The 113,810-nt window shown below is 35.8% G+C and carries 108 protein-coding genes and 1 tRNA gene (1 of these 109 running past the window's edge); 39 read left to right on the top strand and 70 right to left on the bottom strand.

Annotated elements, in window-relative coordinates; all coding sequences use genetic code 11:
- Positions 1-415: 415 nt before the first annotated feature.
- The 8 genes from PXC01_RS02000 to PXC01_RS01965 all read right to left on the bottom strand — a co-directional run bounded on the left by PXC01_RS02000 (position 416) and on the right by PXC01_RS01965 (position 6,552).
- Positions 416-988 (bottom strand): uracil-DNA glycosylase family protein, encoded by a 573-nt coding sequence (locus tag PXC01_RS02000; RefSeq protein ID WP_276470702.1) that lies wholly within the window; start codon positions 986-988, stop codon positions 416-418.
- 143 nt (positions 989-1,131) lie between these two features.
- Positions 1,132-1,476 carry a HopJ type III effector protein gene (locus tag PXC01_RS01995; protein ID WP_276470701.1) on the bottom strand — a complete coding sequence of 115 codons (345 nt, stop codon included), beginning with the start codon at positions 1,474-1,476 and terminating at the stop codon, positions 1,132-1,134.
- A gap of 31 nt (positions 1,477-1,507) precedes the next feature.
- Positions 1,508-2,479 carry a transporter family protein gene (locus tag PXC01_RS01990; RefSeq protein ID WP_276470700.1) on the bottom strand — a complete coding sequence of 324 codons (972 nt, stop codon included), beginning with the start codon at positions 2,477-2,479 and terminating at the stop codon, positions 1,508-1,510.
- Positions 2,480-2,482: 3 nt separating this feature from the next.
- A complete protein-coding gene (locus tag PXC01_RS01985) occupies positions 2,483-3,517 on the bottom strand; it encodes a cytochrome-c peroxidase (RefSeq protein ID WP_276470699.1) in 1,035 nt (344 codons plus the stop codon).
- Between the two features lie 49 nt (positions 3,518-3,566).
- A complete protein-coding gene (locus PXC01_RS01980; protein WP_276470698.1) occupies positions 3,567-4,370 on the bottom strand; it encodes an MbnP family protein in 804 nt (267 codons plus the stop codon).
- Positions 4,371-4,602: 232 nt separating this feature from the next.
- Entirely contained in the window at positions 4,603-4,974 is a 372-nt protein-coding gene (locus PXC01_RS01975) for a hypothetical protein (protein ID WP_276470697.1), read from the bottom strand.
- A gap of 93 nt (positions 4,975-5,067) precedes the next feature.
- On the bottom strand, positions 5,068-5,739 hold the full coding sequence (gene rsmI / locus PXC01_RS01970; RefSeq protein ID WP_276470696.1) for a 16S rRNA (cytidine(1402)-2'-O)-methyltransferase: 672 nt from the start codon (positions 5,737-5,739) through the stop codon (positions 5,068-5,070).
- Between the two features lie 120 nt (positions 5,740-5,859).
- Positions 5,860-6,552: a hypothetical protein gene (locus PXC01_RS01965; protein WP_276470695.1), complete on the bottom strand. Its 693-nt coding sequence runs from the start codon at positions 6,550-6,552 to the stop codon at positions 5,860-5,862.
- 104 nt (positions 6,553-6,656) lie between these two features.
- On the opposite strand from PXC01_RS01965, the gene PXC01_RS01960 reads away from it, so the two are divergent.
- From PXC01_RS01960 to arfB, 7 genes are all read left to right on the top strand, one after another.
- The gene (locus PXC01_RS01960; RefSeq protein WP_276470694.1) at positions 6,657-7,301 is read left to right on the top strand and encodes a thymidine kinase; all 645 of its coding nucleotides are present in this window, start codon (positions 6,657-6,659) and stop codon (positions 7,299-7,301) included.
- Complete coding sequence (gene alr, locus PXC01_RS01955) at positions 7,294-8,400, top strand: alanine racemase (protein WP_276470693.1); 1,107 nt, start codon at positions 7,294-7,296, stop codon at positions 8,398-8,400. The genes PXC01_RS01960 and alr overlap by 8 nt, the downstream gene beginning before the upstream one ends.
- Before the next feature lie 85 nt (positions 8,401-8,485).
- On the top strand, positions 8,486-8,887 hold the full coding sequence (gene mscL, locus PXC01_RS01950) for a large conductance mechanosensitive channel protein MscL (RefSeq protein ID WP_276470692.1): 402 nt from the start codon (positions 8,486-8,488) through the stop codon (positions 8,885-8,887).
- A 241-nt stretch (positions 8,888-9,128) separates the two neighbouring features.
- On the top strand, positions 9,129-10,118 hold the full coding sequence (locus PXC01_RS01945) for an aspartate-semialdehyde dehydrogenase (RefSeq protein WP_276470691.1): 990 nt from the start codon (positions 9,129-9,131) through the stop codon (positions 10,116-10,118).
- An 86-nt stretch (positions 10,119-10,204) separates the two neighbouring features.
- A complete protein-coding gene (locus tag PXC01_RS01940; protein WP_276470690.1) occupies positions 10,205-12,361 on the top strand; it encodes a prolyl oligopeptidase family serine peptidase in 2,157 nt (718 codons plus the stop codon).
- Positions 12,362-12,446: 85 nt separating this feature from the next.
- On the top strand, positions 12,447-13,436 hold the full coding sequence (locus tag PXC01_RS01935; protein WP_276470689.1) for an ABC transporter ATP-binding protein: 990 nt from the start codon (positions 12,447-12,449) through the stop codon (positions 13,434-13,436).
- A gap of 87 nt (positions 13,437-13,523) precedes the next feature.
- Positions 13,524-13,925, top strand: a complete 402-nt coding sequence (arfB, locus tag PXC01_RS01930; protein ID WP_276470688.1) for an alternative ribosome rescue aminoacyl-tRNA hydrolase ArfB — start codon at positions 13,524-13,526, stop codon at positions 13,923-13,925.
- A 12-nt stretch (positions 13,926-13,937) separates the two neighbouring features.
- Here the strand turns inward: arfB and PXC01_RS01925 are convergent, their stop codons facing one another.
- From PXC01_RS01925 to pdxA, 10 genes are all read right to left on the bottom strand, one after another.
- Positions 13,938-15,266 (bottom strand): GntP family permease, encoded by a 1,329-nt coding sequence (locus tag PXC01_RS01925; RefSeq protein ID WP_276470687.1) that lies wholly within the window; start codon positions 15,264-15,266, stop codon positions 13,938-13,940.
- Positions 15,267-15,346: 80 nt separating this feature from the next.
- Entirely contained in the window at positions 15,347-15,763 is a 417-nt protein-coding gene (locus PXC01_RS01920) for a GreA/GreB family elongation factor (protein ID WP_276470686.1), read from the bottom strand.
- A 40-nt stretch (positions 15,764-15,803) separates the two neighbouring features.
- The gene (locus PXC01_RS01915; RefSeq protein ID WP_276470685.1) at positions 15,804-16,415 is read right to left on the bottom strand and encodes a hypothetical protein; all 612 of its coding nucleotides are present in this window, start codon (positions 16,413-16,415) and stop codon (positions 15,804-15,806) included.
- Between the two features lie 171 nt (positions 16,416-16,586).
- Positions 16,587-17,702 (bottom strand): NAD(P)/FAD-dependent oxidoreductase, encoded by a 1,116-nt coding sequence (locus PXC01_RS01910; RefSeq protein WP_276470684.1) that lies wholly within the window; start codon positions 17,700-17,702, stop codon positions 16,587-16,589.
- A gap of 87 nt (positions 17,703-17,789) precedes the next feature.
- Positions 17,790-19,142: an acetyl-CoA carboxylase biotin carboxylase subunit gene (gene accC, locus PXC01_RS01905; protein ID WP_276470683.1), complete on the bottom strand. Its 1,353-nt coding sequence runs from the start codon at positions 19,140-19,142 to the stop codon at positions 17,790-17,792.
- 82 nt (positions 19,143-19,224) lie between these two features.
- On the bottom strand, positions 19,225-19,716 hold the full coding sequence (gene accB, locus PXC01_RS01900) for an acetyl-CoA carboxylase biotin carboxyl carrier protein (protein ID WP_276470682.1): 492 nt from the start codon (positions 19,714-19,716) through the stop codon (positions 19,225-19,227).
- A 33-nt stretch (positions 19,717-19,749) separates the two neighbouring features.
- Entirely contained in the window at positions 19,750-20,742 is a 993-nt protein-coding gene (locus tag PXC01_RS01895; protein ID WP_276470681.1) for a beta-ketoacyl-ACP synthase III, read from the bottom strand.
- Positions 20,743-20,975: 233 nt separating this feature from the next.
- Positions 20,976-21,173: a 50S ribosomal protein L32 gene (gene rpmF, locus PXC01_RS01890; protein ID WP_027065618.1), complete on the bottom strand. Its 198-nt coding sequence runs from the start codon at positions 21,171-21,173 to the stop codon at positions 20,976-20,978.
- Between the two features lie 7 nt (positions 21,174-21,180).
- Positions 21,181-21,711: a YceD family protein gene (locus PXC01_RS01885; protein ID WP_276470680.1), complete on the bottom strand. Its 531-nt coding sequence runs from the start codon at positions 21,709-21,711 to the stop codon at positions 21,181-21,183.
- 122 nt (positions 21,712-21,833) lie between these two features.
- Entirely contained in the window at positions 21,834-22,886 is a 1,053-nt protein-coding gene (pdxA, locus tag PXC01_RS01880) for a 4-hydroxythreonine-4-phosphate dehydrogenase PdxA (RefSeq protein ID WP_276470679.1), read from the bottom strand.
- Positions 22,887-23,024: 138 nt separating this feature from the next.
- Between pdxA and PXC01_RS01875 the strand changes: the two genes are divergently transcribed.
- On the top strand, positions 23,025-23,609 hold the full coding sequence (locus tag PXC01_RS01875; protein WP_276470678.1) for a riboflavin synthase: 585 nt from the start codon (positions 23,025-23,027) through the stop codon (positions 23,607-23,609).
- A gap of 4 nt (positions 23,610-23,613) precedes the next feature.
- Here the strand turns inward: PXC01_RS01875 and PXC01_RS01870 are convergent, their stop codons facing one another.
- Both PXC01_RS01870 and PXC01_RS01865 read right to left on the bottom strand, forming a co-directional pair.
- On the bottom strand, positions 23,614-24,702 hold the full coding sequence (locus tag PXC01_RS01870) for an acyltransferase family protein (protein ID WP_276470677.1): 1,089 nt from the start codon (positions 24,700-24,702) through the stop codon (positions 23,614-23,616).
- A 7-nt stretch (positions 24,703-24,709) separates the two neighbouring features.
- Positions 24,710-26,521, bottom strand: a complete 1,812-nt coding sequence (locus PXC01_RS01865; protein ID WP_276470676.1) for a sodium:solute symporter family protein — start codon at positions 26,519-26,521, stop codon at positions 24,710-24,712.
- A gap of 75 nt (positions 26,522-26,596) precedes the next feature.
- Between PXC01_RS01865 and PXC01_RS01860 the strand changes: the two genes are divergently transcribed.
- The 4 genes from PXC01_RS01860 to PXC01_RS01845 all read left to right on the top strand — a co-directional run bounded on the left by PXC01_RS01860 (position 26,597) and on the right by PXC01_RS01845 (position 30,556).
- On the top strand, positions 26,597-27,352 hold the full coding sequence (locus PXC01_RS01860; protein WP_276470675.1) for a sulfite exporter TauE/SafE family protein: 756 nt from the start codon (positions 26,597-26,599) through the stop codon (positions 27,350-27,352).
- A 62-nt stretch (positions 27,353-27,414) separates the two neighbouring features.
- Complete coding sequence (locus PXC01_RS01855) at positions 27,415-28,161, top strand: hypothetical protein (protein ID WP_276470674.1); 747 nt, start codon at positions 27,415-27,417, stop codon at positions 28,159-28,161.
- 131 nt (positions 28,162-28,292) lie between these two features.
- Positions 28,293-28,880, top strand: coding sequence for an SUKH-4 family immunity protein (locus tag PXC01_RS01850; RefSeq protein ID WP_276470673.1), 588 nt, complete (start codon positions 28,293-28,295; stop codon positions 28,878-28,880).
- Between the two features lie 152 nt (positions 28,881-29,032).
- A complete protein-coding gene (locus PXC01_RS01845; RefSeq protein WP_276470672.1) occupies positions 29,033-30,556 on the top strand; it encodes a GH3 family acyl-acid amido synthetase in 1,524 nt (507 codons plus the stop codon).
- A gap of 3 nt (positions 30,557-30,559) precedes the next feature.
- Here PXC01_RS01845 and PXC01_RS01840 read toward each other — a convergent pair whose 3' ends face one another.
- Both PXC01_RS01840 and cls read right to left on the bottom strand, forming a co-directional pair.
- Entirely contained in the window at positions 30,560-31,129 is a 570-nt protein-coding gene (locus PXC01_RS01840) for a hypothetical protein (protein WP_276470671.1), read from the bottom strand.
- Positions 31,130-31,188: 59 nt separating this feature from the next.
- Positions 31,189-32,616 (bottom strand): cardiolipin synthase, encoded by a 1,428-nt coding sequence (gene cls, locus PXC01_RS01835; RefSeq protein WP_276470670.1) that lies wholly within the window; start codon positions 32,614-32,616, stop codon positions 31,189-31,191.
- Between the two features lie 130 nt (positions 32,617-32,746).
- On the opposite strand from cls, the gene PXC01_RS01830 reads away from it, so the two are divergent.
- Together PXC01_RS01830 and PXC01_RS01825 are read left to right on the top strand one after the other, a co-directional pair.
- The gene (locus tag PXC01_RS01830; RefSeq protein ID WP_276470669.1) at positions 32,747-33,157 is read left to right on the top strand and encodes an arsenate reductase family protein; all 411 of its coding nucleotides are present in this window, start codon (positions 32,747-32,749) and stop codon (positions 33,155-33,157) included.
- Positions 33,158-33,230: 73 nt separating this feature from the next.
- Positions 33,231-34,784, top strand: a complete 1,554-nt coding sequence (locus tag PXC01_RS01825) for a hypothetical protein (RefSeq protein ID WP_276470668.1) — start codon at positions 33,231-33,233, stop codon at positions 34,782-34,784.
- A gap of 71 nt (positions 34,785-34,855) precedes the next feature.
- Here PXC01_RS01825 and PXC01_RS01820 read toward each other — a convergent pair whose 3' ends face one another.
- On the bottom strand, positions 34,856-35,038 hold the full coding sequence (locus tag PXC01_RS01820) for a hypothetical protein (RefSeq protein WP_276470667.1): 183 nt from the start codon (positions 35,036-35,038) through the stop codon (positions 34,856-34,858).
- Between the two features lie 258 nt (positions 35,039-35,296).
- On the opposite strand from PXC01_RS01820, the gene PXC01_RS01815 reads away from it, so the two are divergent.
- Positions 35,297-36,334, top strand: coding sequence for a helix-turn-helix domain-containing protein (locus PXC01_RS01815; RefSeq protein WP_276470666.1), 1,038 nt, complete (start codon positions 35,297-35,299; stop codon positions 36,332-36,334).
- On the opposite strand, the gene PXC01_RS01810 is transcribed toward PXC01_RS01815, so the two are convergent.
- The 3 genes from PXC01_RS01810 to PXC01_RS01800 form a co-directional block, all read right to left on the bottom strand.
- Complete coding sequence (locus tag PXC01_RS01810) at positions 36,331-37,023, bottom strand: SOS response-associated peptidase family protein (protein WP_276470665.1); 693 nt, start codon at positions 37,021-37,023, stop codon at positions 36,331-36,333. The two genes, PXC01_RS01815 and PXC01_RS01810, sit on opposite strands and share 4 nt — an antisense overlap.
- 184 nt (positions 37,024-37,207) lie before the next feature.
- A complete protein-coding gene (locus tag PXC01_RS01805; RefSeq protein ID WP_276470664.1) occupies positions 37,208-37,657 on the bottom strand; it encodes a ferritin-like domain-containing protein in 450 nt (149 codons plus the stop codon).
- Between the two features lie 49 nt (positions 37,658-37,706).
- Positions 37,707-37,949, bottom strand: a complete 243-nt coding sequence (locus PXC01_RS01800) for a hypothetical protein (protein WP_276470663.1) — start codon at positions 37,947-37,949, stop codon at positions 37,707-37,709.
- Positions 37,950-38,214: 265 nt separating this feature from the next.
- On the opposite strand from PXC01_RS01800, the gene PXC01_RS01795 reads away from it, so the two are divergent.
- The gene (locus PXC01_RS01795; RefSeq protein ID WP_276470662.1) at positions 38,215-38,427 is read left to right on the top strand and encodes a hypervirulence associated TUDOR domain-containing protein; all 213 of its coding nucleotides are present in this window, start codon (positions 38,215-38,217) and stop codon (positions 38,425-38,427) included.
- A gap of 11 nt (positions 38,428-38,438) precedes the next feature.
- Here PXC01_RS01795 and PXC01_RS01790 read toward each other — a convergent pair whose 3' ends face one another.
- Positions 38,439-39,515 carry a DNA topoisomerase IB gene (locus PXC01_RS01790; RefSeq protein WP_276470661.1) on the bottom strand — a complete coding sequence of 359 codons (1,077 nt, stop codon included), beginning with the start codon at positions 39,513-39,515 and terminating at the stop codon, positions 38,439-38,441.
- Between the two features lie 251 nt (positions 39,516-39,766).
- On the opposite strand from PXC01_RS01790, the gene PXC01_RS01785 reads away from it, so the two are divergent.
- Together PXC01_RS01785 and PXC01_RS01780 are read left to right on the top strand one after the other, a co-directional pair.
- Positions 39,767-40,372: a DUF2652 domain-containing protein gene (locus PXC01_RS01785; protein ID WP_276470660.1), complete on the top strand. Its 606-nt coding sequence runs from the start codon at positions 39,767-39,769 to the stop codon at positions 40,370-40,372.
- A 106-nt stretch (positions 40,373-40,478) separates the two neighbouring features.
- Positions 40,479-40,943 carry a Dps family protein gene (locus tag PXC01_RS01780; protein WP_276470659.1) on the top strand — a complete coding sequence of 155 codons (465 nt, stop codon included), beginning with the start codon at positions 40,479-40,481 and terminating at the stop codon, positions 40,941-40,943.
- Between the two features lie 87 nt (positions 40,944-41,030).
- Here PXC01_RS01780 and PXC01_RS01775 read toward each other — a convergent pair whose 3' ends face one another.
- The 3 genes from PXC01_RS01775 to PXC01_RS01765 are packed head-to-tail and all read right to left on the bottom strand — an operon-like array spanning position 41,031 to position 41,911.
- On the bottom strand, positions 41,031-41,225 hold the full coding sequence (locus PXC01_RS01775; protein ID WP_276470658.1) for a hypothetical protein: 195 nt from the start codon (positions 41,223-41,225) through the stop codon (positions 41,031-41,033).
- A 5-nt stretch (positions 41,226-41,230) separates the two neighbouring features.
- Positions 41,231-41,578, bottom strand: a complete 348-nt coding sequence (locus tag PXC01_RS01770; RefSeq protein ID WP_276470657.1) for a hypothetical protein — start codon at positions 41,576-41,578, stop codon at positions 41,231-41,233.
- The gene (locus PXC01_RS01765; protein ID WP_276470656.1) at positions 41,579-41,911 is read right to left on the bottom strand and encodes a YtxH domain-containing protein; all 333 of its coding nucleotides are present in this window, start codon (positions 41,909-41,911) and stop codon (positions 41,579-41,581) included. It abuts the gene before it with no gap.
- A 196-nt stretch (positions 41,912-42,107) separates the two neighbouring features.
- On the opposite strand from PXC01_RS01765, the gene PXC01_RS01760 reads away from it, so the two are divergent.
- From PXC01_RS01760 to PXC01_RS01745, 4 genes are read left to right on the top strand one after another with little or no spacing between them, the layout of a single operon-like run.
- Positions 42,108-43,469, top strand: a complete 1,362-nt coding sequence (locus PXC01_RS01760) for an NAD-dependent succinate-semialdehyde dehydrogenase (protein ID WP_276470655.1) — start codon at positions 42,108-42,110, stop codon at positions 43,467-43,469.
- Positions 43,470-43,473: 4 nt separating this feature from the next.
- Positions 43,474-43,635 carry a hypothetical protein gene (locus PXC01_RS01755; protein WP_276470654.1) on the top strand — a complete coding sequence of 54 codons (162 nt, stop codon included), beginning with the start codon at positions 43,474-43,476 and terminating at the stop codon, positions 43,633-43,635.
- Positions 43,636-43,674: 39 nt separating this feature from the next.
- Positions 43,675-47,415: a ShlB/FhaC/HecB family hemolysin secretion/activation protein gene (locus tag PXC01_RS01750; RefSeq protein ID WP_276470653.1), complete on the top strand. Its 3,741-nt coding sequence runs from the start codon at positions 43,675-43,677 to the stop codon at positions 47,413-47,415.
- Between the two features lie 54 nt (positions 47,416-47,469).
- Positions 47,470-48,681 carry a Pycsar system effector family protein gene (locus PXC01_RS01745; protein WP_276470652.1) on the top strand — a complete coding sequence of 404 codons (1,212 nt, stop codon included), beginning with the start codon at positions 47,470-47,472 and terminating at the stop codon, positions 48,679-48,681.
- 25 nt (positions 48,682-48,706) lie between these two features.
- On the opposite strand, the gene PXC01_RS01740 is transcribed toward PXC01_RS01745, so the two are convergent.
- From PXC01_RS01740 to cobA, 18 genes are all read right to left on the bottom strand, one after another.
- Positions 48,707-48,832, bottom strand: a complete 126-nt coding sequence (locus PXC01_RS01740; RefSeq protein ID WP_276470651.1) for a hypothetical protein — start codon at positions 48,830-48,832, stop codon at positions 48,707-48,709.
- Between the two features lie 144 nt (positions 48,833-48,976).
- The gene (locus PXC01_RS01735; protein ID WP_276470650.1) at positions 48,977-50,413 is read right to left on the bottom strand and encodes a rubredoxin; all 1,437 of its coding nucleotides are present in this window, start codon (positions 50,411-50,413) and stop codon (positions 48,977-48,979) included.
- An 11-nt stretch (positions 50,414-50,424) separates the two neighbouring features.
- Positions 50,425-53,955, bottom strand: coding sequence for a nitrate reductase (locus PXC01_RS01730; RefSeq protein WP_276470649.1), 3,531 nt, complete (start codon positions 53,953-53,955; stop codon positions 50,425-50,427).
- Positions 53,956-54,252: 297 nt separating this feature from the next.
- On the bottom strand, positions 54,253-54,966 hold the full coding sequence (locus PXC01_RS01725) for a hypothetical protein (RefSeq protein WP_276470648.1): 714 nt from the start codon (positions 54,964-54,966) through the stop codon (positions 54,253-54,255).
- Positions 54,967-54,996: 30 nt separating this feature from the next.
- A complete protein-coding gene (locus PXC01_RS01720) occupies positions 54,997-55,671 on the bottom strand; it encodes a response regulator transcription factor (RefSeq protein ID WP_276470647.1) in 675 nt (224 codons plus the stop codon).
- A gap of 112 nt (positions 55,672-55,783) precedes the next feature.
- Positions 55,784-57,064, bottom strand: a complete 1,281-nt coding sequence (locus tag PXC01_RS01715) for an alginate export family protein (RefSeq protein ID WP_276470646.1) — start codon at positions 57,062-57,064, stop codon at positions 55,784-55,786.
- 34 nt (positions 57,065-57,098) lie between these two features.
- Positions 57,099-57,923, bottom strand: a complete 825-nt coding sequence (locus PXC01_RS01710; RefSeq protein WP_276470645.1) for an ABC transporter ATP-binding protein — start codon at positions 57,921-57,923, stop codon at positions 57,099-57,101.
- A gap of 11 nt (positions 57,924-57,934) precedes the next feature.
- Positions 57,935-58,774: an ABC transporter ATP-binding protein gene (locus PXC01_RS01705; RefSeq protein ID WP_058104637.1), complete on the bottom strand. Its 840-nt coding sequence runs from the start codon at positions 58,772-58,774 to the stop codon at positions 57,935-57,937.
- Between the two features lie 17 nt (positions 58,775-58,791).
- Complete coding sequence (locus PXC01_RS01700) at positions 58,792-59,892, bottom strand: ABC transporter permease (RefSeq protein WP_276470644.1); 1,101 nt, start codon at positions 59,890-59,892, stop codon at positions 58,792-58,794.
- A gap of 33 nt (positions 59,893-59,925) precedes the next feature.
- On the bottom strand, positions 59,926-61,314 hold the full coding sequence (locus PXC01_RS01695) for a CmpA/NrtA family ABC transporter substrate-binding protein (RefSeq protein ID WP_276470643.1): 1,389 nt from the start codon (positions 61,312-61,314) through the stop codon (positions 59,926-59,928).
- 243 nt (positions 61,315-61,557) lie between these two features.
- Complete coding sequence (locus tag PXC01_RS01690; protein ID WP_276470642.1) at positions 61,558-62,274, bottom strand: cytochrome c3 family protein; 717 nt, start codon at positions 62,272-62,274, stop codon at positions 61,558-61,560.
- Between the two features lie 2 nt (positions 62,275-62,276).
- The gene (locus PXC01_RS01685; protein WP_276470641.1) at positions 62,277-63,305 is read right to left on the bottom strand and encodes a ferredoxin--NADP reductase; all 1,029 of its coding nucleotides are present in this window, start codon (positions 63,303-63,305) and stop codon (positions 62,277-62,279) included.
- Between the two features lie 8 nt (positions 63,306-63,313).
- Positions 63,314-63,793, bottom strand: coding sequence for a hypothetical protein (locus tag PXC01_RS01680; protein ID WP_276470640.1), 480 nt, complete (start codon positions 63,791-63,793; stop codon positions 63,314-63,316).
- 16 nt (positions 63,794-63,809) lie between these two features.
- A complete protein-coding gene (locus PXC01_RS01675) occupies positions 63,810-64,640 on the bottom strand; it encodes a c-type heme family protein (RefSeq protein WP_276470639.1) in 831 nt (276 codons plus the stop codon).
- A 25-nt stretch (positions 64,641-64,665) separates the two neighbouring features.
- On the bottom strand, positions 64,666-65,079 hold the full coding sequence (locus tag PXC01_RS01670) for a globin family protein (protein WP_276470638.1): 414 nt from the start codon (positions 65,077-65,079) through the stop codon (positions 64,666-64,668).
- Positions 65,080-65,320: 241 nt separating this feature from the next.
- The gene (locus tag PXC01_RS01665) at positions 65,321-66,079 is read right to left on the bottom strand and encodes a Crp/Fnr family transcriptional regulator (RefSeq protein ID WP_276470637.1); all 759 of its coding nucleotides are present in this window, start codon (positions 66,077-66,079) and stop codon (positions 65,321-65,323) included.
- A gap of 12 nt (positions 66,080-66,091) precedes the next feature.
- Positions 66,092-67,519 carry an MFS transporter gene (locus PXC01_RS01660; protein WP_276470636.1) on the bottom strand — a complete coding sequence of 476 codons (1,428 nt, stop codon included), beginning with the start codon at positions 67,517-67,519 and terminating at the stop codon, positions 66,092-66,094.
- 246 nt (positions 67,520-67,765) lie between these two features.
- The gene (gene cobA / locus PXC01_RS01655; protein ID WP_338089439.1) at positions 67,766-68,539 is read right to left on the bottom strand and encodes a uroporphyrinogen-III C-methyltransferase; all 774 of its coding nucleotides are present in this window, start codon (positions 68,537-68,539) and stop codon (positions 67,766-67,768) included.
- 123 nt (positions 68,540-68,662) lie between these two features.
- On the opposite strand from cobA, the gene nirB reads away from it, so the two are divergent.
- From nirB to PXC01_RS01630, 5 genes are all read left to right on the top strand, one after another.
- Positions 68,663-71,179, top strand: a complete 2,517-nt coding sequence (gene nirB, locus PXC01_RS01650) for a nitrite reductase large subunit NirB (protein WP_276470634.1) — start codon at positions 68,663-68,665, stop codon at positions 71,177-71,179.
- A gap of 91 nt (positions 71,180-71,270) precedes the next feature.
- Positions 71,271-71,651, top strand: coding sequence for a nitrite reductase small subunit NirD (gene nirD / locus PXC01_RS01645; protein ID WP_058104632.1), 381 nt, complete (start codon positions 71,271-71,273; stop codon positions 71,649-71,651).
- A gap of 21 nt (positions 71,652-71,672) precedes the next feature.
- Complete coding sequence (locus PXC01_RS01640) at positions 71,673-72,263, top strand: DUF4202 domain-containing protein (RefSeq protein ID WP_276470633.1); 591 nt, start codon at positions 71,673-71,675, stop codon at positions 72,261-72,263.
- A 22-nt stretch (positions 72,264-72,285) separates the two neighbouring features.
- Positions 72,286-74,136, top strand: a complete 1,851-nt coding sequence (locus tag PXC01_RS01635; protein WP_276470632.1) for an ATP-binding protein — start codon at positions 72,286-72,288, stop codon at positions 74,134-74,136.
- Positions 74,123-74,707, top strand: a complete 585-nt coding sequence (locus tag PXC01_RS01630) for a precorrin-2 dehydrogenase/sirohydrochlorin ferrochelatase family protein (RefSeq protein ID WP_276470631.1) — start codon at positions 74,123-74,125, stop codon at positions 74,705-74,707. The genes PXC01_RS01635 and PXC01_RS01630 overlap by 14 nt, the downstream gene beginning before the upstream one ends.
- Position 74,708: 1 nt before the next feature.
- Here the strand turns inward: PXC01_RS01630 and PXC01_RS01625 are convergent, their stop codons facing one another.
- Positions 74,709-75,263, bottom strand: a complete 555-nt coding sequence (locus tag PXC01_RS01625) for a hypothetical protein (protein WP_276470630.1) — start codon at positions 75,261-75,263, stop codon at positions 74,709-74,711.
- Between the two features lie 133 nt (positions 75,264-75,396).
- Between PXC01_RS01625 and PXC01_RS01620 the strand changes: the two genes are divergently transcribed.
- The gene (locus PXC01_RS01620) at positions 75,397-76,497 is read left to right on the top strand and encodes a phosphotransferase enzyme family protein (RefSeq protein WP_276470629.1); all 1,101 of its coding nucleotides are present in this window, start codon (positions 75,397-75,399) and stop codon (positions 76,495-76,497) included.
- Between the two features lies 1 nt (position 76,498).
- Here the strand turns inward: PXC01_RS01620 and PXC01_RS01615 are convergent, their stop codons facing one another.
- From PXC01_RS01615 to PXC01_RS01570, 10 genes are all read right to left on the bottom strand, one after another.
- Entirely contained in the window at positions 76,499-77,065 is a 567-nt protein-coding gene (locus PXC01_RS01615) for a TlpA family protein disulfide reductase (protein ID WP_276470628.1), read from the bottom strand.
- Between the two features lie 132 nt (positions 77,066-77,197).
- Complete coding sequence (locus PXC01_RS01610; protein WP_276470627.1) at positions 77,198-77,386, bottom strand: hypothetical protein; 189 nt, start codon at positions 77,384-77,386, stop codon at positions 77,198-77,200.
- Between the two features lie 45 nt (positions 77,387-77,431).
- On the bottom strand, positions 77,432-77,674 hold the full coding sequence (locus PXC01_RS01605) for a hypothetical protein (protein WP_276470626.1): 243 nt from the start codon (positions 77,672-77,674) through the stop codon (positions 77,432-77,434).
- A gap of 36 nt (positions 77,675-77,710) precedes the next feature.
- The gene (locus tag PXC01_RS01600; RefSeq protein WP_276470625.1) at positions 77,711-78,265 is read right to left on the bottom strand and encodes a hypothetical protein; all 555 of its coding nucleotides are present in this window, start codon (positions 78,263-78,265) and stop codon (positions 77,711-77,713) included.
- Between the two features lie 39 nt (positions 78,266-78,304).
- On the bottom strand, positions 78,305-78,574 hold the full coding sequence (locus PXC01_RS01595) for a hypothetical protein (RefSeq protein WP_276470624.1): 270 nt from the start codon (positions 78,572-78,574) through the stop codon (positions 78,305-78,307).
- Positions 78,575-78,583: 9 nt separating this feature from the next.
- Positions 78,584-78,760: a hypothetical protein gene (locus tag PXC01_RS01590; protein WP_276470623.1), complete on the bottom strand. Its 177-nt coding sequence runs from the start codon at positions 78,758-78,760 to the stop codon at positions 78,584-78,586.
- A 723-nt stretch (positions 78,761-79,483) separates the two neighbouring features.
- Positions 79,484-80,098 (bottom strand): response regulator transcription factor, encoded by a 615-nt coding sequence (locus tag PXC01_RS01585; RefSeq protein WP_276470622.1) that lies wholly within the window; start codon positions 80,096-80,098, stop codon positions 79,484-79,486.
- The gene (locus PXC01_RS01580; RefSeq protein WP_276470621.1) at positions 80,095-81,930 is read right to left on the bottom strand and encodes a sensor histidine kinase; all 1,836 of its coding nucleotides are present in this window, start codon (positions 81,928-81,930) and stop codon (positions 80,095-80,097) included. Before PXC01_RS01580 ends, PXC01_RS01585 begins: the two co-directional genes overlap by 4 nt.
- Before the next feature lie 31 nt (positions 81,931-81,961).
- Positions 81,962-82,579 carry a hypothetical protein gene (locus PXC01_RS01575; RefSeq protein ID WP_276470620.1) on the bottom strand — a complete coding sequence of 206 codons (618 nt, stop codon included), beginning with the start codon at positions 82,577-82,579 and terminating at the stop codon, positions 81,962-81,964.
- A 431-nt stretch (positions 82,580-83,010) separates the two neighbouring features.
- On the bottom strand, positions 83,011-85,590 hold the full coding sequence (locus tag PXC01_RS01570; RefSeq protein ID WP_276470619.1) for a M14 family metallopeptidase: 2,580 nt from the start codon (positions 85,588-85,590) through the stop codon (positions 83,011-83,013).
- 343 nt (positions 85,591-85,933) lie between these two features.
- Here PXC01_RS01570 and PXC01_RS01565 point away from each other — a divergent pair, with 343 nt between their 5' ends.
- Positions 85,934-86,245: a hypothetical protein gene (locus PXC01_RS01565; protein WP_276470618.1), complete on the top strand. Its 312-nt coding sequence runs from the start codon at positions 85,934-85,936 to the stop codon at positions 86,243-86,245.
- Between the two features lie 14 nt (positions 86,246-86,259).
- Positions 86,260-86,661: a hypothetical protein gene (locus tag PXC01_RS01560; protein WP_276470617.1), complete on the top strand. Its 402-nt coding sequence runs from the start codon at positions 86,260-86,262 to the stop codon at positions 86,659-86,661.
- A gap of 184 nt (positions 86,662-86,845) precedes the next feature.
- On the opposite strand, the gene PXC01_RS01555 is transcribed toward PXC01_RS01560, so the two are convergent.
- The 3 genes from PXC01_RS01555 to mce form a co-directional block, all read right to left on the bottom strand.
- Positions 86,846-87,145 (bottom strand): GIY-YIG nuclease family protein, encoded by a 300-nt coding sequence (locus PXC01_RS01555; protein ID WP_276470616.1) that lies wholly within the window; start codon positions 87,143-87,145, stop codon positions 86,846-86,848.
- 55 nt (positions 87,146-87,200) lie between these two features.
- Positions 87,201-87,274, bottom strand: a tRNA-Ile gene (locus PXC01_RS01550).
- Positions 87,275-87,408: 134 nt separating this feature from the next.
- Positions 87,409-87,813 carry a methylmalonyl-CoA epimerase gene (mce, locus tag PXC01_RS01545; RefSeq protein ID WP_276470615.1) on the bottom strand — a complete coding sequence of 135 codons (405 nt, stop codon included), beginning with the start codon at positions 87,811-87,813 and terminating at the stop codon, positions 87,409-87,411.
- A 65-nt stretch (positions 87,814-87,878) separates the two neighbouring features.
- On the opposite strand from mce, the gene rbfA reads away from it, so the two are divergent.
- Complete coding sequence (rbfA, locus tag PXC01_RS01540; RefSeq protein ID WP_058104613.1) at positions 87,879-88,271, top strand: 30S ribosome-binding factor RbfA; 393 nt, start codon at positions 87,879-87,881, stop codon at positions 88,269-88,271.
- A 4-nt stretch (positions 88,272-88,275) separates the two neighbouring features.
- A complete protein-coding gene (locus tag PXC01_RS01535; protein ID WP_276470614.1) occupies positions 88,276-89,481 on the top strand; it encodes an ABC transporter permease in 1,206 nt (401 codons plus the stop codon).
- On the opposite strand, the gene dusB is transcribed toward PXC01_RS01535, so the two are convergent.
- A complete protein-coding gene (dusB, locus tag PXC01_RS01530) occupies positions 89,478-90,476 on the bottom strand; it encodes a tRNA dihydrouridine synthase DusB (RefSeq protein WP_276470613.1) in 999 nt (332 codons plus the stop codon). The two genes, PXC01_RS01535 and dusB, sit on opposite strands and share 4 nt — an antisense overlap.
- Before the next feature lie 206 nt (positions 90,477-90,682).
- Between dusB and PXC01_RS01525 the strand changes: the two genes are divergently transcribed.
- Both PXC01_RS01525 and PXC01_RS01520 read left to right on the top strand, forming a co-directional pair.
- A complete protein-coding gene (locus PXC01_RS01525; RefSeq protein WP_276470612.1) occupies positions 90,683-91,465 on the top strand; it encodes a prolipoprotein diacylglyceryl transferase family protein in 783 nt (260 codons plus the stop codon).
- Positions 91,437-92,831 carry a radical SAM protein gene (locus tag PXC01_RS01520; RefSeq protein ID WP_276470611.1) on the top strand — a complete coding sequence of 465 codons (1,395 nt, stop codon included), beginning with the start codon at positions 91,437-91,439 and terminating at the stop codon, positions 92,829-92,831. Before PXC01_RS01525 ends, PXC01_RS01520 begins: the two co-directional genes overlap by 29 nt.
- Before the next feature lie 200 nt (positions 92,832-93,031).
- On the opposite strand, the gene PXC01_RS01515 is transcribed toward PXC01_RS01520, so the two are convergent.
- Positions 93,032-95,431, bottom strand: coding sequence for an outer membrane beta-barrel protein (locus tag PXC01_RS01515; RefSeq protein ID WP_276470610.1), 2,400 nt, complete (start codon positions 95,429-95,431; stop codon positions 93,032-93,034).
- A 110-nt stretch (positions 95,432-95,541) separates the two neighbouring features.
- Positions 95,542-97,944, bottom strand: a complete 2,403-nt coding sequence (locus PXC01_RS01510; protein WP_276470609.1) for an outer membrane beta-barrel family protein — start codon at positions 97,942-97,944, stop codon at positions 95,542-95,544.
- Between the two features lie 201 nt (positions 97,945-98,145).
- Here PXC01_RS01510 and lepA point away from each other — a divergent pair, with 201 nt between their 5' ends.
- Positions 98,146-99,942: a translation elongation factor 4 gene (lepA, locus tag PXC01_RS01505; RefSeq protein ID WP_276470608.1), complete on the top strand. Its 1,797-nt coding sequence runs from the start codon at positions 98,146-98,148 to the stop codon at positions 99,940-99,942.
- A 1-nt stretch (position 99,943) separates the two neighbouring features.
- On the opposite strand, the gene PXC01_RS01500 is transcribed toward lepA, so the two are convergent.
- From PXC01_RS01500 to PXC01_RS01480, 5 genes are all read right to left on the bottom strand, one after another.
- Positions 99,944-100,708, bottom strand: coding sequence for a LytR/AlgR family response regulator transcription factor (locus PXC01_RS01500; RefSeq protein WP_276470607.1), 765 nt, complete (start codon positions 100,706-100,708; stop codon positions 99,944-99,946).
- Between the two features lie 10 nt (positions 100,709-100,718).
- A complete protein-coding gene (locus PXC01_RS01495; RefSeq protein WP_276470606.1) occupies positions 100,719-101,726 on the bottom strand; it encodes a sensor histidine kinase in 1,008 nt (335 codons plus the stop codon).
- 40 nt (positions 101,727-101,766) lie between these two features.
- Positions 101,767-104,106, bottom strand: a complete 2,340-nt coding sequence (locus tag PXC01_RS01490) for an outer membrane beta-barrel protein (RefSeq protein WP_276470605.1) — start codon at positions 104,104-104,106, stop codon at positions 101,767-101,769.
- 190 nt (positions 104,107-104,296) lie between these two features.
- Positions 104,297-104,560: a hypothetical protein gene (locus tag PXC01_RS01485; protein WP_276470604.1), complete on the bottom strand. Its 264-nt coding sequence runs from the start codon at positions 104,558-104,560 to the stop codon at positions 104,297-104,299.
- A 248-nt stretch (positions 104,561-104,808) separates the two neighbouring features.
- Positions 104,809-106,665: a cation:proton antiporter gene (locus PXC01_RS01480; protein ID WP_276470603.1), complete on the bottom strand. Its 1,857-nt coding sequence runs from the start codon at positions 106,663-106,665 to the stop codon at positions 104,809-104,811.
- 610 nt (positions 106,666-107,275) lie between these two features.
- On the opposite strand from PXC01_RS01480, the gene PXC01_RS01475 reads away from it, so the two are divergent.
- The 4 genes from PXC01_RS01475 to PXC01_RS01460 form a co-directional block, all read left to right on the top strand.
- Entirely contained in the window at positions 107,276-111,487 is a 4,212-nt protein-coding gene (locus PXC01_RS01475; RefSeq protein ID WP_276470602.1) for a PAS domain S-box protein, read from the top strand.
- Entirely contained in the window at positions 111,471-111,890 is a 420-nt protein-coding gene (locus PXC01_RS01470; protein WP_276470601.1) for a response regulator, read from the top strand. Before PXC01_RS01475 ends, PXC01_RS01470 begins: the two co-directional genes overlap by 17 nt.
- Before the next feature lie 156 nt (positions 111,891-112,046).
- The gene (locus PXC01_RS01465) at positions 112,047-112,907 is read left to right on the top strand and encodes an MBL fold metallo-hydrolase (RefSeq protein ID WP_276470600.1); all 861 of its coding nucleotides are present in this window, start codon (positions 112,047-112,049) and stop codon (positions 112,905-112,907) included.
- A gap of 44 nt (positions 112,908-112,951) precedes the next feature.
- Positions 112,952-113,810, top strand: partial view of a S8 family peptidase gene (locus tag PXC01_RS01460; protein WP_276470599.1) — the 5' portion only. It continues 791 nt past the right edge of the window; the window shows 859 of its 1,650 coding nt (coding positions 1-859); its start codon is at positions 112,952-112,954; its stop codon lies beyond the right edge, outside the window.

Genomic DNA, 113,810 nt, shown 5'->3' with positions numbered 1-113,810 from the left:
TTAGCAATTAGCAATTAGCAATTAGCAATTAGCAATTAGCAATTAGCAATTAGCAATTAGCAATTAGCAATTAGCAAAAAATAAATTATTCGATTATCAATACCAAACTACTTTCTAAAATAATTCACAATGCAACTCTGCTGTGAGTTCGAGTGGTTTTTAATTCAATTTTTTCATTGAATTAAAAAATGTCTGCCCGCCAAGTAGGAGGGTATCAAGAACCTTTTGGAACGTGAAAGCTTCTCGATACTAATTTTCTCGTGCCTCTAAAATTCACTCGAAGTGACAATAAAAACACCTATTAAAAAATCCCTTTCTTATCATTTCTAGTCAAGATGTATCCTAATAATTAACATCAAACAATACCCATCTCTAAAAAAGAAAAGATTGCTTAGTGCCTCGCAATGGCGAATAATTATTTCAAAATATCAGCAACCAACCCTTGCAACTCCCCAACAACATCTTCCTCGAACCACGGATTCTTACTACGCCAAAAGCGGTTTACAGGTGATGGATGTGGTAGAAGAAAATACTTAGGCAAGTATTCTTTGTAATGCAATACATTTTCGGTCAGGTTCTTTTTGGCTTGCTTGCCTAGATATTGGTCTTGAGAATATTTACCAATTAGTAGAATGAGTTTTACATTTTCAAATTGGTCCCATACCTGAGAATGCCATAAGGGGGCACATTCCTTTCTTGGAGGCAGATCGCCCGTTTTTCCTTTCCCCGGATAACAAAACCCCATAGGCAGTACGGCAAAATTACTTGGGTCGTAGAAGACCTCTTCATTTACTCCCAACCATTCGCGTAATTTTTTGCCACTGGGATCGTCCCAAGCTTTATTTTCTACATGCGCTTTTCTACCTGGTGCCTGACTTACCAAAATAATCTTTGAATCAATTGAACCGGCAATAATAGGTCTAGGCTCTAATGGCAATTGCGCCTTACAGACTGTACAACCTCTTATTTCAGTTAGTAATTCTTGCATGGTTATGTTCAACTATACTATTAGAAATTAAATTGCCAAGTAAAACACCTCAGGGCAAGCCCATGAGGCATTTAAAGGAAACAAACTTTTAAATTAAAGGTAAGCCTTTGAGTAGTATACTTTTTGGCGGTGCCAATAAACTACTAAAGCAATGCCAATGCTTCGCCATCAAATGACAATCCTTCAAAACCCGTTTTTATAAAGTTTCTTATATTCTGATGAGAAGTGCCTTTTAGGTCAAGTAACACTTCATCAAAATAATACGACCCAAAACATGTCAACGTTTCCTCTTTTGTAAGTCCTTCCTTGATAGCAAAAGAGAATAGTTTACAAGATCCCGAGTTTTGACCAACTTCGTTTCTTACTTCTCCGTTAGTATAGGCCGTTGGCGTAAAACTGTACTTAGAATCTATAACTACCATAGTATCTGAAAAGGAAACCTCTTTAGGTGTGGTGGCCAACTTACTCTTAAATTCCGCTAATGTCATGATTTACTTTTGGTCTTAAATTGGTTATTTCTTACATATTGATATTCAAATATAACGAAACCCTATTTTTAACCTCAACTTTACCCGCATTCAAATTTTGTGAAATAGGCAACATACTAGAAATGCCCAATGCATACCTATTGTAATTAGCTGCTACACCAAAACGGGCAAAATATACTTCTCCACCTGTATCTGGTACAGTAAGACTAAACTCTTGATTTTCTTCAAAAATTTCGCCACCCAAACCTATTTGCGGAGTAAGTGATACTGACGAGGAAAGGTAATAAGTTTTGTAGGTGTTCAACGCCACATTCCATTGATTACCGAACAAGTAACTTTTACTGTTTTCCGTTTTAATGGTATAGTTCAATAAGGCAGATAAACCCCAATTTCTATGGGTAATTCCATAATTAGCAGCTAAAATATAATCCCAACTGCCGGTTCCCAGTTGAAAACTTGGGTTGACACTGCCTTCAATGTTAGCGGCATCAAAGCTACCTGTGGGTAATTTTATTCCGCCACCAATTTGTAAGGCGTGTTCTGGCTTAATAGAGATGATGCTATCTGGTGTTTGGCGTAGTACGTTATAATATGCCAATACTGTGGCATCTCCAATACCATTTATTGTCTGCTCTGTATTATCGGCAAACGTTCTGTTGTGTGAATGGTAGGACAGCAATGCATTTACCAAAACTCGTTTCCCCACAGGAAATTTTCCCCATACCTGTACTGTGTTAAAGTTTTCGTTTATCCATGGAGAATTATCAAAAATACCATCTCTTGAGCGGTACTTCTGACCTATGTACCTCAGTCCAACAAAGTTATTATTCAATCCGGTTCCAAAACCCATACTTCCTCCATTTCCCCCGCATCCGCAGGTATCACAGAAATATTCATAGGCTGTATTTTTCCAAATACACTCATACTCTGTATCTGGCAAATCATTTGCTTGGACCATAAATAATCCGCCAAGCCAAAAAATATATATTATAATCTTTTTCATATTTTAATATTCTGAAAATCGTTCGTCATTTATAAAAGTGTAATCCGTCAATATTTCAAAAAAAGCCAACAAGCCTTCTTTTTCTTCATCGTTCAATGCTATGCCCAATCCGTCTTGGGTTTGTAAAGAATCATCCAATGTTTCTGAATCTACCATACCATTGGTATAAAAATTCAATACCGATTCTAAGCTACCAAACCTGCCATCATGCATGTATGGTGCGGTCAATGATACGTTCCTTAAACTTGGCACTTTAAATTTGTACTTATCACTATCGCTACCACTAACCTCAACCCTACCCAAATCATTTAATTGTGGATTAGGCGGTAAGCCATTGTTTCTAAAACTGCCATCTGTAAATAAATCCGTAGCGTGGCATGAAGCACATTTTTGCTGAAAAACAGTTAGTCCCATTGCTTCGGTTTCGGTTAGTTGCCCACCTTCTTCATTACGCTTATACTTATCGTATTTACTATTAGAAGAAATCATCATGACCATAAACTGAGATATGGCCTTTAAAAAATTCTCGGCATTTACGCCGCCTTCCTCAAAAGCCATTTCAAATTCTCTTTGATATACTGCATCGGCTATGAGTTTATTGATGACACCCGTCATGGTTTCACCCATTTCCACCTCATTGGTGATAGGGATTATTGGAAAAAGATCTAAGTGAGATGTAGCACCATCCCAAGCAAACTCATTAAAGAATGCCATATTTGATATTGACGGCGTATTTCTTGTTCCCTCTAAATCATTTACACCGTGACTAAATTGATGCCCGTGGTGGGTAAACGCGGAACTTTGCTCATGGCAGAAACCGCAAGAGATAAAACCGTTAGAGGAAAGTTTGCCATCATAAAATAATTTCTTACCCAGTTCAAAACCTAATTGTGTTGGCGGATTTGCATCTATGTCATAAGCCAATTCAGGAAAATTCTTTGGAACTTCTACTGTTAAAAGGGTATTCTCTATAGCTACATAATCATTACTGCAAGACACCAAAAACAGGGACAGTAATACCCATAAAAGATATTTCATCTGTTAACATTTTAAAATTAGGGCCGCCCGTTGAGCGACCCGAATGTGTTTAGTGTGAATCTCCTGTACCGTTATGTACGTGGTCAACAGTGAACATGCTTGCCGTATTTAGGGCTACAAGTGGCGATTTTTCTTCACTCACCATAATTACGGATTGCTCTGACAAAGAAAGCTTGTTTTCTCCATCTAAAATGACACTGGCATCTGCTACTAGATGAATGATGGGCGACATTTCATCACTTACCAAAGCATCTGTTCCTAAACTTAATGTAACCTCTTTATAATTATCCAAGCTAGAACCATGGCTACCCATGTGCACCTTAAAGTCCGTTGCTTCGGTTACCGTTTCAGAAGTAAACGTACCCTCAAAATTTAAAAACTTGTAGCCTGCTTGCCATGACCACATCATATTGGTTTCTTCGGCAACTGTTAAAAAGTCTCCCTGACCTTCTGCTCCTTGCAAGTATTTTTCTTGGTCTACACCTATACCAAAAGTTACGGATATGTAAGTACCTGCCGGTATGTTCTCCAATACTACTTCCGTATTGCCCGTTTCTTCACTGGTAACAAAATAGCTGTCATCTTTTTCATAGGTAAAAACTTCGCCCATATTATTTGTTAACCTAAAATTACTGACTATGTAATTTAGCCTTGTAATGGTCAGTGTTTCGTTCTGCGAATTTGTGTAACTTGATGTTGCCAGTAATAAATCATCTGAACCAACAGCGTTGTCAAATTCTAGGGTTATACTATTCTCACCCATTAGCTCATCTGTTGTATCATCATCACTGCTACAACTTGCAAATGCACTTAGAACAAGGGTTCCAATTAAAATTCTGTTTATAAATTTCATCTGTTATTATTGTTATTATCCAGATATAATTCACCCTTAAATATTCTGGGCAGAACCCAAAACATAATGGCATATTACATCTTTGTTTACGTAATGGTTTTACCTAATGACTATGCATTAGGTTTGATTTTAAAATAATTGATTATGTCCACGACTACAGGTTTTGTGACGTGGTATGGATATACAACAGTATACACCTTTTAAAAAAGGGCATAGGTTTGTTAAGTTGTATTTAAGATAAGAAGTTTGGCGGATGAAAAACAGCCGATATAAACTGTTGCTCGTTTAAGTTAGGATGCATTGAAACCACTTTTGTTTCAACTATTGTACTTTGAAAATCACAATCAAGAATACTAACAAAACCAATAGGATATTCACGAAGATCTGCGGAAGGAATATCTTGATGATCTTCTTGTTGCTGCTTTTTTATTAATTGAGACAAATAACATTTTCCATCGCAATTAAGCATCGGTTTATCTTTATTGATACATAAAACCTCAGCTATGTAATCTTGGTTAATGACATACTCCAATACAGGCAATACCGGCTTTACCATAGCTGTGAGGTATAACAGTATAAATGTATATGTGAGATTTTTTTTCATTAAAACCGAATCAAAGATAATTCTGATTTTAAAATTTTCTTATTTATTTTTTGGAATTAACACAAAACCTATTAAACAACAGTTTTGCAAAATTTACCTATTGCCGCCTACGATAATAACAATTTCTCCTTTTGGTGGTTTTTCTGTAAAGTGCTTTAGTACTTCCTCTGCAGTACCACGAACAGTTTCTTCGTAAAGCTTAGTCAACTCTCGGGAAACCGAAATAGGTCTTTCTGCCCCAAAATATTCCACAAAGCTCCCTAATGTCTTTATAAGTTTATGTGGAGATTCATAAAAGATGATAGTACGTGACTCTTCTGCCAACAACTTTAATCGTGTCTGTCTACCTTTTTTTACGGGTAAAAACCCTTCAAACACAAACTTGTCATTTGGCAATCCGCTATTGACCAATGCAGGCACAAAAGCTGTTGCTCCCGGTAAACACTCTACCTCAACGCCCGCTTCTACACAGGCACGGGTTAAAAGAAATCCCGGGTCAGAAATTGCCGGGGTACCTGCATCTGAAATTAACGCAATGTTCTCGCCCCCCTTTAGCTTTGCTACCAAATAATCTACCATTTTATGCTCATTGTGCATATGGTGACTTTTCATTTGGGTACCAATTTCAAAATGATGTAATAATTTTCCGCTGGTACGTGTGTCTTCCGCCAGAATTAAATCTACCTCCTTTAAAACCCTAATGGCCCTAAAGGTCATATCCTCTAAATTACCGATAGGCGTAGGTACCAAATAAAGCTTTCCCATGTGTTTATAAGTAAAAGCCTTCAGGTAGACCTAAAAGGCATTGTATTGAAAATTTTAATTTAGATTATCGAATAAAAAACCCAACACAAGTGCTGGGTTCATGACACATATATTTTATTATTAAGAGAATCTACGAGATACCAATTCTATAAACCGTTCCTCATATGATTCTTTGCCCACCCAATTATTATAGTCTGGCTTCACCATATTCTTAATGAATGAAATGGAACGTTCTTCCGTATCTATAGTATTCAATTGAGATAATACACGGTTATAATCTTCCATATTATCATTGAACAAATGCTTTACAAATGCCAAACGATCGTTCAAATCTACTTTTACATTACTTTTTGCCAAACGATCATTTAATGATTTTGGTGCTGCCCCTGCCTGCTTTAAATCTTCTTTAGAGGGTGTAAACAGTTCCTTATCATTTTTCATAAGATTGGGCTTTGACATAAACTCCGTCAAAACATCTTCTAGCTGATCATTATCTGGCATTTCAGAAACAAAACCTTTAATAGTATCCATTCCTGGGTACTTGATGATATCTTCTTCATGCGGATTACTCTCCGGTACTCCCGTATTACCTCTCATTACGGCATTTGCCATTTCCTCAAATTTTGCCGCAATGGCATTTTTAGAAACATCAACTTCCATGTCATTAAGTTCTACCTCAATAAACCTAAGAACGGCCAGTTTCTCGTAAAGGTTCTTTGAAACCTCATACAATTTGGTGACATCATCTAAATTATCGGCAGTCAAAATTTCTGTAGATAACTTTCTCAATTCCAGTTTCAACTTATTTTTCATCTCACAATTTTTACGGTAAAGACCTAAATAGCGGGTTTTTTAAATACCTTTATCATTCTTAAATAATAAACGAAAAACCGATTATTTTCGTCTAAAATTACAAAATGTTTCTTGAAAACACAGTTAATCCTAAAGAACAATTCGGCTGGATAGAAGTCATTGCCGGGTCTATGTTTTCTGGAAAGACAGAAGAATTGATCCGTAGACTAAAGCGAGCGCAGTTTGCCAAATTAAAGGTTGAGATATTCAAACCCATGGTAGATACGCGTTATGATGATGAAATGGTTGTATCTCATGATGCCAACGAAATTCGTTCTACCCCCGTACCCGCAGCAGCCAATATCCGTATTCTGGCAGACACGTGCGATGTCATAGGTATCGATGAAGCCCAATTCTTTGATGATGAAATAGTTACCGTATGTAACGATCTGGCCAACAAAGGTGTTAGAGTTATTGTTGCAGGACTGGATATGGACTTTAAAGGAAAACCTTTTGGTCCCATGCCCGCCCTGATGGCAACGGCAGAATATGTTACCAAAGTACATGCCATTTGTACACGTACCGGTAACCTTGCCAATTATAGTTTTAGAAAATCAAGTAACGACAACTTGGTCATGCTAGGCGAAGTAAACGAATATGAACCTTTAAGTAGAGGGGCATATTACAAAGCTATGCTCAAGGAAAAGGTTAAAACAATGGACGTCAAATCTGAGGAAATCGACACCCTCAAAAAGAAGGAAAATGGCTAAGGCAGAAGAGACGGTTTTAGAAATTGACTTGCAGGCGTTGGATCATAATTACAGGTATTTACGCTCTAAACTTAGGCCTGAAACTAAATTTATGGCAGTGGTAAAAGCCTATGCCTATGGCAGTGATTCCGTCGCTATTGCCAAACGTCTTGAACATTTGGGTGCAGATTATTTTGCAGTAGCTTATGTAAACGAGGGCATAACACTAAGGGAGGGTGGTATTACCGCGCCCATATTGGTTCTTCATCCACAAAAAGTTCATTTTAAAACGCTTATAGAAAATCATCTTGAGCCCAGCATATATTCCAAAGCTATTCTATCCGGTTTTATTGCAACGGCCAAAGAACTGGGCGAAACAGATTATCCTATCCAATTAAAATTCAATACCGGTCTCAATAGACTTGGCTTTTCTGCCAGTGAATTACTGGAGGTCTCTACATTAATTCAACAACAAAGTGCGGTTAAAGTAACGGCATTGTTATCTCATTTGGCCGCTACTGAAGATGCTAATGAAATAGACTTCACGACCCTTCAGCTGCAACGGTTCAACACAATTTGCAAAAAGGCAGATACCCTATTTAAGAACAGGACCTTAAAGCATGTACTAAATACTTCCGGTATCATAAATTATGCGCAGGCCCAATATGATATGGTCAGAAGTGGTATTGGACTATATGGTTACGGAAACCAGCCAGAAATTGATACAGAGCTAAGACCGGTAATGACCCTTAAAACTATAATCTCACAAAAACATATTATAGAAAAAGGGGAGTCTGTAGGATATAATCGTAAATACAAATCTGATTATAAAACCGTAACGGCAACCTTGCCTTTAGGTCATGCAGATGGTATTGGGCGAGAATATGGCCGTGGAAAAACATACGTACTCATACACGGAAAACTAGCTCCAATTATTGGAAATGTCTGTATGGATATGATAATGGTAGATGTCACCAATATAGAATGTGAGGAAGGGGACGAAGTAGAAATTTTTGGAAAAAACCTTTCTGCGAACCAATTTGCAGAAACCGCACAAACCATAACGTATGAAATACTTACGGGACTTTCTCAACGTATAAAACGAGTTTTAATAAATTGAATTCTTAACATTTCATTAAGGAATCGTTTTTTTTAGTAAATTGCGTTACTTTTATAATTTAACCATTAATATAAATTAAGTAAACATGTTAAAAGAATTCAAGAATTTTATCATGACGGGTAACGTCATAGATTTTGCTGTAGCTGTAATTTTGGCCGGAGCAGTAGGATTAGTAGTAAACGGATTTGTTGCCGACATCGTTATGCCGGTTGTAGGTCACTTCGCTGGTGGAATTGATTTTGCCGATATGAAGATCGTTTTAGATGAAGCTGTTGTTGCAGCTGATGGTACCGTTACAACTGCTGAAAATGCAATTCGTTGGGGTGCATGGATCAACACCATCGTTAACCTTATCATTGTAGGTTTCGTAATGTTCATGATCGTGAAAGCTTATAACAAAACTAAAACTCCTCCAGCTCCACCTGCACCAGCAGGACCAACTGCAGAAGAGTTATTAGCAGAAATAAGAGATGCTTTAAAAAAGTAATCTTAAATATACTCCCTAATAATAGGGAACCGTTGCACTGCAACTTACATTAATTAAAACCGTCAACTTTGTTTCGCTAACATTGTTGACGGTTCTTTTTTTACTACCCTTTCGTACTTTCTACAACAAACAATAATGTTACAAATTAAACATTTTGTTATATTTTAATTATTCTGTTATTTTTTACTTGTGCAAGTACCAGTAATACGTATTTTTGCCGCTTAATAAAATTGATTTACAAATGAAAGTAGCTGTAATAGGTGCCACGGGCATGGTAGGCGATGTAATGTTGAAAGTATTGGCCGAACGTAATTTTCCGTTAACGGAGTTGTTACTCGTAGCCTCTGAACGTTCTGTAGGTAAAAAGATGACCTTTAAAGGAAAAGAGCATACGGTCATCGGTTTAGCAGATGCCGTAGCAGCAAGACCTAATATTGCCATATTTTCTGCAGGGGGGGATACTTCCTTAGAATGGGCTCCTAAGTTTGCAGAAGTGGGTACTACGGTAGTAGATAATTCTTCTGCCTGGAGAATGGATCCCACCAAGAAATTAGTTGTTCCAGAAATTAATGCTCATGAGCTTACTGCCGAAGATAAAATAATTGCAAATCCTAATTGCTCTACCATACAATTGGTAATGGCATTGCACCCTTTACACAATAAATATAAAATGAAACGTGTAATTGTCTCCACCTATCAATCGGTTTCCGGTACAGGGGTAAAAGCAGTAAAGCAACTGGAAAATGAAATTGCAGGTGTACAAGGCGAAATGGCATATCCTTACCCTATTGGTAGAAACGCATTACCTCATTGCGATATTTTCATGGAAAACGGATACACCAAGGAAGAAATGAAATTGGCCCGTGAGCCACAGAAAATTCTTGATGACCGTACTTTTTCCATTAGTGCTACCGCCGTTCGTATACCTACCGCTGGCGGACATTCAGAATCTGTAAACGTAGAGTTCGAAAATGATTTTGAACTTAATGAAGTACGCCGTCTGTTGAACGAGATGCCAGGTGTTACCGTTCAAGACAATCCAGATACGAACACGTACCCTATGCCCATATATGCCCATGATAAAGATGAGGTCTTTGTAGGTCGTATACGTAGAGACGAAACTCAAAGAAATACCTTGAATATGTGGATCGTGGCAGACAACCTTAGAAAAGGCGCAGCTACTAACGCAGTACAAATTTCAGAATACTTGGTAGAAAAAGGCTTAGTTTAATTTATATCCTATACAACGTTAAAACCTTCAGAACATCACTGTTCTGAAGGTTTTTTTATGGTATTTTAGTAGAAAATGAACTACTCATGAAAAAAGTTATGCCTGCGCTTCTTCTGGTTGCGCTCATTTTTTCTTGTAAAAACGAACCTAAACCTCAACCTATTACCGTGAAATATCCTGTTACAGCAAAAGTAGATACCGTAGATAACTATTTTGGCACTGATGTAAAAGACCCTTACCGTTGGTTAGAAGATGATAGAAGCCCAGAAACCGAAGCTTGGGTAAAACAACAGAACAAGACTACATTTGGTTACCTAGAAAAAATACCATTCCGCAACGACCTAAAACAACGATTAGAAAAATTATGGAACTATGAAAAGTTGGGCTCTCCTTTTAAAAAGGGAGACTATACCTATTTTACAAAAAACGACGGTCTACAAAACCAATACGTAGTTTACAGGACAAAAGCCGAAGAAGAACCAGAGGTATTCTTAGACCCAAATACCTTTTCTGAAGATGGTACAACTTCTTTGGCAGATTTAAGCTTTACCAAAGATGGAACATTAGCTGCTTATCTAATTTCCGAAGGTGGTAGCGATTGGCGAAAGGCTATTGTTCTAAATGCCGAAACTAAAGAAGTTGTTGAAGATACCTTGTTCGATATTAAATTCAGCGGACTATCCTGGAAACGCAAAAAAGGGTTTTATTATTCTAGCTATGACAAACCAAGAGGTAGTGAACTCTCTGCCAAAACAGACCAACACAAGGTTTACTATCATAAACTAGGTACGGCACAGAAAGATGATGAACTTATATTTGGTGGTACACCTGCAGAAAAACATCGCTATATTGGTGCATATGTAACTAATGACAACAGGTACTTACTAATTAGCGCCTCTATCTCTACTTCTGGTAACAAACTATTTATCAAAGACCTAGAAGATCCTGAAGGATTACTTATCCCCATCGTAGAAGATACTGAATCTGACAATTATGTAATTGATAATATTGGCTCTAAACTTTATATAGTTACAAATAGGAATGCACCGAACAAAAAAATTGTTACGGTAGATGCCAGTAGTCCACAAGTTGAAAATTGGGTAGATTTTATTCCGGAAACCGAGCACGTTTTAAATCCTACTACCGGAAGTGAATTTTTCTTTACAGAGTATATGGTCGATGCCATTTCCAAAATAAAACAATACGATTATGATGGCAAACTCATTAGGGAAGTAGAATTGCCGGGTATTGGCTCTGTTGGCGGATTTAATGGCGAAAAAGAGGATAAAGAACTGTATTTCTCGTTTACAAATTACAATACACCAAGTTCTACTTATAAATATAATCCTGCAACGGGTAAATATGAACTGTTCTGGAAACCTGAAATAGATTTTGATCCTGCAGATTATACTTCTGAACAAGTTTTTTACGCTTCAAAAGACGGCACCAAAATACCTATGATCATTACCTATAAAAAGGGAACCGAATTGAATGGCAAAAACCCAACGATTCTTTACGCCTATGGCGGATTCAATGTAAGCTTAACCCCTTCATTCAGCATTGGTAATGCCGTTTGGATGGAGCAAGGTGGTATTTATGCCGTACCAAATCTTCGTGGTGGTGGCGAATATGGTAAAGAATGGCATGATGCGGGTATAAAAACCAAAAAGCAAAATGTATTTGATGATTTTGTTGCCGCTGCTGAATATTTAATAGCGAACAACTATACATCAAAAGAGTATTTGGCTATTCGAGGAGGTTCTAATGGCGGATTGCTAGTTGGTGCCACCATGACACAAAGACCAGATATAATGCAAGTTGCCCTGCCTGCTGTTGGGGTTATGGATATGTTGCGCTATCATACATTTACGGCTGGCGCCGGATGGGCGTATGATTATGGTACTGCAGAAGATAACCAGGAGATGTTTCAATATTTAAAAGGCTATTCTCCCGTACACAATGTAAAACCAGGCACTGCCTACCCAGCAACTTTGGTTACCACGGGCGATCATGATGACAGGGTGGTTCCTGCCCATAGTTTTAAATTTGCCGCAGAGCTTCAAGAAAAACAAGAGGGTACCAACCCCACATTAATCCGTATAGAAACCAATGCCGGTCATGGTGCGGGGACTCCTGTGAGCAAAACCATAGAGCAATATGCAGATATTTTTGGCTTTACGCTCTATAATATGGGTTATACGGAATTACCAAATAAAAGTGTTTTAAAAGAATTTAAGGAGTAATCTTTACCTTAAATCAATAAATTATTGAAAAATCCGTTTCACATTGGAACGGATTTTTCAATTTTGCATTCCTAAGAACAAAAGCATGTTACGAGTAGAGAACCTTTCATTTTCATATGATAAACTTCCAGTTTTAGAATCCATTAATTTACGTATTCAACGTGGAGAACATGTGGCTATCATTGGTGAAAGTGGGTGCGGCAAAAGTACCTTGCTCAAGCTAATGTATGGTTTAATGGATTTGGAACAAGGCGAAATTTTCTGGGAAGATGAGCAAATTTTAGGCCCTGCATTTCACCTAGTACCAGGTATGCCCTTCATGAAATACCTGTCTCAAGATTTTGATTTGATGCCGTTCATTACCGTTTCTGAAAATATAAGCCAGTACCTATCCGTATTTTATCCTGATGAATTAAAAGAACGTACCCAAGAGCTTTTAGAGATGATCGAGCTTACCGAATTTGCCGATAAAAAGGTGAAAACTTTGAGTGGCGGGCAACAACAACGCGTTGCCTTGGCTAGAGTATTGGCACAAAAACCAGAAGTGCTTCTTTTAGACGAACCTTTTAGTCATATTGACAATTTTCTTAAAAATAGCTTACGCCGTAATATTTTTAATTATTTAAAAGAGAATCTCATTACCACCATTGTTGCCACACATGATGTGCACGATGTTTTACCATTTGCCGATCGTGCAGTAGTTTTACGTGACAAAGAAATAATAGCCAGGGCAAGACCTATGGAGCTCTATAAAAATCCAAAAAGTCTGTACGTTGCATCACTTTTTGGTGAAGCCAGCATGATCTCTATAGATGTGCTTAAAACATATGCGAATACCAAAAGAAAGATAATTGTGTATGCACATGAGTTTAGGGTATCGCCTTCACAAGGTTTTCATGTTACCGTTGAAAAAGCATACCCAATGGGCAGTCATTACTTAACGGAGAGTAAAAGCGATGAAAATGAAACCATCTTCTTTAATGCAGATAAACTATACCCAAAAGGAAAAGAGGTATTCTTGAACGTCGCTATTGAAACTATCAATCAACGTATACAGGAAGCTGCGACCAATTAATTCCAGTCCCTTATAAGAAGTTATCTATTGCTATTTTTAACAATTACAGGAGGATTTCTTTTTGTTTACATTTGTTAAAATCTTGTTGTGAACAAAGAGCAAATACTTACGGAGTTACAATTTAAGGCTATACGGAGTAGCGGTCCTGGTGGTCAGCATGCCAATAAAGTATCTTCTAAAGTAGAATTATCTTTTCATATAGAAAATTCTGCCGGATTAACAGATCGACAAAAAAAGAGGCTTCTTCTCAAATTAGGAAATAAACTAAGTAAAGAAGGTTTTTTACTATTACAGTGCGATGAATCTCGCAGCCAACATAAAAACAAAGAATTGATTATTAAAAGATGCTTTAAGCTTCTTGAAAGATCTCTAATTGTACCCAAGGCAAGAAAGAAAAGTAGACCTACTAGATTATCTATTGAAAAAAGGCTGAAAGGCAAGAAAATTGCATCCCTTAAAAAGCAAAATCGGGGAAAACCAGATTATTAAGCTTCTTGTTTTTTATGCAAAAATAGTATAGAATACAAACACGGTTATGGCACCTGTAAGACCAAGAACTCCCGTTCCCAATCCAAATAGTCGATACCCTGTTTTTACGTTCATACCGCTCATTTGTGTTACTACCCAAAAGAAACTATCATTGGCATGAGAAATTACCGCAGAACCCGCCCCGATAACAACAACTACCAGTGCTTTCTGTATTTCGGTATCAAAACCTAAAGACGACATCATCGGCATAATAATAGAAGCTGTCGTTACCAGTGCCACCGTAGAAGATCCTTGGGCCGTTTTTAAAGCCGCCGCTAATACAAATGGCAAGAAAATACCCATGTTATAGTCGGTCAAAGTTTGCCCTAAAATTTCTGCGATGCCTGAGTTCTGTAGTATTTTACCAAAAATTCCGCCAGCACCGGTAATCAATAATATGGAAGCCGCATCTTTAATTGCCTTACCTACCCAACCCGCAGAAGAAAGCATATCATAATTCAATTTTTTAGGTAAGAGCAAACATAAGAATACGCCGATCAATAATGATATAACCGGTTCACCCACAAAATTGATGAAATTCAGAAGTCCGTTGCCTCGTGCAATATCCATGGAATTTAAGACGGACTTCAAGACAATTAGAAAAATAGGTACTAGAATGGGTATAGACGCTTTTAAAGCACTGGGCGAATCTTTAATGTCTTGTTCTGCTTCTAGCGCATCTTCAACATTTGGTTCTATCATGGTTTTTGATGCATACTTTTTAGCGAATACGATTCCTACAATCAAAGCCACTATACTTGTTGGAAATCCGAAAGCGATGACCAAACCTAAATCTGCCCCAAGAATACCTGCCGCAGCTATAGGACCAGGAGTTGGCGGTACCATGGTATGCGATGCCATTAAGCCCAAACCTAATGCTATTGCAGGACCAGCAATTGATATTTTGGCTTTCCTGGAAAGACTTTTATTTAAGGGATGTAGCAACATAAAGCCACTATCTGCAAAGACAGGTATTGATACAATATAACCAATGATACCCATTGCGGTTGTTACCCGTTTCTTCCCTATTACACCCAATACTTTCTCCGCAATTGCAAATGCGCCACCGGTATGTTCTAAAAACGCACCGATGATTACCCCAAGTACAATAATCAACCCTATTTTACCAAGCGTACCGCCAAAACCATCATTGATAGATACAATGATATCAGCATAAGGCATACCGGTAAAAACACCGTATAAAATGGAAATGATAAACAATGCTAAAAAAGCATGAATCTTGAGTTTTGTCGTCAATATAATTATGGCAATGACTGCGAGAAGTAAGTAGAATATTTCCATGATTTATTTTTTATGTTATTTGGAGTACTTCATAAGCACTTAAAAAGTGTCAAGGAAACAAATTTTAAAAACAATGAACACTATCCAATACTCACTATAATTAACTCCTTCCCGTTAAAACTAAAAACATCTCCTACTTTTTTACCAAACACAAGCTTACCAATAGGCGTTGCGGCAGAAATGCAGTAGACCGACTTAGGCTTACTTTTGAACTCCCCTGCGGATATTGCTATGTAATAAATGAATGCGTCTGTAACGACCAAACTACCCAAACCTACCGTTGGGGCATTTCTATCTTTTGGAACTTTTGATAATAGTTGTTGCGTTTTTTCTAATTCTGCCAGCTGCTGACCTAGTTTTTCTCGCTCTAGCTGAATCATGGCACGACCGGTTTCATGCTTATCGCCAGCACTACTCTTTGTCTCTGAGGCAAGTGCCGACTCCAACTCCTTAATTTGATTTTGTATTCTTGTCAACCTATTGTCAACGAAGTTCATGCAAAAGTCGTAAGCGTTTTTTTTTAAAATCTCAAGTGATTCAATTTCCTTCAATGTGATATAGATCTGCCAGTTTATAAATCAAGTAATTTACAATTTGAGTATCACTTTCCCCTCCATTGATCATGTTATGAATCTCAATTTCATGTTCAGCTTTAAAATATTCCAGATCGCCTGAGCGATCGTCACTGAATATATTCCACGATTTCAATCCGCTTAACATTGCCTTATGTGCTTCGTAACGGTTTGTAATGGCTTGGGCCTTCTTCTTATCTACACTAACCGAAGATTCGGTATCGTTTAGCAACTTATAGTTTGCCGTAATTTGGGCATCTGCTTTTTCCGCTTCGGTAATAATCTTAAAATAAGCTCTTGAAACTAAAGATTCGTATTTGGATTTAAATCGTGAATTAGCATTATCATCAGCTGCCAATACCATTTCTTCATCTGTACTGGCATATAAATCATTTACCTTATATGCATTATCGGCAATAAGAGATTGCTTCCAAGCTTCACTCTTTATATATTCTTTCCAAACTTTTGCATACTCTCGCTTGTAATGGTTTTTTGATAGACTACAGCTATTAAGACAAATTAAACCTATAACGGTGATAAGCATGGCCGAAGTAACTCTTCTGTTCAATGTTTTCATATAGTATACGTGCGATTAAAAACCTTCTTAATAATTTACTGTTCTAAGGCAAACCAATAAGTGCATTTTGGCAATTGACAATCTATGCTATTTCCAATTTATAAATAAAAAGATGAGTAGCCCCGGACTTTTTGATAAGAATTTAAAAAATGGAGATAAACAGTATTTATCCTACGCTATTAAATTGGCCAAATTTTTACCAACAATACTACCAATAGCAATACCCATACCTCCCAAACGGACTCCACAAGACACATTATCAGAAACTTGCTTTATGATGGGTTTCTTCTGTTGACCAACACCCATTATACCGCTCCAATTATAATCAATTTCATAAGACTGCTCTGGCAAAATGACTGTTTTTAATAATTGATTAAGCTTATTCTGAACCAAGTGGGTATTGCCAAATTCTGTCGTTTCTTCTGCTTTAAAGTCCAAATTACGACCACCGCCCAATAAAATTCTATTGTCAATATTGCGGAAATAATAATAGCCTTCTTCTAAATGGAACGTTCCTTTAATATTTAGGCCTTTAATTGGTTTTGTAATCAACACTTGTGCCCGCGCAGGTTCCACGTTCTCAGATAATAATTGGGCGGCAAAGCCATTTGTAGCAATCAGTAATTTATTGGTTGTAAAATCCATATCATCGGTTTTAACCAATACTTCTGCACCAGAATCTTCAAAAGCCTTTACTTCTGTTCCATTTAAAATATTGATGTCTTTTTGATACGATAATTGCAGTAATGAATACATCATTTTACCGGTATCTATTTGTCCTTCATAAATCTGGGAAATATAATTACCATTAATTCCACTGAACTTAAACCTGTTTGGTAAAACTTTGAATGCATCCTTTCCAAAAATGGGCCGTAATAACCCGTTGACATACTCTACTTGTCCTAAACAGCTCTCATATAACGCTACATCCTTGTTTAAAAACAATTCATGTCCACCATTGTTCTGATACCCGATCGCATTATCACCTAAAAGTGTACGAAGCGAATGTATTCCATCAAATCGATCTTGTACCAATTGAAAAACCTCTTGTTCTGAATGTGTTTTTAAGTCCGATAAAATTTCAGAAATACTACCAAAACAGGCGAACCCTGCATTTTTGGCACTGGCACCCTGTGGAAGCTTTCCTTTTTCCAAAACAAGAATTCGTGCCTTCGGATGCATTCTTCTTAGTTCTAGAGCACAGTTTAAGCCTACAATACCACTACCAACAATGGTAAAATCGATATTTGAAAACCAAGATTTTTGTTCCCAGTAGCTTAAATTCATAGAAGTATTCAAAAGACGAGTTAAGATAAAAAATCAATCTGGAACAAGCGCATAAAAAAACTCCAACATAATTGTTGGAGTTCATTATTAATTTTCTGGTTGAGGATCCATTTTAAAATCGTCCATGAAAGCTGTTGTGTAATTACCGGCCAGATAATCTGGATGGTCCATTAACTGCCTGTGGAACGGTATGGTCGTTTTAATTCCCTCTATTACGAATTCATCTAAAGCACGCTTCATTTTATTGATTGCCTCTTCCCTTGTTTGGGCAGTAGTAATCAACTTAGCGATCATAGAATCGTAGTTTGGAGGAATACTGTAACCACTATAAACATGGGTGTCCATACGTACGCCATGACCACCTGGTGTATGTAAGGTCGTAATCTTACCCGGTGATGGCCTAAAGTTATTATAAGGATCTTCCGCATTAATTCTACACTCTATAGAATGTAATTTTGGAAGGTAGTTTTTCCCTGAAATTGGCACACCTGCAGCTACAAGTATTTGCTCACGAATTAAATCATAATCAATAACCTGTTCTGTAATTGGGTGCTCTACCTGAATACGGGTATTCATCTCCATAAAATAGAATTTACGGTGCTTGTCTACCAAAAATTCTATAGTCCCTGCACCTTCGTATTTTATGTATTCTGCAGCTTTAACCGCAGCTTCGCCCATTTGCTCTCTTAACTTATCCGTCATGAAAGGTGACGGCGTTTCTTCCGTTAACTTTTGGTGACGACGTTGTACAGAACAATCTCTTTCAGATAAGTGACATGCTTTACCAAATTGATCACCAACAATTTGGATTTCAATATGGCGTGGCTCTTCGATCAGCTTTTCCATGTACATACCACCATTACCGAATGCAGCAGTTGCTTCATTAACGGCACTGTCAAAAAGCTCTTCCATTTTATCTTCGGAAAAAACGGCACGCATACCTTTACCACCACCACCGGCAGTAGCTTTGATCATAACCGGATAGCCCATTTTCTTGGCTACCTTCTTAGCATCTGCAACATCTTTTAATAGACCGTCTGACCCTGGTACACAAGGTACACCGGCTTGTTTCATGGTTTCTTTGGCCGTAGCCTTATCTCCCATTTTATCTATTTGATCACCAGAGGCACCAATAAATTTTATATCATGTTCTGCACATATACGTGAGAACTTTGAATTTTCTGAAAGAAAACCATAACCTGGGTGAATAGCATCTGCATTGGTAATCTCGGCAGCAGCAATAATATTCGGGATCTTTAAATAGGATTCGCTACTAGCAGCAGGACCAATACATACAGCCTCATCTGCAAAACGCACATGCAAGCTTTCTTCATCTGCCTTACTATAAACGGCTACCGTTTTAATACCCATTTCTTTACAGGTACGGATAACACGCAAAGCGATTTCTCCCCTATTGGCAATCAGTATTTTTTTAAACATCTTTTAAATTTTAAGTTCTTGGTTCTACATGATTCTTACATACCGTTATTACGGCATCTAACAATTACTACTCAAAATTTAGTTAAGAAGGATCTACCAAAAATAATGGTTGATCAAACTCTACAGGCGAAGAATCATCTACCAAAATCTTTACGATCTTACCAGAAACTTCAGATTCTATGTCGTTGAACAATTTCATTGCCTCAATAACACAAAGTACATCTCCTGTACCAATAGTATCACCAACTTCAACAAAAACAGGTTTGTCCGGTGAAGGCTTTCTGTAGAACGTACCGATTATTGGAGATTTTATAGTAATGTACTTGTCATCTTCAGCCTCTGCCGCAGGTGCTGCAGGAGTAGATGCTTCTGCCGGTGCCGCAGGTGCTGCAGCAACTGGTGCCGGTGCCGCTGGCTGCGCCATAGGCATTGTATGCACATAAGTTGGTTCAGAGTTACCAGTTAAGCTTCCTGTACGAATGGTGATCTTAATATCATCCGTTTCCAGTTTTACCTCGCTAGCGCCAGACTTGGCTACAAACTTGATAAGGCTTTGAATTTCTTTAATATCCATATTTTCTAAGTTATAATTGGTAGTTGTTGTTAGTTAATACGCCCATTTAAGGTAAATAGAACCCCATGTAAAACCGCCACCAAAGGCTGCAAATACAAGGTTATCTCCTTTTTTAAGCTGTTTTTCGTAATCAAATAATAATAATGGCAACGTTGCCGATGTAGTATTACCGTAACGTTGAATATTCATCAATACTTTAGAATCTCCTACTCCCATTCTTTTGGCAGTGGCATCTATAATACGCTTATTGGCCTGATGCGGTACCAACCAATCTACATCTGACTCGGTAAGATCATTTCTATCCATAATCTTGGCCGCTACATCTGCCATATTGGAGACGGCAAATTTAAATACGGTTTTTCCTTCTTGAAAAATGAAGTGTTTTTTATTGGTAACACTCTCTATAGTGGCCGGCATTAACGAACCGCCGCCTTCCATACCCAAGTATTGTCTACCGCTACCGTCTGCCCTTAAATACTCATCTTGCAGGCCAAGACCTTCCGTATTTGGTTCAAAAAGAACCGCACCGGCACCATCCCCAAAAATAATACATGTGGTACGATCGGTATAATCAATTATAGATGACATTTTATCTGCACCTATAAGCAATACTTTTTTATATCTACCGGTTTCTATATGACCGGCAGCCGATGACATGCCAAAAAGAAAACTTGAACATGCCGCCAATAAATCATAGGCAAAAGCATTTACTGCACCAATTTCCGAAGCAACGAATGCGGCTGTAGATGCCACCATACTATCCGGTGTTGCCGTTGCAACTATAACAAGGTCTATTTCAGAAGCTTTTAGACCTTTCTTTTCCATTAGGTCTTGTGCCGCTTTTATGGCCAAATACGACGTACCTTCTCCCTCTTCTTTCTTTAAAACCCTTCTTTCTTTAATGCCCGTTCTGGTAGTGATCCATTCGTCATTGGTTTCAACCAAATCCTCAAGCATTTTGTTGGTCATTACAAACTGGGGAACATAGCCTCCTACCGCGGTAATAGCTGCTGTAATTTTGGTCATACTTTATTTGCTTTCTTGTAAAAAACTTAAAAAACCTGTCAAAAGTCATGAAAATTAGTGATTTTCAACGACTTTTTGGGTAAAGTTATCGGGTTTTTGAAAAATTGCAATTAATAGCCTCACCACCGTTACCCTTTAATTTATCTGAGTAACAAGGTCCTAAAATACAAATTGGGCTAAAAAAAACTCCCTACTTCAAATGAAGTGGGAGCATAGTATAATGTAATAAGGTCTTAAGCTTCTGCTTCTTCAGTTTTGTCAACCAAAACTTGACCTCTGTAATGTAATTTTCCTTCGTGCCAGTGAGCTCTGTGAAAAAGGTGAGTCTCGCCAGTTGTAGAATCGGTAGCCAATGTTGGTGCTACTGCTTTATAATGTGTTCTTCTTTTGTCTCTCCTTGTTTTGGAAATTTTTCTTTTAGGATGTGCCATTTAAACCTTATTTATCCGTTAATAGTTTCTTTAATTCGTCCCATCGGGGATCGTTTTCTTCTTTATCTGATCTTTTCTCTTTTGGTTGAAGCTCCTTTAACCTGTCTAACACTTCAGATTCTAAAGTGCCATCTTCAATACCAGGATGAATTCTTTTTTGCGGAACTGCCAATACTAGCATTTCATACACGTATTGCGCAATATTCAATTGGTGCTCATTATGAGGAAGAATCAGTATTTCATCATTCTCGTCATTATACTCTTCACCAAACTTTACCACTAAATGTAAATCTCCGCTTATAGCTTGATCATACGGTTCACTGGTAATGTCACAATCAACATTCACTGTTCCAGATGCTTCCATATCAACCTCTATCATTGTACTTGTTTTATGAAGTACTACATCTAAATTGATGTTGGCAGCATTGAACTCATCATATCCAAAAGAATCAAAGAACGTATTGTCAATCTGGTAATTAAAGTTGTGTTTTCCTTGCTTCAATCCTGAGAAAGGAATATTGAACTCCTTTTGCTTCATCACGTACACACTTAAATTAACACTAATCGCCCACAAAAGGCGGGTGCAAAGATACTATAATTTTGATAAAAGACAATAGTTATCAACTATTTATCTTTATAACTTTTTAATGGAACTAAATTTTAACGTTCTCTCTTTAAACGTTGCTTTTTTAATACGTCTTTTGTGAGCTCTTCATACTCGGTCCTATTCTTAAAAATCTTCAACGCCATAAAGACCGCTTCTTTAAAAGAACTCTCGTCTGCCATACCTTTTCCTGCTATTTCATACGCTGTTCCATGATCTGGCGATGTTCTTACCTTACTTAACCCTGCCGTAAAATTTACGCCTTGACCAAATGATATTGTTTTAAACGGAATTAGTCCTTGATCGTGGTATGCCGCCAAAATTGCATCGAACTTTTTATAACCGTCTGAGCCAAAAAAACTATCTGCCGAGTACGGACCGTATACTAAATGACCCATATTTGCCATTTCTTTTATTACCGGCTTCATTACCTCATCGTCCTCTTTGCCTATTACCCCGTTATCTCCACTATGTGGATTTATACCTAACAAGGCTATTTTTGGTTTGCGAATGCCAAAATCCATCTTCAAAGATTTCTCAATGGTATTGATCTTATCGCGTATCAGCCTAGGTATTATGGCCGCAGAAACATCTTTTACCGCTACGTGATCGGTCAACAAACCTACCTTTAAGGTATCCGTTACCATAAACATTAGACTTTCACCATCTAGCTCTTGGGCTAAAAAGTCTGTATGCCCCGGGAATTTGAATTCGTCTGACTGAATATTATTCTTATTGATCGGTGCCGTTACCAATACATCTATATCTCCTTTCTTCAATGCATCTACCGCTGCTCGTAAAGATTTTATAGCATATTCACCACCGGCTTTGGTCGCTTGACCAAAATCTACTCTTGGCACCTCTTTCCAAACATTTACAATATTGACCTTATTATCGATGGCTTTTGACGCATCTGGTATACCGTTGAATACCACATTAAGTTTCAACTGCTTCATTTGAAAGGAAACGGTCTTGTTAGAGGCGAAAATAACGGGTGTACAGAAATCAAGCATTCTACTATCTTCAAATGTTTTCAAAGCAACTTCACAACCTATTCCGTTTAAGTCTCCTATTGAGATACCTAACCTTATTTTCTTATTTTCCTCCATGATAATCTGTACCTTTGTAACCCCACTTAAAACCTTAAAATTGGTTTTATCTTTCCAAAAAGGAGAAGCAAAGTGGTTGTCCCAATTAAAACAATGGGACTCTTATTAAAGCACAAAATTACTTAAATTAAACGACACATGTTTACGGGAATTATTGAAACATTAGGCAAGGTTACTTCTCTTGAAGCCAAAGGCGGAAACTTAGATATTACCATAGAATCTAGCTTGACACCTGAACTTAAAATAGATCAAAGTGTGGCACATAACGGTGTTTGCCTAACAATTGTTAGCCTTACCGATACTACGTATACCGTAACAGCTATTGCCGAAACGTTAAATAAGACCAACCTGAATACGCTTAAAACCAATGACCTTGTAAACTTGGAACGTGCCATGATTTTAGGATCTAGATTAGACGGGCATATTGTTCAGGGCCATGTGGATCAAACCGGTGAGTGTACAAGTGTTAAGGAGGATAACGGTAGCTGGATTTTTTCATTTACCTATGATGCCGCAACTGGCAACCCTACCATTGAAAAAGGATCTATTACCATAGACGGTACAAGTTTAACTGTAGTAAATTCCGGCAAAAATACTTTTCAAGTAGCGATTATACCTTATACGTATGAGCATACACGTTTTAATACGTACAAACCGGGAACTATTGTAAACTTGGAGTTTGATGTTATTGGAAAGTATGTTGCCAAGTTGATGGCGAAATAATCGGCTATACCTTTATAAATATATTTTTCTGATATAGAATATAGCCAACCAAGCTATAAAACAGCACTACACTTAATCCGTATAAAAGGGACGATGTTTCTAGTGCCAAAAAATCATGGACATATACTTTTTGGAACAACCACCCATGTAACGAGGTGTCCCCAATTTGTACTTGACCCATTACCTTACTGATAAAACTTGATAGAAAATAAATAACGATGGCATTTGCACCTGCATACCTAAATATAGAACCGAATTCTATTTTCTTTACATCTGTCAAATAATAAATTAATGCTAGAATAAGATTTGCCCAACCTGCGGTTACCAATACAAAACTACTTGTCCATAGTGCTTTGTTAATGGGAAAGAATATATCCCAAATATGACCAATGATTAAAAGACTGCCACCTAGCCCCAATAATATGGTGGCTTTCTTTTCTTGTTTACTGGTTAAGATGAGACCCGTAAAAACTCCCAATAAGGAGCTTGCAATAGAAGGCATAGTACTTAATAATCCTTCTGGGTCATAATCTGCTTTGTAATTGTGAGAACCAAAAACTTTTACATCTATCCAATTCGCAAGATTATTTGGTGCTCGTTTTAATGTAGATGCCACACCTTCTACAGGAATAAATGTCATCAGCAGCCAATATCCTATTAATAATATCGCTGTCACCCAAATCAACTGTTTCCAATTCAAGTTGATGAACAAAATCGCCGCAAAGAAGAATACCACACCTATTCGTTGCAATACCCCAGGAAAACGAATATCACTGAAACTTTTAAAGAACGGAAAATGAATAAGAAATGCTCCTAAGAAAAGACCCAATGCAATTAACTTCAATGCTCTAATGGCAATCTTTTTATAGGCAGCAGCATCTACAGTTCTGTTTTTATAGGAGAATGTAATTGATGTACCCACTATAAATAGGAAGAACGGAAAAACTAAATCGGTAGGTGTATATCCATGCCAATCGGCATGCAAGAAAGGGGCATACACATTAGACCATGTTCCCGGTGTATTTACCAAGACCATTAAAAGGATAGTGGCTCCCCTAAAGATATCGACCGATAAAATTCTATCCTTTTTCATCTTCGCATTATAAGATGTTCCCTTTTAAGCGATTCCAAGCTTTTACCAACAATGCCCCTGCAATTGCAGAAATTACGGTTAAAACAATAGCCTGTGTGGTTCTACCATAGATCCAATATCCTGTTGCAAACATTATAGAATAAATAAGAATTACCCCTAACAACATTGCCGTTACGCCGGCCGGAACACTCCACTTCTCTTTATCCTTTACAATTTCTACTGCATCTTTATTTGCATCGGCAACCACTTTTGACCAACCCGGACCACCTGGCTGAATTTTTTTGTAGAAGCTTCTTAAAGTATCGTTAGATTCAGGCTGGGTCATAAATGTCGCCACTAACCAAATGACAGTCGTTACCACAACTATGAATATATATTCTGACCAATCTGGCAGTACCCCAGTTTCCGTCGCAAAAAGATAGGCACCTACGGGAGTCAATTTTAATATGATAGAGATAATACCCGATGCAAACATTGCAGTAATCTCGCTCCACGCATTAATTCTCCACCAGAACCATCTTAGAATAAATATCAATCCTGTTCCTGCACCGAATGCCAACAAAATATCGAATAACTGTAGTGCATTTTGCAGTAACAGCGCCAATGCAGCACTGAACAACATTAAAACAATAGTAGAAATTCTACCTACTGCAACCAATCTTTTTTCTGATGCATCAGGATTTATCTGTTGTTTGTAAAAATCAAAAACAATGTAAGACGACCCCCAATTTAACTGCGTACTAATAGTACTCATATAAGCCGCCACCAAAGAAGTCAATACCACACCTAATAATCCGCTAGGTAGTTTGGTCAGCATAGCAGAATATGCCAAATCATGACCTAATTTATCTGCCGTTACATTTGGGAAAGCTTCTTGTATGCTCGCTAAATCTGGGTACACTACAATAGATGCCAATGCCACTAAAATCCATGGCCATGGTCTTAGAGCGTAGTGCATAATATTGAAAAAGAAGGTTGCCCCAATGGCGTGATTTTCATCTTTTGCCGCCAACATACGTTGCGCTATATAACCACCACCACCTGGCTCTGCACCTGGGTACCAAGAGCTCCACCATTGCACGGCAAGGGGAATAATAAATAAGGTAATCAATGCCTTCTTATTACTGAAATCTGGTAATATGTTCAATTTCGAAGCTACGTTCTCATTCGCCATTAACGCTTCTATACCACCAACTTCAGGTATATTCACTAAATAATATGCTGCACCTATTGCGCCTACCATGGCAACAAAGAATAGCAAAAAATCGGTATACACCACTCCTTTGAATCCGCCAAGCGCACTAAAAGTTACCGTTATAAGACCTGCACTGACTACCGTTTGCCAAGGTTCTAAGCCCAGCATAATACTACCAATTTTTATCGCTGCCAATGTTACGGCAGACATGGTTATCACATTGAAAATCACCCCTAAATAAACCGCCCTGAACTTTCTTAAAAAACTTGCCGGTTTACCGCCGTAGCGCATTTCATAAAACTCTAAATCTGTATTTACATTTGATTTACGCCATAATTTTGCATACACGAAAACGGTTAACATACCTGTAATCAAAAAACACCACCAGACCCAGTTGCCGGATACTCCGTTTGTTCGCACAATATCGGTCACCAAATTGGGGGTATCTGTTGAAAATGTAGTTGCCACCATTGAAAGACCTAATAACCACCATGGCATTGTACGGCCCGATAGAAAAAACTCCGATGAATTTTTACCAGATGTTTTTGAAACATAAAACCCTATGCCTAAGACAAGGGAAAAGAAAACTATAATAAAAGTATAGTCTAACGTACTGAGTTCCATAAAATGGTTTTAGGTTGATTGTTAAAGATATATTATTTTAGGACATTTTTATATCTAATACGCTAAACGTACCACGTGCTTCTATCAATAACTACTGAAATTACCCCAACGGCCTGGATCCTGGCGTCAATTGCTACGTTTATCATAGGATTATCCAAGGCGGGCATTAAAGGAATTGCCGTTTTAAACGTTACAATCATGGCTTTGGCTTTTGGCGCAAGACAGTCTACAGGCATGGTAGTACCGCTTCTTGTTCTTGCGGATATTTTTGCCGTAATCTATTATAACCGATACACACAATGGAAATATGTTTTTAAAGTACTACCGTGGATGCTTTTAGGTTTGCTCATTGGTGTTTTTATTGGAAATGAACTGCCTGAAAAATTTTTTAAAATAGCCATGGCAACCATAATTATCATTACCGTGGGCATGATGTTTTATTGGGACCGAAAAAAAGATAAGAATGTACCCTCACATTGGACATTTGCCGGTGCTATTGGTACCATAGCCGGTATAACCACTATGGTGGGCAATTTGGCCGGAGCTTTTTCGAACATTTACTTTCTAGCAATGCGCTTACCAAAAAACCAATTTATAGGTACTGCCGCTTGGTTGTTTTTAATCGTGAATATCATTAAACTTCCCTTTCATTTTTTTGTTTGGAAAACCATATCCATTGAAACTTTACAACTGAATTTAATGCTCTTACCGGGTATTCTTTTAGGGTTTTTCGCAGGTGTAAAATTCATCAAATATATTAAGGAAGCATTTTTTAGAAAGATGATTTTGGTTTTAACCGCTGTGGGTGCTGTGCTTATTATGCTTAGTTAGAATTTTTAAGTTTGAGTTATTTTGGTGTAAAAATCAATTTTAAAGACCTTTTTCGATACTAGATGAAAAATTATATTTTAATACTTTCAATTTTTTCTGTCTTAAATATATTCGGTCAAGATTCGATGACTACAAGTTTAGTTGAAAGTGTTATTGATCATAATTTCCCGAAAGACTTTGAGCAATATTTATTATTTAAAGAAGGTTTAGAAGAACCTATTATAAACGATTCGCTTCAAAAATATCAAATAAGAGAATTAAAATTACTTGATAATAATTTTCCTTTAGACTTGATATATAAATCAAATGAGAAAACTATAGACTGGACAAACTACTCTTTAAAAAATGTAAAATATCTGTCTAGTAATAAGTATAAAAGATTTTCTCCACCTCTAGCAAAGAGTATCATTTTTGTAAAGTATAATATTAGTCACGAGAAATACGATAGTATTTTAAGATATAAAAAGCGCCATTCTATAGTAGTAAAGAAAAAACTTCTTTGGAATAAAAATAAGATTTGGGAAAATAAAAAACTTAACGAAGAACTGGTTAAAGCTTGGGAAATTGACGAGGAAATTAATGAAGAAGATAATATATACTTTCAAATTTCTAAGCCAATATTTTCGAAAGACTATAAATATGCTAAAACTTTTGTTTTTGAAAACCACCGTTGTAAAGGTGAAGGTTACACCCTACTATATAGATACCACAATGAAAGTTGGAAAATGCTATTGAGATACAATTTTGTGTCATCTAAGATTTGGACATCGCATGCAAAATGTGGCAAAATTCAAATAGTAGGCAAATAATATATTACTAAAGATACAAGTCCAATTAATAGGATTATGTTGGTGTTGATTTCTGTGGGAGCTGTGCTTATTATGCTTAGTTAAGGATTGAGTTTTTAGATTTAGATTAATTATTCTCTACACGTTTACAAATGAAACCAGAAGAATTTAAAAAATTATGGACTTCAAATGAAGAAAAACTTAACCCTATTAATATAAATAGGTTAAATGGACTTGGATTATGTGATGCCTCTATCCAATTTCTAAACACAGTTGGACTTCCAGAAAGTGCTGCTCCATTTCTTAGTTTTGTGACGGATTCAGATGATTTGTACAAGGGAATCCATAAACTGACAAAAATTTATGAGTTTTTAGAGCCTGAATTTGATAAGTACATAGTTATTGGAAGTTGTAGTGACGGGGATCCCATCGTTGTAAATACTGAATTAGATGATCGAATAGAATTTCTTGATCATGAAGATTATTTCTCCTCCAAACCTTTCAACACAAATTTTAGCTCAATGACTGACTCCTTAATTGCTTACAGGAATTTTATTGAAAGAGTTCAAAAAGAAAACGGAGAAGACGCATTTATGAATTCTAATTTTTCTGACGAACAGTTTGAAACCCTAAAAAATGAAATATTATTAGCTGATTCTAAAATTCAAAAACAAAACGGATTTTGGTTTGAGCAATTACAAATGGAATTGGAATTAAGAAAAGATTTTCAAAATGAATAAGGTTTCCAGAAATTCATATAAGATGATATCTTAAGTTTTAATATTGTCTCCGAACACTTCAACCCAATAAAGTCCACATATTTCATATTAGGGTTAATCTTTACCTCACATATACAGTATTTTAGCGGTACTAACCAAAACTACTGCAGCACATGAATATCATAGGAAACTTTATTAAAGGAATTATTAACGTTACAGATAAAATTACTGGTGACGACAACCCTATTGAAGATCAAAAGGCTGTTCTGAAAAACCTATTGGAAACTGCAAAAGACACTGCTTTTGGCAAAGCCTATGCATTTGAAGATATTCTAGAAAGAGACAATCCTCAGCAAGCGTTTCGTGATGCTGTTCCATATTTTGACTATAATCAGATCAACGATGCATGGTGGCATAAATTACACGAAGACCAAACCGATGTAACCTGGCCCGGTAGCCCAGATTATTTTGCACTGAGTTCTGGGACTACGGGCAAGACAAGCAAACGTATTCCTGTTACCGATGCCATGATAAATGCAATTAGACAAGCAGGTATTAAACAGGTGTTGGCAATCTCTAATTTTGACCTTCCGGCAGATTTCTTTGAAACTGGAATTTTAATGCTTGGTAGTTCTACTGATTTAGTTGAAAATGATGATCATTTAGAAGGTGAGATAAGCGGTATAAGCGCAAGTAATATTCCGTCTTGGTTTAGCGGATACTACAAACCTGGAAAGGAAATTGCAAAAATTGATGACTGGGACGAACGTGTTGTAAAAATTGCCGAGAAAGCTGCCGATTGGGATATTGGTGCGCTAAGCGGAATTCCTTCTTGGATCGAGCTAATGCTGAAAGAGGTCATTAAAAGACATAATCTGAACAATATTCATGAAATATGGCCCAACTTGCAGGTCTACACTTCTGGCGGCGTAGCTTTTGGACCTTACGAAAAGAGCTTTAACGCCTTAATGGGCAAGCCTGTTACGGTAATTGACACCTATTTGGCTTCTGAAGGGTTTATCGCTTTTCAAGCTAGACCAGAGACAGATGCCATGAAATTAGTTACGGATAACGGAATCTATTTTGAGTTTGTTCCTTTCAATCCAGATTATATTTTAGAAGACGGTTCTCTTTCTCAAGATGCTCCGTCATTAACATTATCCGAGGTTGAAACCGGTCAGAACTATGTGCTAATCATAAGCACCGTCAGTGGTGCTTGGCGTTACCTAATTGGAGATACGATCGAGTTTACCGATGTGGAACGTGCGGAAATAAAAATAACCGGGCGTACCAAGTTCTTTTTGAACACGGTAGGCTCTCAATTATCTGTCAACAAATTGGATGATGCACTACAGGACCTCATGGAAACTTTTGATATAGAGGTACCCGAATATACTCTCTGTGCAAAGAAATATGAAGATGGATTTTATCATACATGGTATTTAGGAACCAATGCAACCCAAGACCCAGCAGAATTAGCTAAAAATTTAGATGAATCTTTAAAAGCTGCCAATAAGAACTATAAAGTTGCCCGTTCAAAAGCATTAAAAGGAGTAAAGGTTTTTACTATCAACCCTGATGTGTTTTACGATTGGAACGATAGTAACAAAAAGAAAGGCGGTCAAGTAAAAATGGAACGTGTTATGAAAGAAGAGAAGTTTGCCGAGTGGGAAGCTTTTGTAAACAAGCACGACTAGCACTTATTTTCCTTTGCTCAACGCATCTCTTTCCTCAACCAATACCATAATTTCTTCTGGGGATAAGTATAAATTTTTAATACGTTGAACATAAGCCGGTGTTAGACCAGCTTCTTTTAAAATAAACTCTTTTGTAGCAAGAATATAGGTTTCCATACCGTGGTTGACTGCAAAAGAGTCTGCACGACGCTCTGCCTCCCGTATATAGCTCTCTGAGGTGATATACTTAAAACCAAAGCCGATCAAATTCATACCACTTCGTTGTTGATAATCCATTACATGTCCAAGTTCATGACCCAACCAGCCGATCATAATTTCTGAAGGCATGTCTTTGGTATAATAAACAGAATCTGCAATCTTTATTCTTTCACTGATCAATATTTTATAAGACCTGTTTTTCTTAGACCTAAAAACACTCCAAAATGAGGGTTGAGCCTGCATGGTAGACTTTTTAATGTTCTTTTTAAACTTAAATTCTATAGCAACATTTGAAAGCTCTGGATAATGAGAAAGTGCAATTTTTGCTTCGTTGATAATTTCTTCTGGAATTGTATGTTTTGCAGATGCAACCATTGGGAAACTGAATATTAATAAGATTAGAAAGTTTAATTTTTTACTAAATAAGAAAGTGCTCATAAAAGTGGACTAAAGAATTTGGCAAGACCTTCTAAAAACTTACTGAACGGCGACCTTTTTTTAAATTTTTCTAAATCTACTTTTACGTCATTAGTACAGTGTCTTGTAAACAATCTTTCTATATGCGATGCCCTCTCTTTGTCATATAAAATAGCATTCGTTTCAAAATTATGCTCAAAGCTTCGATAGTCAAAATTACCAGAACCTACGGACACTATTTCACCGTCAATGATTATTACCTTACTATGCGAAAAATCTGGTCTTAGGTATATGTTGGCACCCACTTCTAACAAAGCTTCAAAAGTGGAAAACATACTGTATTGTGCCAATAATGAATCTGAAATTTTAGGGGTTAACAAGGTAACTTCCACTCCGCTTAACGCAGCAATTCTTATTGCCTCTAAAACCGGTTCTCCAGGAATAAAATAAGGGTTGGCTATACAGATGCTCTTTGTAGCAATATTGATCATTGCCAAGTATTGTTGCATAATTGCAGGATACCTAGAATCTGGTCCGCTTGATATTATTTGCGCTACCGTACTACCCATAGGTTCTACTTTTGGAAAATACTTGTCTTGAAGCAACAATTCTTCCTCGCCCGCAAAATGATAATCCTTTACAAAAACACGTTGTAAGCTGTTTACCGCAGGTCCTTCGATCTTAAGATGCAAATCTTGCCACACCCCAAGTTCAGATACTGGTCTCATGTATTTATCAGACACATTAAAGCCGCCGGTGAAACCAACCTTACCGTCGATAATGATAATCTTTCTATGATTTCTATAATTTAAGGTAAACAACAGATTCCCGAACCGAATTGGCATGGTAGAAAACGCCTTTACCCCTAAATCCTTAAACCTTTTTACTCTTTTGCCACGCATAGAATTGCTTCCAAAAGAATCATATAACATTCTAATTTCCACACCTTCTTTTATTTTCTTCGCAAATAGGTCATGAAACTTGTCCAGAAGCATACCTTCCTCTAAAATATAATATTGAAGGTGTATAAATTCCTTTGCTTCTTCTATCGCTTTAAAAATGGCTCCAAAAGCTTCTTCACCATCATTGAGCAAGGTTATTTTATTACCATTATAAGGTGCAAAATAGCTGTTTTTACGAATAAGGATGGCCAGCTTATCATGTTTGTAATCATCAAATTCATGTACGCTTTGTTCACCGCCCTCCAGCTCTTTGTGGGTTTCTGAATATAATTTTCGCTTCTCGGTCTGTTTTAGTTTAAATAACTTGAATTTTCTTCTGTTGATGCCAAACAAGTAATATAACAGTGGTCCTAAAAAAGGAAAAACAATAACGGATAAAGACCAACTAATCATTTTAGTTGCCTTAGATCCATTAAAAATTATATTGACAATACTCCATAGAGTTACTGCTATATAAGCAAGCCAAAAAATAGTATTTACCACCCTCTTATTAGTTTAACATCAATATAAGATAAATAAATACGCTTTGTTGTTCCAAAATCCAATCAAGATACTTTTAGTAGTAAAAGAGTTAATTACTGGCGCTAGATGTAAGTACATTTAGAAAAAAGTAATGGGAGTAATAGCTATGGATAAAAAACAGATTACATTATACTACAGTTCAGAAAACTCAATAGGCAAACAATTAAATGCCTATGTACAGTCATCTGAAAAAGAACATTTAACGATAGACATTTCTAAAACCAATGTCACCGGCACCCAATGGGCAGAATTGGCAGACGGCCTGAACAAGAATATCTCTGATCTTGTGAATACCGATCACCCAGATTTTAAAGATGTTTACGGTGAAGACACCGTTGATCTTGACGATGATGGTTGGTTAAAAATATTGGATAAAAACCCTAGTTTTTTAAAGAATGCCATTGTCATAAAAGGTAAAGATTTTGTTGAGCTAACCAGTGCATCGGATTTTAAACAATATATGGATCCAGACAGTGCCGGCATTAAAAAGCCATATAAATAACCTTACCGTATTACAAGGTTCACTTCTGTACATAGGGTGTCTTTAACCTTCATTACTTTTTAACTACTACCTTATGTCTAAATTTCTAAAATGGCTTGTTCTCTTACTTATTTTTTTCGTTGGCGGCTACATGCTTGCCGAATGGAAAATGAAAAAAGAAGTGGTCAGCTTTTTAGAGAGAAAGGTGCCGGACCATATAGATTTTTCATATAATGCCTTGACCATTAATCTTATAAAAGGCAATATTACGTTTAAGGATATTGCGGTTGTTAGCTTAGGTAAACAGACTTCTTCATGTGAAATAAAGATAGATGCAGATGAGCTTTCTATAAAGGGTTTTGACTATTGGAAAATTCTATTTCAGAAATCTATATTTATCAAAAATCTTACGCTTGCCAAACCACATCTAAATTTTAAAACCTGCCCTACCGATACCGATAATGTTGTTGCGAACAAAAGCAACCCCATAAACCTCTTAAAAGAAATATTAGTTGAAGAAATTATATTTGATTCTGGCCGGATCGAGATTTGGGACGCCACGGAAGAGGTGCAAGTAATTGCTGTTGATGAAATAAATCTTTCCCTAAAACAAGTAGCTACAGATCCAGATGTCATTAAAAAATATGTTCCCTTTAACTTTGACACCTATAACATTGAAATCCTAAATTTAATAGCTCCTTTAGGTGATTATGAAAGATTGAAAATGAAATCAATGGTAGTCAATAATTCAATTATTGATATTAATGACATTGCTCTTGCAACCATATACTCTAAGTTTGAACTGAGCAAAAAAATCAAGTACGAGAGAGATCATGTAAATCTATCTATTCCATCAATTAAGGTTGAAGACCATAATTATATCATCAGTAATGATTCTCTTCAAGTAAACTTAAAAAAACTCTTACTTTCACAGCCAAAACTAGAAATTTATAGGGATAAATCTAGACTGGATTATATTGAAAACAAGCCACTTTATGGCAAATTATTACAAAAACTGCCCTTTAAAGTCGCTATTGACTCCATTTTTATAAAAAATGGGGCTATTGTATATGAAGAAAATATACCAAATAATGTACCTGCCGGTGCTTTAAGTTTTGAAGATTTAGATATAGCCATTACTAATCTTTCTAATATTGAAAACGAGAACCTATTAAAAATAAAACTGAACGCCGATCTTATGGGTGAAGGTAAGTTTCAACTTGATTGGCAATTTGATGTGTTCGACCCAAGAAGCTCTTTTCTAATTTCTGGCGGACTATCAAATTTCAATGCCGCCAGTTTAAATGATTTTCTTATACCCAACCTTAGAACCCAAACTACGGGCACCATTGATCAATTGTACTTTACCATTTCTGGAGACGAATATTCTTCTACCGGTGATATAAAGATGCGTTACGAAGATTTTAAATTTCAATTGCTGAACAAAGAAAGAAACGGAGTTAAAAAGGTTCTTTCATTTATTGGTAACCTTTTTATAAACGATGGATCAAACGCAGATGAAGATGGGTATAGATACGGTGCCATAACTGCAGAAAGAGTAAGACATAAATCATTTTTCAATTATTTATGGATCAATCTACAAGATGGGTTGTTAAGTGTATTAACGGGAAACGGCGAAAAAGATTGAAAAAGAGTTTAAAATCAAAAAAGCCAGGTAGTTGAACTACCTGGCTTATATTTTCATAGCAATATTATAATTTAGTTGTCATCAGTAGCATCTTCTACGGCATCTTCAACTTCATCGGCTCCGTCTTCAATTTCATCTCCAACATCGTCCATTCCTTCTTCAATTTTCTCTCCTGTAGTTTTTTCTTCTCTACAGCTTGTAGCAATGCTCAGTGTTGCCAATGCAAAAACAAACATCAATAATGACTTTTTCATAATATGTGATTTTAATAATTAGGTTAATATTCTTTAACAGCAAGGTTTATCATGGTATTTATTAATTATATGACAACCAATACCTTACTCTGCAAATATGGTACTATTACTAGGTATTACTTAGTTGTAAAAGAATAAAAATTAACTCATCTACCAGATACGCATTTGTGTCAATTAACATTTCAAAAATGCTAATGAACTCCTCTATTTTCCTGTTCATTTGTAATGCACAATTACCAATGTGCTTAAAATAAAATAATGAAGGAGTTAATCATAAATACTTTAAGGTCCAATGAAATTTTATCCCAAATACAAACTTGTATACAAGGAGAATTACTAGAGGTCCATGGAGAACGTGTATTAACCTTTAACAATAAATTAGGCAAAGGTTCCTTGAGAACTATAGCATTTGATCGGGGAGTTTCGCTATTTGATTGTAACATAACGCTTGCAGAGGAAGCCAAATTAATTTTTATATCCAAAGATTTATCGCCAATAGAATTTATATTCATTAGCGAAGGCTATTTTACTTATAGCTCAAATAATATGGAAGATGACACCAGGATAGAACAATTTCAAAACACTATAATAGCGCACAAGCGAAATGCGAAAAAAACCTTCCTGTTTCCGAAGGATAAAAGCTTAAAAATCAGCTTTATCAGAATAGATAGAAAAGCGTATTTACTTAAAAAAAATAATAACATTTCTCGCTTAAACCAGTTTTTAATTTCATTGTTTACCGATAGTGAAGGTGAAACTACTTTTAAACATGTTGGCAATTATAGCTTAAGAATTGCAGATGAAATAAAATTACTTAACAATGTAGATACGACTAACGGAATGTTAAGGTCTCTTTCTTTAGAAGGTAGACTTTATCTAATTCTAGCTATGCAGTTGTTGGAACATAAAAATTTTGAAGAAAATATGAATATACCCGAGGTAATTTCTAAAGAAGATATTCTTAAAATCCACAAGCTCACTACTTATATATTAGAGCATATTTCAGATAACATACCCATCTCTACCTTAAGTTCAGCGTCTGGCCTAAGTCCTAAAAAATTACAACTGGGCTTTAAAATTCTATATTCCAAAACAGTAAATGAGTACGTTAGACAATTAAAGTTAGAAATATCAAAAGACTATCTTAAAAATTCTGACATGTCGATTTCTGAAATTGTGTATGCCATTGGTATAAAAAGTAGAAGTTACTTTTCTAAGATATTCTTTGAGGCCTATGGCATTCTACCAACGGAATATAGAAAACATTTAAAAAACAAAAATTCTTCGTTACCTTAGTTTTCCGGGTATTCATATGGCATGAGCATGCTATCATAAGAAATATCATTATTGAACAAGTTCCTGGCAATAGGGCGTATCTTTAAATCTGTCTGGTGTGGAGGTTGCATTATTTCTTTTGTCCTTTCAACACTGGTATCGCCAGAAAACCAATCACATTTATCATTTCGGTCTATAATAACCGGCATATAATCTACCAAATTTTGATAATTGACCACTTCTCTTTCCAGTGGTCCGGTCAATATAGAGCACGTGATAAAACCATCATCCAAAATGGTATAAATACCGGCTAAGTACAGAATTCCACCTTTTTTACAGCTAATATGATACGGATAGATTTCTCCGTTTTTTAAGACCGATGTAAAAAAACCGGTTACCGGAATTATACATCTACTTTTCATAAAGGATTCATGGTACCAAATATCGGCGTCCAATTTATGAGCGGGTATGGTCAGGGTATTGGTCAGCTTTTGAAAAAGCTCCCAATCTTCATTAAAGTTACCGGGCAACAAACCCCATATGGCCAAATTAACGAAATTGGGCTCGTTCATGGTTACAATAGGTATAGAAACCTCTGTTAAGCCACTAATTACTACTTGCGGTGTGTATAGATCCGGGTATTTGAACAATGCATTTACATCTTGCTCTATCTCCTTCAATTTTGCTGTATTAGATATTTTAAAATACATATAAATCTTGTGCTTTTTATTTTAAAGTTCGGCAAATAGCTATAGCTCTCTTATTGCAGAAACAAAAAAATATAACGCATTAAAAAATAGCTCTTTATTCTAGATAAAAGGTATGTGCTTTTAAAAAAAAAGCATAAAAAAAGAGGCTAATTAAAGCCTCTTCACCAATTCACTAAAAATGAATTTATCTAATATCTTCTAACATCTTAATATTTGAAAGTCCGTTCTTAATAGCCTCTTTTTGACTTCTTAAAACGGTTGCGGTCGTAGATGGTAGCGAAGTATCTTCCAATACGTCATCATACTCTTCTATGGCAGCTTTCTCACCTCTAATTGCTTCTTCTAACATTGCTTCTTCACTATCTAATGAAAATAATGCTTTTACATCCATCCATGCCCTATGGGCTTTACCGGTTATGCTGTCACCTTTATCTATCTCTTGGCCAAATGTCTTAATTTCGGATTTTAACTCGTGTCCAAAATCATAACGCTGCTTTGCCTTTGTTTCAAAGAAAGCTTTTAACTGTGTATGCTCAGTATTTTCTGCCGCCTTCTTAAATCCTTTTTCGGCATCATACGTTTTCTCTAAAAGTTCGTTCAATTTGTTTCCTACTTCTTCTGTATATGTACTCATGTTTTATAATTTTAATGATGTGATTTTTATTTAAAGATGTCAATCACAATTACATCTTATAAAATTTATTCCTGTTCTTAAAATCTTGTAATTTTTTCTTTAGTTCACTAACATCGTTTGCGTTAGATCGGTTTGAATACATGACAACATGCTCCATATCAATTTCAAATATTGAATCTTCTTCGTCTTCAACTAAATCGTTCAATGTACTTTCTACTAAGTAATCCTGTACTATAAAGCCTACATAGCCTAGAGCGATCATTATTAATATACCTGTAATCAATTCTAACATCTGTATTGTTTTGTTGTCAAATATATAGTTGATTTACGGTACTTTTTACCTTGAAAAGAAGTAGCATTAACTCCTTTGAATTGGGTTAATAATCAAGTGAATAGCATTAAAAATATAGTGATCATCTTACACAATAAATCGTAGAATTTTGGAACTTTGGGTAACAATTCAGTTCTCACGTTTGTGCTTGTCGTTTAGATATTTCCATCACTTGTTCTCCAAACACTAGAAGTGATGGAAAGCACAAACAAAAATTAAATAAATTATGATTAGAAAAGGTACAACCGTAAAATGGTCTTGGGGCAATGGAACTGCCGAAGGTAAAGTTGAAGAAACATACACTTCAAAAACGACAAAAACGATCAAGGGTAATGAAGTAACCAGAAATGGTAGCGATGACGATAAGGCACTATACATTAAACAAGATGATGGTGATTATGTTTTAAAAAGTGAAAGTGAAGTAGAACGGGCAGATTAAATCTAAAACCTCTATTTCTTTTGTGACAAGCTTTGTAGCGGATTAAAATCTGCTATTAAATTGATCAATACCTTCTCTGCAGCGGTTTGGTATTCGGTAGCCTTCGTAGTTTCTACTTTTCTAAAAGCTTTCTGTAACTCTTTTCTTTCATATTTACTTACTATGTATGGGTGAACATAATATTTCTTGCATACATTTCTAGTATTGCCCAGTGCTTTGGCCGTATCATCAAAAGCTTTTATAATATTCTTTTTAATTACACCTTCATCAGTGGTAGCTTCATTTTCTAAAAGTGATTCAAAAAAAATAAGTGTACCTGACCATGTTCTAAAATCTTTTGCAGTAAAAAGGTCTCCGCTTATTTCTTGTAAGTATTCGTTGACCATACCGCTATCAACGCCCGTTTTGGTACCGTCTTCATCAAAAAATTGAAAAAGATCCCACCCTGGTATTTCTTCGCATTGCAAAACAAGTTTTCTAAGTCTTTTATTGTTCAAGGTAATGTTATGCTTTTTACCTTTTTTACCGGTAAATTCAAATTTTAGTTTATTCTTACTGGTCTTTAGGTGACGGGTTCTTAGGGTAGATAGCCCATACGTTTTATTTCTTTTTGCATATTGTCTATTACCGATACGGATATGGGTTTCTTCCATTAGTCTAACAATTAATGCCAGTACTTTTTCTTTTGGCCACCCGTCCAATTCTAAATGTGCATCTACTTTTTTACGAATATCAGGTAGCGCTTCCCCAAAGTGGTGCATTCTCAAAAACTTAGTTCGGTTTCTTACCCTTAACCACAACTCGTGGTAGCGGTATTGTAGTCTATGTTTTAGATCATAACCTACCGCTTGCAAATGTGCATTGGCAATAGGCGCAATTTTTACTTCTTGCCACGCAGGCGGGATTACCAACTTTTTGATCCTGTCCAATTCAGATTTTTTACTGAGCGGCTTATCCTTTAGTACATACAAAAACTTATCTTTTTCCTTGATTCGCAGAATAGATAACGCCTCTCTATTTACATATTTTAAGTGCATGTGCTCAGCAACATCATGTGGTTCGCTCGCCAGTAGTTCTGAATAGTTCATCTATTATGTTTTTTAAGTAGGCATTTATGCGGACCAAACACTTTTGTTTATCCTTTTCTATACAAGTTGAAACAAAAATAAGGAATCAAGTGGCTGATTTGGTGTTCTATTCAACCCTTTTGTAACCTAAAAACCTATTTATTTAGCATGTAATTTAAATAGTACAAGACCGATTGCGATATAATTTTTACGAAACGGATTCTTTTAACTATGAGAAGTTATATACCTTACCACCATAAAATACAATGCTTATGAAAGGAGAACCTATGTTAATATGTATACCAGACATAAGCGGATTTACCGAGTTTATGAGCGAAACAGATTTTGAACTGAGTTCAAAAATCATTCCTGCCCTTCTAAACCAAATTATCTATACTAATAAAATAGGACTTAAAGTTTCTGAAATAGAAGGAGATGCCGTTCTCTTTTTTAAAACCGGAGAAATGCCAAGCTTGGAAAATCTTATAGACCAATGTAGAATTTTTTATACGGAATTTTATAAAGAGCTGGATGCCCTTAGAAAAAAGTACAGAAAAAATGAAGATGCCGCTTCTATACCAGATATTCTTGGCCTAAAAATTATTCTACATTATGGTAAAGAAATTGCTCTTACAAAAGTTGGCAATAGTATTAAGCTTTTTGGCGAAGACCTTATCATTGCCCATAAACTATTGAAAAATAAAATACAGTTAAGCGAGTATCTTTTACTGACAGAAGGTTTAACCAATTACTATAAAGAGAACAATCTGAACGATCAATTCGATTGGGGTTCTCTAAAACAAAACGCTACCGAGTATGATCATGTTGGTAAAATAAACTACTCTTACATAAACCTTAAGCCCTTGGTAAGCGAATAATAAAGCTTCTCTTAAATAACAGTTAAAACGTTCATTATAAAGATATCTGAGTCAACGTTAATGCTGGTTATTTTATACTTTTGAAGTAAATAATTAAACAAATTTTATGAGCTATTTAGATATAAAATCAAAAGATATAAAGCCAATAGTAGATGAACTGAATATTCTGTTGGCAGACTACAATTTATACTATCAAAACTTGAGGGGATACCACTGGAACGTATCTGGAAAAAACTTCTTTGACCTTCATATTAAGTTTGAAGAGTTATATACCGATGCAAGAATAAAAATCGATGAAATTGCGGAACGTATCCTTACATTAAGACACAACCCAACAAGCGAGTTTTCAAAATATTTTGAAATGTCTTCCATTAACGAAACCTCTTCTTTAATTGCCGATACTGAAATGGTGAAAAACATTTTAGATCAGCACGAAACATTGTTAAAGCAAATGAACAAGGTTATAAAGAAAGCCGAAGCAGGAGGCGATGAAGGTACCATAGATATGATCGGTGGCTATATTGGAGAAATAGAAAAAGTGAGTTGGATGTTGGATGCTTGGACCAAATAATAACTTAATATTGAAACCTAATCAAATAAGAAGCACCTTTTTAAGGTGCTTTTTTATGACTAATATGTTCTTAAGCTAAATTAAGTATTACTTAACTACTTTACGCATTAAATAAAGCATACCAAACTTTTTGGCTGCCGAAAAAGCAGTGGACACCCAATTATACGGACTCAAATCTTCTTGTACATCTTGCTTAAGCCCCTTTAGTTCTTCCAATGCAATTTCACGCTCTAATTTTAAGCGTTTTAAATTGAACTCTACCTCCTCAAAATTTTTGTACATACCTATTAATTAAAAAATTTATCCGATAACTTTCTTACCAGTATACTGTCTATCTTACTTCTAAAAACGTACGTTAAGATTAACAACATTATAAATAAAGCCCCTGCTATTAGACAGGCACCTACCATACTTTCAATGACATTTGCCAGAAAAACAACACCTGCAACGGTTACGAACATTAGTGCCAAAAAAGCAAGACCACCCATAACTGCCATTTTAAGCAGCATACCAGTGGTCATTGTTAATTGTTGAAACACTTTCAGCCTATAATATTCCTGGGTTTTTTTATAGTAAACCTCTCCTACATCAATTGCCTTGTTAGACGTTTCGTTAAGTGAATCAATAACTCCCATTTATACTGTTTTCTGCAGTTTCTTATTTTTTGATTTTAACTCTGCCAATTTTTTCTCTAAAGTTGAGATTACATCTTCGGTCTTATAACTTAAATCTGATACCAAAGACTCTACCCTTGTGTCTAACGTATGTTTTTCATCGGTCATTTTAGAGGCTACTCTATTTTTTAAATCAACTGCGCTATCCGCAAAGTTGTCTCTTGTAGCAGCTGCTTGATCTGCGATCAATCTTCTGGTATTCTCTCCTTTGTCAGGTGCATATAGAATTCCTAAGGCCGCACCAATGGCAGAACCTGCAATAATTGCCAACAATGTATTTCCACTATTATTCATGTTATAATTTTTAAGGTTAAACGTTTCTTTTGCTAAATGACAACAAGTGTCTTATTGTCTGTTACAAAGGTGATGGTAATTCATATATTTACTTAACTCTAAACCTTTTAATATTGACTATAACAATCGTTTAAACGGGTTAAGAATAAAATGAAACGAATTAACACAATACCCATCTTACAACTAAATTTGTGTTATGAAAGAATATAAAATTATTAACCCTTATAATGGTGCCGTTGTTAAAAGTTATACCAAAGACACCTACGACGATATTAAGGCGAAGCTGAAAAAAGCTTTGGCCGTAGAAACTTCTTGGGCAAATTTGGAAATAGAGGACAGGTGCGAATTACTGAACAATGTTGCGGAACTTCTTTTAGAGCGCAAAGAGGAATATGCAGCACTAATGACGAAAGAAATGGGTAAACCTTTTTCTCAAGGTATTTCCGAAATTGAAAAATGCGCATGGGCATGTGATTTTTATGCTTTGAATGCAGAAGATTTATTGGCAGATGAAATTATTGATACAGATGCCGATGAAAGTTTTATAAGCCACGACCCTTTAGGTTGCATACTTGCGGTAATGCCTTGGAACTATCCATTTTGGCAGGTAATCCGTTTTGCCGCCCCTACCTTGACCGCCGGTAATACGGCGTTATTAAAGCATGCACAAAATGTTACTGGGTGCTCATTGGCCATAGAACAGTTATTTTTAGATGCAGGTTATCCTGAGGGATGTTTTCAAAGCCTTAAAGCCGGGCACGAAGAAATTGAAAAGCTTATTGCTGATGATGGTATTAAAGCGGCAACACTCACGGGAAGCGAAAAAGCCGGTAAGTCCATAGCAGGTACCGCAGGAAAGAATTTGAAGAAATCCGTACTTGAACTAGGGGGCAATAACGCCTGTATTGTTTGGGAAGATGCAAATCTGGAAGAACACATGGACACCATGGTAACCGCACGTATGCAGAATACCGGTCAAAGCTGTATTGCCGCTAAACGTTTTATAGTCTGTGAAGATATATATGATGCTTTTCTTGAGAAATTTACTGCCAAGGTAAAATCTTTACAAAGTGGCGATCCTATGAAAGAGGAAACATTTATTGGTGTTATGGCTAGAGAAGATTTGGCAGAAGAGCTACAAAAACAAGTAAACGATTCTGTAAAAAAGGGCGCAAAAGTAGTTTTAGGCAATATGCGTAACGGTGCCTATTTCTCTCCTACCATTTTAACAGATGTTACTGTAGACATGCCTGTATTTAAAGAAGAAACTTTTGGACCTGTTGCCGCAATTATTAAAATAAAGAACAGGGAAGAGGCCATTGCAATGACAGCAAATTCTAGATTTGGTTTGGGCAGTATGCTCTTTACCGAAGATATAGATGCTGCTATGAATATAATATCTAACATACCCGATGGAGCATTCTTCATAAACGACATGGTTAAATCTGATCCAAGGTTACCCTTTGGTGGCACTAAAGCATCAGGTTACGGGAGAGAACTTTCTAGAGAAGGAATTTTAGAATTCGTGAACAAAAAAACAGTATACATTAAAAAATAAAATTATGACAGAAGAAACAAAATTTGTAAAAGAACCTGAAGAAGAAACACAAGAATACATCCTTCAAAAAAATAAAAAAACAAAATTAGGGGTAACCATACTTGTCGCTTTTTTAGTACTCCTCATTGGTGGAATCATTGTATCAAACATATTTTTTACCAATTAGAAAACCAATTTATTGCCCATACTTAATTTAATTAAATTTATGACCGACCGCTCTATTCAAAATATTGCTATCACCCGTAGAACGATAAAATACTTCAGTTTTACTTTTATTCTATTATTGCTTTCATCGTGCGCTACATATAAAGAGCAAAGTAACGTACAAGAAAGTAATCTGGTACAGGACAATGATATAATCCATTCTTTCTATATAGCAGGCGGATTGGGAAACTCATCCGTTACTCCAAATACAGCTCTATTAAACCGTTTTAAGGAAGAGCTTGACAATGCTTCTTTAAACAGTACCTTAATTTTTACCGGTGATAACATCTCGCCAGAAACCAGTAATTGGTCCGTAGATAGTATTTTGATCCAAAAACAACTTGATATCTCTGCCAATTTTAAGGGAGAGACTATTTTTTTGCCGGGAAATAACGAATGGAAAAGCTATAGATTAGAGAAAATTGAAAAGGTAGAGAATTACCTAAAAGATATTGAAAGAGAAAATGCGGCGGTTATACCAAACAACGGTTGCCCAATTGACCATAGAGTTATAAATGATGACCTAGACCTTATTCTGGTAGATTCTAAGTGGTTCGTGTCTAACTGGTCTAGAATAGAAGGTATAAATAGTAAGTGTACTGATATTGTAACCCGTAGACGGTTCATGGAAGAATTGGAAGGGTATATTGGTGATGGCCAAGGTAAAAATATCGTTATTGCCATGCACCACCCAGTATTTACCAATGGAACTTATGCAGGTAAAACAACCGTGAAAGACCATACCACTCCATTACCTTTACTAGGCACTGTTAAGAACGCCGTTATGGACCTTGGTGCATTTAATCCAGAACACGTAAACTCTAGACGGTATAACTACTTGCGTATTGCAGTAAGTGCTTTGGCCCAAGCTAATGACCGTATTACATTAGTTTCTGGTCATGAGGAAAGTTTACAGTTATTAGAAGGTGGTGGTATCCATCAAATTGTAAGTGGTTCTCTTGGTGAAAAAAGTGCCGCTAAAATGAGTCCCGGTAGAATTACAGCTATTGGTGGATCAGTAGAATATCATGGGGAGTATGTATTTGGTGAAAGAGGTTTTGCCAGATTAGATTACTATAAAGACGGTAGCTCTAAAGTTACCTTTATTTCAGAAAATGACTTAAATTCAAGTAAGACATTCAATGTTCTACCAAAAAAAGAACCAGCAAAGGTGTTGAGTTCATTTGCTACCAATTCAGAAAAAAATAAGGAAACCAAAATTTTAGATGACCCAAAAGATTATAATAAGAGTGCCTTTTATAAATTTCTTTGGGGAGAGCGCTACCGTAAGTATTATGGTCAACCCGTAGAAGCGCCCATTGTTCAATTAGATACGCTATATGGCGGATTATCCGTAATAAAAGAAGGTGGAGGGCACCAGTCGTTCTCATTGCGTTTAGAAGATGCCAACGGTAAACAATATGCCATGCGTTCATTACGGAAAAGTGCGTTGAAATTTTTGAAATTCAAACTTCCGGGCATTGCTTACAATACCCAAGATTATCAAGATACTTGGGCAGAAAAAGCAATTTCAGATTTCTTTACCACTGCCCACCCTTACATGCAATTGGTCATTAACCCTTTGGCAAAATCTGTAGACATCAATCATTCAGATACCGATCTGTTCTACGTGCCAAAGCAAGACAGTTTAAAACAATACAACGAAAACTATGGTGATGAACTTTACTATATAGAACGCCGACCATCTGAAGAACAAGCGCATTATAAAGGGTATAGAAGAACCATGGATGAAAATTCTGGCGAGGTTACGGATTATGAGAGCACTACCGATATGTTAGAGAAGATAAAGAGCGATGAATCTTATTGGGTAGATGAAAAGAGTTTTATAAGAGCTAGACTTTTTGATATGTTAATTGGGGATTGGGACCGTCACCAAGATCAATGGAGGTGGATAGAATATGAGAGTCCTGATGGAGAGAAAGAATTTATGCCCATACCTAGAGATCGTGATAATGCCTTTCCTAGATTTGACGGTAAGGTAATTCCTTTCATAAATTGGTTTGTTCCAAATACAAGAAATTGGGAAACATATGATGATGATATCGATAATGTAAAATGGCTGAATTTATCTGGTAATAGATTGGACCGTACCTTACTTACATCATATGGTCCAGAGGTTTGGGTAGAAGAGGCTAGGGCCATTCAAAAAGGTATGACGAACGAGGTCATTGAAAATGCCTTTACCCGCTTGCCGGCTTCTGTACAAGATGAAACTTCTGAAAATATCAAGAAAAATCTAAAGCAACGCCTTGCAACTTTAACCCAAACAGCCGAAGATTATGCCAAATACCTCAACAAAATTGTGGCAGTTACCGGTACTGAAAAAGATGATATCTTTACAATGACCAGACTGGAGAACGGTGATACAAAAGTAGAGGTGAAACGTATTCTCACAGACGAGAAAAATGAACTTTTCTATTCAAGGGTATTCAACGATAGTCTTACAAAAGAAATTTGGATATACGGCCTGGGCGATGATGATAAATTTGTTGTAAAAGGCCAAGAAAACCCAAATACAAAACTTAGAATTGTTGGTGGTTACGGTAAGGACTCATATGCTATTACCAACAAGAGAAAGGTAAAATTATATGATTGGGAGCATGAGAAAATCAATATTGAAAATCTACAGCCCAAAACCTTATTGACGGATAATTATAAAACCAATACTTTTCATTTTAGATATTTTAAACCGAACACCAATGTACTTGTGCCCACATTGGGTTTTAGAACTGATGACGGAATGTTCCTAGGTGCATCTAACACCTATACCCAACAAGGTATTGACGGTAACTCGTTTAGACAGCAACATACGGTAAGTGCTAATTATTATTTCAAATTCAAAGCTGCAGAGCTTTCTTACTCTGGCATATACGGAAGTGTTTTTCCAGGTTGGAATTTTGAAATGGATGCTTATTTTGCGAACGATAGGTATGTTAGTAACTTCTTTGGTTTTGGAAATGAAACCATTAACAATGAAGCTGCATTGAGCAGGGATTATTACAGAGGTAGGATCAGAACTTTTAAGGCTAGCGCCGGTTTGGCATATTATAGCCTACGGGTTAAAGGTCTGTTTGAATCATTTAAGGTTGCAGATAACGAAAACCGACTTTTTAATCCAGATAATTTAGAGGATGCCGTTTTTGAAAATCAGAATTATGCTGGTGCAGAACTGACCGGTTATTATGATCGTGACGATGCAGGAGACTTTCCTTCTAAAGCTATTTATTTTGGTTTTGCCGCAGGATATAAAATGAACTTGAACAATAATGCCAACAAATTTGGTTACGCCTCCTTAAAAATAGGGGTCGATCACAAATTAGAATCGAAAGGTAATTTGGTTTTAAGCACTACTGCCGAGTATAAGGGTCTTTTTGATTATAACGACGTCTATTTTTACCATACCCCATCAATTGGCGGAAATAACGGTTTACGTGGATTTAGGGATGAACGCTTTACGGGAAAATCTTATTTCTATCAGTCTTCAGATTTAAAATTAAAGCTTAAACGCTACGTAACGGCCGTATCGCCCGTAACTATTGGTATGTATGGTGGGTTCGATTATGGTAGGGTCTGGATGCCAAATGAAAATTCTAATGTATGGCACACTTCACAAGGTGGTGGTTTTTGGATTAGCAGTTTAAAGGCGCTTACGTTTAACATTGGATACTTTAATTCTAAGGAAAGTAACTTAATTCAGGTTGGCTTTGGACTTTCAATCTAATACAACTAAAATATTTTCGTACTTTTCTAATGTATTCTACTATACCGCCCACTCATGTCTAAAATAGTTTCCAAAGCCGAAGTATTTGCCATTGCTCAATTAAGCAATGATATTGACCCAAGGTATTTATACCACAATCTTAGGCATACACAGCGTGTTGTAGACAGTACCAAAGAGCTAATAGAAGGCGAAAAAGTCGGTGAAGCTGAGCGTGAGCAACTCTTGGTAGCTGCATGGTTTCATGACCTTGGTTATTTGGTATCTTATGGAAAGCATGAGGAGAACAGCTGCCAAATCGCCAGAGACTTCTTAACCAAAGAAGAAGTGCAAAATTCCTTTACAGAAACGGTATGTAGCTTAATAATGGCTACAAAAAAGAATTATGAGCCTAAAAATGAATTAGAAAAAATAATACGTGATGCAGATTCTTCCCATTTTCATGTGAAGAACTTTATGGCCACTACGGAACTTTTACGCGAAGAACTTTCTCTTTTAGGTAAGCAAAGCAAAACTGCTGCAGATTGGCGAAAAGAAAATATTGTTCTGCTAAGATCAAAACATCGTTTTTACACAGATTATGCAATTGCCAATTGGCAGGAAGGAAAAGATAAGAACATTAAAAAACTTATAAAAGCCAAAAAGAAACATAAAGAACTTGTTAAAAAAGAAAGTCTTAAGGCAAAATTTAAAGGGGAGCTACCGGACAGGGGTATTCAAACCTTGTATAGGGTTACGCTACAAAACCATTTAAAACTAAGCGATATTGCAGATACCAAAGCCAATATCCTACTTTCGGTAAATGCTATTATCGTTTCTATGGCGTTGGCAAATCTAGTGCCCAAGTTAGATAATCCTACAAACGATTATCTATTCTATCCCACTTTCGTTTTTATTATTTTTAGCGTTGTCTCAATGGTCATGTCCATAATTGCAACCAAACCCAATATTACCACCGGGCAGTTCACAGAGGAAGAAGTTACCAGCAAAAAAGTAAACTTGTTGTTCTTTGGTAATTTTCACAAAATGAAATTAAAGCAATATAACTGGGCAATGAACGAGCTTATTAAGGATAAGGATTACATATACAGTTCACTGACAAAAGATCTGTATTTTTTAGGTATTGTTTTAGAAAGAAAGTACAGGATTTTACGATGGACCTATACTGTTTTTATGGTAGGTATGATTATATCTGTCATTATTTTCGGTATAGCACTTAAATTTTACGGACCGGAAAGAGTTTTAGAACTACCGGTAATGCAACCTTAATGAAGATATTTAGATTAGCAAAAGTTTAAGCCCCAAAAGCCATTAGCCCTATACACAGCAAAATTCCAACTGCAGCAACTACAATGGTAAACTTCAATGCATTTACCAAAATTGAATCTTTACTTTGATTATTTACATTAACCCTGGTCATGAGTGGTGGTTTATTTAGATTACACCACAAAATTATACTGAAATTAGTTAAAATTTTAACTTAATTGACCAATTTGTTGTCTCTTTTACATTTTTTATAACATATTGATTTAGTGATTGGTATCATCTTTTCCTTATGCTAGTATCAGCTCATTTGTATCATTGCTTCCTTAAATCTTGATTTTGGTGCCGAACATATTGGGCACTCATAAGTGTCATCAATATCTTCAAATTTGGTACCTGCCGCAATGTTATAAGACGCATCACCAAAAACTGCATCATAAACTGTTAGGCAATCTTGACACTGATATAGCGCTTGGGTTGCCTCAACAATTTCAACACTAGTCTTTTCTTCATCATCATCCATACGTCCTAACTGGTCAAAATACATTTTACTCAACTCCATTAACAGACCTGGCAGTTCTATTTTATCAATATCCTGGGCGTAGGTAATATACTTTTGACTATTGGGATCAAAATGTTCAAAATGTAGCACATTGTACGTTGGGCGAACTTCAAACTCTTTAACAATGGTGGGCAAACTGTTCTTTTCAATAATCACCGAGGCAAAGTGCGAACGCTTACCCACTTCATTGCTTATACCAAAAGTAAGACCGTAGGTACTAATATCATTTTGATCAAAACTTCTGACCAAATATTTTTTAAGCTCAAGGGCTTCACCGTCATCAATTGGTACGTGCCAGTTCATCTCTAACTGAGAGTGCCTAACATTAATTCCCCTTTTGCCCAAAAACCTTTCAAGTTCTGGCCTACTTGATTTTTTAATTCCTTTTACCACGAAAGATTTCCAGGGTGTAATACAGATTTTACCAATACTATTATCTAAACAAAAACCACAGAACGCCTTTAAAAACGATAGGTCATATTTATTATTTCTCCAGTACAGTCCCAACCAATAAAGATCGGTACCCAACCGGTTCATACCCTCATAGTACGGAAAGGTCTGAAAAGGAACCTTCAATTCCTTTTCCATGGTTTTATTGTTCGTCTCCAAGTTTTTGTTCATTACAAAGAACAACTCATCTATATCTGAAATGTCTTCATGAATTTCCTCTATTTGTTTTGAAATGGAATTTATATCCCAACTATAAATTAAAACCGGATAAAAAGCAGATGATTTCCAGTGTGGAAGTTTAATATTTAAATACCAATAATCTTCTTGATCAGATGCTATAAAATTGAGATTGCCACTAAAAATAGGTACTAGCCTTTGTTTAGGATCGGTAATATTGATTTTGAGTTTTGGCAAAAAATCAAAACCTTCTAAAATATATAAATACGTAGACCCCTTTAACCAGTGGGTCATGTCAAAAATATCTGCAGATACGTAAGAGCTTACAATATTCTGATATGATCTATTGGCAATGATATCAGTATTGAATTTTGAAATACTTTCCAATTGCTCTTCTTTAGCATCTTTCAACGGAAACAAAATATCTTGTCTAGAACCAAAGTTTACACTGGTAAGACCGGCAGACTCCAGCATGGTTATTATATCCTTTAATTCGCCTGGGGAAGTTACCCCTCCCTTGATCAATATTCTATGAAGATCATCGTTCATATCTTATCATTTTAATTAGCCAATACCAGCTGTTTTTGTAATAACTCTTTTATCTCTGGTTTACAGCTACCACAGCCTAAACCTGCACCTGTTTCTGAGCATAATTTATTGAACTCGGAGCATCCGCCATTAATGGCATCAATAACATTGCCCTCGCCCACTTGACTACAGGAACAGACCAATTTACCCTTTAACGGAACAGAGGTAGAAGCGCCACGCAACAGCTCATCCCGCTTTTCAGAGAGTTCAATTTCCTCTTCTATGAGCCTTTTAAATTCTGCAAATTCATTTTTATCGCCCATTAAAATGGCACCTTTAAGCGTGTCATCTTTTACGATACATTTTTTATAGAAGCGCTTGCTGACATCCATAAGAATAATTTCTTCATACGATGGATCCCCTAACGGTGAGTTAACCATGCCAATGCTGCAAAGATCTAAATTTTCGAACTTTAAAATATTCATTAAAACAGACCCGTTGTAAATACTGCTGAAATCGCCAAGAATAAAATTTGCCGCAATATCAGCTTGTTGTTCAGCTGCCGAGGTAATTCCGAACAACGAATTTTTGTATTCCGCTATTTCCCCGAGTGCAAAAATAGAAGGGTCGCTACTTTGTAAGTATGAATTTACAACGACTCCCCTACGGGTATGAACCCCTGTCTGTTTTGCCAATTCTATATTGGGCCTAGTACCAATGGCATACACAATGGCATTACATTGAATGGTTCTTCCAGTTTTTAGATTCACCAAAAGAGTATGTTTTTGGCCCTTATCCTCAAAAACGGTACTTACCTCATTATCAAAATAGAGATTTATGCCACGTTCCATCACATCTTCCGCCAATAGCCTACTTGCAACACTATCCAATTGACGTTCCATTAAACGCGGTGCCCTTTGAATAATACTAATGTTAATGTTGATCTTTTTCAATGCCGCTGCAAGCTCCAAACCTAAAAGTCCGCCACCTACAATGACCACATTCTGATCTTTTGCCTTTAGACCGGTTTCGGCCAAATATTTTCTAAGCTTATCGGCATCGCCCCTTTCACGCATGGTAAAGCGACCAGGTAATTTTATTTGAACATCACTAGGGATAAATGCCCTACTACCCGTTGCCATAATAAGCAGATCATAAGAATGCACATTCCCCAAAGAATCTAAAATCGTCTTTTCACCTGCATTGATATTGTCTATACAAATACCGGAATGCAAGGTGACATCTAACTTTTGCAACTCACCTTCCTTCAATTTTTCCAAACCTTCCCAAGAAAGTTCATCACTAACATATTCCGGTAGTAGAACCCTATTGTAAAAAGGGTCTTTTTCTTTTGAAAACACATGAAGTTCATCTTCTGTATTTTTTTCTCTGTAAGATTGTATGAAACGATATGCAGCGGCACCGGCACCTACGACCACTACTTTCTGCTTCTCTTTGACAAATTTGGAGACCTCAACCGCACAGTATTTAAAATCCGGTTCTTTAGATATTGGGTCTACCAAATCGTTGGTCAGGTTATTTGCCCTTCCAAAATCATTGTTCAGTACTTTACCCCAGTGCATTGGTAAAAAAACTACCGATTCTCTTATATCATAGTTGAGCTGTACCTTCACCTGTACCTGCCCACGTCTGCTTTTGACCACTGCAATATCACCTTCTTTTATCTTTCTTAAATAGGCATCTACTGCATTCATTTCTAAATATGGTTGCGGAATATGCGTCAACAATCTTTTAACCTTGCCGGTCTTGGTACGGGTATGCCACTGATCGCGCACCCTGCCTGAATTTAATATTAAAGGATATTCGTTATCCGTTTCCTCAGATTTGTTATAAAGCGTTGAAGGGGCATTGAAATGTGCTTTTTTATCATTGGTAAAGAACTGACGATCTGTAAATAACCTAGGTGTACCCTTATGTGTTTTATGTGGTACGGGCCATTGAAAACTACCTTCATTGATCAACCTTTCATAAGACAGCCCAGAAATATCTATATCTGTACCTTTTGTCAACAAGCAATGTTCGTCATAGACTTCGCTACTGTTATTATAGTCAAAGCCACTATAGCCCATTGCCTGTGCAAAACGCCAAATAATCTCCGCATCTGGCAAGGCCTCCCCAGGGGCATCTATAACTTTTGGCAGATAACTAATTCTTCTTTCAGAATTGGTCATGGTACCTTCTTTTTCTAACCAACCCGCCGCAGGTAGCAAAAGATCGGCAAATTTAGTCGTCTCCGAGTTATGTGATATGTCTTGTACCACCACGAATTTTGCCTTTTTCAATGCTCTTTCTACCTTTTTTACGTTGGGCATACTAACTGCAGGATTGGTACAGATGATCCAAATGGCCTTTAGTTTTCCTTCATCCAAGGCATCAAACATTTCTGTAGCGGTATACCCTGGTTCTGCCTGAATTTCCCCACCTCCCCAAAAGTCGGACACTTCTTTTCTATGCTTAGGGTTACCCAAGTTTTTATGGGCTGCCAATAAACTGGCCATACCACCAACTTCTCTACCCCCCATGGCATTTGGCTGACCGGTTAATGAAAATGGTCCTGATCCTGGCTTACCTATTTGACCTGTTAATAACGATAGGTTTAATAACGAGACATTTTTAGCAACACCTATAACACTTTGGTTCAGCCCCATGGTCCACATACTAATGAACTTTTTGGCATTGCCAATATACTCTGCCGCTTTACGTATATCCGCTACTGGAATACCACATTTTTTAGCCGCCTCTTTGAGCGTTAATGTATAAGCCATTTCTTTACACGCTTCAAAATTTGCAGTGTGTTTTTTAATAAAGGCAACATCTATTTTTCTTTTATCTATTAACCTACGCGCAATGGCATTAAATAGAATTACATCGGTACCCGGTAAAATCTGCAAATGTAAATCTGCCCCTGCACAAGTCTGTGTTTTACGAGGGTCTACTACAATTATCTTTACATTCGGATTTTCTTCTTTATGCTTTTCCAACCTTCTATATAAGATAGGATGGCACCAAGCCGGATTTGCCCCTGCTATTAAAAAACAATCTGCCAATTCTATATCCTCATAACAAATTGGAACGGAGTCTTCCCCTAAAGTTTTCTTATATCCTACTACGGCAGAACTCATGCACAGTCTAGAATTGGTATCTATATTATTGGTGCCTATAAAACCTTTGGTCAATTTGTTTATTAGATAGTATTCTTCTGTTAAGCATTGACCTGATACATAAAAACCTACACTATCTGGACCATGTTTGGCAATGATACTCTTAAAAACCGCTGCAGCACGTTCAAAGGCGGCATCCCAAGAAACGCGTTGTAAAGGATGATTTCTACTCCATTTCATTTCTGGATACAGAATACGATCTGTTGTATCTTGCGCTACGTAGTTTAGATTTCGACCTTTGGTACAAAGCATACCTTTATTAGATGGGTAATCTGGATTACCATCTACGCTTATTGTTCCTTTCGCATCAACATCTACCAACATACCGCAGCCAACACCGCAATAAGAACATATTGTTTTATGAGTTTTAGTACTATTCATTTTACCAGAGATAAAGAATGGTTTAGAAGTATACCGCAAATTATAAAAAGTACGTATAAATACGTACTTTTTTATCGTAAATGTTTTGGATTAAATCGAGTGATCCGCAATTATTCTCCTTTTAGACTGAGAATGAATCAATAAATAGGAAATTAAGGTGTTATAATGTTAAAGTGGAATAACGCGTTATAACATGACGAACTGTTTAATTTTCATGAGAATTTTGATTCTATAAAGGCTATAAATCTTCGTTTGTTTTCCCCCATTCATATAGCTCAGTTTTTAGGGTAGCTTATTTTATTTATTTCCACAATAAAATTCCAATAGTTCATAAGTCAATTTTGGTATGTTTTTTCGAGTTTCCCTATCAATTCCATTTACACTCTGTAGTTCTGCTTTTAATTTCAAATAAGTATTGGATGTAAAACGTCCCGCAGAGGTTATATCTTTTTTCAACTCGTCATTTAATTTCGATTTGTCAATTTCAAGATTTTCAATGAAATTAAATCCAGCTTTTAAAAGGTCACTCTTTTCAAATTGTTTCGCCTGTTTTTGAAGAAACGGTTTTCCAAATTCCTTAAAATCATTGATTATTTGCTCAATGACTTCGGTAGTGGTTTTCACTTGTCCATTATGAAAGTAGTAAGATTCATCCGCAGGGATAACTCCAGTTCCTTTCTTTAAAACAAGCAAGTCTATATGTGAATTTATTAGTCCTGTGTTATAACTGTTAGAACTTAAATAATTTTTATTTATTCGTGATGCTACAGAACAAGTAAAGTACCTATCTTTTAGCGCAAAAAATACGTAAAGAAATTCATAAATATTTCGACCATTAATTATTCGGGTATTCTTGAATGTGTAACATCCATTTCTATATTCTAAAAAATCAAATTCTGGCAATTCTCGTTTAAATCCAGAAATTAAAATCTGCTTTACTTGACCTCTTTTTAATTCAGGCGAATCATCTTTCTTTTCAATTTTAAATTTGATTTTTGAATACCAACTCATTTTTTCAGATTGAGAATAAAATGAAAATCTCTAAATCAAATTATACTTCTGTGATTTTTTAGAAAGATCAATAAGATTTTTTACATCCATCTTACGCATTAAATTAAAACGATGTGTTTCTATAGTACGTTTGCTGTTTTGAAGTTTCTCTGATATTTGTTGATTGGTTAAGCCAGAGAGTACCAACTCTAGCACTTTTAATTCTTTATTGGTAAGGTCAAAGACATTATCACCTGACTTTTTTGGTGTTTCTTCTTTTTTTACAACCTCATTTTTACCGCCCAAAAGATTATTTACCAACACATTACTAATATCTCCGCTAAAATATTTACCACCTTCCCTAACGGTATGTATAGCTTTAATGAACTCTGATTTATCAGTATCTTTCAATAAATACCCATTGGCACCAGAGCTAATGGATTTCAAGATATACTCTTCAGAATCATGCATTGACAAGATTATAGTTTTCACCGAAGATTTACTTTGCGTCAATTCAGCAACGGCATCAATACCGTTCATAACGGGCATTCTAATATCAATAATCAAAATATCGGGATTTACTTCCCCTACCAAATCAATGGCCTCTTTACCGTTAGATGCTTCACCGATCACTTGTAAATCAGATTCTGATTCCAATAAAGAACGTATACCGTCCCTTACCAAAGCGTGATCATCTGCCAATACTATTCTTGTTATTTCGCTCAAAATATAAGTAATTATACGTATGCAGCTAAATTACATATAATTTTAAAAAAAATACGGTCTATACAAAAAGTGCTGTATAGACCGTATAACCAAACTAATTTAAATACAAATACTATTCTTTTTTAGTGTTTAAAAATTGAGGCTTTATGGTTAACTGTACCCATGCCCAATTTTGGCTACTGGCAGCAAGATCATCTGTAATTCCCTTAAGTTCATACATACCATCTGCAGCAAACATTTGAGAATACCCGATTGCCAAACCGTAGCCTTTGAATTTTTTCGCAAATACCAAATCAATTTCAGTACCCAATGATTTCTCGCCACTTGGTAATTCTTGCTCACCACTAAAGTTCAACACCTTTACCAATAGGCTAGACTGCTTGCCCAAATCGAATTTTGCACTTGCGTGAATATCAAAAAGACCTACAGAATTGGCATGGTTACCTACGTAGAAATAATCCATGAATCCGTTGAACTTATGGTTGGTACCGTACAAAGGAAAAAATGCTTCCGTTTTGTCCGTAGTATCCGCTTTATTACCACTGATTACTTCTGTACCAATACCCAACGCTACTTTATCACTTGCTTTATAACCCAATTCCAAACCTAATAAATAGGCACTAGATTTTACTTCGTTTTGTCTTTCTCCCGTCTGTAAAAACAAGTTGGCATTAGCATTGAACTTTCCTTGTTTTAAATTTAAGTGCGTACCAATTGTCTGTAAATTGCTTACACCATCTGCAGCGTCTGTATCATCAAAATTTTGAAAGCCATTGTTCAGGGCCAATAAACTTGCCGAAAAACCGTCCCATTGTTGTTTTGCATATACATATTGCATGGTCTTATAGGTAAAAAATCCTGCTGTATTATATGCCGTACCTACTGATTGAAACCCTGTTGGGTTGTCAAAATCTTGACTAAAGGCCAAACCTATGTCCAAGATAAATTTATCTTTTTTGTACTTCAATAGTCCCGCATCGTGGTTTCTTCCTTGTTGCGCCCAGTCTAGGCCACCGAATATTCTTTGATCGTCATAAGATATCACTTGACGGCCCAATTTGGTAGACCAACCTTTTCCTAAATTAATATTTGCCCATGCTTCAAATACTGCAAAAGAATCGTTTTGATCATCTGGTAGAATTTGTCTGTTCTCACCCCAAACCATTACATCTTGTAGGCTTAGATAAAACTGATACGCCTCAGATTCATACTTGGCATTTAAACGTGCACGTGTAGAAATGGCGAATCCGGCATCTGCCGCATCTGGTATTAAACTACCAAAGCCATGTCTGTATTCCGTTCTTGGCCTAAACTGCCCATCTAAAGTAAATTGTGCATATATGGCATTCGCCGTTAGAAACAATAGGGTGATGATTAGATATTGCTTTTTCATAATCGTAATTTTTAAATATTGATTGAGTTATTTGTTAGTGTTCTAAAAAATCTATTAGGTGTTTTCTGTAGGTATAATAATCGTCGCTTTCCAAGACAGATTTGCGAGTTCGTGGTCGTTCAAAGTCAATGGAGAGTATATCCCCAATCTTTGCCCTAGGCCCACTGGTCATCATTATAACACGATCTGCTAAAAAAATGGCCTCATCCACATCATGGGTAATCATGACCGCCGTAATTTTCTCCTTGTTCCAAATTTCTATGAGAATATCTTGCAACTCTCCCCTGGTTAACGAGTCTAGCATTCCAAAAGGTTCGTCTAACAACAATACTTTTGGTTTAATGGCAAAGGCTCTGGCAATACCTACACGTTGTTGCATGCCTTGAGATAGTTCTGATGCTTTTTTATGAAAGGCATTCTCAAGACCTACTTTGTGTAAATAGTATTTGGCAATGTCTTCTCGCTGTCCTTTAGTGGCTTGAGGAAAAACCTGGTTGACCCCTAATAAAACATTCTGAAGTGCGGTCATCCAAGGCATTAAGCTTGGAGATTGAAAAATAACCCCCCTATCTGGACCCGGACCTTTTACCGGATTTCCCAAAACCGAAATATTACCGCCAGAGATAGGATTAAGACCTGCTATCATAGAAAGCATGGTTGTTTTACCACATCCTGAATGCCCAATAATGGTTACGAATTCTTCTTTTAAGATCTGTAAATTCAAATCTTCAAGAACCACATAATCTCCTTTTGGCGTAGGGTACACTTTTTTTAAGTCGGCCAAATCTAGCATTACCTTGGATGGGTAGACAATGCCGTTCTCTGAATATACTTCGTTAGATTGTTCTATTGTATTCATTTTCCAATTCTTTAGGCGACAAAACTTTTTGGTGTAAGCTCTGGCAATTTATATTCTACGTTAGATACCGTTTTTCTCTCTTCACCTATGTCCATTAGATATTCTATAATGGCATTTCTGGTTTTCTTGTAAACAGGATTGTCATTCATGGCCGTTTTATCCCTTGGCCTTTCTATATCTATTTTAAACTCCGGACCTAAAGTGGCGTTTGGTCCCGGCTTAAGAGGTATTATTCTATCTGCCATGTAAATACCTTCATCAACATCATTGGTAATCAATAATGCCGTACGCTTGTCCTGGCTCCAAATATTCAAGATCTCATCTTGCAGATTACCTCTGGTCAAAGCATCTAAAGCTCCTAAAGGTTCATCCATAATGATCATCTCAGGGTTCATGGCCAAGGCACGTGCAACCGCCACCCTTTGGCGCATTCCTCCAGAAAGTTCTTTGGGTCTTTTATTGATTGCCGGACTAAGACTTACCATAGCCACATACTCTTTTACCCTTTTCATTAAATCTGCTTTGCTTTCTTTTGGAAAAGCTTCTTTTACCGCCATGTAAATATTTTGCCCAACAGTTAACCATGGCAATAGCGAATAGTTTTGAAAAATAACTCCACGTTCATGGCTAGTATCGGTTACCGGTTTTCCTTTAAAAAGTACTTCGCCGCTTGTTGGCTGTAACAAGCCGTTGATCAAATTTACCAAGGTGGTCTTACCGCTACCCGTAAACCCTACAATGGCAACAAATTCTCCTTCATCCATGGTAAGGTTAATGTTAGACAGTACTTCTGTACTTCCATCTCCTTCACCATAGGTTTTGTATATATTATTTAGTTCTAAGTATGCCATGCTCTTCTTTTTATAAATTATGCCATCTCGTTTTTGTTGAAAGAAACCATGTTCTGTACGGTCAACATCAACCTATCCAATAAAAACCCAATGATACCTATGACAAACATGGCCACAATGATTTTTGAATTGGAGTCGTTTGCACCATTCTGGAATTCCTCCCAAACGAAAAGACCTAAACCTTGACTTTGTGCAAGCAATTCAATGGCGATCAAAACCATCCAAGCAACAGAAAGGGTAATTCTTAGACCTGTAAAAATTAAGGGTAACGAAGATGGCAGTATTACTTTGAATACTTTTTGAAACGTGCCTAACTTCAATACTTTGGCTACATTGATATAATCTTTATCTACCGATGATACCCCCATTGCCGTATTGACCAAAGTTGCCCACATGGCACATAGCCCAACACTGATAAAAGAAATAACAAAGGCATTATCTGAACTATCGCCTATGTACAACGTTTTTACGATCATAAAAACCAATAAGTACCATACTACGGGCGATACTGGTTTAAAAACTTGGATGAACCAGTTGAACGCACTACGTAAAGACGGACTAAGACCTATTATGATACCTATGGGCACAGCAATCAACAATGCCAATAGAAAACCTGCAAATACCGTTTTAATACTTGTAAGTACTATATCTATAAATGACGCCCTACCCGTATAAACAATAGGATCTTTGCCCTGAGCAATTAATTTTTCATTGGTAGCCGACAACTTTTCCGCAAAGGCAGCCTTGTCCGCTTTTATAACTTGGTGATCTGCGACCAAAGATTTTAAAGATGCCCATACCTGTGTAGGTGATGGTAGGGTGTTGGGCTGGCAACTACTATCACCAGACTCTATACAAGCTCGCTCTGCCGCTGCAGCTTCTTCGCCCCGTTCTTGCAACGCTTTTTCTACCTTGTAATCTGCCTCTTTGTTGTAAAGGGCTTTAGATCCCATATGCCATAAACCTATAAACAATAAGATGGATAGAAGTGTTATCCCAGCATTCTTCATAGATTTTATAATGCCATCCTTTTTTACACTTGGTGTAAGTTTTAAAAGTAACTGCTTAAAACTTGCAGACATGCTTTTTTCGTTTTTTAAGACCATTTCTTGCTCCATAATAATTTGTTTAAAGTCAATGAATAAATGTGCTTACTTTTTGTCTTTGTTACCTATAGAAAAACTATTGATATATCCAATTGGATCTTTGGCATCATAGGTAGTACCGTCTATAAAATCTGCCGTAGGGGCTTTGTAGCCATCTGTTGCAGGTATATCCGTTGCAGGAATTTGACCTTCGGCAACCAAAAGATCCGCAGCCTTTTTCCAAATATCAGGTCTGTAGATATCCTTAATGGTACTAGCATACCAGTCTGTAGTTTTAGCTTCTGGAATTTGTCCCCATCTACGCATTTGAGTTAAGAACCAAATACCATCAGAATAGAAAGGATATGTTGCGTTGTACTTATAGAATACATTGAAATCTGGCATTTCTCGCTTGTCTCCTTTTTCGAATTCAAAAGTACCGGTCATAGAATTTGCCAATACTTCTTTTGGCGCACCTACATATTGAGACATAGAAAGAATCTCAACCGCTTCTGCTCTATTGGAAGGCTCATCTAACCATTTACCCGCTCTGATCAATGCTTTTGTAACCGCAATTGCCGTATTAGGGTTCTGCTCTACAAACTGCTTGGTCATTACAAATACTTTCTCAGGATTATTCTTCCAAATGTCATAATTAGTAGTAACTGGAACACCAATACCTTTAAATACCGCTTGTTGGTTCCAAGGCTCACCTACACAGTATCCGTAAATAGTACCAGACTCCAATGTAGCCGGCATTTGTGGCGGAGGTGTAACAGAAAGTAAAACCTCGGCATCTATTTGCCCTTGTACATTATCTGCAGTGTACATACCAGGGTGAATACCTGCTGCAGCCAACCAATAACGCAATTCGTAATTATGGGTAGATACCGGGAAAACCATTCCCATTTTAAAAGGCTTCCCTTCATTTTTATAAGAGGTAATTACAGGTTTTAATGCATCTGCCTTAATAGGATGAATTGGCTTACCATCTGAATCTGCAGGTACATTTGGTTTCATTTTTGACCAAACGTCATTAGATACCGTAATTCCATTTCCATTTAAATCCATAGAGAACGGAGTAACCAATTCTGCTTGTCTACCAAAACCTGCCCCTGCAGCAATTGGTTGGCCTGCCAACATGTGCGAACCGTCTAACTGACCGTCAATAACACGGTCCAATACATTTTTCCAGTTAGATTGTGCTTCTACCGAAACAAAAAGTCCTTCCTCTTCAAAAAAGCCCTTTTCTTTTGCAATGGCCAATGGTGCCATATCGGTCAACTTTATAAAACCAAAAGTTAACTGTGGCTTTTCAATATCCAGCATTTTAGTTTTTGAGGCTACAGCTTCTTCTGTATTTGTTGTTGCCTTTTTAGCGTCTTTTCCGCCACATGACATAAGCACTGTCGCTACTGTTGCGAGTAATGTTGCTCGGTTAAAAATGGTTTTCATATTAGTATGTTTTAAAATTTAACTACGTATTAATACTTATTTAAAGCAAATGTATACGTAATGACTAAATACCTATAATGTCCTAGCACATAAATAAGTATCTTTTTACGCCATATTGTAAACTGCCAAAACGCAGTTTTATTTACGTAAACAACTAATAAACAGTACTTAAACAGAAATAAGTAGTTCTTACGTAAAAAAGTATAATTACGTAGCTACTAAAACTAGAAAGATGTATGTAAGCTATTTCTTTTGAAGTGTTTTAATCCATTCTGGCTCAGATAGGCCCAAATACTTTTTATCGCTACCATAGGGATCTTCTCCACCTTCTAAATAGACTTGAATTCTATCTAAAGGAATGGTGTCGTTCAGTTTGGTAGGCACAACATACTTATGATTTCCATGAAAATCATGGCATTGAATACAAGTAAACCACTGTTCTTTCGCAATTAATTCTGAATGCGGAACATCTACGGGGTCATTTTCGACTTCTAAATCTTGATGACAATTCATACAGTAATTAACCGCCTTAAGACTTACACGCTCACCATTATGTTCTGAATGGCAAGTAATACAGGTTGTAGCATCTATATTCTTAATTGCCTTTTTAAAGCGAGGTTCCGAAAATCTATATGTTGGATGCCTGTCATTAGGGCGGTCATGACATTCTAAACAATTTTTAACGGTAACATCTTTTGAGCCAAAATCAACACTTTTTTCACGTATGCCAGCTGCATGTGAAATATTTGATTGTATTTGTTGCACTAAGTTTCCATTAGCATCTGCATGGCAAACTACACATGAAATTTCTTCATGACCATTATTCATTGGACCCAATGAAATATATTCTTCTGATGATTTCAATGAAAAAAAACCAATAATACCTGCGCCAATAAGAATACCTATTAGACCACCAATAAATTGTCTTTTTCGTAAAGGAGTTACCTTAAATATACCCATAATTATATTGAGATTACCACATTTTCACTTGTAGGATAGCTTACGCAGGTCAATATTTTTCCTGCATCTACATCTTTCTGCTCTAAAAAATGACCTTCGGTCATACTTATATCTCCAGAGATACAAGATGCTAAACAAGTTGAACACATTCCAGACCTACAGGAATAAGGCATCTCTATATTATTTGCCATTGCCGCTTGCAAAATGGTAGTATTACCCTGCACACTAAGTTCATGACTTTTGCCTTTTAGTTGAATTTGTACTTTACTAAGTACCCCATTTTTTAACACTACCCTATCCGGTCTTTTAAATAACTCCTCTTTTATTTTTGTTGGTGATACTCCGTTTACATATAAAATGCTTTTTACAGCTTCCATAAAACCGAAAGGACCACAAATCATATATTGACCTTTTCCAAAAGCCAAATCATATTTCTCTAAAACATCCATTACTATACCATCAGTAATTAAACCATGATGATAATTATCCAATACCGGTATTTCTTTGGATATTAAAAATTCAATCTTGAACCTATCCTCATATTCTTTACGAAGTTTTTCCAATTTCTCTTTAAATATTATTGAATTTAAAAATCGATTGGCATAAATAAGTATAATTTTAGATTTAGGTTCTTTATGTAAAAGCGAACTAATTATTGAAAATATCGGAGTTATTCCACTCCCCCCAGCAAATAACACATAGTTCTTTTGTTGTCCTTTTTCTGGTTTTACGAAAAAACTTCCGCCTGGCTTATCTACAGGTATCTTATCGCCAACTTTCAAGGAATCATGTATATAATTAGAAACTAATCCGTTTTTTACACGTTTAACCGTGATTTTCGGCTCATCATCAGTAAAAGGATTACTACTAAAAGAATAAGCTCTTTTATGCACCATATCATTTAACTTGATATGCAAGGTTACAAACTGCCCTGGGTTATATTTTAGCTTATTGAACAAGACTCCTTTTTTAAAACTTACACTTACAGTATCCGCTGTTTCTTGTTGAATATTTTTTACTGTTAGTTTCATCTTTATTTCTATTTATAATAAAAAACCATGGCAACATGAAAAAACATTAAAATTGTTATGACTATTGAAAAGGCAACGTGTGCCATCATCCATCCTTTAAACAATACATCACTATTATTTTTTATAACATCTAAATTTACATACCCTAAAAGAGCATTTGCAAAAAACAGATATGATAATAGTGCCAAGTACCCATAGCCCAGGCCAATGCTGTGAGCATAGAAAAATATAGGACTCAATGCTCCTGCCCATTTATGCATTGCCGTCATTTTAATTGAATGCTTTCTTAACTTTTTAACTATCCTAAACAACGTTAATACCCATTGAAAGGTTATTAAAAGTGCCATAAATAGACCAGACCATCTTTTATACATTTCTTGCTGCTGCTGTATTTTTAACCATGTCCATTCTAGTTTTAAAGAAAATTGTAAAAAGAACAAGGATAAAAGCAGTAGTCCTAATATTGTAGTCAAGTTTTTGTTTTTCAAAAATTGAGTTTTCTAATTAGTTACTGGCTATTAAAGTTTTCATGGTATCATAAGAAGAAAGTTTTCTAACACTATCTAGAAAAACTTCTGGCGATGGAAGGTAGTTTCCTTCTGCCGGCCACTTATCTCCAATTATTGGCTTTTCTGAAGATTTAAAAGCTGCTATTTCATCTAGGTATTCTACATAAATATCTACCGTACCTTGGGCATAGGCATTTAAAACCTCTACCGCACCAGAATACGTTAATGAATCTTTTGGATATTGCCATGTAGTGGCGCCCATTACATCACCTAATTTCCAATCTGTTTTTGCTGTTTGAGGATGGTCATTGTGGCAGCTAACACATGCTTGCGCACTTGCCAAATCTGCAAACATTGCCGTATATAGTTCTTGAGATTCATCATAAAAATATTTTGGTTTTTGTGTAACCTTTATATCTTCAAATAGAGACTCTTGCTCTCCTTCGAATTTATTGGCATTATTAATTGGAAAATCTGACCCTAAGTATAAACCCAAAGGAACTGGACCTTTACGAATACTAGTTGCCACTCCCCGTAAAAACAATGCTGGCAAGGGACCTGCTTCTACATCATCTTTACGCCAATCTTCATCAAATTTCATTCCTTGTAGCTTACCTTTCCCGACAATAGCTTTAGTGTATAATGTTCTGGTAACATCATTTTCTTTGGATACCATTTCTAAAACTTCATTAACGGAGAATACATTTTTTTCTGTAGTACTACCGCTACCTTTTTCTTCAGGAACTCCACCACATGAGTTTAAAACGATGAGGCTTACAATAAGAATTATTAACACAAGAAAGGGAGAGTTTTTTAGCTTTTTCATAGTCTAATGTTTTAAGGTTATTATGTTAGTAGGATGCTTTTATCATTACTGAAGACATAGTGCCATAAACTTTTGTCCAAGCATCTTTTACATCTGGTGTAAATTCATCGCCCAAGCCAGTTTCCAACGTACTTAATAAAGCCGAACCTACCGTATTGTAATGCGATGGCTCAACTTTATAATTTACATGACGTTTTCCTAAATTCTCCAATACGGGCACTAGCATTTCCAAATTATTCAAACCCGCAACCGCACTTCCTAGCATGGTCATTAATTTATTCCCCTGCAGCGCCATAGCTTCTTCACTCTTTGGAAAAATACTCTTTAAAGTAGGGTCTAATTTAAATAGCTTGTCATAAAATATTTTAGCTGCCGTATCTGCTATTGGCTTAACTTTTTCAAATGAATTTTGTACTAGTGTTATAGTGTTCTGTTCCATAATAGTGTTTTGGATTTATAATTCTTTAACTGAACAAATAAGTACTTATACTTAATTGTTTAGACAAATATATAACCTTGACTACGTACTTATTATGGAATAACATAGAAGAAAAAAGACTTTTATAACATATAAAAATCTGTGATATTGCAGGTTTTTTTACAGAAACATCAATAAACTACAGTACTGACGTACTTATTATATATAAGTAGATATACGGTACGTATCTAAACTAGGATAGTTAACTATCCAAATAGAAATTGTGCTCTGAGATTTCTTTTTTAAGCAATGCTATATCAGCAATACCAATTCTTTTGCCTTTGGTAATCAATAAGCCCTCTTTTTTGAGAATAGAGAACATTCTTATGACCTGCTCTTCGGTAGTACCCGCATAATCTGCATATTCCCTCCTGCTTAATAAAAGTGAGGAATACCCATTTACCTGTCCAAATTTGCGGTTAATATATAATAGTGTGTCTATAACCCGTTCACGAACCGTCATTTGAGATAAGGATTTTACCCTTATTTCACTACGATTAAGTTCATTGGCATAAAATAACATAAAATCATACGTAAGCCCAGGTGTTTCCCTTAATGTTTCTTGAAGTAACTCTTTTGAAAAATAACATAAGGTGCAATCTACCAAAGCAATGGCACTAATAGGATAGGTCTCTTCTGTGCCAAAACCTCTATGCCCAATGATTTCACCTGGAGATGCAAAACGAACAATTTGTTCTTTACCATGTAGCCCGGTCCTTAAAACTTTAACCTTACCACTTAAAAGAAAGAAGAGTCCGGTTACCGAAGCTCCTTCCATAATAAATTGCTGTCCTTTTTTACACTTTATTTCTTTTCTTGCCTTTACTAGTTTGCCAATACTAGAAGTGTGAATGTTCTTTTGAATAAGACAATTTTCATTGGAGCATAATCCACAGGCACTATCTAGCAGCTCCGATGAATCGGAAATACGCGTTGATATATGATTAGCACCTGCTCGCATAGCTACATAAATTTAGATACTACTTGGCGATAAATTGATAACGGGCTTATCTGCCTTTTGTAATTCTTCCTTAACTAGTTTTTCATCTTCGGCAGAGAATTTAATGGCCAGCGTAACAAGTGCCGTAACTATAACAAAGCCACCTATAAGTAAATACGCACTTGAAACAGCCCCCGATGCCGCAGCAGATTGAGCCGCCTTCATTGCTTCTTCACCTAAATTAGCGTTAGCGGCCAAGGCATTGGTTTCTGCCAAAGCTGATTTTGATTTTAATAATAATGCCGCCAAAAAAGCACCTACATTACCACCTGCACCAACAATACCAGAGATAGAACCAATAGCTTTTTTATTTATAAAAGGTACTACCGAAAACGTTGCCCCTTCTGCCATTTGTACCGTTAAACTAAAGGCAATTAAAAATATAATTCCCATGGCAAAGCTTGTTGCCATTGAAAAAACGGAGAGCATAACTCCTTCTAAAGCCAATATGACCGTTAAGAAAAGTACCCTACCGCGCAAGCCTTTTAATCTACCGAAACGATCTCCGAAAAAGCCGCCCAAGGTTCGGGCAAATATATTCATCAGGGCAAAAGAAAGTACCAAGTTTCCCGCAATGGACCTTGTTAACCCAAAGGTGTTTTGCAAATAATCATCCATGGTTCCGTACACTGTAAGCTCCATTCCAAAAGATGCTGCGTATACAATGAAAAGAATCCATACCCTATAATCCCTTAAGACACTTAAAAACGATTCCTCATCTTTTTTTAGCTTCGGCATTTTACCTGCCTCCTTTAATTCCTTAAAATTACCTTCTGGTGTGTCTTGGGTAAAGAAATAATAAACAAGCCCCATTAGCATAGCAATGACACCTGCAATGATCATTGAATATCTCCATGCTATTTCATCGGCAACCCCAAAGCTTACCACTGCAGCAGCAATTAATGGCATACCTAAACGGTTGGCACCACCACCCAAATTACCCCATCCGGCAGAAGTTGCATTTGCGGTACCAACAATATTGGGGGCAAACATGATAGATGTATGAAACTGGGTGATTACGAATGAAGCACCTATAAAACCAATAAACAATCTGCAAATTAAAAATTGAAGCGGCGTTTGCACAAAACCGATAAGGATTACAGGAATGGCACCTAGTATCAATAAATAGGTATAACATAACCTAGGACCATATTTATCACAAAGCTTTCCTATTAATAGTCTAGCGAAAACGGTTCCTGTAACCGCCAATATTATTGAGTTCCATTTTTGATCGGGAGTCAACCCTAAATCTTTAACCACATCCGGCATAAAGGGTACAATACCGAACCATGCAAAAAAACAAATGAAAAATGCAATTGAGGTTATCCAAAAAGTACGAATGGGTAAACTCTTTATATTCGTTAAATTTAAGGTGGTGGACTTTTTAGATTGATTTTTCATATTATAGCAGATCACATTATTGAGATCATACAAACCTACCATAAATAATACGTAATAATACGTAGTTTTTAGTATAATTTTAAATTACTACGTATTTTTGAGGAATTAAGGAATTGAGCCTATTACTATTATTCAATTCTAAATTAAATGCTCAAAAAAATTGAAATAGTGTAATTTCTGCCACTAAAATGCCTTGCCGTTTACCTTTTATTAGACTACTATAAAGGTGAAATCTCCTTTATTAGATTAAATAGCATGGTGTAGAATACGCTGTACTTCTTCTTCAAAAAATGATGGATGATCAGCTACCACGTCTCCAATGACAATAATGCCCGGTTTATTAATATCAACCTCCCCTATACTATTGTTCAAGGTATCTAAAGTAGCTACATAACATTTTTCATGTTGGGTAGTTCCGTTTTGAATTACCGCAATAGGCGTCATTGAACCCCTATATTTACTAACTTCTTTCACTATTTCATTAAGTTTTCTAATGCCCATTAGAACAACCATAGTGGCAGAAGATTTTGCTGCATATTGCAAATCTTGCGAAAACGTACCATCTCTTTTTGTTGCCGTCATCACCCAAAAACTACTACTTATTCCTCTTTTGGTCATCGGTATGCCTTGACTAGATGGTACAGCTATAGCACTGGAAATTCCAGGAACTACACTAACAGGTATGCCAAATGACGCTACATATTCTATTTCTTCATTAGCCCTGCCAAATACAAAAGGATCACCACCTTTTAAACGTACCACATGACCGTATTCAAAGGCATATTTTACTATTAATTCATTGATTTCATCTTGGGAATGCGAATGTTGACCACATCTTTTACCCGTAAATATCTTAGGTATATCAGTACGTATTTCAGATAATAGATCATCACTGATCAATGCATCGTACAAAATAATATCGGCTTGGTTCAATACCTTCAAACCCCTTATAGTTATTAGATCTTTAGCTCCTGGACCCGCACCTACTAAACTTACTTTTGCCGTTTTTTCTAATTCCATCTTCATAGTATTTAGCATTATTATTTATCGATTCTTCAACAAGAATACGTAATTATTTTCATAAAATCAGTATTTATATACGTATTTATACGTAATATTGCTAAGTAGCTAAACAATATGGGTATGAAAACAATAATTGTTGTCGGTAACGGAATGGTAGGATACAAATTCTGTGAAAAATTTGCCGCAAGGGAAGAAAGCAAACATTTTAAACTAATTGTTTTTGGTGAAGAACCACGCGCAGCCTATGACAGGGTTCACTTAAGCGAATTCTTTGAAAATAGAGATGCCAAAGCTCTAGAAATGGCGCCCTTGGAATGGTACGCGGATAATGATATAGAATTAGTGGTCAATGAAAGGGTCACCGATATCCACAGAAGTAAAAAGACCATTACTACCGCCAGTGAAAAAGAATTTAAATATGACTACCTGGTATTGGCTACGGGTTCCGCTCCATTTGTTCCTCCAATACAAGGCGTAGAGAAAAAAGGTGTCTTTGTTTATAGAACCATAGAAGACCTAGAGGCAATGCTAGCATATGCCGAAGAAATTAAAAAAGTTAAACCTAACGGTAAAGCGGCTATTCTTGGTGGCGGACTACTTGGCCTAGAGGCAGGAAAAGCTGTCATGGACATGGGGCTAGAACCGCATGTGGTTGAATTTGCTCCAAAATTAATGCCTAGACAACTAGATTCCAGAAGTAGTAACGTACTACAATTAACACTGGAATCCATAGGTATTGCCATACATACTGGAAAAGCTACCAATAGTATTATGGGTAACGGCGCCATAACAGGTATGGACTTTGGCGAAGATGATAAACTAGATGTAGATATGTTGGTCATTTCCGCCGGTATACGTCCGAGAGATGAATTGGGCAAAACCTGTAATCTAGAAATGGGCGTGCGTGGCGGTATTGTGGTCAACGATAAAATGCAAACCTCTGACCCAACTATATTTGCCATTGGTGAAGTAGCGTTATACAACCAAATGATCTACGGTTTAGTGGCTCCGGGCTATGAAATGGCCGAGGTGGCCGTAAATCAAATTCTTGAGCAAAACGAGGTTGTCATGAAACCGGAAATAGATATGTCTACCAAACTGAAATTAATAGGTGTTGATGTTGCCAGTTTCGGTATTCCTTATATGCCTGCGGAAAAGGGACTTTCCATTATCTACGAGAACAAAACAAAGGGTATCTATAAAAGAATAAACGTAAGCCATGACGGTAAAACCCTTTTAGGGGGAATAATGGTGGGCGACGCAGAAGATTATAGCATTTTACATCAAATGTACTTGAACAATATGCCGCTGCCCGATAACGCTGAAGAACTGATCGTTGGTTCTAGAGGTGAAGGCGGCTCTGCTTTTGGTAGTGCCATGGACCTACCCGATACCGCAGTTATTTGTTCTTGTGAAGCGGTTACCAAAGGCCAAGTTTGCTGTTCTGTATTAGAAGATGGCAATGAAACCATGAAAGATGTAGCCAAAGCCACAAAGGCAACAACAGGTTGTGGTGGGTGTAAACCTATGGTGGCAGATTTAATAAAGGAGAGCCTAAAGACTTTAGGAAAAACTGTAAAAGAGCGCTTGTGCGAACATTTTGATTATTCTCGCCAAGAGCTTTTTGATCTTGCCAAATTAAAGGGAATTACTGATTATGATACCTTATTGGATGAAGTAGGTACCGGGCATGGTTGCGAGGTATGTAAGCCGGCAGTTGCCGCAATATTTGCTAGTCTATATAATGAAACCGCCAATAGGCAAGAAACCATACAGGATAGTAATGACCGTTATTTGGCCAATATACAACGTAACGGTACCTACTCTGTTGTACCAAGGGTTGCTGGCGGAGAGATTACACCTAAACAATTAATGGCCATTGGAAGAATAGCTCAAAAATATGACCTCTACACCAAAATTACCGGTGGTCAGCGCATAGATATGTTTGGGGCAAAACTGCACGAATTACCTCCTATTTGGGAAGAATTGATTGCCGAAGGATTTGAAACGGGCCAAGCTTATGGAAAATCTTTACGTACGGTAAAAAGTTGTGTGGGATCCACATGGTGCCGCTATGGCATGGATGAAAGCGTAAGTTTTGCTATTGAAATAGAACACCGGTACAAAGGCATACGATCTCCACATAAATTTAAAGGTGGCGTTTCGGGTTGTATTCGTGAATGTGCAGAAGCAAGGGGCAAAGACTTCGGATTTATTGCCGTTGAAGGCGGATGGAACGTTTATGTAGGTGGTAATGGTGGTGCTACGCCTAAACATGCCCTTTTACTTGCTGAAAAAGTTGACAAGGAAACCGCTATCAAATACGTAGATCGTTTTATTATGTTCTACATAAAAACAGCACAACCTTTACAAAGAACCGCACCTTGGTTAGAGAAATTAGAAGGTGGTATTACCTATTTACAAAACGTTGTTATCAACGACTCTTTGGGTATTGTTGATGAATTGGATGCCGAAATGCAAGCCTTGGTAGATTCTTATGTATGTGAATGGAAAGAAGCGGTAGAAACTCCAGAAATAAGAGAGCGCTATACACACTTTGTCAATTCTGAAGAAACGGACAACAATATTGAATTTGTGTCTTTAAGAGAACAAAAAATGCCAAAGGAGTGGGCGTAACGGTTGATGGTTGACAGTTGTTGGTTATTTATAAACCAGTATTGCAATCATCTAAGTGTAGAAATTTATTAAAAATCAAAAAAACGAAATTATGTCTTTATCTGTTTTGAATACGTATGCAAGTGTAGCTGCCAGTGATGTTAAGGTTTGGTTCAAGGCCGCGCCAATTTCTAAATTTCCTAAGAATGGCGGAGCTTGTATAAAATATAAGGACAAACAGATCGCCGTATTCAATTTTACAAGAGAAGGTACTTGGTACGCTTGTCAAAATCTTTGTCCTCATAAAATGGAAATGGTACTTTCCAGAGGTATGATCGGTGAAGAAAATATGGAAGCTAAAGTGGCCTGCCCACTTCACAAGAATACATTTTCGTTAAAAACCGGAGAAAATTTAAACGGCACTTTAGATCCCATTGCTACATATCCTGTAAAAATAGAGTCGGACTTTGTGTATGTTGGCTTTTCTGAATAGCTTTGAGTAAATAAAAGACTTATGGCGACCACAGATAAATTACTACTAGCATTTCAACAATTTGACGAAGCCAATAAGCAAGATCCAAATACCGAAGTTTTTGAAGGTACTACCTACCCAAAAGAAGTATTGTACGGTATTCGCATGACAGAAAGACTAAATGCCTTTGACCCCAATGCATCTGAAGCATTACGCCTAACCGCAAGATGTCAACATATCTGTAGATGGGAAATTCCTAGAGAGTCTTACGAGATGAACCGTGAAGGTTATTTGAGATGGAGACAAGAGTTAAAAAAATTCCATGCCACAAAAGCCGCTTCTATTCTAGAAGATATTGGCTATGATAAAGAAACCATTGACAATGTCAAATTTCTTTTACAAAAAAAACAACTAAAGAAAAACGAAGAAACCCAAAGTCTGGAAGATGTTATTTGTTTGGTCTTTTTAGAGTTCTATTTTGAACCCTTTGCCCATAAACACCCAGAGGACAAAACTATTGATATTCTTCAAAAAACATGGAGAAAAATGTCAATCAAGGGTCAAGAAGCAGCTTTAAAACTTCCCCTTTCTAAATTCTCTTTAGACTTAATTACCAAGGCCCTAAACGCCTAGTTTAATATAAGATTGCTTTTTTATGGACCATAACGAGCGTAACATACCATTGGACACCGCTACGTTTATACGTATACGTAAATGGTACCTATTGGCATTGGCTGCTATTGCGCTTACGGTAATTATTGCCCAAGTACTTATTCAACTACATTTAAAGGCACAATCTGGCGATTCTCAACTTATAAACGTTGCGGGTAGGCAACGTGCCTTTAGTCAAAAATTGACTAAAGAGACTTTGCTATTAAAAGCACTGAACAACCCTGAGGAGAAAAAATTAGTGCTTTCAGAAATTGCTAAAACCCTAGAAATTTGGAAAGTTTCCCATATGGGCCTTCATTTAGGCGATGCCTCCTTTAACCTACCCTATGAAGATGACCCCAAAGTACAATCACTGTTCAAAAAACTTGATCCGCATCATAATGCCATGGTCAATGCCATAGAACATGTACTATTCACCCATCAACAAAATATTAATGCCCCGGTAGAGCAAGCAGATTTAGATACTTTATTAAATAATGAGCGGCAGTTTTTAAACCTCATGGACCAAATTGTCAATGAGTATGATGCACGTAGTAACGAACAGCTTCAAAAATTAAAACGAAAAGAATATTGGCTACTTGCTTTTTCGCTACTGATTCTTCTGCTCGAAATCTTTGTTATTTTCAGGCCCTTATCCATCCAAATTAAAAATACCATTGGCCATTTAATAGGAAAAGATGCGGAGTCTAAAAATCAGCTTGAAAAAATACAAAGCCTCTATGACGAAAAGGAACGCTCGCTAAAAGAACTACAAGAACTGAATTTTGTAATTGACAATGCTGCCCTTTTTGCAAGTATTAGAAAAGATGGTAGTATTGTTTTTATCAGTAAAAAGTTTTTAGATCTTTTAGGATATGAAACTACTCCGGTCAACAAACCAATTTCAGAAATACTTACTGTAGAAGAAGGGCAGCAATCTTATTTAAAAGAGGTGTTGAAAATAAACCGAAAGAATGTAATACGTAATGAGGAATTGCAGGTGGTAACAGAAAATGGCCATACCGTTTGGTTAGATATGTCCATTGTTCCCATGCACCAATCTACCCTAGAACAAGACATTCTTATTCTTTGTTCAGATATTACCGAGCGTAAAGAAAACCAGCTTAAGGTGCAGGAATTGACCAAGCAAAATTTTGAGGAGCGCATGCAGCAAAAAAAGGCGCAAGCAAGTCAGATCGTAGAAGGTCAAGAAGAGGAAAGAAAGCGTATTGCAAAAGATATTCATGATGGAATAGGTCAAATGCTTACTGCATTAAAATTTAATATTGAATCTATAGATATTGAGGACCAAACAAAAACAGCTGAGAAAATTGATTACCTAAAGGCACTTACATCAGACTTAATAAAAGGTGTCAGAACAGCAACTTTTAACCTTACCCCCCCAGAATTAAGTGATCATGGTATATTTCCGGCCATACAAAAAATGACCGCCGAGCTTTCTAAATTGACCGGTAAGACCATTCTCTTCAAAAATAAGACAGATGCCAACATTAGATTTGATTCTTTGGCAGAAACCAACATTTATAGAGTAACACAAGAAGCGGTGAACAACGCCATTAAATATGCCGAAGCCAATTATATTTTGGTTACCCTAAATTATTCATACCCCATTTTAAGTGTGGTTATTGATGATGACGGTAAGGGTTTTGACGATTCTATTTTAGGTAAATTACCTAAAAATAATAGTGAAGGCGGTATGGGCCTGTTTTTCATGAAAGAACGTATAGATTACATAAATGGGAGGCTGTTCATAAACTCGGAATTGGGTAAAGGAACACGAGTAACCATTAATTATAAAACTGAGGAAAACAAAATTTTACATGGAAAGGAATGAGCTTTACCCCGTATTTTTAAAAGTATCTAACCTGCATATCTTAATTGTTGGCGGTGGAAATGTTGCGTTAGAAAAACTTACTTTTTTATTGAAATCCAGCCATACGGCACAAGTTGAAATGGTATCACCAATGTTTAGGGAAGAAACTATAGCCTTGGCCAATAAGTTTGGCATTAAAATGAATGTGGCACCTTATGATGTTTCTTATTTGAAAGGGAAACATATTGCCATTGCCACTACGGATAATGTTCCGGTAAACGAGCAAGTTTACCACGACTGCAGAGAAAGGCAAATACTAGTGAACGTAGCCGACAACCCACCGTTTTGCGATTTCTATATGGGAGGTATCGTAACCAAGGGAAATGTGAAAGTAGCCATTTCTACCAACGGAAAATCACCGACCACTGCCAAAAGATTACGTCAATTTTTTGAGGATGTAATTCCTGAAAATATTGATGACCTTGTTAAAAACCTCAACGAATTTAGAAAAACCATTAAGGGCGATTTTGAAGAAAAAGTTGAAACCCTAAATGAATTTACCAAAGGCTTGGTAAACAAGAAGGAAGATTGACCTAGTTTTCAAAGCTTAGATGGGCAACATCATGGCTACAACTGTAATGTGCATTATCCGCAGCGTAAACAGAAGCATCTGCAGACTCTTGTGCATCTTTTATTAGGCGTTGTGCTTTTCTCATGTAAAACTGTAAATTACCCAAATTGTTTGCCTTTGCGGCATTTTTTACATTTTCAAAAGCTTCAGTAGAAAAGTCGCGGGAATCAATGGCATGTCTTTCTGCATCGATCGTATAACTTATAGTCTCTTCCAAACCGCAAGTTTGAGAATCATATTGGGCTTCAGATGCTAATATTACCGCCTCGTCGGCAGCATTTACTGCCTGTCCCATTAATAACATAACCGTTTTTGCGTTTTTTCTTGCCTTACTTATTGAAGCATCAAAGGCAGCTATTTCCGCTGGGCCGCTTAATGAATCTGACAGTGTACTGAACTGTGACATGTAACGCTGTACGTCGCTAATTTCACTTTTAAAAACTTCGCATTGTGCTTGAACATACGTTGATACAAAAAACAGAAAAACAACTTTAAGGTAGGTTTTAATCGTAATCATATTTGGGGGAAATTTGATTTATTAAGATACTAACTGCATAATTCTACAAATCGTATTATTATTAGGCCAACTGCATAAAATAAAGAAAATTCTTGTTAATTGTTAATTTGACCAACCAACATTGTTACAAATTATGAGCAAGTTTTCAATACCTTTAAAGTTTGAACTGCAGTGCTCCATAATGACTAAAGAATCTATCCAAAAAATAATTACCAAGTTTAATCTTAACACTGGTTCGTTGCAATACACCCCATTAACGAACGGACTTATAAACGACACCTATTTAGTTACCAATGACGATGACCAGCAATACATTCTTCAGAAAATAAATACTCACGTATTTAAGATTGCTAATGTTCTAATGGATAATATTCAATTTGCTTTGCCTTTTCTTTATGCAGAAGATTATACTCAAATTACTTTTCTTAGTACAATATCAGGTAAGAATCATCTAGTTCAAGATAATGATTTCTGGAGAATGATGACCTACATACCCAACAGCACCACTTACAATACAACAACCCAAACTTCTACCGCTTTTGAAGCAGGACGCATTGTTGGCAAGTTTCATCAGCTCATGCAACATGCAGATACGACACTATTTAATGATACCTTGCCCAAATTTCATAATCTAAATTTTAGAACACAAGAGTTTCAAGAAACACTACGGAAAGCTGAAACGCAAAAAAAAGAAATTGCCCACATTACCATTAAAAAGGCGCAGTCATTTCTTAAAGAAATTCAGAATTTAAATACTAGTATTTTACCCGTTAGAATTTGCCATAACGATACAAAACTGAATAATATTTTATTCTCTAAATCAACAAAAAAAGCATTGTGTCTTATTGATCTTGATACGATTATGAAGGGCTATTTCTTCTATGATTTTGGTGATGCCATTAGAACTGTAGTTAACCATGCACCTGAAGATGAGCAGAACCACGAACTCATTAATTTTAATGAATCATTATTCAAAGCCTTTGTAGATGGCCTAGCTGCTAACGGACCAATATTTACTTCCGCAGAAAAAGAGAGCCTACCCTTAGGTGCCGTTTTTATGCCATTTATTCACGGTCTACGGGCACTAACGGATTATCTGAATAACAACAAGTATTACAAAGTTACTTACGAGAATCAGAATTTAGACCGTTGCCAAAGTCTATTTGATTTTGCGGAAAAAGCGTTGGCAAAAAAAGAGTTTATGAGCAATTATATTAAAAAGGTCCTAGTCTAATTTATTTTGAAACTAAATGGTCTAACAACTCTCGTACTTTTGTACCGTTCCAATCAGCGGCACCGGTTTCTTTTATTAAAATTTTTCCGTTGGCACCGATTACAAAGTTGGTAGGAATGCTATTTTCTTGCAGTATTATAGGAGCTTGCATTTGTGGGAAATAAATAGGTAGCTCATAACCCCTCTTTTTAATAAACCGCTGCACAGTTTCTGGTTCTTCATGGGTCAAAAGAATAAAATTGACTTTGTCCCCGTAGTCTTTATATAACTCTTGAATTCCCGGTAATTCTGCTATACATGGCGGACACCATGTTGCCCAATAACTGATAAAAGTAACCTTGCCTTTACCTACCGATATGTTTTGTGAATTCCCTTGTAAATCGACAACAGCATATTGAAATGGAGCAACCTCATTCTGGTCCTCTTCATCTTCAACACTAGGCGACCAAACAGCAACTTTAAGCTTATTGATCGCTACCTGTATAGGTGTTCTTGTCTGCGGAATCAACAGCAGCAAAATGAACACCACAAATATGATATCGCTGATTTTTAATTTTCGCTTATTCATATAAAAACTAAGTCGAAGTATTTGGGGATTATTTAAAGGGAATTTCAATTTGGGCTACAAAATGGTACTATATTACCTCTAATTCATTAAAATTAAATCTTAAACAGTACTATTGTTCAATTTAAAAGATAATCATGTGTTTTTCCGCTCTTGCAAATATCCATTCAAGATTACTCCAAATAAAGCAAGCCAAATTAAGCGGTACATCCAAATATCAATTTCATAACCGAAGAATCGTCCTGTATCTCCCATACCCCAAAAACTGTATGCGATGGTTATTAAAGCTAATATCATTCCAATAATTGACAGTGTTTTTCTCATAATGCTTAATGTTGTTTTTCTAATTACTGGACTAAAACTTAACCCTTATTTTCTAGAATCTAATTCCATTTTTAACGTATTCATATTCTTCACATTCAAAGGAATAATAGCTGATAAAGCTAACGGAACTGCCACTAAAGGAGTAAACCTATCTTGTATAGAAACGTAGATAAAGAAAAGTAAGCACCCTGTTAGAACAATTGCCAAAAGCCATACCATGGTTTTTGCTGCTGTATGCTTTTTAAGCAGTTCTTCTGTACTCAATTTAGAGAGTGATTCTTTGTTCATTTTTAAGAATTAAGACGGTCTATAAAATCAATCTTGCTATTCGTTACAACGTTTTTGGGTGTTCTTATTTTTCCATTGAATCCAATATTCCTGTAAACCTTCAGAGGTCTTTTTCAGCTTACTGATATCTAAAGATTCTCCGGGCATTAAAAGAGAACTCAACTCCTTTTTTCTTCTAGGTAATGAAGGAGCGTGATTCCACCCACCAACATGATCAAAAGATGTGTAGGCATCGCATTTAGTAGCTACAGTAACAAACGGAATCTTAAGCTTATATGTCACCATACCAGAACCCATACCTTCGGTAGACATATTTATGTTCGTAAAGTCTACTTTTACGTACTTATCCTTAGAATAGAGTTCCTTTAATTTATCTCCTACTTTGGCAGACATGGTGTTAGAAAACTGATGAGCAACATCTGATCTATCTATAAATTCTTTGCCATAATAACTGCCAAAACAACCATCATCTGTACATTCAATACTAACCGTAGTTTGTACTTGAGTTTTCACTGTTGCTTTTTGGGAATAGGCAGCATGAGATACGCAAACAGAAATAAGAAATACTTGTATATTCTTTATAAATCTCATTTCTCTTGGGTTATCGTCAATGAATCTACTCAAAGAAAACTACTCAGCCGTTTCTTCTTTAGACTTATTGTACTTAGTGAATTCTATCTTTTTATCCTCTAAAATCTTATAGAACCTACGGTGACTAATTTTAAGGTCTTTAGTGATTTGAGCTACCTTTTTCTTTTTCTTCTTGTACAATTTAATCTCTGCCGTTACAGCTTTGTTGAAGTAATATTTTTGTAACGCATCTACTACTTCTAGTTCGGTTTTGCTGCTAGTACTAGTCAACAATTCTATCTCATATTTTATTTGTTGTAAGCCTTTCATGCCTCTGAGTTATTTTTCTGGAACTGGTTCAGAAAACCTGGTTTTCAGATGCTCATACTTTTCTAAATCTTCTAAAGAATGATTGCCATAATCATTGGCGATATCAAATTTTACATTGTTGTTTGCTAAAAATGTAGCTACTCTTTCTAGCTCTTCGGGGGAACCTTTAATTTCAATCTTTGCCATTATTTACAAGTGCATTTTATATAGTGCTTGCCTAATTTAATACTATTCTTTGAATTCTGTGCGGTAAAATACCCTAGTAAGGTATATACCTATAAAAGTTAATTGAATTTTTAGAATTATAGCTGTTACGTTACGAATTCATAAGATTTTCTTGAAAATGAGTTTTTAGTTTTATTTGAATGAGTTAATTGGAGTGTAATTTACCTTGACTGTTACGGATAACCGTAAAGGACTTTTAAACAGACTATTTTTTAGTATTTCTATTTAAATCTGTAATACAATGAATCTATTTAAGAAAACAACAGCACTCATTTTTCTATTGTTTGCTACCAATTATATCAACTCACAATCCTCATGTTCAGAAAAAGTTCCAAATATATAACCTCTTGCAGGGTTTCACTGGAACGGACAATTGTTTTCAAAAATAAACGTGCTGTCGCTTCGAGTGTTTACATTACGCGACAGCAGAAATGAAAATGTATCGAGAAGCTTTCATGTTCCAAAGTGTTCTCGATATAAAACCTCTTTCAGGGTTTCACTCGAACGGACAATTGTTTTCAAAAATAAACGCGCTGTCGCTTCGAGTGTTTACATTACGCGACAGCAGAAATGAAAATGTATCGAGAAGATTTCATGTACCAAAGTATTCTCGATACAAAACCTCTTTCAGGGTTTTACTCGAACTGACCATATGTGTAACCTAAAGAAAATAAAAAAATAAAACTAAAACTCATACTTCTTCTCCACAGCATAACGCAATAGCTCGCCCGCACCACTTAGACCCAGTTTTCTGATCATATTCTTACGGTGGGTATCTACCGTGCTTTTACCAATAAAGAGTTCATCGGCAATTTGATGACTGGTATGCCCATTACCAATTAATTGTAAAATCTCTCGTTCACGGGCACTGAGTACACTTTTAGTGCTATTCTTATCCGCATTGGGGATATGAATTTTTTTATCGTAGAACGTTTTGTTGTCATAGACGGTACGTATAGCTTCTAAAACCACATCTAGGCTACTATTCTTTAAAATATAACCATGGACACCAGCGGCCAGCATTTGCTGTACGGCATCATCTTGATCAAACATGGTAAAGGCAACTATTTTGGTATTTGGAAATTCTTTTAAAATACGTTTAGTTGCTTCTATACCATCTATTTTGGGCATTCTGATATCGCACAAAACTACTTTAGGCTGTTTTAACCGTACTAACTGTAATAGCTCTTCACCATTATTTGCTTGACCAATTATTTGAATATCTCCCTCATACTTTAGATAGGAAACAATACCATCTATTAAAGCTTGGTGGTCTTCGGCTATGACTATGCTTATCATACTGGAATATCTATTATAATTGAGGTTCCTTTACCTAGCACACTATCTATGGTAAAGTTACCCTCTAAATGTTCTATTCGTTTTTCAATATTGGTGAGTCCCATTCCAGTTTTGTTTTTGTCAATTTTAGAACGATCAAAGCCCTTGCCATTATCTTCTATGATAATATTTAGATTGTCCTCATACTGCGAAATTTGAATATTTAGTTTGGTAGCCTCAGCATGTTTAATAGTATTTGCTACCAGTTCTTGAATGGTTCTAAAAAGACTGAGCTCTAGGGAGTTTTCCATACGCTCGCCCATACCAAAATCATCTACACTTACCTCTAGAGCGTTGGTTTCTGATATAACCTGTGCCATTTTCTTAACTGCAGGCAATAAACCCTGACTACTCATTACTCCAGAGTTTTTACTATGTGCTATTCCCCTAACTTTTTGGTAGGCTTCTTCCAATAAAGATTGTGCCTGGTCTAAAGCAGGATCTTTCCCTTTTCCCTTTACGTTACTGAAGTGTAATTTTATGGTTGCCATAAGGCTACCCAAGTCATCGTGCAACTCATTGGCAACGCGCTGGCGTTCTTTTTCTTGACCCTCTATCATGGCATCTATACTCACTAATTCTTGCTGCTTTAATAGATTGTCTACACGTTCTTGTTTCAGTAGTGTTTCTTGCTCTGCAAGTTTGCGTTTTTTGGTGGTGTTCTTTTGAACTAGAATGGCAATACCAGCGCCAAGAATTAGTGCTACTGTGGCAACCATGAGCCAGTTCTTGTTGGTTTGAGCTTTTTGCTTTTCTTCTAATATTTGTTTTTCTTTTTCTGCGGTTCTTAATTTAACTTCTAAAGCAGACTTCTCTAGCATATTAGTTTTATATTCAAGCTTATGTTCTAAATCTATAGATTCTTCTAACTGAGCGTATGCAGTTTCAAAGTTTTTAATTTTTAAATTATGCTTGGATTTGTATTTGTTGATATAAATTAGACTTCTTAGTGTATCAGACTTATCTATATATTTAATAGCTGTATCCAATAATACTATACCTTTCTCAAAATCATTTTCCTTTTGTGCTATGATAGACATTCTAATCAATGATCTAAAAGCAATATATTTTAGAAAGGGTTTTTCTTTAGATAAATCTAATGCCATCTGATGATATTTTAAAGCCTTTAGATTATTATCCGTGTATTCATATTTGAGTGCCTTCAGCGAATAAAATAATGGTCTTAAATTACTGTTTTCAGATACCGATGACATGCGGTCTTCTAATTGTTTTATGTCACTAATTGAAGACCAACTATCTTTTGATAAACTTTGTAAATTGAAATAAACTTTATATAAATAGAGCCATATATAGTCTAAATTACTTACACAACTTTTTTCAAATTCATTAATATAGGTTTCAAATTGATTATTAGTTTGAGAATATTTGAACTGATAATATTCTAAAATGCCAAGTAAAGAAAGTTTATATAAATTTGTATGGTGTTTACTTTTTGCCAAAGTATAGGCATTGAAAAAATATTGAAAAGAATCCTCTCCAGTTTTCTCATAAAGTATATAATATCCTTTACTTAAGAAATTCATGGTTTTTACCAATGAATTACTATCTACAGATATTGTACTATCATTAAAATAGGTAACTTTTGTTTTATTAGCTTGACCATTGTTATATAAAATGGTAGCTAGATTTTTCATACCTAACTTAAGTTTGTTATTTGAAATTTTACTGGAAATGGTTAAAGCATCTTGATAATTTAAATTCATCAAAGAATTGGTATACTTCTCTATATATTCATTTTCTTCTGAATTTTGAGCAAGCGAATTTGTCGTCATCAATAGACTAAAAAATAATACGCAAGAAAAATTAAAAAATAATTTTAGCATATCCTCTAGGGCATATTCCACCGGGACCAAGTAATTCAACGTTACCCTCATCTTCATTGTCTAAACTATTGTATTTTTTCCAAGATGATAAACCACTAATCTCATCTAGTTTTTTTGGAATAGGCTTACTTAGTCCATCCCTGTAATAAAATTCAGAATCGAATACACCATCTACAACACAATTTCCATTCTCACTAAGCGGTAATAGTTTTCTATTAATTTCAAGATAAGTCTCATCGTCATTTATTGACTGTTCAATTGTTATGGGCTTCTCGCAACCATCTTGTTCAGTAAGTGCCCTTACCCATAATGTTATAGAAAGAACATTGATAGTTAAGGAATTACCATTCATATGATCGATTATGCTAATCTTTTTTCGCTTTACATTGTATGTTGCTTTATGTATGCCCAAATTTATTGGTCCCTTATAATTAATTAGCTTTAGGTCAATGGAATTCATACATTTTTCATCTTTGTTCGCTACTATTTTAGCATATACCGCAAAAAAAGTACCGTACAACTGACTAGCATAAACCATCTGCCATGTATCTTTTAAATCTGGGTTACATTTAATTGTGGTAGTTAAATTCAAGTTCATAACTTCTTAGTTTTTTTGGTTTGGCTAAATATGAAATTAAATACAAGGGGATAAAATCCCCATAACTGGGTATTTATAACTATAAATATGAGTTCATTACCAAAAGGTCGTGAACAAAAAAAGCCCAATAATAAAGAGCAACACTAATAGATTCTGGGGGAACTTTAGTTTACCAATATTAAGGGCTGCTTCAATTTAACATTTTATTGGGAAATACAAAAATCGGTTTTTGAATTTGATGAGATTCGTTTATTTACAAATCACTTAAAAACCAAGAAAGCAGCCTTTTAGGCTGCTTGAATTATTAAAAAATATATTTAAAAGAAAAATGCCCATCAAATTGAGATGGGCATTTTTATTATATAATTATCGAAACTTGCGTTAAATACTTTCAACTGCGCCTGAATATGACTAGCGTTTTTAGTAATCAACTATTCTGCGGCTCCTTCAAAAATAGTATTGAAGATAAGCTTGTACGTTCCTCTTGGTTGTGCTCTAAATTGCGGCCTAAATGCAAACAACACAACAGCACCTTTGCCGTATATAGCTTTTACCATAGCCGGTTTTTTAGCAATGTACTTTTTCTCGCCCATTGCCCAGCCACTCATTAAAAGGTCTTTATCGGCATAGGTGGCTATAACCTCAACTTCTGGAGCAGGTGCATCTTTTATATCTTCTGTACCACCTTCGCCCTTTTTACTTTGCTTATCAATAACAAAGGCACGACTTTTATTAAAGGATACAGCAACGGTATCTTGCATACCAAATGCCAACGGATGCGTGGTATCTATACCTGTCTTAATCAATGAACCCGGTATAAAAAATTCTTTGCTATCTGTACCTTCCGTAGCGTCTTTTAAGGGTAAACCAAATTGCTCTATCACATAATTACTGGCAGCATCGAAAGCCATTAAAGTACCCCCATTTTTTACGTAGTTGCTCAAGGCAAGCGAACCTTCTAAACCAATACCACCTGTAAACTTCTCTGGCATTTTTAATGGTGAGTTGCCATGTAAAATTGATTTTGCGCGTTGCGATGGTATGATCAGTACATCATACTGCGATAAATCTTTTGTTTGTATGTCGGTATCGTGAAGTGTATCGGTCTCGAACGAATATTCGTCCATGATAAAGCGTGTCCACCCTTCATCCATATTGGATACCCAAGATTTGTACAATCCTACTTTTGGTGTATGTACCTTGGTCATTTCCACTTTTGGCTCGGCAGATAACCCAACAACTTCTAAACCATATTCTGCCGCTAAGTCATCTATAGCTGCACTGCCACCCGAAACAATATATGACCCAGCAGGATACTCAGTTTTACCCGATTTAAACGCGGCTTTGGTTTTACGTGCCGTACCACCTGCTTTTAATACTTTATTGGTCACAGCAACAGATGCATTACTATTGGCACTTAATAGATACCCAAAGGAAGCATTCCCTTTTACGCTACCTTCATAGTACGGTGCAGCATCTATCACTTTTTCTGTACTTACCTTAAAAGGTTCTGCAATTTTATCTACTGCAATACCCATTTGCATGGGCAATGTCCAACCGGCTAGATCATAAGGAGTGTCCGGTGGACCACCTGGATATTGAAAACGCGTTGGGTAATTCTGCTTTTCCATTAAATCCATTAGGTAAGGTCTAAAGGCTTGTGCCGTGTAAATTACATAGGTGCCTTTCTCATATTTTTTTCCGTTGATCTCAAAATTCTTAGTCGCTTTTTCAATTTCAATTCCGCCTTTTAACAATACATTTATCAGGTTTACAGACTCAAAAGCATCCCACTGCTCCTTTGCTATAACATATGCGAACGGACCTTCCTCTTTTGATTTTTCAATTGCAGAAGCTCCCATTTTATAGATATTGTACAAGTAGTTGCTCTTACGATCAGCTGCTAAATCCAGAGTTGCCCAAGTTGCGGTCAGCATATAGTCTACGGCATCGCGAAAGTGAGATTCGCCACCTTTCCAAGGGTCCGGGTACATAATATCGGTACCATCTGTAGGTGTGCCACCTGCTACCGTTTTCGGTAGTTTTTCAGGATCGTAAAATCGCGGCGTCGGACTCGTATGACCAACTTCAGTTAAAATACCGATCATATTGTGGTAGTAAGGCACGGTACGCCCACCACCGTTCCAGAACATGGTATAAAAATTATCGGCAATGGCACCTGGCATATTCTCCAATGAAAATCTTTTGGTCATTGCAGAGCCTACTTCACTTACGCCGGCAGTGATTGCCGGGTGTATTCTTGGGTTAACAGGATCTGCATATGGTGGTAATGATATTTTTGTCCAAGATGGTGAAGATTGATGGTGGTTATATACTATCTGCGGATACCATTCATTGTACAAGATCTTCGTTACATTATAAGTTTCTGGCATGGTATTCATAAACCAATCCCTGTTATTATCATGCCCCATGTAATAATGATATAAAACTGGAGGTCTTGACGTCTCATAAGCCGTTCCCAAATTCTTCTTGTACCAGTCTACAACAATATCCAACCCATCAGGATTCATTACCGGCATTAATATCGTAATCACATTATCCCTAATTTTTTTAATCTCGGTGGTTTCTGAGGTAGCCAAGGTATATGCAAACTCAGAGGTCATTTGACCGTGTGCCAACTCTGTAGAGTGCATACCACCGTCTATCCAAACCACAGCTTTTCCCTCCTCGGATAATTTCATGGCTTCTTCGTCAGAAACCTGAACACGGGCAAGTTTTGTACTAATGTCTTTCCATTTATCTAAATCTTTTAGATTTTCCTCACTAGAAATAAACAGAATGTACATTTTTCTACCTAGTACCGTAGTTCCAATTTCTACTTTTTTGACACGATTAGATGAAGCATCTAGTTTAGAAAGGTAGTCTTCAATTTGGCTGTAGTCCGCCAATTTATAATCGGCACCGACTTTAAAACCAAAAACGTCTTCTGGTGAAGGTACGGTTTGCGCTATGGTTTTACATATGCATGAAAAAGATAGTAGGAGCGCCATTAAGACGAACTTGTAGCGTTTAAATTTTAAAATCATCTTGAGTTAGTTTGAATTGGATAGTAATTTAAACAAATGGATATGGAAAAATAAATTCTTAAAAGGGTAAAATAGGAAAACGTGCTAATTTTTTATTGTTGGTAATTTAAACCTACTTCTCTTGCTAAATAATTAAACTATTCAGCGTATAGAATTAGTTTTAGCTAGAATTACATCACACTTAAAATAAATAGTAGTCATATAGCGCACCATTCTTATTAATACGACAAACTTAATTATTGGTGTTTGCCTATTTTTATTGAAAACTATCCTTGGATTAATTCAGGACAACAACTAATATGGTGCTATGAGCAATGAAAGCTATAGAATTTGTCAAAATTGCGGGACCGTAAACCTAAATCGCGATTATTGTGAGAACTGCGGAAATATTATAAATATCAACCTTAAAAGAAGGTTAGAACGTGAGAAAAAAAACAAGGAAAAGTTGGCTTCTGAAAAGGTAAAAGAAAAAAACGATATTACCTTATTTTTTGAAAATGCGAAGGATCATGAAAACGTTTTTATTCGCTATATCTCTCGCTTTTTTTATTCTATTTGGATCGTAGTACTCGCCATCGGTTCTTTTTTAGCTTTAGTCTTCGGCTATATTGCCGCTTAGCTTAACAAATGATTTTGTTAGATTTCCTTCTTAAAATGTTCAAAACCATCGTAAAGAAATATTATTTTCCCGTATTTATAATTACTGGACTCTTAGTATACCTACTACAACGCTATAATGCTGATATTCCAATACTTATAAACAACTATCTGAACGATTTTTTATGTATGCCCATTGTTCTCAAAATAGGTCTCTGCAGCGTAAGATATATAAAATCTGACGAACACATAGTACTCCCTTTGCCGCTACAAATTATAATGACCTTCCTATTCATAATTTATTTTGAAGTAGTACTTCCTAGTTATAATGAGCGGTACACGGCAGATATGTTAGATGTTGTTGCCTATGCCCTAGGACTCATTTTCTTTATGAGCGTTGAAGGATTTAAGAAAGACAATGTTAATACGGATAATTAAGATTAAATAGCTAAAATGCCCATTGATGAATATCAATTTATTCAGGACCCATGCTATAAATACTACATGTAGTGTGTTCTACAATATAAAAAAACTCCATTAGATTAAATGATCTAATGGAGTTTTAAATGTGGTCCCATCTTACTTAACTGAAGACCACCTGTCCCGATAGCTATCGGGAGAGTCAGGTGCTCCTGGTTTCATTAAACATCTTATCTCGTAGCTCGGCATATGTATTCAAGTTCCGAATGTAAACGCTACTCTTCATTGATTTGATTTTTCGCTCTAACCGTATAGCATGAGCATAATCATCACAATCAAACTTCAAGAATAAAACCCAATCATTTGTATTCGAGGTAAAGCTTTTTGAACCATAAGCACCTGCGTTATGATTTTCAATACGTTGGTCTAAATCTTCATGACATGCACCAATATAGAATTTGTTAAGTGTTGTGCTGTATAGAATGTAAGTATGTGAAGACATGGTTGTAAATAAAAAAACTCCTTTAAATCTAGTGATTTTAAAGGAGTTTTATATGTGGTCCCACCTGGACTCGAACCAGGGACCACCTGATTATGAGTCAGGTGCTCTAACCAGCTGAGCTATAGGACCGGTAACAATTCTATATGTTGTTCTGTAATATCGTATTTCGATTTAAACCGGTGCTCAAACCAGTTTTTACAAAACCCTCGAATTGCGGATGCAATATTACTACTTATTTTTAACTGTCACAAACAAAATAAAGCTTACTCTTTAATTTCTTGACATAACTCTACCAACACCCCATTTGCAGTCTTAGGGTGTACAAAGGCAACTAGCTTATTATCTGCCCCTTTCTTAGGTTTTTCATTCAATAAAGTAAAACCTTCTACTTTTAAACGTTCCATTTCTGATACGATATCTTCCACTTCAAAAGCTACGTGGTGTATGCCTTCTCCTTTTTTCTCCAAAAACTTGGCTATAGGTCCATTAGGCTCTGTGGCAGATAAAAGCTCTATTTTGTTAGGTCCGTTTTTAAAGAAGGAGGTTAGTACACCTTCCGATGCAACTTCTTCTTGCTTATAGGGTGCCACACCCAGTAATTTCTCAAAAAGGGCATTAGAATCTTCCATGTTCTTTACCGCAATACCTAAATGTTCGATCTTTTTCATGCCTTATTTGCTTCAGAGTGCATTATATAGGGGTTAAGATACATTTTTCTATGTATTTTTGCAGTATGGAAACGCAAAGACAACGTAAAATAGCTGGGGTCATTCAAAAGGATATTGTAGACATTCTACAAAAGGCCGCTATAGATGGCGGGTTACGTAATACCCTTATTTCCGTATCTAAGGTTTCGGTAACAACAGACCTTTCTATCGCCAAAATTTACTTGAGCATTTTCCCTAATGAGAAAGCTGGAGAGTTAATGGAGGGCATAAAATCTAACCAACCCCTAATTAAACACGAACTTTCTCAACGTACACGTAACCAATTACGCAGAGTACCTGAGTTATTGTTTTATTTGGATGATTCTTTAGATTATATAGAAAACATTGAAAAGTCATTGAAGCGCGAAGAAAACCCAATAGAGAACAGAGATTTGTTACCCAAACGTAAAAAGAGCTGATCGGTTGAACTTTCCTCTCTATATCGCTAAAAGGTATGTGCGTTCTAAAAGTACCCAGAACGCGGTCAACATTATTAATTTTATCACTTTTTTAGTAATAGTCATTGGCTCTGCTGCTCTATTTATTGTATTATCTGCCTTCGCCGGATTAAAAACTTTTAGCCTTTCGTTTACCGAATCTTTTGACCCAGACTTAAAAGCTTCACCCATAACCGGAAAGATTTTCAACCTTACTCCTGAACAGGAAGAACGTTTGCAATCTGTTGACGGACTAGCATTTTTCTCTAAAGAAATAGAAGAAAAGGTATCTCTTGAGCACCGAGGCAAAAACCATATTGCCTATATAAAAGGCGTTGATAGTAATTACACTAAAGTAACTGGAGTTGATAGTACACTCTACATTGGCGATTGGACCATTAACGATACTCAAGTTGTTTCTGGTTTAGGTATTGCCAACATATTAGGGGTAACCATCAACCAGTTTCGAAGCCCCATGCAGATCTATGCTTTTAAACCTGGTAAGGGTTCTATATCGCAACAAAGTATTTCATCGCTCTATAATCAATTGCCCATGGTTATTGGTGGCGTGTATGCCGTAGAAGCTGATTTGGATAATAAATACGTTTTTGCCGATTTGCGATTGACACAAGCTTTATTGGAAAAAGATTCGCTTTCAATTTCCGGTATTAATTTTAAGATGGATGAATACGTAGAACCAAGTGCCGTACGCGCAGAGATTCAATCTATATTGGGTGATGACGTTCAACTAAAAAACAGACAGCAACTGAACAGTACACTCTACAAAATGCTGAATACCGAAAACGTAGCTACGTATCTCATTTTTACTTTGGTACTTATCATTGCACTATTTAATGTGGTAGGCGCTATTATCATGATGATTTTAGACAAGCAACAGAATTCTAAAACTCTGTACAGCCTAGGTACTACAATCAAAGAATTGCGCCGTATTTATTTTGTACAAGGCATTCTTGTTACCGGTTTTGGCGGATTAATTGGCGTATTGCTTGGTGTATTAATTGTTTGGTCGCAGCTTGCTTTCAGTTGGCTAAAAATAACGGCTACTTTAGCTTATCCGGTAAAGTTTGAATTTATTAATATTGTCATAGTGCTGGCAACCATTCTTGTATTGGGCGTTATTGCTTCTAAAATTGCAAGTAGCCGGATCAATAAGAAATTGGTAGACCTCTAAGCATTGGTAAATTGGTGATCGCCGAACTTTTGCAACACCTCATCAAAAGCAGCGAATACCGAAGCTGAATCATCACTGGTTACCATTTTCATACGATACTCCTTAAAATTAGGAATTCCTTTAAAGTAGTTGGTATAATGTCTCCTAGTTTCAAACACGCCCAAAGTTTCCCCTTTCCAATCTATGGACATTTGTAAATGACGACGCGCAGCTTCTACACGTTCCGCCATTGTTGGGGGTGCTAAATGGGTTCCTGTTTCAAAAAAGTGTTTTATTTCCCTAAATATCCAAGGGTAACCTATGCTTGCACGACCGATCATGGCGCCATCCAATCCGTATTCATCACGCATTTTCATGGCTGTTTCTGGTGAGTTTACATCACCGTTACCAAATACAGGTATGTGCATTCTTGGATTGTTCTTTACCTCTCTAATAGGGTTCCAATCTGCACTTCCCTTATACATTTGTGCACGGGTTCTTCCATGTATTGCAATTGCGGCACAGCCCACATCTTGTAAACGTTCTGCAACCTCAACAATTTTAATACTACTATCGTCCCAACCTAATCTGGTCTTTACCGTAATGGGTAAATTACTATGCTCTACCATAGCTTTGGTCAAAGAGACCATTAAATCAATATCCTTTAATATTCCGGCTCCCGCTCCTCTAGACACCACTTTTTTTACCGGGCAACCAAAATTAATATCAATGATATCGGGCTTAGACTTTTCTACAATCTCTACAGATTGTAACATACTATCTAAATTGGCACCAAAAATTTGAATACCTACAGGGCGTTCCTTCTCATAAATATCAAGCTTCATAACGCTTTTTGCGGCATCACGAATCAATCCTTCCGAAGAAATAAATTCTGTATACACCACATCGGCTCCTTGCTCTTTACAAAGGGCTCTAAATGGTGGGTCGCTTACATCTTCCATTGGCGCTAAAAGCAACGGAAAATCAGGTAGTTGTATGTCTCCTATCTTGGGCACTGCAGTCTAATTTTGGGTTGCAAAGTTATATAAAATTACGGGAAGCGCATTACTTAGACTTTTTGATAAATTCTATGATATTACAGGCTATTATTACTTGTTAAACACTTGTTTGTATAAACGGCGTAAATTAGTATTCAAATGACCTCTTTATTTACGCTTCTAAATATATTTCAAATTTTAAATAAAGCTTTGACAATAACTTTATGACCCAAACGCTACTTATTGTCTCGCTACCTTTTGAGCCTATTGTATTTGGTGTAAAATTAAACATGCACCTTATTCTGGAATACCTAGCTTTTTTTGTAGGGTTTAGATACTATGTATTTCTACGGAAAAAGAGCGCTGATGTCATTTCTTCCAATAACCGACTCTCCATTATCATAGGTGCGGTTTTTGGGGCGCTGTTCTTATCAAGATTAGCGGCATTTTTTGAAAACCCTATAGCCCATATAGATCAAGGTTTGCTTTATAACCTAAACAACAAAACCATAATGGGCGGGCTCTTTGGTGGCTTGCTGGGCGTGGAGCTTGTGAAGAAGATTATTGGCGAAAAACATTCGTCTGGAGACTTGTTTACACTGCCTATCATCTTAGGCATTATCATAGGCAGAATTGGTTGCTTTTTAGCAGGTGTTAAAGAGTTTACCTACGGAAAAGAAACTACCTTTTTAACCGGTATGGACTTAGGTGATGGTGTTTTAAGGCATCCTATTGCACTATATGAAATGCTGTTTTTATCCGTACTTTTCCTCATCATCAAAAAGTTACAAAAGTTGAATCTTACTTTTAAAAACGGAGATCTTTTTAAGCTCTTTATGGTTACCTATTTCTCCCTTCGTTTTTGTATCGAATTCCTAAAACCTAACCCTTTTTATTTCTTAGGGCTAAGTAGTATTCAAATATTATGTCTAATTTGTTTGGTGTACTACCAAAAATTTATCCTACGGGGAATAACATATGTCAGAAAAAAACTATACCTATTATGATTTTACATTAAGCCTATGCCCAGAATGTTTACGTAGGGTAGATGCCAAAATCGTTTTTGAGAACGAGAAGGTGTATATGCTTAAAAACTGTAGAGAGCATGGTAGGTCTAAGGTGCTAATTGCAGATGACATAGAGTACTATAAAAACATAAGAAATTATAATAAGGCTTCTGAATATCCAAAAACGTTCAATACAAAAACACATTACGGATGCCCTTATGATTGCGGACTTTGCCCAGATCACGAGCAACATTCTTGTCTTACGGTTATTGAACTGACCGACCGCTGTAACCTTACCTGCCCTACCTGCTATGCGGGATCATCTCCCACTTATGGTAGACACCGAACATTAGAGGAAATAAAAAAAATGTTAGATGTTATCGTTAAGAACGAGGGAGAACCAGATGTTGTTCAGCTTAGTGGTGGTGAGCCTACCATACATCCTAACTTTTTTGAAATTCTTGATTACGCAAAATCGCTCCCTATTCGGCATTTAATGTTGAATACCAACGGAATTAAAATTGCAAAAGATTTTGATTTTGCGAAACGATTGGCAACTTACGCACCAGATTTTGAAGTGTATTTACAGTTTGATTCTTTGGATAACCATGTACTACAAACCTTAAGAGGGGCAGACCTGGCAGATATTCGTCTACAAGCGTTAGATCACTTAAATCAATTGAACCTTTCTACAACATTGGTAGTCACATTACAAAAGGGGCTGAACGACCATGAAATGGGAAGCACCATAGACTTTGCCCTAAAACAAAAATGTATTCGCGGCGTAACTTTTCAGCCCACCCAAATTGCCGGTAGATTAGAAAATTTTGAAGTAGATGAAAACCGTATTACCTTAACTGAAGTACGTAGAAAAATTTTAGAGCAATCGCCCATTTTTGAACCAGACGATTTAATACCGGTACCCTGTAATCCCGATGCCTTGGTGATGGCATATGCTCTAAAATTAGGCGATGAGGTAAATCCGCTAACACGGTTCATTAACCCAGATGATTTATTGAACGAAGGTAAAAACACCATTATTTACGAGCAAGATGAACAACTGCACGGCAAAATGATCGAGCTTTTTAGTACAGGCAATTCCGTTGAAAAAGCATCGGAAAATTTAAAAAGTATTATGTGCTGCCTTCCTGAAATTGACGCCCCAGAACTTGGGTATGATAACCTGTTTCGTATCATCATTATGCAATTTATAGATGCCCATAATTTTGATGTACGTGCCATTAAGAAATCTTGTGTGCACATTGTAAACAAAGACTATAAAATCATCCCTTTTGAAACTATGAACTTATTTTATAGAGATGATAAAATAGAACGATTAAAGGAATTACAAAACGAAATAATATGATTTTAGAGGTTGGTAATCTTGATGGTCTCGCTACTTTTTTATTTCTTATAATGTTCGGCCCTGCAATAGTGTTTATACTTATAGGAGCTGTCTTGTTTTATTATAAAAAGAAAAAGGCAGGTAAAGTATTTATGATTTTAGCGGGAGTGTATTGCCTAATAAGCCTTGGTATTTGCGGTACCTTGTTATCACAGTAACTATTATAATCGCTTATTTTCGTCAGTATGCTTGTTTTTAGAATTATCGCGAATTTTAGTGTTACCAAACTTATACCTAAAACCGAATACAAATAGTCTACTTTCAGGTCTAGTACTTGTGATATTGTTCTGTTCCAGATAGTTTCTTGTAGAATATGTGTTTCCTTTATTAAAAATATCTTCTATTCCTATTGAAACACTAGCATCCTTGTTCCAAAATGTCTTTCTGAAATTTATACTCAATTTGCTGTAAGATCTAAAACTCGCGTTACCTTGAACATATGGAGAAATATAATTGAACGCCATATCTGCATACAACGATTCGTCTTTTAATAACGTAAAATAATTATTAACACGTAAGTATGTAGTCCAAATAGAATTGTCTATAATGGCATTCGTGTTTATATCAGCAAATTTATTTTGGTTGTAATATTGGCTCACAAAAAAATAAAAATACCAATACGAGGTTAAATATTTAGATACGCTGGCATCTGCACCAAAATTATAATTCGTTTCCAAATTAAGGTACTGTGCTTTAAGAATATTGGTTGTATTATCTTGAATAAATTGCTGTATCTGTTGGTCTGATTTTATACTCGTAAACAAAGCAAACTTAAAGTCCTTATCATACACATAATCAACTTCTATATAACTACGAAAAGCTGGTTTTAAATTAGGGTTTCCCTCAAAAATAGAGTTTGCAGATAAATAATATTGAAAAGGGTTAATGCTGCTATATCTAGGTCGGGTAATTCTCCTGTAATATTTAACCATGTACGCATTCTTGTCTTTTGTATAGGACATTGAGAAGTTTGGGAACAGATCAAAATACGAATTTTTATTCGCTGATGATAAAATATTCAAATCTCCATTTGTATCTGTATATTCTGCTCGTAGGCCTGTATTTAACTTCCATTTTTCCCAACTGTTACTAAGGCTTATATAACCTGCATAAATTTGTTCATCGTAATTGAAAATACCAGAAGCCGTAGGATTTATTTCTGCAAATGATTCATCAAAACCAGACTGTTGAATACTTGACTCCGAGTTTATATTTGCAAATCTTAAGCCCGTCTCTAAGGTAGACTGTTTTGATAATGGTAATGTTAAATCTGTTTGGGCACTGAAAAGATTTATAATCTGGTCTGAACTTATATTTAAGGTATTCTCGGAAGTATTCTCTGTAAAACCTTCTACAATGTCATTATTTAATTCTTGATTATCCTTAGAATCATAATAGGTAAAGTGGGCGTTTGTTGCTATTTCTGCCCCTTTATCATTCAACTTATGTACCCAATCTAAATAATTAGAAGTGTTATAGGTATCATCGCTTAATATATTGAGACCTTTTAAACGCGCTATTACATCTGCACCGGTACTTTCTATATCTGTTGATGAGGTATAAATTATATTGTTATCTGGTGAAAAACTTGAGGTAGATGAAAAGCTCAGTGTATTTTTTTCATTTAATTCAATGTCTAAAAAAAGATTTAGATTATGACTTTTTCCTTTAGATATAGATTTTTGCTCTGCTGTCCAAATCTCATTTTCTTGTCCGTCTTCAAAAAACGTGGTAGCATCAGAATATCTGGTCCAATCCCTATCATGGCTAAAGCTGTAGTTCGTTGAAAAATCTATTCTTTTACCTTTAAAGAAATGATCTGTACCTACAGTATGCTTTGGCAGAATACCTTGCGTATATCTATTAAAAACAGCGCCGTTATACCCCGCAACAAGGTTTTTCTTCATTTTAATATCAATAAGTAAACCACCCTCGGCACTATATTTTGCCGGCGGACTCGTAATTACTTCTATAGATTGTACATTACTTGCAGAACTACCACTAAGTAAATTAATTATATCCTCTTCCGGTAGGTTGACCAGCTTACCATTAATCATAATATTTACCTTAGAACTACCATTTACGTACAACCTATTGTTCATTACCATTACACCAGGTGTACGCTTTAAAACATCCCAAATATCGCCATCGGAAATTGCGGTATTTTCAACATTAAAAATATGGCGATCTGCCAATTGTTCTAACTTCGGTTTGTTTTGGGTTACTACGACCTCATCCAATTCTTGAGCACTTTGTAATATAAGCGGTTCTATCTCAATACTACCGGTTATGGAAAGAATTTCACTTTCTACGGTATTTGCTATATAACTAGCTACTATACGGTAGTTGCCTGTGGTGACGGACTTAATTTCATAAGCTCCTTGATCATTTGTGACAGTGCCTTTTATAAACTCTCCCTCTTCGCTCAACAAAATTATATTAGCAAGAACAACCGGTGTTTGGTGTTCATCCTTTACAAAACCGCTAATGATAAATTCTTGGGAAAATGCAAAAGAAATTGTAAGACAAAATAGAAGCGTTAATAATAAATTTTTAAGCATTTAGTGTTCGTATTCTTACTAAATGTAGGAAAGTAAAATTGAATTATCTTACAATTTATTTAAGTTTTTCTTAACTAAAAAATAAAATGCTGATTATTAACCCGTTATAGTTAATCGAGACGTTCACGTTCTATTTTATCTATATCTCGTTGGTTGTCTTCTAAACGGAAATTACCAAAGTTGTATGTAAAACCAAACTTTACATATTGGGTTTCAGGAATTACCAAGTAACTGTTGTCTTGATTTAAATATTTTGAAGATACGTAGCCGTTGTATTTTCCTAATAAATCATTGGCACTTACACTTAATACGGCTCTATTATTAAAAAATGATTTTCTTAATCCCAAGGTTAAATTTGTAGTTTCTTCTTGTATATAGGACCCTTGTAACCAACCTGATAAGAACACCAACCCTAATTCTCCCTTAAAACTACCGTCTTTAGAAAGTGTAAAATAATTGGTTAGATCTATATAAGCTCCGTTAAACTTATTTTTATAGGAATATTCATTGCTTTGCAACGCAATAAAAGACTCTTCTTCATGAAAAAGAGAAATATAACTGTACAAGTACCAATTGTTAGTGATAGACTTACCATAAGTAAAATCAAACCCATAAGAGTTGCTTTCTAAAACATTCTGCGTAATATCCCTTAAAACGAAATTATCATTGTCCTGAAAGGTCAGTGTAGATATATACCTACCGTTGTCTCGATAATAGAAATCAAAATAATACTCCTGATTTAGGGTATAGTTCAAATTAAAATTATGGCTAAAACTAGGGGTTAGATTAGGATTACCTTCTTCAAAAGTACGTTCATTGATATAGGTCCTAAACGGATTTAAATCTTCATACCTAGGGCGTTCTAACTTTCTAGAATAATCAAAAGATAAACTGTGATTGTCGTTAATGTTATGTAATATGTAGAAAGATGGAAAAAGTTCAAAATAATCAAGGTCGTTAATGCTTGATACATTAACAGATACCCCAGAACTTTCTGTTTGTTCTACACGCAAGCCTGTTTTTATACTCCATTTTTCCCAATCTTTAGATAGGCTAAAATAACCTGCATATACCCTTTCATCGTACGTGTAATCATCGGACAAATTAGAAATAAATTCGGTGCCATCATTCTCTAAAAAATAATCCAACCTACTTTCAGAATCAATAAAAGAACCTTTTACGCCTGTTTCAAAAAATACACTACCCAAATAATCAGTATAATCTATTTGAGCGGTCTTTATTTCTATCTGTTGATCGGCAATGGTAGAGAAATTAAAATCGCGTAGAAATGAGCCGTTAGGTTGAAAATAATCTGAGTTTACATCTTGATTTCGGTCTAAATCAAAATTTGTGTAGTGTGCATTTACAGTTAAATTTCCTTGGTCTTTAAACTGATGTTTAAAAGTAAGGTCGCCCGAAACATTATACTTTTGTTCGCTTAAAAAACTATTTGTGGTAAAAAGGGAATCCAATACACCAGATGCATTTTTAATAGTAGTTTCCTGAAAAAAATCAGCATCCTTTTTTGGTTGATACTGTGCGTTGCTTGTTAGGCTTAGCGTATTCTTATCATTAAATTCATAATCTACTGATATTCCTGCACTATGGGTATTAGTGCGTATTATTTGATCAAAATCTGTATCCCAAACAGAAGTAATACCGGTAATATCCATAAAATTGGTATTACTCAAAGTATTCTTAAATTCCTTTTTAGGCGTATAATTATAGCTTGCGTTTACGTTTAACCTTTTAGTCTTATAAAAGTGAGATGTTCCAAAATTGTACTTGGGAAAAACCCCTTGCGTATACCCGGCATTTACATTGCCTTTATACCCTACAGATACATTTTTACTGGTAACGATATTTAAAATTGACCCACCCTCGGCATCATAACTTGCTGGCGGATTATGTATAACCTCCACAGATTTTATATTCTCACCCTGGTAATTTTCCAACAAGCTTCTAACCTCTTCTGAAGACAGCTGCACTTTACGATCATTGATATAAATTGTAGTGGCTTGATTTCTCACTTTCAGTTCATCATTCATCATAATGACTCCAGGTGTTTGACGAAGAATATCCCAAGAACTGTTCTGGGAAATAACCGTGTTTTCTACATTGAAAACAATACGGTCCACTTCTCTTTTAACTACAGGTTTATTGCTGGTAACGGTTACCTCATTAAGTTGTTCTGCTTGTTGCTCAATTATAATAGCTCCGATCTTAGTGTCCTTTATAATTTCTATTGCCAAATCATTAGATACTTTACCTACGTAAGATGCTTTTAGAAAATAAAGTCCTTCGTTAATATCTGTAAATAAAAATGCACCGTTTTCGTCAGCAGAAGTGCCTTTGGCCAGAACAGAATCTTTAGCCGTAACTAAAAAAACAGAGGCAAATGCAACTGGTTCTTGGTACTGATCTTTAACCTCACCTTTAAGTTCAAAGGTTTGTGAATGCGCAAATTGAGAAACACCAATGATGAAAAATAAAATAGCAAGAAGTAGTTTCAATGGTAATTTGGGGTTGATTATCAAATCTAACTAAAAACGTCGTAATTTTTTACAATATATGTAATCCAAACTAATCTATGCAACAATAAATAGCTTACTACACTAAAGTTTAGCGCTATAAATTAGATTATATTTGCAATTGCTCTTTAGTACCGGGCGTTATTCCTGGTATAAATTAGCATTATTATTACTGTTACCGCTATGAAAAACATTAGAAATTTTTGCATTATTGCACATATTGACCATGGGAAAAGTACCTTGGCAGATAGATTGTTGGAGTTTACCGGATCTGTTACCGACCGAGAGAAAAAAGAACAACTTCTGGACAGTATGGACCTTGAAAGAGAGCGTGGTATCACCATAAAAAGTCATGCCATACAAATGGATTATATCTATAAGGGGGAACATTATATTTTAAACTTGATAGACACCCCAGGCCATGTAGATTTCTCATATGAAGTTTCTAGATCTATTGCAGCATGTGAAGGTGCGCTTTTGGTCGTAGATGCCGCACAGAGCATACAGGCACAGACTATTTCAAATTTATATTTAGCGCTAGAGAACGACCTTGAAATTATTCCTGTTTTAAACAAGGTTGATCTACCAAGTGCCAACCCAGAAGAGGTTACAGATGATATCGTTGATCTTTTAGGTTGTGATGCGGATGAAGTTATACCTGCATCTGCAAAAACCGGTATTGGCATAGAAGAAATATTAGCGGCAATTATTGAGCGTATTCCTGCTCCTACGGGCAACCCGGACGAAGCCTTACAAGCTTTGGTCTTTGATTCTGTTTACAACCCTTTTAGAGGTGTTGAAACCTATTTTAGGGTCATTAACGGTGAAATTAAAAAGGGACAAAAAATAAAGTTTGTAGCAACCGATAAGGATTATTTTGCGGATGAGGTAGGTACTTTGAAGTTGACCCAAGAGGTTAAAAAAAGTGTTAAAGCCGGTGATGTTGGTTATTTGATTACCGGAATTAAAGATGCGCGTGAAGTTAAAGTAGGTGATACGATAACCGATGCGGCCAACCCAACTAAAAACCCTATTGGCGGATTTGAAGATGTAAAACCAATGGTATTTGCCGGTATTTACCCTGTAGATACAGATGAGTTTGAAGAGTTACGTGCTTCAATGGAAAAATTGCAGTTGAACGATGCTTCTCTTGTTTTTGCTCCAGAAAGTAGTGCTGCTCTAGGTTTTGGCTTTAGATGTGGTTTCCTTGGAATGCTACATATGGAAATCATTCAAGAGCGTTTGGAACGAGAGTTCAATATGACGGTTATAACCACGGTACCCAATGTTAGTTACCATGCTTATACACGTAAAAACCCTGATACCCCAATTATAGTCAATAATCCTACGGATTTACCCGATCCGTCTGGTATAGACCGTGTTGAGGAACCTTATATTAAAGCTACGATTATTACAAAATCTGACTTTGTTGGTAACGTAATGTCTTTGTGCATAGAGAAAAGAGGACAAATTACGAACCAAACCTATTTGACGACCGAACGTGTTGAACTAAATTTTGACATGCCTTTAGCGGAAATTGTTTTTGATTTTTATGATAGGCTAAAAACGGTTTCTAAAGGATATGCTTCATTTGATTATGCTCCTATAGGTATGCGTACCTCTAAATTAGTACGTGTAGATATTCTTTTAAACGCCCAACCGGTAGATGCCCTATCTGCATTGATCCATGCGGATAATGCCGTTCATATTGGTAAAAAAATGTGTGAAAAGCTAAAAGAACTGATCCCTAGACAACAGTTTGATATTCCTATTCAGGCTGCTATTGGGGCAAAAATTATCTCTAGAGAGACTACAAAAGCTTTACGTAAAGATGTAACCGCTAAATGTTATGGAGGTGATATCTCTCGTAAACGTAAACTTCTTGAAAAGCAGAAGAAAGGTAAAAAACGTATGCGACAAGTTGGTAACGTAGAGGTGCCACAAGAAGCTTTTATGGCGGTATTGAAGCTGAACGATTAACTTACTCTAACCACTTTCTAAAATCGGAAGTAGTAGAAGTACTGGTCATTGCTTTTTCTTTACAGCCTTTAATGGTTATAAGTAAACGGTTTTTAAAATGGCTCTCTATTTGTTCTATATAATCAATATGTACTATTTGACTACGATTGATTTTAAAGAACTTATTGGGCGATAGTTGTTGTACTATGCTGCCAATAGTTTGCGATATGGGATGTCGTTTACCTTCTTTGTCTATGGCGATGCAGAAATCTCCTGAAGCTTCGATCAAACTAATTTCAGAAGTGTTCAATAATTGAATACCATTGGGGCGCTTTATTACAAAACGCTTCTTATAATTGGTCTGCTCTTCTTGTAACGCCAGTTTTAATGCATTTAAAGTTTCGTTGCTCAACTTACTATCGTATTCGCCCTGCTTGAACAGAGACTGATATTTTTCCAGAGCTTTTATGAAATCGGTATTTGTATATGGTTTTAAAATATAGGCAATTCCGTTGGTATTGAATGCCTGAAACAAATAATCGTCATAAGCGGAGCAAAATATTATTGGACAACTCACTTCTACGGCATTGAACAGGTCAAAAGAAATACCGTCTAACAACTTAATGTCAGACAAAATAAGATCGTATGAGTTCGCTTCTAAAAGATCCCTGCCTTCTGCAATAGATCTTGCCCAATGGCTTGTTACATCGCCTTCAAAAAATGTTTTAAGATGACTTAATAGTTTCTGGTATGCGGGAATTTCATCCTCTAAAATTAAAAGTGTCATATGCTTCCAATTAGTTACTTAATTTAATTATTGGAATCGAAATCTTAAATTCCTTTTCACTTTCTTCTATTTTAGGGACCTCTTTGGAGAGTAATTGATATCTTGCTTTTAGGTTGATTAGTCCCGTGCCCAAACTATCCTTTGGTGATGCAAATTTCAATTTGTTGTTTGTAACTGTCAACCAATTCTCATCAATATCAATACTAGTATGTATTTTATTTTCTCCACTTGCTTTGTTATGTTTTACTACATTTTCTAATAACGTCTGTATAGCACCGGTGGGTAAAAATTTATTGGAAAAATCAATGTTCTTATGGATATGAAAACTATAATCATCACCAAATCGGGTCTGTATCAGAAACATATAATTATCCGCTAAGTTCATTTCTTCAGATAGCTCCATGACCTCGGCATCTTTTGTTTGAATCAAGTATCTATAGATTAGTGAAAGACGATTTATATATTCTTTTGCCTTATTGGCATTACTGTCTATTAAAGCATCTAAAGTGTTTAGATTGTTAAATAGAAAATGAGGGTCTAATTGCGAACGCAAAAGCTTAAGCTCATTTTCCTTCTGTTGTTTTTGAATTTTTACAACCTGTGTTTGGCTTTCATAAAACTTCTTTGTCAACAAAATCCCCAAAGGAATACCTACATTATCCGCCCCGGCAAAAAGACCGTCCAATAATGCTCTGTGCCAAACCGGGTATGTTCTGCAATCATTTTCACATGACCAATACCCGGCAAGGTTTTCTATAAAACCTGTAACGGTCAAGATTACAATTGCCAAACTAATGAACAAGAAATAGTTTGTGTTCTTCAATAAAAAATTTGGCAACAACCAATACATAAATAGCCCAATGGCAATGCATGCCATAATTATGTATGTTGGAATATCAACTATAAATTCTAACAGATCATTACCATACACATAATATTGCCAAACATTAAGAAGTGATGTTACGCCTATAATGACACCCAGCAATATGAAGTCTGACTTATTTAGTTTCGTGTTCATTTACTATACTGTATTAATTGTCTTGTTTAATACGGTTTTGTTACTCTTTTGAAGCGTTCTCTCGCTTATTGTTTTTTCCGAATTTTGAACCAAAACTATAGTTCAATTGTAAAAATACATTGTTTCTGGCCCAATTAGAAACGATGGTTGCATCTACATTATCATACCTTACAGTACCTGTAAAAGGTCTTTGTATCAACTCTTCGTACTCTAAACTAACCTTTAATTTGTCATCAAGAAAACTTTTACTAATGGCAATATCAATACCTGCCATCCAATCATATTCAATAATACCTTCTAAACCTCCGGAGGTGTAGTATCCGGATATTTCTGAATTGATTTCCCAGGGCAATTCATATTCAGCGCTCGTAAACCAGGTAATGCTCCACTTAGATAAATCTAGCTCAGGATCTAGATTTTCTGATGCGTAACGATTATGATTGGCAATTATACCTGTATAACCATCTAATCCGTTAATAAAACTTAAGGGTGCAAATAGACTAAAATTCCAATTTTTGTTCTGTGCCAAATTGATCATTGATCTAGAAGTCTCGGCAGATGCATCGTTTTGGGTTATGATTTCAAATAATTGATCTGAGGTTTCTCTATAACTTATATTAAAGAACGGTTGGTTTTCATACGTTAAATTAAATTGATAGCTGTTAGTAAAGGCAGGTTTTAGATTGGGATTTCCTTCTTCAAAAGTAAACGGATCATAGAAATACACGAAAGAATTTAGCGAGCTGTAGGACGGTCTGCGAATTCTATAGCTGTATGCAAGGTTAGCACTGATTTCTTCCGTAATTTCTCGGCTTAGGCTAACACTTGGAAATAGCTTTGATATTTTTCTTGTTCTTGTTTCCCCAGTAGTGGTTGCAGTACCTTGGGTATCACTTTCTTCCCAACGCAATCCGCCAGAAAAACTCCACTTATCAACCTTTACGTTTAATTTAGAATACAACGCCAAAATTGTTTCATCTACCAAGAACCTGTTGCTCTCTGCCGGTTGAAACTGAAATACACCTTCCTCATCTTCTGTAAAAGATTGCAAATCACTATCTGATGCTACATCTGAAAATTTAGCTCCGGCATTCCAAGAGAAATTCTCATTGACCGTTCGTTTATAGTCAGCTTTATATGTATTAATTCTATAGGCTGCATCTTGAAAGTAACGCCTATTATCATAAGGTAATTCTGATGTACCTACCTGAAATAAATTGTTTTCGTTATCATACCCATAATCAACAAAATTGTAATCAAGTACCAGTTTGTTTTTATCATCCTTAAATTCGTAATATGGGTTTACGGTATAAATACTTCTGTTACGATCAAAACTATTATCGGTTAACAAGCTAATCTCTGATGAAGCACTTGATATGGTGGTATTGTTATTGGAAACCCGATCAGAATCGCTGTTGACTATTCTACCACTTACACCAACTGAATGCTTGTCTGACAGATAATAGTCAACACCTGCTCCAATATTAATGATTATGGGGTCAAAAGCAGATTTTGAGGTTTGTTCATAAGTATCTTCAAGAACTTTACGAGACAATATTAAATCATCTCTAGAAGTAGATTTTCTATATCCTGCACTTAATTGCCAATTAAGTTTGTTTTTATAACTGGCGACTGAAGCACTAGTAGCATATTCAAATCTGTTCTCATAGCCTACCATTTGTTTTACATTACCATGCGTACCTAGTTTTACGTTATTCTTTAAAATGATGTTTAAAATTGGTCCTGCCCCTTCTGCATCGTATTCCGAACCTGGTTGCTGTATTAATTCTACCTTAGAAATATTGTCTGCGGGCAAATCTCTAAGTAAGCTCGCCGTATCCATATAATCCGTAGTCTTGCCGTTTATGAGTATTCTAATATTACCTTGGCCGGCATAACTTACATTACCGTTGGTCAAAATAATACCCGGAACTTTTTTTACAACATCCTGTAGGTTGGTATTCACCATATCCGAGTTTTCAAGATTTACAATAAGCTTTTCTGCCGTTTGTTTTATTTGAGGTCTTTTACTTTTTACCACGACCTCATCTAAATTTTGGGTTTCTTCTTGTAAAGTAAAATCTACTTCCAAATCTGATCCTAATAATTGAAGTTCTTCAGATTTTTTAGTTTCAAAGCCCAATACCGATACTTCTATAACATAGGTGCCATCTGCGATGTTTTTAAATTCATAAACTCCAATATTATTACTAATAGCTCCGGTTAACGGCTCTTCTTTTCCTAATTCATAGAGAATGATATTGGCGAAAGAAAGTGACTCTTTTGATGTGTCCGTAATTATACCGTTAATTGAATTTTGAGCAATTGAGCTAACTGTGATTAAAAGCGCTACTATTAGAAAAGCAAATCTTAATTTCATGACTGGTCGTTTTTTTATTGGATTTAATTGATATCGCAAAACTATAGTCCGGGTACTCTTTTATATAATAGATTCTGCCCAATTGGGATAAAAAAGGGATGAGTTGGGTTTATTTCTTAGAAAATTGTTTCCAAAATAAAAAAGTCTTACATATAACATGTAAGACTTTTAAAATAATCTAATTGATATTTTAGAAATCCGAAAGGAGATTCAAAGCTTCGCAAGTTGCGTCTACTACTTGTTGTGGAGACATCCCGTCTAAATCAGATTCATCTAACGTTCCGGCGCTCTCTCCGCCAACGGATAAATCATAAGTTCCGTCGCCATTATCGCAAATTTCAACTTTTTGGTCTGCAGCACTACATGATTTACATCCATTATCATCGTCATCTTTTGAACAACTCGTGAAAGTAACTGTAGCTGCTAAGGCTAAAAATAAAATTGATTTTTTCATAAAAACATTTGGTTTTGGTTGGTTTTTCTTACTCCTTAACGAAATGATTTTAAATAATATTGTCAGAATTTTTTACACGCTTAAAACTTCTATTACACATAAATTAAAAAAAGTCTTATAAATATGGAGCTCGGAGAAAATAATACTTACTTAATTTTGATGACTTTTTTTAAAGCTGCTGTATAAAATTTTGTTAGAAACTAATTTTGAAGATCATTATTTTTAATAGAAACCTAGTTGATGAAACTTTAATTCTGTTTTGCCTCTTCTTTGTCTGGGTCTTCATTAGGAAACATTTTGCCTAAATATGCGAGTTTATAACCCTTCTTAATATCTGTAAACTCTTTACTAAATGCGGTAATAATATGAATATTGCCTTCTGGGTCCAATAAAAATAAAGGAACAATATCTGCATCTGCTTTGGTAATCTCGATCAAGCCTTCATAATGTTCGGTATCATGAAGTTCAATTTCATGAATTGCAGGGAATTTTCTAGCAGCTTCCGTCAACTTAATAAAATCATCTGTGTGCGAAAACAGTCCTTCTTTTGGATTATTCTCTGGATCAGACATTTCATCCGCATCTACCAACCTAAAGGACCCGTTCTCCCCAAATGCATCTTGAAACTTATCTATGGCATACTTATTTATGTCTGAGTTTGCGGTCAATGCCATTAAATACCCAATATCGTTCAATTCAATATTATCGGTCAAATTATCTGAATATATGTTTGCAGAAATTGCCTCTAACCCCAACTTTTCGGCCTTGTCAATATTAGATTGGTTATTGTCAATAAGCACAACATGCCTGTCATTCTTATGTAAATATTCACCAATTAAACGCGATACTTTTGATGCTCCTAAAATTAAAATTCCTTCAGATTTATTTAAAAATACACCTATTAACTTAGCGAAAACCCTAGCCGTTGTAGCATTTAAAAGTACAGTACCAAGTACAATCATAAACACCAAAGGGGTTATATACTCTGCTCCTGCTTCTCCTTTAGAAAGTAGTTTGGACCCAAATAAGGACGCTATACCGGCAGCAACAATACCTCTAGGACCCACCCAACTAATAAAAAGCTTTTCATTAAACTTTAAATTAGACCCAATAGAGCTTAAAAAGACTCCAAGTGGTCTAATAATCAATACAATAGCTAAGAACAGCGCTATCGTTTTCCATGTAAATATTAATTCTAGATCAGAAATATCAATGTTGGCAGCCAGTAGAATAAATAAGATGGATATCAATAAAATACTTAAAGATTCCTTGAAATAAAGCAACTCTTTAATGTTAGGTAAATTGGTGTTACCCATTACCATACCCATAACAACTACTGCCAATAAGCCAGATTCGTGTGCAAAAACATCCGACATTACAAAGACTCCCAATACTACGGAAAGCGACACTACATTTAATAAATAATGTGGTATAAAGTTCTTTTTGATTAAAAAGGTAAGGGCATGGGCAAAGGTAAATCCGAATGTAAAACCAAATAACAGAATTTTAGCAAACTCGATCAATGCAGTCATGGTATAGGCTTGACCTTCCCCAACACTAATAAACTCATAGACCAATACTGCCGCCAATGCACCAATGGGATCAATCAAGATTCCCTCCCATTTTAAAATTGCCGAAACATCTTTTTTAAGAGGTATGTTTCTTAATATAGGGGTAATTACCGTTGGTCCTGTTACAATGATCAAAGCAGAAAACAAAAAACATAGTTGCCAAGAGAGTCCAAATAAAAAGTAGGCTGCCAATGCCGCACCAAAGAATGTGGTTAAACTACCTAGAGTAATCAATTTAGTTATCACCGGACCAATATTTTTTATCTCCGATCGCTTAAGTGTAAGTCCGCCTTCAAATAAAATTATACTAATGGCCAGCGATACAAAATAATACAATCCTTCACCAGGAAAAAGACCTTTATCTCCGTTCCAAATTGGCTCTATAATTTTTGATCCGTCTTCAGTATACAATGTTGACAAAGGCCCAACGATTAAACCAATAAGAATTAATGGTAAAATAGCCGGTAGTTTTAAGCGCCAAGCCACCCATTGAGCAAGTATTCCTAAAATGATTATTCCAGCAAGCTCTAGCATTTGATTGATTTTGGATAAAAATAACAATTAAACCCCACTATATAACATAAAAACCAAGTGAACATCTCATTTTAAATGCAAGGTTCAATTGGCAAATTTCCCTTAATAATAGTATACATAAATAGTTGAACGCATTTATTGGAACCGGCTACTTAACAAATTACATGAGTAAGTTTATATTTCCATCCCTACATTAAAGTCAACCTAACAGTTTCTGCCATTATTCCAAAAAAACTATTGATACCTCTCTTATAAGTAAAATTATAGCTTGGTTTATAAATTAACCACATAAACCTATCTGTTAAAAAGCATATGTTCAACGATATTTTGTTTTAGTTAAATGTCTAAAACAAGTCAAAATAGGGGCTTTTAACAAAATCTAGTTAAACACTTTTAGCCATATTGAATGAAAAAGAGTAAATTAATTCCGGTAGAAAACTAAAAATACAACTGATAAAAGACCTACATATTGAAGTTAAATCTTACAAAATATAGAAAAAAAATACTATTGTAAGCATGACTTTTTTAACTTCGTATTACCCTCATGGCATAAGCTGATACTATTTATATTGTAGTTTTTAGTATAATTATATAATCCTTACCAACAAAAATGTCTGAAACCTTTAAATGGTCCATCTTAAAAAACCCTTTATTACACGGTTTTTTGGCATTTTTACTTGTTTTGATCATAACCCAGTTTATTGCTTTTCAGAAATACCAGCTTTATCAACAAACAGAACAGCAAGAAATAGAGAATAGGGTATCAAGCCTAAAAATCGATTTACAAAATATCTTAGGTCAAAGCTATAATGCTACACAAACGCTTGCATTTATTGTTGATCATTATGGTATACCAGATGATTTTGACAGCATTGCACAACTACTATTAAACAACAACAATAGTATTGATGCCCTTGAGCTTGTAAATGAAAAGGGTGTAATTACCCATGTACACCCTTTAGAAGGAAACGAAGTCATTGGCATGAATATCCTAAATGACCCAGACAATAAATTTGGTGCCAAAATTACCCTAGAAAGAAAAGATTACTACACCGCCGGACCTATTTACCTTAAACAAGGTGGTTCTGGCATAATTGGTAGAAGACCCTTATATAAAAATGGAGATTTCAATGGTTTTGTAGCCGCTGTTGTGCGCCTATCTACAGTCATCAATGCAGTTCAATTAGACAGTACCAACAATGAAAAATTCTCTTATAAATTAGTAAAAATCAATGCAGATAATACTGAAGAAACGTTTTACGCTTCTAAAAACATATCTAAAGAAAGCGCAACCACCTTACCACTAACCACTAGTCAAGGAGAATGGAAACTGTATGTCTACTTGGACAGTAACAAAATGAACTCTTCTACCATGCTTTTTTCATTATTGGGCATGTTACTCTCTATAGTATGTGGTATACTTTCTTGGTCCCTAATGCGGCAACCAGCAAAATTAAAAAGAATAGTAGAAGAAAAAACAGCGCTTTTAAAAGATAGTAAGGAGCGATATAAATCATTAATAGACGGGGCTTCTGACGGTATATTTTTAAATGATTTTCGGGGAAACATCTTAGATGTAAATCCTTATGGAATTAAAATGTTCGGCTATTCAAAAGTTGAGTTGTTGAACATTAATATAACAGACCTGACCATTGATGAGGAAACAACAAAACGATCAGTTAACTATGCTGAATTGAGAAAAGGGAAAACTATACGTTCAGAACAAAAATTAATAAAAAAGGACGGCACTATTTTTTACGGAGAAGTTAGTGCTAAAATGATTGACAATACTACTATTATGGGTATTGTTAGGGATATTACAGAAAGAAAACAATTAGAGTTGGCGGCAGAAGAAAACTTAGTTAAGTTCAGTAAGGCATATAACAACCGCTTTGTAGGTATGGTCATAAAAGATCATAATAATCGTTTTGTTGACGCTAATTCTTATTTTCTAGATTTAATAGGATATTCTTTAGAAGAGATTAAGGGCAAATCTATATTAGAACTTGGTTTAATAGATTTTAGCGAAAAATTAAATGCCGACCCTGATATTCTTGCATTGAACGATTCTCAAAAAATAGAAAAATTAGAGGTTGATTTTATAGCTAAAAATGGTAGTATTCTACATTTACTACTATCAAAAGAGCCTTATGAATATTTAGGCGAAAACTATAGTTTAAGTACTTACGTTAACCAGACCGAAGCAAAGAAAACCGATGAAGAAAGGCAACGCTTAATCTCAATAATTGAAAATAGTCCAGGTTTTATTGGTCTTGCAACGCTATCCGGTGATCCATTGTATTTAAATGATGCTGGAAAAAAAATGGTTGAATTGCCCTGTGATTTTGATGTGAACAATTCAAAAATGTTCGATTTTTTTGAAGACAGTTACAAAAGTGTCATAATCAACGAGCATTTACCCACCATAATGAAAACAGGATTATGGACAGGAGAAGTACCACTTAAAAATTTTAAGACCAATAAAATAATTCCTTTAGAATTTTCTGGTTTTCTCATTAAGGACAAAACAACGAACAAACCTATAGCTATTGGGTCTGTAGGCTTTGACCTAACCGAGCGAAAGCAAAATCAAAAAGAAATTCTTGAACTACAAAGCAAGATGGATGCGGCAATACGCATTGGTAAAATTGGCTATTGGGATTTTGATATTGAATCGGCAACTTTTAATTGTTCTCCTCTCATGTACTCTATATACGAGATGGATGAAAGTACAATTTTAACTATATCGTATTTAGAAAGTATTATCCATCCAGACGACCTAGAATTACATAGAAAAAAAGTATATGACATTGTTAAAAATAAAATTAACCATGCCTTTACCTATAGGATCATAGTAAATGGTAAGGTCAAATATTTAATGGTAGAGGTAGAGGTAATCAGGGAACCTGAAAATTTAGCTATAAAATATAGAGGTACGGTAATAGATATTACAAAAGAAAAAGAAGCTGATATTGAAATTTTAGATTTAAAGAATAAAATGGAAATAGCCATGCGGATCGGTAAAATTGGTTATTGGGATTATGATTTCAGCACTAAAATTCTTTACTGGTCACCTAGACTATATTCTATTTATGATGTAGACCCAAAAACCGAAATAACTTTACCTTTTATAGAAAGTCTAATGCATCCAGATGATCTGGAAAGTCATAGGGAGCTTTTAAGTAGCGTAACAGAAGATGTTGATACGTATTCGTTAAATTATAGAATAATTTTAAAAGATGGTTCTATAAAGCATATTATAGCCGAAATGGAGGTCTTAAGAAATGAAGATAAATCTCCAAATAAGTATAGAGGTACTATTATAGATATTACAAAGCAAAAAGAAGCAGATTTTGAAATTCTAGACCTACAAGCTAAAATGAATGCGGCCATTAGAATTGGAAATATTGGTTATTGGCATTGGGATATGACCGGCAATATAGTAGAATGGTCAAAAGAAATGTATGCTATGCACGGCATTGACCCTAAAACAAAAATGACACCAGATTTGGTAAGGGAAATTATATATGAAAAAGATGTAATTGTTTTAGACAAGAAACTGGCAAAGAAAAAAGGAAAAGGAGATGCGGTACCAAGTAAATATAGAATTCAACTAAAAGACAACTCATTTAAGTATTTCTTAGCCTTTTCAGAAATAGTCTATGATACTAATGGTGAACCTCTTATTTACCATGGTACTTCTATGGATATTACCAAGAACGTTCTATCTGAACTAGCACTTAAAGAAAGTCAGGAAAAATTCTCCAAGGCCTTTCAAACAAACCTTATGGGTATGCTAATTTTAGATGAAGAAAGAAGAGTGGTCGATGCCAATGAAATGGTTTATGCCATACTTAATACCACTAAGAAAAAATTACTGGGCAAGACCGTTATAGATTCTAAAGAAATTTTTATTGACGAAGTAGAGCGTGAAAGACTTTGGAAAAAACTAAAAGAAGAAGGTGAAATAGTAAACCAAGAATATAAAATAAGACTTAAAAATGGCATAAAGAAAACACTGTTAATGTCTATAAAACCCTTGCATTTAAAAGGTAAGGTCAGTTATCTGGTCAATATCTATGATGACTCTAAAAGAAAAGAGGCCGAAAATAGTTTAGAGACACAATTTCATGAACTACAGAAAACCAATTCAGAATTGGACAGTTTTGTTTATAGTGCTTCACACGAGTTAAGAGCTCCATTATCTTCGGTCTTAGGATTGATACAATTAATTCAAATGGAAAATATCAACCCAAAACTATACGAACATTTAAACATGATGGAAAAATCTATTGAAAGATTAGATGATTTTATCAAAGACATCATTGAATATTCTAGAAATAAACATATTGCCCTTAGACTAGAACCTATAAATTTTACTACTTTAATAGAACATTCCATAGAAAGTTTGTGGTACTTAGAGAATACCCACAAAATAAATATTGAAATTAATGTGGACGATAAGTTCAATTTTATCTCAGATAGTAAGAGAATTTCAGTTTTATTGAATAATTTTATATCTAATGCCATCAAGTATCATGATATTAATAAAGCTGATGCAGCTATTTGGATCAATGTGAAAACCACCAAAAAAGAGGCAATCTTAATTATAAAAGATAATGGTGTAGGTATGGCAGAAGATCAATTGGAAAAAATATTTGAAATGTTCTATAGGGTATCTTCTAAGGTAATGGGTTCTGGTATAGGGCTTTTTATAGTTAAAGAAGTACTTTCTAAATTGAAAGGAACAATAAATGTACAATCAAAAATAGGTGACGGATCAACGTTTACTTTAAAAATACCAAATGAAGCAGGTAAATAACAGTATGGCTAATAATATTAATATTTTATTGATTGACGATTCAGATGTGGACAACTTTATTAATAAAGCCATAATTTCAAAAGAAGATAATATTTCTCAAATTACAACCATGACCTCAGGGTCTGAAGCGTTGGCCTATTTAAAAAATATTATTGAAAATGATGAAACTTACCCAGATGTAATATTTTTGGATATTAAAATGCCCGGTATGAGCGGATTTGAATTTTTAGATGAATATATAAATTTATCAGACTCGCTTACCAACCATTGCAAAGTTTATATCTTAAGTTCTTCGTTAGATAATTTAGATTCTGAAAAAGGAAAAGAATATGCTGTTGTCAAAAAACATTTGACCAAACCTTTGGCACATCATATTATTGGAGATTTAATAAATGAAGATTAGTTTTTTAGCATAACTACCATTGATGAGATAGGCTACTATTGGGTAATTTGATAATCTCGCTACTACAACCTTATTAAGTCTTATTATCTAGCGGTTAAATGATAATACTTTCTTAATATTCCCAAGATTACCCTCACTTTTATTATTTTGCCCTTTATGAAAATTTATCCTGTTGAAACCGGTAATTTTAAATTGGATGGTGGTGCCATGTTCGGCGTAGTACCTAAAACCATTTGGCAAAGAACTAACCCGGCAGACGATAATAATCTAATTGATATTGCCGCAAGAAGCCTTCTAATAGAAGATGGCGATAAGTTGATTTTGGTAGATACCGGCATGGGAAATAAACAGTCTGAACGGTTTTTTGGCTATTACTACCGCTGGGGAGATTTTAGCATAGATTCTTCTTTAAAAAAGCATGGTTTTCATAGAGATGATATAACGGATGTTTTTTTAACACACCTACATTTTGATCATGTTGGTGGGGCCATTCAATGGAACAAGGACAGAACAGGTTATGAACCCGCATTTAAAAAGGCTAAGTTCTGGACCAATGAAAAACATTGGAAATGGGCAACAAAACCAAACCCAAGAGAAAAAGCATCTTTCTTGACAGAGAATTTAATACCTATGCAGGAAAGTGGCCAACTATCATTTATAGATTTTGAGGATGATAATTTTCTCAAAAATAGTCCCTTAGGTTTTGATATTCGTTTTATAGACGGCCATACGGAGAAACAAATGCTGCCACAATTTTCATATCAGGGCAGGACTATAGCTTATATGGCAGATTTAATACCAACCGTTGGCCATATTCCCCTACCTTATGTTATGGGTTATGATACTAGGCCATTATTGACAATGTCAGAAAAAGAACTATTCTTGAACGAAGCTGCGGACAATAATTACTATCTGTTCTTTGAACATGATGCGCATAACCAACTTTGTACCTTAAAACACACTGATAGGGGTGTTCGTTTAGATAAAATATACACTTTTAACGAACTCTTCAATTAATTTTAAATTATAAACAAGAAACATTAACTAACAGTTGCCATTATATGACAAATTCATATTTTAAATCAATTTTTGCCCTTTCTATTGCCGCAATATTGACAGGATGCGGAAGTACTAAAACAGCAGGAGGAAGCGGATTAATTCTTACTCCTGTAGAAAACATAGATGCTACTCCTTTAAAAATTTCTGACCTAACCACCAGTGAAAAAAACAACTGGGGGCATTTAGATCTTGTTGCGGATACCATACCGGGTATGAGTGTTGATAAAGCGTATAACGAAATCATCAAGAACAAAAAAGGAACCAAAACGATCGTTGCCGTTCTTGATTCCGGTATCGATTTAAAACATGAAGACCTTGTAAACGTATTATGGACCAATACAAAAGAAAAAGCGGGTAATGGTATTGACGATGATGGCAATGGCTTTATTGACGATATACACGGTTATAATTTCTTGGGTGAGTCTTATAACGAGCAGTTAGAATATGTTCGTATGCTTCGTTTAAACATTGGTGACGCTGCTACTTTAGCAAAGGCTAAAACCAAACTTGACTCTAAATATAACGAAGCTCTTCAAGGTAAAGAGCAATATGAATCTATATACCAAGCCGTAAAAAATGCAGATGCAGATGTAAAGAAGTATTTAAATAAAGATACCTATACCAAAAAAGATTTAGCCGGTATAAATGCTACAGATGAAACTATGCAACGTAATGTTGCCATTCTAAATCAAATGTTCGGTATAAAAGATTCTATACCCGAAGTTCTTGATGAATTGAACAATGGTATCAAATATTATACCGAGCAACTTAACTACAACCTAAACAAAGATTTCAATGGCCGTGAGAGCGTAGGTGATGACCCTTATGATATTACTGATGTAGATTATGGCAATGGCAACC

The organism is Maribacter huludaoensis (genome assembly GCF_029350945.1).
GTDB lineage: Bacteria > Bacteroidota > Bacteroidia > Flavobacteriales > Flavobacteriaceae > Maribacter > Maribacter huludaoensis.
The sequence above is the reverse complement of the archived record's forward strand: the minus strand, read 5'-3'. Positions and strand labels throughout refer to the sequence as shown.

Bases quoted from the DNA above. Each gene is read 5' to 3' on its own strand.
- PXC01_RS01630 (WP_276470631.1), top strand. From the start codon at position 74,123: ATGGAAAGGAATGAGCTTTACCCCGTATTTTTAAAAGTATCTAACCTG.
- nirB (WP_276470634.1), top strand. From the start codon at position 68,663: ATGAAAACAATAATTGTTGTCGGTAACGGAATGGTAGGATACAAATTC.
- PXC01_RS01800 (WP_276470663.1), bottom strand. From the start codon at position 37,949: ATGTTAGAATTGATTACAGGTATATTAATAATGATCGCTCTAGGCTAT.
- PXC01_RS01565 (WP_276470618.1), top strand. From the start codon at position 85,934: ATGAGCAATGAAAGCTATAGAATTTGTCAAAATTGCGGGACCGTAAAC.
- PXC01_RS01755 (WP_276470654.1), top strand. From the start codon at position 43,474: ATGACAGAAGAAACAAAATTTGTAAAAGAACCTGAAGAAGAAACACAA.
- PXC01_RS01730 (WP_276470649.1), bottom strand. From the start codon at position 53,955: ATGAATAGTACTAAAACTCATAAAACAATATGTTCTTATTGCGGTGTT.
- PXC01_RS01895 (WP_276470681.1), bottom strand. From the start codon at position 20,742: ATGACCAAAATTACAGCAGCTATTACCGCGGTAGGAGGCTATGTTCCC.
- PXC01_RS01635 (WP_276470632.1), top strand. From the start codon at position 72,286: ATGGACCATAACGAGCGTAACATACCATTGGACACCGCTACGTTTATA.
- PXC01_RS01865 (WP_276470676.1), bottom strand. From the start codon at position 26,521: ATGGAACTCAGTACGTTAGACTATACTTTTATTATAGTTTTCTTTTCC.
- PXC01_RS01575 (WP_276470620.1), bottom strand. From the start codon at position 82,579: ATGAACTTGAATTTAACTACCACAATTAAATGTAACCCAGATTTAAAA.
- PXC01_RS01885 (WP_276470680.1), bottom strand. From the start codon at position 21,711: ATGAAGCAAAAGGAGTTCAATATTCCTTTCTCAGGATTGAAGCAAGGA.
- PXC01_RS01770 (WP_276470657.1), bottom strand. From the start codon at position 41,578: ATGGGAGTTATTGATTCACTTAACGAAACGTCTAACAAGGCAATTGAT.
- alr (WP_276470693.1), top strand. From the start codon at position 7,294: ATGGCTAAGGCAGAAGAGACGGTTTTAGAAATTGACTTGCAGGCGTTG.
- PXC01_RS01475 (WP_276470602.1), top strand. From the start codon at position 107,276: ATGTCTGAAACCTTTAAATGGTCCATCTTAAAAAACCCTTTATTACAC.
- rpmF (WP_027065618.1), bottom strand. From the start codon at position 21,173: ATGGCACATCCTAAAAGAAAAATTTCCAAAACAAGGAGAGACAAAAGA.
- accC (WP_276470683.1), bottom strand. From the start codon at position 19,142: ATGTTTAAAAAAATACTGATTGCCAATAGGGGAGAAATCGCTTTGCGT.
- PXC01_RS01620 (WP_276470629.1), top strand. From the start codon at position 75,397: ATGAGCAAGTTTTCAATACCTTTAAAGTTTGAACTGCAGTGCTCCATA.
- PXC01_RS01845 (WP_276470672.1), top strand. From the start codon at position 29,033: ATGAATATCATAGGAAACTTTATTAAAGGAATTATTAACGTTACAGAT.
- PXC01_RS01660 (WP_276470636.1), bottom strand. From the start codon at position 67,519: ATGAAAAATCAATCTAAAAAGTCCACCACCTTAAATTTAACGAATATA.
- PXC01_RS01985 (WP_276470699.1), bottom strand. From the start codon at position 3,517: ATGAAATATCTTTTATGGGTATTACTGTCCCTGTTTTTGGTGTCTTGC.
- PXC01_RS01690 (WP_276470642.1), bottom strand. From the start codon at position 62,274: ATGGGTATATTTAAGGTAACTCCTTTACGAAAAAGACAATTTATTGGT.
- PXC01_RS01765 (WP_276470656.1), bottom strand. From the start codon at position 41,911: ATGAATAATAGTGGAAATACATTGTTGGCAATTATTGCAGGTTCTGCC.
- PXC01_RS01465 (WP_276470600.1), top strand. From the start codon at position 112,047: ATGAAAATTTATCCTGTTGAAACCGGTAATTTTAAATTGGATGGTGGT.
- PXC01_RS01820 (WP_276470667.1), bottom strand. From the start codon at position 35,038: ATGAAAAAGTCATTATTGATGTTTGTTTTTGCATTGGCAACACTGAGC.
- PXC01_RS01745 (WP_276470652.1), top strand. From the start codon at position 47,470: ATGTCTAAAATAGTTTCCAAAGCCGAAGTATTTGCCATTGCTCAATTA.
- mce (WP_276470615.1), bottom strand. From the start codon at position 87,813: ATGAAAAAGATCGAACATTTAGGTATTGCGGTAAAGAACATGGAAGAT.
- PXC01_RS01735 (WP_276470650.1), bottom strand. From the start codon at position 50,413: ATGAACGATGATCTTCATAGAATATTGATCAAGGGAGGGGTAACTTCC.
- PXC01_RS01910 (WP_276470684.1), bottom strand. From the start codon at position 17,702: ATGAATTTAAGCTACTGGGAACAAAAATCTTGGTTTTCAAATATCGAT.
- PXC01_RS01990 (WP_276470700.1), bottom strand. From the start codon at position 2,479: ATGAAAAAGATTATAATATATATTTTTTGGCTTGGCGGATTATTTATG.
- PXC01_RS01925 (WP_276470687.1), bottom strand. From the start codon at position 15,266: ATGGAAATATTCTACTTACTTCTCGCAGTCATTGCCATAATTATATTG.
- PXC01_RS01920 (WP_276470686.1), bottom strand. From the start codon at position 15,763: ATGAACTTCGTTGACAATAGGTTGACAAGAATACAAAATCAAATTAAG.
- PXC01_RS01830 (WP_276470669.1), top strand. From the start codon at position 32,747: ATGGGAGTAATAGCTATGGATAAAAAACAGATTACATTATACTACAGT.
- PXC01_RS01700 (WP_276470644.1), bottom strand. From the start codon at position 59,892: ATGGAGCAAGAAATGGTCTTAAAAAACGAAAAAAGCATGTCTGCAAGT.
- PXC01_RS02000 (WP_276470702.1), bottom strand. From the start codon at position 988: ATGCAAGAATTACTAACTGAAATAAGAGGTTGTACAGTCTGTAAGGCG.
- PXC01_RS01960 (WP_276470694.1), top strand. From the start codon at position 6,657: ATGTTTCTTGAAAACACAGTTAATCCTAAAGAACAATTCGGCTGGATA.
- PXC01_RS01525 (WP_276470612.1), top strand. From the start codon at position 90,683: ATGACCCAAACGCTACTTATTGTCTCGCTACCTTTTGAGCCTATTGTA.
- PXC01_RS01710 (WP_276470645.1), bottom strand. From the start codon at position 57,923: ATGAATACAATAGAACAATCTAACGAAGTATATTCAGAGAACGGCATT.
- PXC01_RS01825 (WP_276470668.1), top strand. From the start codon at position 33,231: ATGTCTAAATTTCTAAAATGGCTTGTTCTCTTACTTATTTTTTTCGTT.
- PXC01_RS01570 (WP_276470619.1), bottom strand. From the start codon at position 85,590: ATGGCGCTCCTACTATCTTTTTCATGCATATGTAAAACCATAGCGCAA.
- PXC01_RS01795 (WP_276470662.1), top strand. From the start codon at position 38,215: ATGATTAGAAAAGGTACAACCGTAAAATGGTCTTGGGGCAATGGAACT.
- PXC01_RS01495 (WP_276470606.1), bottom strand. From the start codon at position 101,726: ATGAACACGAAACTAAATAAGTCAGACTTCATATTGCTGGGTGTCATT.
- PXC01_RS01685 (WP_276470641.1), bottom strand. From the start codon at position 63,305: ATGAAACTAACAGTAAAAAATATTCAACAAGAAACAGCGGATACTGTA.
- cobA (WP_338089439.1), bottom strand. From the start codon at position 68,539: ATGGAATTAGAAAAAACGGCAAAAGTAAGTTTAGTAGGTGCGGGTCCA.
- PXC01_RS01935 (WP_276470689.1), top strand. From the start codon at position 12,447: ATGTTACGAGTAGAGAACCTTTCATTTTCATATGATAAACTTCCAGTT.
- PXC01_RS01915 (WP_276470685.1), bottom strand. From the start codon at position 16,415: ATGAAAACATTGAACAGAAGAGTTACTTCGGCCATGCTTATCACCGTT.
- PXC01_RS01965 (WP_276470695.1), bottom strand. From the start codon at position 6,552: ATGAAAAATAAGTTGAAACTGGAATTGAGAAAGTTATCTACAGAAATT.
- PXC01_RS01725 (WP_276470648.1), bottom strand. From the start codon at position 54,966: ATGAGTTGGTATTCAAAAATCAAATTTAAAATTGAAAAGAAAGATGAT.
- PXC01_RS01790 (WP_276470661.1), bottom strand. From the start codon at position 39,515: ATGAACTATTCAGAACTACTGGCGAGCGAACCACATGATGTTGCTGAG.
- PXC01_RS01840 (WP_276470671.1), bottom strand. From the start codon at position 31,129: ATGGTTGCATCTGCAAAACATACAATTCCAGAAGAAATTATCAACGAA.
- PXC01_RS01850 (WP_276470673.1), top strand. From the start codon at position 28,293: ATGAAACCAGAAGAATTTAAAAAATTATGGACTTCAAATGAAGAAAAA.
- PXC01_RS01810 (WP_276470665.1), bottom strand. From the start codon at position 37,023: ATGTATTTTAAAATATCTAATACAGCAAAATTGAAGGAGATAGAGCAA.
- PXC01_RS01875 (WP_276470678.1), top strand. From the start codon at position 23,025: ATGTTTACGGGAATTATTGAAACATTAGGCAAGGTTACTTCTCTTGAA.
- PXC01_RS01520 (WP_276470611.1), top strand. From the start codon at position 91,437: ATGTCAGAAAAAAACTATACCTATTATGATTTTACATTAAGCCTATGC.
- pdxA (WP_276470679.1), bottom strand. From the start codon at position 22,886: ATGGAGGAAAATAAGAAAATAAGGTTAGGTATCTCAATAGGAGACTTA.
- PXC01_RS01855 (WP_276470674.1), top strand. From the start codon at position 27,415: ATGAAAAATTATATTTTAATACTTTCAATTTTTTCTGTCTTAAATATA.
- PXC01_RS01805 (WP_276470664.1), bottom strand. From the start codon at position 37,657: ATGAGTACATATACAGAAGAAGTAGGAAACAAATTGAACGAACTTTTA.
- PXC01_RS01595 (WP_276470624.1), bottom strand. From the start codon at position 78,574: ATGAAAGGCTTACAACAAATAAAATATGAGATAGAATTGTTGACTAGT.
- PXC01_RS01480 (WP_276470603.1), bottom strand. From the start codon at position 106,665: ATGCTAGAGCTTGCTGGAATAATCATTTTAGGAATACTTGCTCAATGG.
- PXC01_RS01470 (WP_276470601.1), top strand. From the start codon at position 111,471: ATGAAGCAGGTAAATAACAGTATGGCTAATAATATTAATATTTTATTG.
- PXC01_RS01780 (WP_276470659.1), top strand. From the start codon at position 40,479: ATGAGCTATTTAGATATAAAATCAAAAGATATAAAGCCAATAGTAGAT.
- PXC01_RS01760 (WP_276470655.1), top strand. From the start codon at position 42,108: ATGAAAGAATATAAAATTATTAACCCTTATAATGGTGCCGTTGTTAAA.
- PXC01_RS01590 (WP_276470623.1), bottom strand. From the start codon at position 78,760: ATGGCAAAGATTGAAATTAAAGGTTCCCCCGAAGAGCTAGAAAGAGTA.
- PXC01_RS01940 (WP_276470690.1), top strand. From the start codon at position 10,205: ATGAAAAAAGTTATGCCTGCGCTTCTTCTGGTTGCGCTCATTTTTTCT.
- PXC01_RS01585 (WP_276470622.1), bottom strand. From the start codon at position 80,098: ATGATAAGCATAGTCATAGCCGAAGACCACCAAGCTTTAATAGATGGT.
- PXC01_RS01975 (WP_276470697.1), bottom strand. From the start codon at position 4,974: ATGAAAAAAAATCTCACATATACATTTATACTGTTATACCTCACAGCT.
- PXC01_RS01775 (WP_276470658.1), bottom strand. From the start codon at position 41,225: ATGTACAAAAATTTTGAGGAGGTAGAGTTCAATTTAAAACGCTTAAAA.
- PXC01_RS01580 (WP_276470621.1), bottom strand. From the start codon at position 81,930: ATGACGACAAATTCGCTTGCTCAAAATTCAGAAGAAAATGAATATATA.
- PXC01_RS01610 (WP_276470627.1), bottom strand. From the start codon at position 77,386: ATGAGAAAAACACTGTCAATTATTGGAATGATATTAGCTTTAATAACC.
- rsmI (WP_276470696.1), bottom strand. From the start codon at position 5,739: ATGGGAAAGCTTTATTTGGTACCTACGCCTATCGGTAATTTAGAGGAT.
- PXC01_RS01640 (WP_276470633.1), top strand. From the start codon at position 71,673: ATGGCGACCACAGATAAATTACTACTAGCATTTCAACAATTTGACGAA.
- PXC01_RS01515 (WP_276470610.1), bottom strand. From the start codon at position 95,431: ATGCTTAAAAATTTATTATTAACGCTTCTATTTTGTCTTACAATTTCT.
- PXC01_RS01600 (WP_276470625.1), bottom strand. From the start codon at position 78,265: ATGAGATTTATAAAGAATATACAAGTATTTCTTATTTCTGTTTGCGTA.
- PXC01_RS01785 (WP_276470660.1), top strand. From the start codon at position 39,767: ATGAAAGGAGAACCTATGTTAATATGTATACCAGACATAAGCGGATTT.
- lepA (WP_276470608.1), top strand. From the start codon at position 98,146: ATGAAAAACATTAGAAATTTTTGCATTATTGCACATATTGACCATGGG.
- PXC01_RS01670 (WP_276470638.1), bottom strand. From the start codon at position 65,079: ATGGAACAGAACACTATAACACTAGTACAAAATTCATTTGAAAAAGTT.
- PXC01_RS01605 (WP_276470626.1), bottom strand. From the start codon at position 77,674: ATGAACAAAGAATCACTCTCTAAATTGAGTACAGAAGAACTGCTTAAA.
- accB (WP_276470682.1), bottom strand. From the start codon at position 19,716: ATGGATATTAAAGAAATTCAAAGCCTTATCAAGTTTGTAGCCAAGTCT.
- PXC01_RS01815 (WP_276470666.1), top strand. From the start codon at position 35,297: ATGAAGGAGTTAATCATAAATACTTTAAGGTCCAATGAAATTTTATCC.
- PXC01_RS01740 (WP_276470651.1), bottom strand. From the start codon at position 48,832: ATGACCAGGGTTAATGTAAATAATCAAAGTAAAGATTCAATTTTGGTA.
- PXC01_RS01715 (WP_276470646.1), bottom strand. From the start codon at position 57,064: ATGAAAAAGCAATATCTAATCATCACCCTATTGTTTCTAACGGCGAAT.
- PXC01_RS01615 (WP_276470628.1), bottom strand. From the start codon at position 77,065: ATGAATAAGCGAAAATTAAAAATCAGCGATATCATATTTGTGGTGTTC.
- PXC01_RS01750 (WP_276470653.1), top strand. From the start codon at position 43,675: ATGACCGACCGCTCTATTCAAAATATTGCTATCACCCGTAGAACGATA.
- PXC01_RS01695 (WP_276470643.1), bottom strand. From the start codon at position 61,314: ATGAAAACCATTTTTAACCGAGCAACATTACTCGCAACAGTAGCGACA.
- PXC01_RS01995 (WP_276470701.1), bottom strand. From the start codon at position 1,476: ATGACATTAGCGGAATTTAAGAGTAAGTTGGCCACCACACCTAAAGAG.
- PXC01_RS01490 (WP_276470605.1), bottom strand. From the start codon at position 104,106: ATGAAATTAAGATTTGCTTTTCTAATAGTAGCGCTTTTAATCACAGTT.
- PXC01_RS01665 (WP_276470637.1), bottom strand. From the start codon at position 66,079: ATGCGAGCAGGTGCTAATCATATATCAACGCGTATTTCCGATTCATCG.
- PXC01_RS01625 (WP_276470630.1), bottom strand. From the start codon at position 75,263: ATGATTACGATTAAAACCTACCTTAAAGTTGTTTTTCTGTTTTTTGTA.
- PXC01_RS01555 (WP_276470616.1), bottom strand. From the start codon at position 87,145: ATGTCTTCACATACTTACATTCTATACAGCACAACACTTAACAAATTC.
- PXC01_RS01705 (WP_058104637.1), bottom strand. From the start codon at position 58,774: ATGGCATACTTAGAACTAAATAATATATACAAAACCTATGGTGAAGGA.
- PXC01_RS01945 (WP_276470691.1), top strand. From the start codon at position 9,129: ATGAAAGTAGCTGTAATAGGTGCCACGGGCATGGTAGGCGATGTAATG.
- PXC01_RS01485 (WP_276470604.1), bottom strand. From the start codon at position 104,560: ATGAAAAAATCAATTTTATTTTTAGCCTTAGCAGCTACAGTTACTTTC.
- PXC01_RS01500 (WP_276470607.1), bottom strand. From the start codon at position 100,708: ATGACACTTTTAATTTTAGAGGATGAAATTCCCGCATACCAGAAACTA.
- PXC01_RS01980 (WP_276470698.1), bottom strand. From the start codon at position 4,370: ATGAAATTTATAAACAGAATTTTAATTGGAACCCTTGTTCTAAGTGCA.
- PXC01_RS01870 (WP_276470677.1), bottom strand. From the start codon at position 24,702: ATGAAAAAGGATAGAATTTTATCGGTCGATATCTTTAGGGGAGCCACT.
- PXC01_RS01675 (WP_276470639.1), bottom strand. From the start codon at position 64,640: ATGAAAAAGCTAAAAAACTCTCCCTTTCTTGTGTTAATAATTCTTATT.
- nirD (WP_058104632.1), top strand. From the start codon at position 71,271: ATGTCTTTATCTGTTTTGAATACGTATGCAAGTGTAGCTGCCAGTGAT.
- rbfA (WP_058104613.1), top strand. From the start codon at position 87,879: ATGGAAACGCAAAGACAACGTAAAATAGCTGGGGTCATTCAAAAGGAT.
- mscL (WP_276470692.1), top strand. From the start codon at position 8,486: ATGTTAAAAGAATTCAAGAATTTTATCATGACGGGTAACGTCATAGAT.